At 35.3% G+C, this 115343-nt stretch carries 88 protein-coding genes and 1 pseudogene (2 of these 89 running past the window's edge); 39 read left to right on the forward strand and 50 right to left on the reverse strand.

Annotated elements, in window-relative coordinates; genetic code table 11:
- On the reverse strand, positions 1 to 240 hold the beginning of the coding sequence (floA, locus tag BC781_RS01275) for a flotillin-like protein FloA (RefSeq protein ID WP_109615438.1). It extends 759 nt beyond the left edge of the window; 240 of the gene's 999 nt are visible here — the first part of the coding sequence; the start codon lies at positions 238 to 240; its stop codon lies off the left edge, out of view.
- 171 nt (positions 241 to 411) lie between these two features.
- Between floA and BC781_RS01280 the strand changes: the two genes are divergently transcribed.
- Positions 412 to 1335, forward strand: coding sequence for a DUF523 domain-containing protein (locus BC781_RS01280; protein ID WP_211323658.1), 924 nt, complete (start codon positions 412 to 414; stop codon positions 1333 to 1335).
- On the opposite strand, the gene BC781_RS01285 is transcribed toward BC781_RS01280, so the two are convergent.
- The 4 genes from BC781_RS01285 to BC781_RS01300 form a co-directional block, all read right to left on the reverse strand.
- Positions 1328 to 2398: a ligand-gated ion channel gene (locus BC781_RS01285; RefSeq protein ID WP_109615439.1), complete on the reverse strand. Its 1071-nt coding sequence runs from the start codon at positions 2396 to 2398 to the stop codon at positions 1328 to 1330. The genes BC781_RS01280 and BC781_RS01285 overlap by 8 nt on opposite strands.
- A gap of 205 nt (positions 2399 to 2603) precedes the next feature.
- Positions 2604 to 4595 (reverse strand): TonB-dependent receptor, encoded by a 1992-nt coding sequence (locus BC781_RS01290; RefSeq protein WP_158281365.1) that lies wholly within the window; start codon positions 4593 to 4595, stop codon positions 2604 to 2606.
- A gap of 70 nt (positions 4596 to 4665) precedes the next feature.
- Positions 4666 to 5538: a FixH family protein gene (locus tag BC781_RS01295; RefSeq protein WP_158281366.1), complete on the reverse strand. Its 873-nt coding sequence runs from the start codon at positions 5536 to 5538 to the stop codon at positions 4666 to 4668.
- Positions 5539 to 5708: 170 nt separating this feature from the next.
- On the reverse strand, positions 5709 to 6098 hold the full coding sequence (locus BC781_RS01300; protein ID WP_158281367.1) for a hypothetical protein: 390 nt from the start codon (positions 6096 to 6098) through the stop codon (positions 5709 to 5711).
- A 254-nt stretch (positions 6099 to 6352) separates the two neighbouring features.
- Between BC781_RS01300 and BC781_RS01305 the strand changes: the two genes are divergently transcribed.
- A complete protein-coding gene (locus BC781_RS01305) occupies positions 6353 to 6865 on the forward strand; it encodes an outer membrane insertion C- signal (RefSeq protein ID WP_109615443.1) in 513 nt (170 codons plus the stop codon).
- 57 nt (positions 6866 to 6922) lie between these two features.
- On the opposite strand, the gene BC781_RS01310 is transcribed toward BC781_RS01305, so the two are convergent.
- Positions 6923 to 8086 carry a homogentisate 1,2-dioxygenase gene (locus BC781_RS01310; RefSeq protein WP_109615444.1) on the reverse strand — a complete coding sequence of 388 codons (1164 nt, stop codon included), beginning with the start codon at positions 8084 to 8086 and terminating at the stop codon, positions 6923 to 6925.
- 129 nt (positions 8087 to 8215) lie between these two features.
- Between BC781_RS01310 and BC781_RS01315 the strand changes: the two genes are divergently transcribed.
- From BC781_RS01315 to BC781_RS01330, 4 genes are all read left to right on the forward strand, one after another.
- A complete protein-coding gene (locus BC781_RS01315; RefSeq protein ID WP_170123099.1) occupies positions 8216 to 8428 on the forward strand; it encodes a DUF6728 family protein in 213 nt (70 codons plus the stop codon).
- 92 nt (positions 8429 to 8520) lie between these two features.
- Positions 8521 to 9249 carry a cytidylate kinase-like family protein gene (locus BC781_RS01320; protein WP_109615445.1) on the forward strand — a complete coding sequence of 243 codons (729 nt, stop codon included), beginning with the start codon at positions 8521 to 8523 and terminating at the stop codon, positions 9247 to 9249.
- 43 nt (positions 9250 to 9292) lie between these two features.
- Positions 9293 to 10336: a hypothetical protein gene (locus tag BC781_RS01325; protein WP_109615446.1), complete on the forward strand. Its 1044-nt coding sequence runs from the start codon at positions 9293 to 9295 to the stop codon at positions 10334 to 10336.
- A gap of 358 nt (positions 10337 to 10694) precedes the next feature.
- Positions 10695 to 10904 (forward strand): hypothetical protein, encoded by a 210-nt coding sequence (locus BC781_RS01330; protein WP_109615447.1) that lies wholly within the window; start codon positions 10695 to 10697, stop codon positions 10902 to 10904.
- 54 nt (positions 10905 to 10958) lie between these two features.
- On the opposite strand, the gene BC781_RS01335 is transcribed toward BC781_RS01330, so the two are convergent.
- The gene (locus BC781_RS01335) at positions 10959 to 12212 is read right to left on the reverse strand and encodes a DUF819 family protein (protein ID WP_109615448.1); all 1254 of its coding nucleotides are present in this window, start codon (positions 12210 to 12212) and stop codon (positions 10959 to 10961) included.
- Between the two features lie 222 nt (positions 12213 to 12434).
- On the opposite strand from BC781_RS01335, the gene BC781_RS01340 reads away from it, so the two are divergent.
- Positions 12435 to 13217, forward strand: coding sequence for a leucine-rich repeat domain-containing protein (locus BC781_RS01340; RefSeq protein WP_109615449.1), 783 nt, complete (start codon positions 12435 to 12437; stop codon positions 13215 to 13217).
- Between the two features lie 66 nt (positions 13218 to 13283).
- Here the strand turns inward: BC781_RS01340 and BC781_RS01345 are convergent, their stop codons facing one another.
- Complete coding sequence (locus tag BC781_RS01345) at positions 13284 to 14036, reverse strand: porin family protein (protein ID WP_109615450.1); 753 nt, start codon at positions 14034 to 14036, stop codon at positions 13284 to 13286.
- A 310-nt stretch (positions 14037 to 14346) separates the two neighbouring features.
- Here BC781_RS01345 and BC781_RS01350 point away from each other — a divergent pair, with 310 nt between their 5' ends.
- Complete coding sequence (locus tag BC781_RS01350; RefSeq protein ID WP_109615451.1) at positions 14347 to 14805, forward strand: GNAT family N-acetyltransferase; 459 nt, start codon at positions 14347 to 14349, stop codon at positions 14803 to 14805.
- A 59-nt stretch (positions 14806 to 14864) separates the two neighbouring features.
- Here BC781_RS01350 and BC781_RS01355 read toward each other — a convergent pair whose 3' ends face one another.
- The 3 genes from BC781_RS01355 to BC781_RS01365 form a co-directional block, all read right to left on the reverse strand.
- Positions 14865 to 15056, reverse strand: coding sequence for a membrane or secreted protein (locus tag BC781_RS01355; protein WP_109615452.1), 192 nt, complete (start codon positions 15054 to 15056; stop codon positions 14865 to 14867).
- A 110-nt stretch (positions 15057 to 15166) separates the two neighbouring features.
- On the reverse strand, positions 15167 to 15946 hold the full coding sequence (locus BC781_RS01360; RefSeq protein ID WP_109615453.1) for a Rossmann-like and DUF2520 domain-containing protein: 780 nt from the start codon (positions 15944 to 15946) through the stop codon (positions 15167 to 15169).
- A 3-nt stretch (positions 15947 to 15949) separates the two neighbouring features.
- Positions 15950 to 17371 (reverse strand): MBL fold metallo-hydrolase RNA specificity domain-containing protein, encoded by a 1422-nt coding sequence (locus BC781_RS01365; RefSeq protein ID WP_109616556.1) that lies wholly within the window; start codon positions 17369 to 17371, stop codon positions 15950 to 15952.
- 225 nt (positions 17372 to 17596) lie between these two features.
- Here BC781_RS01365 and BC781_RS01370 point away from each other — a divergent pair, with 225 nt between their 5' ends.
- On the forward strand, positions 17597 to 18262 hold the full coding sequence (locus BC781_RS01370; protein ID WP_109615454.1) for an ankyrin repeat domain-containing protein: 666 nt from the start codon (positions 17597 to 17599) through the stop codon (positions 18260 to 18262).
- Positions 18263 to 18312: 50 nt separating this feature from the next.
- Here the strand turns inward: BC781_RS01370 and BC781_RS01375 are convergent, their stop codons facing one another.
- The 12 genes and pseudogenes from BC781_RS01375 to BC781_RS25845 form a co-directional block, all read right to left on the reverse strand.
- Positions 18313 to 19047, reverse strand: a complete 735-nt coding sequence (locus tag BC781_RS01375; protein WP_109615455.1) for a tRNA threonylcarbamoyladenosine dehydratase — start codon at positions 19045 to 19047, stop codon at positions 18313 to 18315.
- A gap of 147 nt (positions 19048 to 19194) precedes the next feature.
- A complete protein-coding gene (locus BC781_RS01380; RefSeq protein WP_109615456.1) occupies positions 19195 to 19797 on the reverse strand; it encodes an HdeD family acid-resistance protein in 603 nt (200 codons plus the stop codon).
- 134 nt (positions 19798 to 19931) lie between these two features.
- Positions 19932 to 21530: an acyl-CoA dehydrogenase family protein gene (locus BC781_RS01385; protein WP_245935560.1), complete on the reverse strand. Its 1599-nt coding sequence runs from the start codon at positions 21528 to 21530 to the stop codon at positions 19932 to 19934.
- Entirely contained in the window at positions 21470 to 23191 is a 1722-nt protein-coding gene (locus BC781_RS01390) for an AMP-binding protein (protein WP_109615457.1), read from the reverse strand. Before BC781_RS01390 ends, BC781_RS01385 begins: the two co-directional genes overlap by 61 nt.
- A 26-nt stretch (positions 23192 to 23217) precedes the next feature.
- Entirely contained in the window at positions 23218 to 24990 is a 1773-nt protein-coding gene (locus BC781_RS01395; RefSeq protein WP_109615458.1) for an acyl-CoA dehydrogenase family protein, read from the reverse strand.
- A gap of 358 nt (positions 24991 to 25348) precedes the next feature.
- Positions 25349 to 26119, reverse strand: a complete 771-nt coding sequence (locus BC781_RS01405) for an SDR family oxidoreductase (protein WP_109615460.1) — start codon at positions 26117 to 26119, stop codon at positions 25349 to 25351.
- 28 nt (positions 26120 to 26147) lie between these two features.
- Entirely contained in the window at positions 26148 to 27023 is an 876-nt protein-coding gene (locus tag BC781_RS01410) for a BKACE family enzyme (RefSeq protein ID WP_109615461.1), read from the reverse strand.
- A gap of 97 nt (positions 27024 to 27120) precedes the next feature.
- A complete protein-coding gene (locus BC781_RS01415; protein WP_109615462.1) occupies positions 27121 to 27942 on the reverse strand; it encodes an enoyl-CoA hydratase/isomerase family protein in 822 nt (273 codons plus the stop codon).
- Between the two features lie 156 nt (positions 27943 to 28098).
- The gene (locus BC781_RS01420; protein WP_109615463.1) at positions 28099 to 30084 is read right to left on the reverse strand and encodes an ATP-binding protein; all 1986 of its coding nucleotides are present in this window, start codon (positions 30082 to 30084) and stop codon (positions 28099 to 28101) included.
- Positions 30085 to 30410: 326 nt separating this feature from the next.
- On the reverse strand, positions 30411 to 32009 hold the full coding sequence (locus tag BC781_RS01425; protein ID WP_109615464.1) for an acyl-CoA carboxylase subunit beta: 1599 nt from the start codon (positions 32007 to 32009) through the stop codon (positions 30411 to 30413).
- Between the two features lie 46 nt (positions 32010 to 32055).
- Positions 32056 to 32511: a TetR/AcrR family transcriptional regulator gene (locus tag BC781_RS01430; protein ID WP_245935561.1), complete on the reverse strand. Its 456-nt coding sequence runs from the start codon at positions 32509 to 32511 to the stop codon at positions 32056 to 32058.
- Positions 32512 to 32523: 12 nt separating this feature from the next.
- A pseudogene (locus BC781_RS25845) lies at positions 32524 to 32682 on the reverse strand (TetR/AcrR family transcriptional regulator); the annotation flags it as partial.
- A 220-nt stretch (positions 32683 to 32902) separates the two neighbouring features.
- Here BC781_RS25845 and BC781_RS01435 point away from each other — a divergent pair.
- Positions 32903 to 33136, forward strand: a complete 234-nt coding sequence (locus tag BC781_RS01435; protein ID WP_109615466.1) for a hypothetical protein — start codon at positions 32903 to 32905, stop codon at positions 33134 to 33136.
- A gap of 27 nt (positions 33137 to 33163) precedes the next feature.
- Here BC781_RS01435 and BC781_RS01440 read toward each other — a convergent pair whose 3' ends face one another.
- The 3 genes from BC781_RS01440 to BC781_RS01450 are packed head-to-tail and all read right to left on the reverse strand — an operon-like array spanning position 33164 to position 37583.
- On the reverse strand, positions 33164 to 34009 hold the full coding sequence (locus BC781_RS01440; RefSeq protein WP_109615467.1) for an SDR family NAD(P)-dependent oxidoreductase: 846 nt from the start codon (positions 34007 to 34009) through the stop codon (positions 33164 to 33166).
- A 16-nt stretch (positions 34010 to 34025) separates the two neighbouring features.
- Positions 34026 to 34706 carry a TatD family hydrolase gene (locus BC781_RS01445; protein WP_158281368.1) on the reverse strand — a complete coding sequence of 227 codons (681 nt, stop codon included), beginning with the start codon at positions 34704 to 34706 and terminating at the stop codon, positions 34026 to 34028.
- A 60-nt stretch (positions 34707 to 34766) separates the two neighbouring features.
- Positions 34767 to 37583, reverse strand: coding sequence for a S8 family peptidase (locus BC781_RS01450; protein ID WP_109615469.1), 2817 nt, complete (start codon positions 37581 to 37583; stop codon positions 34767 to 34769).
- 535 nt (positions 37584 to 38118) lie between these two features.
- Here BC781_RS01450 and BC781_RS01455 point away from each other — a divergent pair.
- Both BC781_RS01455 and BC781_RS25705 read left to right on the forward strand, forming a co-directional pair.
- Positions 38119 to 38925 (forward strand): M57 family metalloprotease, encoded by an 807-nt coding sequence (locus BC781_RS01455; protein WP_109615470.1) that lies wholly within the window; start codon positions 38119 to 38121, stop codon positions 38923 to 38925.
- Positions 38926 to 38944: 19 nt separating this feature from the next.
- Positions 38945 to 39091, forward strand: a complete 147-nt coding sequence (locus BC781_RS25705; protein WP_262510258.1) for a zinc-dependent metalloprotease — start codon at positions 38945 to 38947, stop codon at positions 39089 to 39091.
- A gap of 247 nt (positions 39092 to 39338) precedes the next feature.
- Here BC781_RS25705 and BC781_RS01465 read toward each other — a convergent pair whose 3' ends face one another.
- Positions 39339 to 40934 carry an arylsulfatase gene (locus BC781_RS01465; protein WP_109615471.1) on the reverse strand — a complete coding sequence of 532 codons (1596 nt, stop codon included), beginning with the start codon at positions 40932 to 40934 and terminating at the stop codon, positions 39339 to 39341.
- 196 nt (positions 40935 to 41130) lie between these two features.
- Between BC781_RS01465 and BC781_RS01470 the strand changes: the two genes are divergently transcribed.
- From BC781_RS01470 to BC781_RS01485, 4 genes are all read left to right on the forward strand, one after another.
- Positions 41131 to 42153 (forward strand): helix-turn-helix transcriptional regulator, encoded by a 1023-nt coding sequence (locus BC781_RS01470; RefSeq protein ID WP_109615472.1) that lies wholly within the window; start codon positions 41131 to 41133, stop codon positions 42151 to 42153.
- An 81-nt stretch (positions 42154 to 42234) separates the two neighbouring features.
- Positions 42235 to 42657, forward strand: a complete 423-nt coding sequence (locus BC781_RS01475; protein ID WP_109615473.1) for a DUF2541 domain-containing protein — start codon at positions 42235 to 42237, stop codon at positions 42655 to 42657.
- Positions 42658 to 42782: 125 nt separating this feature from the next.
- Positions 42783 to 43388 (forward strand): methyltransferase domain-containing protein, encoded by a 606-nt coding sequence (locus BC781_RS01480; protein WP_109615474.1) that lies wholly within the window; start codon positions 42783 to 42785, stop codon positions 43386 to 43388.
- Between the two features lie 38 nt (positions 43389 to 43426).
- Complete coding sequence (locus tag BC781_RS01485) at positions 43427 to 43915, forward strand: PaaI family thioesterase (RefSeq protein WP_109615475.1); 489 nt, start codon at positions 43427 to 43429, stop codon at positions 43913 to 43915.
- 71 nt (positions 43916 to 43986) lie between these two features.
- Here BC781_RS01485 and BC781_RS01490 read toward each other — a convergent pair whose 3' ends face one another.
- Positions 43987 to 44586, reverse strand: coding sequence for a glutathione peroxidase (locus BC781_RS01490; RefSeq protein ID WP_109615476.1), 600 nt, complete (start codon positions 44584 to 44586; stop codon positions 43987 to 43989).
- A gap of 107 nt (positions 44587 to 44693) precedes the next feature.
- Between BC781_RS01490 and BC781_RS01495 the strand changes: the two genes are divergently transcribed.
- Positions 44694 to 45137 carry a J domain-containing protein gene (locus BC781_RS01495; RefSeq protein ID WP_109615477.1) on the forward strand — a complete coding sequence of 148 codons (444 nt, stop codon included), beginning with the start codon at positions 44694 to 44696 and terminating at the stop codon, positions 45135 to 45137.
- A 40-nt stretch (positions 45138 to 45177) separates the two neighbouring features.
- On the opposite strand, the gene BC781_RS01500 is transcribed toward BC781_RS01495, so the two are convergent.
- The gene (locus tag BC781_RS01500) at positions 45178 to 45696 is read right to left on the reverse strand and encodes an adenine phosphoribosyltransferase (RefSeq protein ID WP_109615478.1); all 519 of its coding nucleotides are present in this window, start codon (positions 45694 to 45696) and stop codon (positions 45178 to 45180) included.
- A 294-nt stretch (positions 45697 to 45990) separates the two neighbouring features.
- On the opposite strand from BC781_RS01500, the gene BC781_RS01505 reads away from it, so the two are divergent.
- A complete protein-coding gene (locus BC781_RS01505; protein WP_109615479.1) occupies positions 45991 to 47079 on the forward strand; it encodes a leucine-rich repeat domain-containing protein in 1089 nt (362 codons plus the stop codon).
- A gap of 146 nt (positions 47080 to 47225) precedes the next feature.
- Complete coding sequence (locus BC781_RS01510) at positions 47226 to 47867, forward strand: hypothetical protein (RefSeq protein WP_109615480.1); 642 nt, start codon at positions 47226 to 47228, stop codon at positions 47865 to 47867.
- 54 nt (positions 47868 to 47921) lie between these two features.
- On the opposite strand, the gene BC781_RS01515 is transcribed toward BC781_RS01510, so the two are convergent.
- Positions 47922 to 49382 (reverse strand): sodium:solute symporter, encoded by a 1461-nt coding sequence (locus BC781_RS01515; protein WP_109615481.1) that lies wholly within the window; start codon positions 49380 to 49382, stop codon positions 47922 to 47924.
- 209 nt (positions 49383 to 49591) lie between these two features.
- Here BC781_RS01515 and BC781_RS01520 point away from each other — a divergent pair, with 209 nt between their 5' ends.
- The gene (locus BC781_RS01520; RefSeq protein WP_109615482.1) at positions 49592 to 50200 is read left to right on the forward strand and encodes a NifU family protein; all 609 of its coding nucleotides are present in this window, start codon (positions 49592 to 49594) and stop codon (positions 50198 to 50200) included.
- A gap of 78 nt (positions 50201 to 50278) precedes the next feature.
- On the opposite strand, the gene BC781_RS01525 is transcribed toward BC781_RS01520, so the two are convergent.
- Both BC781_RS01525 and BC781_RS01530 read right to left on the reverse strand, forming a co-directional pair.
- Positions 50279 to 51457, reverse strand: coding sequence for a thiolase family protein (locus BC781_RS01525; protein WP_109615483.1), 1179 nt, complete (start codon positions 51455 to 51457; stop codon positions 50279 to 50281).
- 207 nt (positions 51458 to 51664) lie between these two features.
- Positions 51665 to 53746: a carboxy terminal-processing peptidase gene (locus BC781_RS01530; protein WP_109615484.1), complete on the reverse strand. Its 2082-nt coding sequence runs from the start codon at positions 53744 to 53746 to the stop codon at positions 51665 to 51667.
- A gap of 222 nt (positions 53747 to 53968) precedes the next feature.
- Here BC781_RS01530 and BC781_RS01535 point away from each other — a divergent pair, with 222 nt between their 5' ends.
- Positions 53969 to 54898 (forward strand): DUF3078 domain-containing protein, encoded by a 930-nt coding sequence (locus tag BC781_RS01535; protein WP_109615485.1) that lies wholly within the window; start codon positions 53969 to 53971, stop codon positions 54896 to 54898.
- Positions 54899 to 54972: 74 nt separating this feature from the next.
- Here BC781_RS01535 and BC781_RS01540 read toward each other — a convergent pair whose 3' ends face one another.
- From BC781_RS01540 to BC781_RS01550, 3 genes are all read right to left on the reverse strand, one after another.
- Entirely contained in the window at positions 54973 to 56286 is a 1314-nt protein-coding gene (locus BC781_RS01540) for an amidohydrolase family protein (RefSeq protein ID WP_109615486.1), read from the reverse strand.
- Between the two features lie 21 nt (positions 56287 to 56307).
- Positions 56308 to 59349, reverse strand: coding sequence for an amidohydrolase family protein (locus tag BC781_RS01545; RefSeq protein ID WP_109615487.1), 3042 nt, complete (start codon positions 59347 to 59349; stop codon positions 56308 to 56310).
- Positions 59350 to 59540: 191 nt separating this feature from the next.
- Positions 59541 to 62165 (reverse strand): zinc-dependent metalloprotease, encoded by a 2625-nt coding sequence (locus BC781_RS01550; protein ID WP_211323659.1) that lies wholly within the window; start codon positions 62163 to 62165, stop codon positions 59541 to 59543.
- A gap of 266 nt (positions 62166 to 62431) precedes the next feature.
- On the opposite strand from BC781_RS01550, the gene BC781_RS01555 reads away from it, so the two are divergent.
- From BC781_RS01555 to BC781_RS01565, 3 genes are all read left to right on the forward strand, one after another.
- Complete coding sequence (locus tag BC781_RS01555) at positions 62432 to 62905, forward strand: GNAT family N-acetyltransferase (RefSeq protein ID WP_109615489.1); 474 nt, start codon at positions 62432 to 62434, stop codon at positions 62903 to 62905.
- Between the two features lie 49 nt (positions 62906 to 62954).
- Positions 62955 to 63374, forward strand: coding sequence for a hypothetical protein (locus BC781_RS01560; protein WP_109615490.1), 420 nt, complete (start codon positions 62955 to 62957; stop codon positions 63372 to 63374).
- A gap of 275 nt (positions 63375 to 63649) precedes the next feature.
- Positions 63650 to 64441: a hypothetical protein gene (locus BC781_RS01565; protein WP_109615491.1), complete on the forward strand. Its 792-nt coding sequence runs from the start codon at positions 63650 to 63652 to the stop codon at positions 64439 to 64441.
- 68 nt (positions 64442 to 64509) lie between these two features.
- Here BC781_RS01565 and BC781_RS01570 read toward each other — a convergent pair whose 3' ends face one another.
- A complete protein-coding gene (locus tag BC781_RS01570; RefSeq protein ID WP_109615492.1) occupies positions 64510 to 65976 on the reverse strand; it encodes a T9SS type A sorting domain-containing protein in 1467 nt (488 codons plus the stop codon).
- A gap of 457 nt (positions 65977 to 66433) precedes the next feature.
- On the opposite strand from BC781_RS01570, the gene BC781_RS01575 reads away from it, so the two are divergent.
- Complete coding sequence (locus tag BC781_RS01575) at positions 66434 to 67366, forward strand: hypothetical protein (RefSeq protein WP_109615493.1); 933 nt, start codon at positions 66434 to 66436, stop codon at positions 67364 to 67366.
- Between the two features lie 92 nt (positions 67367 to 67458).
- Here the strand turns inward: BC781_RS01575 and BC781_RS01580 are convergent, their stop codons facing one another.
- The 3 genes from BC781_RS01580 to BC781_RS01590 form a co-directional block, all read right to left on the reverse strand.
- Complete coding sequence (locus tag BC781_RS01580; protein WP_109615494.1) at positions 67459 to 68286, reverse strand: enoyl-ACP reductase FabI; 828 nt, start codon at positions 68284 to 68286, stop codon at positions 67459 to 67461.
- A 139-nt stretch (positions 68287 to 68425) separates the two neighbouring features.
- On the reverse strand, positions 68426 to 69469 hold the full coding sequence (gene aroB / locus BC781_RS01585; protein ID WP_109615495.1) for a 3-dehydroquinate synthase: 1044 nt from the start codon (positions 69467 to 69469) through the stop codon (positions 68426 to 68428).
- A 184-nt stretch (positions 69470 to 69653) separates the two neighbouring features.
- A complete protein-coding gene (locus tag BC781_RS01590; RefSeq protein ID WP_109615496.1) occupies positions 69654 to 70748 on the reverse strand; it encodes a chorismate mutase in 1095 nt (364 codons plus the stop codon).
- A 360-nt stretch (positions 70749 to 71108) separates the two neighbouring features.
- Here BC781_RS01590 and BC781_RS01595 point away from each other — a divergent pair, with 360 nt between their 5' ends.
- Both BC781_RS01595 and BC781_RS01600 read left to right on the forward strand, forming a co-directional pair.
- Positions 71109 to 72134: an NAD(P)H-dependent glycerol-3-phosphate dehydrogenase gene (locus tag BC781_RS01595; protein ID WP_109615497.1), complete on the forward strand. Its 1026-nt coding sequence runs from the start codon at positions 71109 to 71111 to the stop codon at positions 72132 to 72134.
- 409 nt (positions 72135 to 72543) lie between these two features.
- Positions 72544 to 73446 (forward strand): S26 family signal peptidase, encoded by a 903-nt coding sequence (locus BC781_RS01600; RefSeq protein ID WP_109615498.1) that lies wholly within the window; start codon positions 72544 to 72546, stop codon positions 73444 to 73446.
- Positions 73447 to 73663: 217 nt separating this feature from the next.
- Here the strand turns inward: BC781_RS01600 and pgi are convergent, their stop codons facing one another.
- Positions 73664 to 75310 carry a glucose-6-phosphate isomerase gene (pgi, locus tag BC781_RS01605; RefSeq protein ID WP_109615499.1) on the reverse strand — a complete coding sequence of 549 codons (1647 nt, stop codon included), beginning with the start codon at positions 75308 to 75310 and terminating at the stop codon, positions 73664 to 73666.
- 295 nt (positions 75311 to 75605) lie between these two features.
- Here pgi and BC781_RS01610 point away from each other — a divergent pair, with 295 nt between their 5' ends.
- Complete coding sequence (locus tag BC781_RS01610; protein WP_109615500.1) at positions 75606 to 76259, forward strand: hypothetical protein; 654 nt, start codon at positions 75606 to 75608, stop codon at positions 76257 to 76259.
- A gap of 73 nt (positions 76260 to 76332) precedes the next feature.
- Here the strand turns inward: BC781_RS01610 and BC781_RS01615 are convergent, their stop codons facing one another.
- Positions 76333 to 90543 carry an FG-GAP-like repeat-containing protein gene (locus tag BC781_RS01615; RefSeq protein WP_109615501.1) on the reverse strand — a complete coding sequence of 4737 codons (14211 nt, stop codon included), beginning with the start codon at positions 90541 to 90543 and terminating at the stop codon, positions 76333 to 76335.
- Between the two features lie 617 nt (positions 90544 to 91160).
- On the opposite strand from BC781_RS01615, the gene BC781_RS01620 reads away from it, so the two are divergent.
- Entirely contained in the window at positions 91161 to 92738 is a 1578-nt protein-coding gene (locus tag BC781_RS01620) for a hypothetical protein (RefSeq protein ID WP_109615502.1), read from the forward strand.
- A gap of 65 nt (positions 92739 to 92803) precedes the next feature.
- Here BC781_RS01620 and BC781_RS01625 read toward each other — a convergent pair whose 3' ends face one another.
- The 3 genes from BC781_RS01625 to BC781_RS01635 all read right to left on the reverse strand — a co-directional run bounded on the left by BC781_RS01625 (position 92804) and on the right by BC781_RS01635 (position 95599).
- Positions 92804 to 93790 (reverse strand): bifunctional heptose 7-phosphate kinase/heptose 1-phosphate adenyltransferase, encoded by a 987-nt coding sequence (locus tag BC781_RS01625; RefSeq protein WP_109615503.1) that lies wholly within the window; start codon positions 93788 to 93790, stop codon positions 92804 to 92806.
- 141 nt (positions 93791 to 93931) lie between these two features.
- Entirely contained in the window at positions 93932 to 95143 is a 1212-nt protein-coding gene (locus BC781_RS01630; protein ID WP_109616558.1) for a pyridoxal phosphate-dependent aminotransferase, read from the reverse strand.
- A 123-nt stretch (positions 95144 to 95266) separates the two neighbouring features.
- Positions 95267 to 95599, reverse strand: coding sequence for a hypothetical protein (locus tag BC781_RS01635; protein ID WP_146201592.1), 333 nt, complete (start codon positions 95597 to 95599; stop codon positions 95267 to 95269).
- Between the two features lie 243 nt (positions 95600 to 95842).
- On the opposite strand from BC781_RS01635, the gene BC781_RS01640 reads away from it, so the two are divergent.
- The 3 genes from BC781_RS01640 to BC781_RS01650 all read left to right on the forward strand — a co-directional run bounded on the left by BC781_RS01640 (position 95843) and on the right by BC781_RS01650 (position 101893).
- The gene (locus tag BC781_RS01640; protein WP_109615505.1) at positions 95843 to 97891 is read left to right on the forward strand and encodes a M13 family metallopeptidase; all 2049 of its coding nucleotides are present in this window, start codon (positions 95843 to 95845) and stop codon (positions 97889 to 97891) included.
- Positions 97892 to 98216: 325 nt separating this feature from the next.
- Entirely contained in the window at positions 98217 to 100955 is a 2739-nt protein-coding gene (locus tag BC781_RS01645) for a TonB-dependent receptor (RefSeq protein ID WP_109615506.1), read from the forward strand.
- 131 nt (positions 100956 to 101086) lie between these two features.
- Positions 101087 to 101893 carry a hypothetical protein gene (locus BC781_RS01650; protein WP_109615507.1) on the forward strand — a complete coding sequence of 269 codons (807 nt, stop codon included), beginning with the start codon at positions 101087 to 101089 and terminating at the stop codon, positions 101891 to 101893.
- Positions 101894 to 102022: 129 nt separating this feature from the next.
- On the opposite strand, the gene BC781_RS01655 is transcribed toward BC781_RS01650, so the two are convergent.
- The gene (locus tag BC781_RS01655) at positions 102023 to 102562 is read right to left on the reverse strand and encodes a dihydrofolate reductase family protein (RefSeq protein ID WP_109615508.1); all 540 of its coding nucleotides are present in this window, start codon (positions 102560 to 102562) and stop codon (positions 102023 to 102025) included.
- A gap of 185 nt (positions 102563 to 102747) precedes the next feature.
- Between BC781_RS01655 and BC781_RS01660 the strand changes: the two genes are divergently transcribed.
- Together BC781_RS01660 and BC781_RS01665 are read left to right on the forward strand one after the other, a co-directional pair.
- Positions 102748 to 103179: a MarR family winged helix-turn-helix transcriptional regulator gene (locus BC781_RS01660; RefSeq protein WP_109615509.1), complete on the forward strand. Its 432-nt coding sequence runs from the start codon at positions 102748 to 102750 to the stop codon at positions 103177 to 103179.
- A gap of 71 nt (positions 103180 to 103250) precedes the next feature.
- Positions 103251 to 104198, forward strand: coding sequence for an NAD(P)H-dependent oxidoreductase (locus BC781_RS01665; protein ID WP_158281369.1), 948 nt, complete (start codon positions 103251 to 103253; stop codon positions 104196 to 104198).
- 120 nt (positions 104199 to 104318) lie between these two features.
- On the opposite strand, the gene BC781_RS01670 is transcribed toward BC781_RS01665, so the two are convergent.
- From BC781_RS01670 to proS, 5 genes are all read right to left on the reverse strand, one after another.
- The gene (locus BC781_RS01670) at positions 104319 to 105029 is read right to left on the reverse strand and encodes a DUF6261 family protein (RefSeq protein ID WP_109615511.1); all 711 of its coding nucleotides are present in this window, start codon (positions 105027 to 105029) and stop codon (positions 104319 to 104321) included.
- A 287-nt stretch (positions 105030 to 105316) separates the two neighbouring features.
- Positions 105317 to 105550, reverse strand: coding sequence for a hypothetical protein (locus tag BC781_RS01675; protein WP_109615512.1), 234 nt, complete (start codon positions 105548 to 105550; stop codon positions 105317 to 105319).
- 221 nt (positions 105551 to 105771) lie between these two features.
- The gene (locus tag BC781_RS01680; RefSeq protein WP_146201593.1) at positions 105772 to 106236 is read right to left on the reverse strand and encodes a hypothetical protein; all 465 of its coding nucleotides are present in this window, start codon (positions 106234 to 106236) and stop codon (positions 105772 to 105774) included.
- A 90-nt stretch (positions 106237 to 106326) separates the two neighbouring features.
- Entirely contained in the window at positions 106327 to 106959 is a 633-nt protein-coding gene (locus BC781_RS01685; protein ID WP_109615514.1) for a NeuD/PglB/VioB family sugar acetyltransferase, read from the reverse strand.
- 126 nt (positions 106960 to 107085) lie between these two features.
- Positions 107086 to 108561: a proline--tRNA ligase gene (gene proS, locus BC781_RS01690; protein WP_109616559.1), complete on the reverse strand. Its 1476-nt coding sequence runs from the start codon at positions 108559 to 108561 to the stop codon at positions 107086 to 107088.
- 261 nt (positions 108562 to 108822) lie between these two features.
- On the opposite strand from proS, the gene BC781_RS01695 reads away from it, so the two are divergent.
- The 5 genes from BC781_RS01695 to hppD all read left to right on the forward strand — a co-directional run.
- Positions 108823 to 109863, forward strand: a complete 1041-nt coding sequence (locus tag BC781_RS01695; RefSeq protein WP_109615515.1) for a hypothetical protein — start codon at positions 108823 to 108825, stop codon at positions 109861 to 109863.
- An 83-nt stretch (positions 109864 to 109946) separates the two neighbouring features.
- Complete coding sequence (locus BC781_RS01700; protein WP_158281370.1) at positions 109947 to 111536, forward strand: OmpP1/FadL family transporter; 1590 nt, start codon at positions 109947 to 109949, stop codon at positions 111534 to 111536.
- Positions 111537 to 111973: 437 nt separating this feature from the next.
- Positions 111974 to 112978 carry a sugar kinase gene (locus BC781_RS01705; protein WP_109615517.1) on the forward strand — a complete coding sequence of 335 codons (1005 nt, stop codon included), beginning with the start codon at positions 111974 to 111976 and terminating at the stop codon, positions 112976 to 112978.
- Positions 112979 to 113160: 182 nt separating this feature from the next.
- Entirely contained in the window at positions 113161 to 114930 is a 1770-nt protein-coding gene (locus BC781_RS01710) for an AGE family epimerase/isomerase (protein ID WP_109615518.1), read from the forward strand.
- Positions 114931 to 115323: 393 nt separating this feature from the next.
- Positions 115324 to 115343, forward strand: partial view of a 4-hydroxyphenylpyruvate dioxygenase gene (gene hppD / locus BC781_RS01715; RefSeq protein WP_109615519.1) — the 5' end (the start) only. Its footprint extends 1111 nt past the window's final position; the window shows 20 of its 1131 coding nt (coding positions 1-20); its start codon is at positions 115324 to 115326; its stop codon lies off the right edge, out of view.

Genomic DNA, 115343 nt, shown 5'->3' on the forward strand with positions numbered 1-115343 from the left:
ATAGTGAGTTTCCAAATCGGTAGTGGTTACAGCCAAACCAGCTTTGGTAGCCGTAATTAAAGAATTTACTATAACTTTTGGCGGTACTTTACGGATTCGCATAAATACCAATTGAAGTAAACCAACCTTCACATTAGAAAACTGTGCTGTAATCCAAAGGTCAACAGGGATAAAATATAACAAAACAATTAAGGCAACTAACGCTCCTCCAATTGCTATCAGAATAGGTACCATTTCCATATACGACTCGTTTGCTTTTAAAAAATTGACATCTTAGAAAAAGTAAGTTAACTATGATTTGTTCAAATAAAAACTTAGTTAGGTCTTATTTTTAATCATCACACCCTCATTTACTTTTATTTAATACAACCATCATCTCCTCTTTTCATCCAATTCTTCCTATATTAAAGAATGATAGAAAACATCCTCACAGAAAAAATAAGTATTGGAATCTCTGCATGTATGGCTGGCTCTAAAGTTAGATACAATGCTAAAGGTTGGGATATGCTTGATGGATTGCAACGTGAAAAATCTGATTTTAGGTGGACGCCACTTTGCCCAGAAGTAATGAGTGGAATGGGAGTTCCTAGACCAACGATTAAACTTGTTGGTGGAAATGGAGATGACTTTTGGGAAGGCAAAGCAATCATCAAAAGTAAAAAAGGTGAAAACCTTTCTGAATCACTTCGCAACGCATCAGAAATGTGTCTACAAACATTAAGAAGTGCCGAAATCAATGCTTTCATTTACATGGAAGGCAGTCCAACTTGTGGGGTGAAGCGAACAACACTTAAAAATACTAGCTTAGGGAAACCGCCTGGTGTATTTGGCTCTTTATTGGTAAAAGAAGAATTTTTCTTAATCCCATCTCAAGAATTGCAAAGTCCTGTAAAATGGTGGGATGCAAAACGCAGACTTGTTGCATTTGTATGGCTTTGTAGGCAGGACCTTAATTCTGCAAAATCAGTATCTGAAATTTGGCATTATCTCAAATATCTTTGTCAAGAACTCAACGAAAAGAAAGCAAGAGCACTTGGTACATTAATCGCAGAACTGAATTCAGAATCTACTTTTGCCACTTTCGAACAAATCAAAATTGATATTCTGAAAATCCTTAGAGAACCTACAACTCTCCCTAAACTCAAAAATGCTCTTTGGAAAAACTACTCTTTTTTGAGAAAGAATAAAAACTTTGAAATTCCTGAAATTAATCCTCCTGAAACACTCCGTAATGTAACTACTTTTGTAAAAGAACTCATGATCGCAGAGAAAGAATCAAAACTAAAGGCACTACTATTAGGCTGTTCTCCCATCGTTTACAGGCCGTCTAGATAACTCCTAAAATCAAGGTTAGAGCTGTTGCTAGAATAATAATGATAGGATACCAAACTTTGGCTTTCCCATCTATTTTTGCTGCAAATTCTACACCTTTCACATCGCCTTTGTGCTTCACTAAAATACTGTAAAATAGAGTACTAAAAATAAGTACTGTCGAAAACAAAATGTATTTATCTAACCTCGTTAAATAAGATATGACAGGCAATGAATTTGTAATCATGAAACGGTAAGCAATCACAGTCAACATGGAAGTAATTGATACACTGACTCGATGCCCAATATCAGTTGCAGGTAACCAAAAAATGATACTTGCCATTAACATGATTAAAATCAGAGGAATAATAATGGTAAAAACATAATAGCCCAAATATCTCTTAGCCACAAAACTCAGACTTACAGATGCTACTCCAGGGCGACTAGGGATTATTTGTAAATCATCTTTAAAGGCTTTATGACTTAATATTTTCCAATCGGCAATGGATGGTGTACGGGTAACATAGGCCAAAGAATCATTAATTATAAAACTAACATCATTGTGATTGTAACCAGCAGCAGCCATTGTGATTGTAAAAACCTGCTCATCCATCGGAAAATCATGTAACTTCAAGGGTTGAGAGAAATTCCCCCACACTCTTTGCCTGTAAGTCACAAGTCCATCCCGAGAAATTGACACTGTTTTTGGAAATGTACTCCATACTTTCTGCTGATTGGTAAGCTGAATTCTCGGATTCCAAATACTATCCAAAGGTTGAATCATTACATCACCTTGATCATGTGCTAAACGAGTATCTCTCCATCTTAAAACGTAGAAGAAATTCACTGTAAAACTCTGATCTGAATCACTGATTTCGTCTATGTCAATAACTAACATTCCAACCTGTACATCTGTTGGTTTACCAGGGTTGGGGCTACCAGACTTTAGTTTACCTAGCTCAAACTTCTTTTTATTAATATCCTCTTGACCAAAACTTAAAAAAGATTGGCCAAAAAGAATCATAAAGAGAATAAGAATGAGAGCTTTAAATTTATGATTAAATATGTTTCCCTTTAGTTTTATCATTCTAAGTTAGCTTTTCGCATCATCGACTTTAGTCGCTAACATAGAATCGAATTCATGGCTTATAAAGTTCAGCAAAAGGTACAGTAGGATTAGTCTGCGTAATATTTTGAAAGAAAATACTTTTGAAGTGAGAATAAATAAAAAAGTCTACTCTAAATCTTAAGACCTAGAGTAGACTTTAATTTCTTTCAACTATCTCAAAAGATTAGAAATAGTATGATAAACCCAAATGAATATTTCTACCCATTCTATTAATCCCTCCCCAATCAAGATGGTTACGGTAAGCTGTATCAGTAAGATTATCTATTCCTCCTTCTACCCTATAATTATTAGTTGCTAGTTTTCCTTCGAAGCCAATTCTCAGATTTATCAAATGATAAGAAGACGTCGCTACTTCTCCTACATCAGTATTAATTTGGTTTTGAGTTGCAGCAAAAGTATAATCTAACTGAGTAAATAGATTCTCATGTCTAAAGAATAAAGTATTTTGAAGAGTAAATGGTTGAATAAACGGCAACGGCTCTCCATTCTCTAATTCTCCTTTTTGATAACTCGCTGTCACATTCCATTCTAAAGCCTTGATTGGTTTCCAAACTGAACCAAACTGTAAACCAGTCAGCATAGAATTCCCAATATTTTGATAGCTCTTTACCCCATTTGCACCAATCGTCATTCGGTCATAATCAGGTTCTATTACGCCCAAAATAGTATTTGACACCCAATAATTAAAAGCTTTCAAACTAAGGCTTAGACTTCTTTTCTGATAAGATAACTGAGATGAAAACTGAATCGCTCGCTCATTCTCTAAATCTGGATTACCGATATAATCAAAGCCATCAAAACTATTAAACAGGTAGAAACCATATAGCTCAGAAACTGAAGACAGACGTTCATTTTTAGCTAAACTTAGATTTAAATTGAGATTTTCACTTAAATCAAGGCTTGTACCAATCAGTCCATTAATGATAAATCTGTGATCTACATCAGGAATCACGTAATTGAAGTTTTCAAACTGTCCTCTTCCCATTTCAGAGAGCATTTGTGTATGTGACAAATCAGCTCTCACATTCGCATAAAGCTCTAAACTTGGTGAAAAATGTAGTCTATCTTCCAAAAATAATCCAGAAACCGTTCTTCTTGTATCTGGCCAAGTCAGCATAAAAGAAGGTGGTGCATTTTCAGGATACATAGTCATCTCGGCTCTTACTTCATTGGAATAGACATCTGCTCTCATATTCCAATGATGCTTTCCTTTCATGCCTTCTAATTCCAAGTAACTCCCGTATGTTGTACTCCAACCGGGCATATCCATATGAATGGCCACATCCTCTCGTTGAGTATCATCCATAATGTGCGTGATCTGATTGGCATAAATTTTAGCTTCAAGTCTATCAATGATTGAATTGAGATTTTTTTGCTTATAGCCTACTCCAAAGATCTTTCCCGATGCTGTAGATACATCCATTGGTAATGCTGGATAACCAATATCCCAAGCCTCATCAAGAATAAAAGTAGCATTCCAAACTCCTTCACTCTTATTGATCAATGATGTTGAAATGGCATGATTAGTTTTATTATACTGCGAATACTGGATTTCATTTCCATTCCCATCTGTATAATTTTCATGCATTCGCAAACTTCCAGAATACCTAATTTTCCATTTTTCAGTCTGATAGTTTAAAACGGCTTGATAATCTTGTCCACTGGTATTTGAGCTGTACTTTGAGCGCAAAGTACCCGAAAAAGGCTCAGCGGATGTAGGTATATCTTGAAGTTTCAAATCTAAGCTACCTCCAAGATTTGATCCTATTTTTTGAGAACCATGATCAGAATGAATGACTGCTTCAGATAAATTATTGATTTCAATGTAAGAAGTCACAGGATCCATTTTGTCTGTACAGGCTCCAAAAATGCGCATACCATCAATACTCACATTGATTTGCCCAGAAGATAAAGAGTTAATAATTGGTTCTTGGGCATAATTTCCCCTTCTGATCATTTGCATAGAAGGATGTTTTTCTAACATCCCTTCTACCATATCCATTTGCCCTTGTTGATGAAAAAGGATTTGAGTGTTCAAAGAGCTTTCAACTTCAATTTCATCTAAAAAATGAATATTTAAAGAATCTTCTTCTTGTGCAATAGAGACTTCAGACAGAAGTAAAACTGAAAAAAGGATCAATAATACTTTTCTCATATACATAGATTTTTCTGTAAAGAATGAATGAGGACTTTAGCCGTCCTCATTCTATATATTATAAAGTCTCTTAGAATTCTAAATAGAAAGAGTGATGTGATTCGTCCTCTAAACTATTTAGATATTCCATTTCATCAGAAGAAATTTTCAAATCGACTAACCAATCTCCTGTCATTGTGAAATTCAGAACTCCTTGGTAATACCCATCTTTAATTTCTGTAGGATTTTCATTTCCTGGAGAACCATGTCCCATAGAAGGCATTGTTGGTTTCCATTCAACGTTTAGGTTTGTCAGAGGAGTAAATGTCATCATATCTTCCATTACGTGAGCTGTCAATACCACATCATTGCTTTTCACTGCGGGTTCTCCATCTACAAAGTAATAAGAGAAAATATATGTTTTATCTTCAAGTTTTCTTCTTATCACAGTTTGGTAAGTAGCATCTTCACCTTGATAAGTCGATTGCTTATCCATTACTTCAATTTCAATTTCTACAGTAGATGAAATGTTTTGTGTTTCGTCTTCTACTTTCAAGTTCAATGTCCAGATACCCATATCTCCCATACTTGCCATTTGGAAGACAATTCCACCATAGTACAAATTATCATCACCAACAGTAGGCTGATCAACAGGTGCTGAATGCATCATCCCCATTTCAACCATATCCATCATTGGCATAAGTTTAACTTTAGACGATGACAACAATTCATTTGTTTCAACATCATAAAGAGCCACAACAAACTTATTGTATCCTGCAAATAACTTCTCAGTAGCATATATATGCGCTACAGCATTCAACTCTGATAGTTCCTCTGAAGCAATCATCTCATACATACTCATATCTGGAGTAGAATCATTATTTTCAGACTCATCTGTACAAGAAAAGAATATTAAACTTACTAGGGCGAAAATTAGGGAATGAAGGATATTTGATTTTTTCATTATTCTCATTTTTTAAAATAGGCATACAGCTCCTTACCACGCTAAATCCTCCAATTTAATATGAGGAAAAGATGGTAGGAAATAACATGTTTTCACTTTGTTATAAGACATTACAGTGTTACTCTAAGTAAGAATAGCATACTGATTTTAGTCCTAAATCGAAATGGAAATTAGAGCTGAGGAGGTCTTAAAAAAGAAGAATAAAAAGAAGATTTGAGTAAAAATATGACGGTATTATAGGTTTTCTTGGCTGAAAATCCACTAACCGACAAAAAGTCTAAGTCAAATAAATTTGAAACCCAAATCGGAAAAGTAGTTGTAACAGTGAAACTTTCAGCATTAGAAGTCTGATCTGCTTCACCTTCATGCTCAATTGATTTTTTCAGAAAACATTTTCCATTACAAGCCAATTTTGGTCGACTCTTATTGACACAGAAGTTTTCAGCAATAAAATCTTTTCGGGCTTCATAATCTAACAAAAGTATAGGCATAGACAATGCATTGAGTATTACCACAAGGATACTCATATACAAAGTGCCATATGTTAGATATTTTTTCACCACGCTTTTAGATTTTGCACAAAAGAAAGAAGTCAGATTTTTATTTCCAATTGTTTGTAAATAAAAATTTTCAAGAAAGAAACTTTATCCTTTATTCTATAAAAGTTCATTTCAACACGTTTTTTTAACCTCTAGAAGCGCTTTTTGTTTTTGTTTCACATTTAACACTCACAATAATTTTTAATATTAGACTTAAATAGTACAATTCTTGCTAATTTTGTTCTCTTGGAAAAATCAATTTCAATAATCTTTCTATGAAAAAATTAATTAGCTTTTTAGCGCTAGCATTCTTGTCTTTATCGGTATTCGCAACTGAAACTGATGGAGATGGTGATAAAAGTAACAGCCAAAATAAAAAAGGTGCTCAACAAGTAAATATGAGCGGAATGGAGCTTGGTCTTCGCCTTACGGATGGCTGGAATGCTGGTATTGATTTCGTTTACAACTTAGGTGGTGCTAATCGTATCCATGCAGGTATGACCTTCGGAAGTGGAGGAGTTGGCTTGGAAGGATTCTATGACTGGAATTTTGTAGTAGATCAAAAAATCAAATTTTATGTAGGTCCTGGTGTTGGTTTAGGTCTACATGATGACTTCACTCTAGGTATTGGTGGTGAAGGTGGTGTTGAATACCAATTCAACGCTCCAATTACAGTTGGTTTCGACTGGAGACCAATGCTTAACTTCTTTGGAAATAACGGAGAAGGAGGAAGTAACACAAACTTTAACGCTGGTAACTTCGGCGTTAATGTTCGTTACAGATTCTAATCTCTCGATATAAAAAAATTGAAAGCCTTCAAGTCTGATGACCTGAAGGCTTTTTTATTATTCTTGCCAGCTATATGGATAATCTTTATCTACATATTCCATTCCTTGTTCTGTCACATAAAGTGGCCCAAAGGTATCAAGCATAACCGCGTACTCTTCCGTTTCTTTTGCTCCTATACTTTTTTCAATAGTACCTGGGTGCGGTCCGTGTGGTAAACCTCCTGGATGAAGGGTAAAACTACCTCTGTCGATTCCCTTCCTACTCATAAAATTCCCTTCTACATAATACAAGACTTCATCTGAATCTATGTTTGAATGGTTGTAAGGCGCTGGAATTGCATCTGGATGATAGTCAAATAACCTTGGGACAAATGAACAAATAACAAAAGCATTTCTAGCTTGGAAAGTCTGATGTACGGGAGGCGGCTGATGGATTCTTCCTGTTATTGGCTCAAAATCATAAATTGAGAATGTATAAGGGAAAAGAAAACCATCCCAACCAACTACATCTAAAGGTGAAAAATCATAGACATACTGATGAAGATACCCTCCTTTTTTAATCTGAATTAATGTTTCCTTGTCTTCATTTTCTACCAATAATTCAGATGGTGGATGAATATCACGCTCACAGTATGGAGAATGTTCCTCTAATTGACCAAGTTCATTTCGATAACGACTCACTGTTTCTATTGGAACCTTTGAATCAATCACTAACAATCGAACAGGGTCTTCATCAAAGGAAAGTTTATAAATTGTTGTTCTAGGTATTACTACATAATCCCCTTGTTGGATCCTAAGTTTTCCAAACTGAGAAATGAGCCAACCACTTCCTTCATGTACAAATAAAAGTTCATCCCCATCAGCATTTTTATAGAAATAGTCCATTTCCTTTTCTGTAGGACAACAAATTCCCATTTCTACATCTTTATTTGCCAAAAGCATCTTACGCGCATCCAAATAATCTTCTCCTGTAAACTCTATATTTGAAGTTTTCAGATGAGTTTGTAAGAGTCCGTATTCATCTACAATCCTATTTCTGTAAGGAATTGGTTTTCTCACCTCCCTCACATTTGTAGGCTGTCTGTGATGATACAAATTTGAATAAATGCCAGAAAATCCTTTGGAGCTTACTAGCTCTTCTCTATAAAGACTCCCATCAGGTTTTCGGAATTGGGTATGCCTTTTTTTAGGGATTTCTCCCATTCTATAATAGTAAGTCATTGAGTTGGTGTTTATGGTTTCTATTGTGTTGTTTTCGATACTTTAGAGCAAACCTTTTCGTATACTTGGGGTTGTATAAGCAAAAGCATCTAATTGATCGTTCTTACAAAATCACAAAAAATTACATATATGACAACACAAGAACCAAAAAACAGTAATCGCCTGAAGGAGTATTTCTCTTTTGGAGATGTTTTCCGTTACATTTTTGGTATTTTTTCTAAGCGAAAAGGAGAAAAACCTAATTTGAGTTTGAGAATGATGCATGGTGTAAATAAGATTTCAATACTCATGTTCTTCATTGCTGTTTTGGTTATAATTTTCAGACAACTATTCCTCCGATAATATATTAATCCACAAGCTGTTATTTTGGGTATAAATCTAAATTTATGCCCATTTTTTTTGTATCTTAAGGTTAACCAAAAACCACTAACCCTATGGATACAGCACTATTCAAATACATCTCTGATCGTATCAAACATGATCAAATGGCTGAAGATCAAAGCCAAGGCGTAAACACGCAATCAAAGCCAATCATTACTATTTCTCGTACATTTGGTTGCAATGCAGAAGAAATCTGTAAAGGTTTAACTGACCACTTCAACAAAGAACTAAAAGCTTCCGGCTCCGAGGAAGAACCTTGGATTTATGTCAACAAGACTATTTTAAATAAAGTATCAGAAAAAATGGGTGTTGACCCTCACTTTGTCAACAATGCAAGCACCCCTGAAGAACGAGACATTGTTCAGTTTTTGATGATGACTTTCTCAAAAGATTATAACACTCTTGACAGCAAACTGAACAAAGCCCTAAGAAAAACTACTAATTCCTATCTGACAAGAGGTAATGTAATCTTGATTGGACGAGGAGGCGTTGTATTCACAAAGAATAACCCTACGAGTCTGAATGTAAGAATCTCAGCACCTTTTGAGTGGAGAGCACAAAGGATTAGTGTCACTAAAGACATTTCTTATAAAGAAGCGAGTAAGCTTGTGAAAGAAATGGATGAAAAAAGGGATAACCTCATGAAGTTCTTAGACCCAGACTTCAAAAGCGAATACTTTGACATTGGTTTCAACCGTAAAACGATGAACACACAATTCATTGTAAATTCTATTATAACAGCCTTCAACGAAAAGGTAGAAGATACATCGGATAAATATTAATCCGATATTCTTAAAAACTCAATCACAACTTTCACTAACAACAATGTCTGTAAAAGTTCTTACTCCTTTTATTCTGGTGTTCTTATGGGCTTGTAGTCAACAGTCTTCTGAACATGTAAAGCAAGAACCCATTTTAGAACCTAGTACCTCATTTAATACTTATTGGTACAATTCTAAGGCTGAAATAACTTCTTACCACTTAGAACAACCTCGTTATGGAGAATATAGAAGTGGAAATGCTGTACTTATTTTTGTGACAGAGCCATTTAGTAAAACTCGATTTGTCAAACTCGATCAACCGGATAAAAAAGATGGTGTATCTGTTCTTAAATGCAATTTGATGAAGAATTTTGATACTGGAATTTATCCTTATTCTTTGATGCAGTCAGTTTTTACACCTGTGACCTCTTATCAGATACCAGCAAGTTTAAAACTTACTTTATCTAACCAAGAATGGTGTGGGCAGTATTTTACAAGCATCATGAATCAAGATGATTATTTATCTTATTTTTCTCAATCCTATTTTGAAGGAGAAGAATTGATAAAGAAAAAAATGCCAAAATATCTACTTGAAGATGAAGTTTGGAATATTATCAGAATTAATCCTGACGAACTTCCTGAAGGTGATCAAATGGTTATTCCATCTATGCTTACACAACAAATGAGACATAAAGAGTTGAAAGCAGAAAAGGCCACACTTTCTTTATTTCAAAACCCTCAAGATTCTAGTTTATACACCTATCGAATAGTTTATCATTCCATAAATCGAGAATTGAAGATTCATTTCAAAAGTGCTTTTCCTCATGAAATCCAATCTTGGGAAGAAACCTTTATCAGTGGAAATGGGAAAAATGCTCAACCTATGACAGCCAAAGCGACTCTGAACAAGCGAATGATGGTTGATTATTGGAATAAGAATAGAAATGAAGATGCTTACCTAAGAGGATCAGAAGGACTGAATATTGACAAATCTCAGAATATAGAATTTCCTAGCGTATTAAATGGAACACTAGAGCAAAAGACACATCAGAGTAATTTTATAAAATTCCCTGATAGTCAATCTTCAGAAAAAAGCCCTTTGAAATAATAGCAAATAAAAAAATCCTTTGTGTACGTATGCACAAAGGATTTAGTCAGATAATGTCAGTCTTAGATTATCAAAAAACGATTTATACTTTTTATCCATCAACGACCAAATTTTAGGATAATAGGCGTATAAAGCCTTGTATTTTAACGACCAAGTTAAACAATTTCTTTGCTTTCAATAATCGATCTATCAACTCTTTCTAAGCTTATTGATATCTCAAAGGTAGATAAAAATTTCATAAAAGTGAACGTTCATTCATTATTTTAACATTTATTTTTTGAAAAATTTCATTTTCATAAAAATACACACGAAAGTACTGGTTCTCACGTTGGTATTATAAGTACCAAGATCTATTGCTATGTCTGTTTTTTCTCAATCTGATTTACTCATTTTATATCTATTTAAAGAAATGGATACAAATGAAGAAGATCAATTCATGGATGAACTTCATTTGAATAGGGAAACCCTAGAGGCACTCCGTTCATATGAAAAAACTTTACACCAACTAGATGAATTGAATCTTTCTCCTTCAAAGGATTGTATTGATGCCATTTTAAAAAAGGCATAAAAAAAGGTATACTGTGTTACAGCATACCTTTTTTCATTTATTGGTACTTGAGTCTTAAGGAGAGACAAGTTGCATAAGTTGCGCACAAATAATTGCGCCATAAGTACCTAAAGCATAACCCAAAACAGCTAACAATACACCAACAGGGGCTAATGATGGATGAAAAGCTGAAGCTACAACTGGTGCCGAAGCTGCACCTCCTACATTTGCTTTACTACCAACAGCTAAGAAGAAGAATGGTGCTCTAATCGCTTTTGCAACAGCTACAAGTAATGCAACATGAAGCCCCATCCATAGAAGACCTACTACCAAAAGCCCTGGATTTTCCAATGTTTTCGTTATATCCATCTTCATCCCGATTGTGGCCACTAGAATATAGATGAACACACTTCCCATTTTAGAAGCTCCAGCACCTTCAAGTTGTCTTGCTTTTGTAAATGACAACGCCAAACCAATTGTCGTTGATACGACTACGATCCAAAAAAAAGCACTAGTCAATACTGTTCCTTCGAATTGTGTAAACCCGCCGAAAAACTTCACAAAAGTTTCTGAAGCCATGTGAGAAAAACCAACAGCACCAAAAGCAATACCTCCAATCAAAATTAGATCTTTTAAGGTTGGCACTCTAGTTATACTATTTTGATAACTTTCCACATTATTTTTCAAAGTCTCAATTGCTGAAGCATCTGCTTTAAGCCATTTATCAATTTTCTTAGACTTCCCTACTCCATAAAGAATAAATGCCATCCAAATATTCGCTACGATAATATCTACTGCCACCATACCAGAATACAAAGTCTGGTCATACTTATAGATTTCTAACATGGCAGTCTGGTTTGCGCCACCACCAATCCAACTTCCTGCAAGAGTAGCTAAACCTCTCCAAACTTCTGTAGCTCCTGCTCCACCAACTGTTTCTGGTGAGAAAATAGAAACAATAAGGATAGCTAAAGGTCCTCCCAATACAATACCTACTGTAGCAGTAAAGAACATGATCAAACTCTTAGGACCAAGTCTCATGATACCTTTCATATCAATACTCAGTGTCATAAGTACCAAACTGGCAGGCAAAAGATAATTTTTGGCTACGCTATAAAGATTTGAATAATCCTTTGATATGATATTCGCGGAATTCAATAATGAAGGGATTAAGTAACACATTAAAAGTGCTGGTACTACCTTATAGAATGATTTCCATATCTTATTTTCTGATTGTGAGGTATGAAACACAAAAGCCAATGCCAACATCAGTATTCCAAATACGATTGCATCATTGGTAAAAAGAGGTGCTATGTTTTCCTGCGTCATTTCTTTTATGGTTTATCAAAATTTTATCTTGCTAAAATAAAATTCAAAAATACGGCTTTATCTCAACTTTTCTTCACCAGATTCAGTGAATGCTAAAAAATATCAAACATTTCAGAAAAAATTAGATTAACTTAAGAACGTGAATCTAATATTTGAAAATAGATTCCACTATTAACAGTTTATGTTTTAAACCATAAACGTCAAACCAAGAATCGTAGAGAGGTGGAACTGAACGCAATTGAGAATAAAGTCCTAAATGACTTAAAGATAAAGCAAGAGGAAACTTTTGTGAAAATTGAAAATGGACATGTAATTGAGTTGAACTTATCAGACAAAGGATTACCTGTCTTCCCTAAAGAGTTGGTTGCTCTTGAAAAACTTGAAAAAATTAACCTATCTAAAAATAAACTTTGGAACTTTCCACTGGAGCTTACCCAATTTAAACACCTCAAAGAAGTAACGATTAGTAACAATAAGTTATGGGAATTACCTTCTGAAGTAGCTGAAATTCCTTCGTTACGAGTATTAGACCTTAAAGAAAATGAGCTTTGGAAATTACCAAATAGTATTGGTCGTTTAGAAAAACTTGAAGTTTTGGAACTTGGAGGAAATCCATTACAGGAACTGGCTGATGAAGTCGGAAATTTAGCTCAGCTTAATACGCTAGATATTAGTACGACCAAACTTTGGAGGTTACCTGATACTCTAGGAAAGTTGAAGTCTTTAAAAAGATTAGACCTTTCAAATAATCAGTTTAAAGAAGCTCCTTCCGTGATTGAAGAACTTAGCTCGTTAGAGGAACTTAACCTTTCTAAAAACCAGCTTTGGGAATTACCAGATTGGTTAGAAAACTTAGTTAAACTGAAAACTCTGGAAGCTTCAGACAATAAAATTTGGGGACTTGTAGATAACTTAAAGAAACTTACTAAACTTAGTAACATTAATCTGAAAGGAAATAAGATTCTTAATTTGCCAAATTGGGCAAAAGCAATTACTAAGAATTAAACATAAAAAGGCCTCAAGAAGCTTTTCTTGAGACCTTTTTATTTAAGTGATTTCACAAATTACACTTTAGAAAGTATAACCTAAGCCAAACTGGAAGTTTATAGTCTTTTTCCAATCATCTGGAGTTGTATTATCTGCTACATCTGTAAGCCCGTATACTACTCTTGAGTTGATGTTGAAGTTCGTATTTGGAATATAATAGGCAGCACCAGCAGTCAAAGCAAAGTCAAATTTCTTGAATTGAGTACCTTCCTCAATAGAGTTTGCTGTTGTTTCTGTGATATCAATATCATCGATACCAGCAGGAACTTGGTTACCATCTACTAACAAATGGATGTCTTTTACTTGTGAAGTGCCATCAAATTCTACTTCTGATCTTGTCAAGAAACTAAATACCGCTCCGGCTTCAATTGCAAAATTCTTTTTTTCTCCTAAGTAATACTGCGCTACTACAGGGATTGAAAGGTATTCAGTTCTGATGTTAACTCTACCAAGAGTTTCCATTGTACCAAACATATTTTGAGGAAGATCAGGGCTAATCATTGATGCAGGAATAGTCACATCAGAATTTACATTTGAGTACACACCATGTTGTCCGTATTGCACTTCTAGCTGAACCGCAAATTTTTCTGAAACACGGTAATTTGTGTAGAGTCCTCCAAATCCGCCAGCTACAAAGCCACCGTCAGGATTTTCTACTCTTAAAGCTGTTACGTTAGCACCACCTTTTACACCAAATGATAATGGGTTAGAAGATTCTTGTGCGAATGATACGGACACACCGATCACGCACAATAACATTGTGAAAATTGATTTCATTCTTGGTCGATTTTAAAAATTTCAGTCGTTGATAGATCTTTTACAACAGGAGGGCTCTTATTGGTCGTATTCACCTTTCCTATTGGATAACGGCACGCAATAAGCTGATAATTTTTAAAAATTCTATAATTATTTACATATATTGAACTATATTAAACATTCAGATCAAACGAATTAACATTAGACTAACTGCCCATTTTCAAAGAAATATAGCTATTTTCTATATCAGAAAAACATAGTTATATTTATCAAGTAATCAATGTTATAACGAGTGATTTTAGGATAGTGGAGATAATAGAACAGACTGATTATGTACTTTGAATTAAAATCTTATAACGAACTTAGTAAAGAAGAACTATACGAAATAATCCAACTTAGAGTACTTGTTTTTGTCATAGAGCAAGACTGCCCATATCAAGATTTGGATAATAAAGATCAAGATTCTTATCACTTGATGCAAAGAGATGAGAATAATAGATTGATGGGATATTTGAGAATCGTGAAGCCTGGTATTTCTTATGAAGAACCTTCACTTGGGAGAATTGTAACTCACCCAGATTTTAGAAGACAGGGTTGGGGTGTTCCTTTGGTAGAAAAAGGCATTAGCTTTATCACAAATCAATTGAAAAAAGATTCGATACGTATTAGTGCACAAATGTATCTAAGAAAGTTTTATGAAGGAATTGGCTTCAAGCAAGTTTCTGAAGAATACTTAGAAGATAACATTCCTCATATGGAAATGCTTTTTGAGAATAAAGTGCAAGCATAAAAATAGCCCTAGCAATTATCAATTTTGCTAGGGCTAATTTATTTAAGAAATAGGTTTAACTACTTATTTCGGTTTTCGCATAGACTTGGATCTTTCCCACAGAAAGTACATGCTTTGCCTTCAGGATTCAACAAAGGACTATTTGAAGCACAAGTTCCTTCAAATTTACCATCTTTCTTAAAGATAATCTTTACAGACATTCCTATAAAAAACAAAGCTATAAAGCCTATTGCAAGTAATATTGTTTCCATAATTCTTAGTACTATTCTACAAGGCTGTAAAAGTAATCAATCTACTACTACTACGCTAATTTGTAAATAATTGTTTTCAATTCAGTAATTTATCACCGAAATGCTGATTTCTACGACCGATCCGTAGAATAAAAATCTTGAATATCTTTACTTAGCTTTTGATATAATTCTTTTCGACTCTCCTCCTCTATTCTCTTCAAATGTTGTTGAATTGTCTGTTTATCTCCTCTTATCGCAGGACCTGTTTGTGCATTTGATGGCCCTATATCAAAAGCTTTATCTATTGTTTCTCGAACTAAATTTTCAAGAATTTCTAGAGGTAGATTTGCTTTTGCCAACTGATTTTCTGCAATAGTCAGAAAATGATTGACAAAATTATTTGCAAAAACAGCCGCAACATGAAGGTTTCCGCGCTGTTCACTCGTCATTTTATAGACCTTCTTGGAAAGTAAATCTGCAAGATTTTTTAGATTCTCTAAATCTTGAGTCTGCTTAGCATCCAAACAAAAAGGTATATTTAAGAAATCAACTTCTTTCTCTTTTGAAAATGTTTGAAGTGGATAAAACACTCCATTTTTTTCAAAAAACGGATCAAATATTTCTCTTGGTTTAGCCCCTGATGTATGAACAACTAATACATTGTTTGTAATCTTTAACTCTTTAGAAACACCCTCAATGGCATCATCTGGAATGGAAATGATAAGAAGTTGTGCTTCAGATTTACTGAAATCGAGGCTATTAGTAGCATTTGCACTTACCCTTTCCGCTAACTCTTGAGCAGTATCTAAGTTTCGACTATAGATTTCTGTAATTTCACAATGCTTTTGCAACGCTTGTGCTAAATGCCATGCTACTTTTCCAGCACCAATAAAAGCAACTTTCTCAATCATGATTTACAATGTTACAGTATCACCTTTAGTCGGAATCATGATATTTCCATAACCTTTCTCTTCTAAGCTTCCTTTAAAATCGTTCATCGACTCTTCCTCTCCATGAACTAAGAAAACTTGCTTCAGCTTTTGCTGATCTTGTTGCTCCACAAAATAGAGTAAATCGTTCAAGTCACCATGACCACTGAAAGAATCTGTGTGTTCAATCTTTGCTAAAACTGGAACTTCACGTCCGTCAAATTTTAGACTTTCTTCCTTATTTAACAATTTAGCACCCAAAGTTCCTTCAGCAGAGAAACCGACCATCATGATAGTTGAATAAGGATTCTCAATATTTGCTCTAATATGGTGTTGAATTCTTCCTCCTTCAATCATTCCTGAAGATGAAATGATAATACAAGGCTCATTATAATTAGAAATGGCTTTACTATCCTTTGTGTCATGCACATAATGCATATGATCGAAATCGAATAAGCTTCCAAATTCTTTCTTGAACTCTTGTGCCTCAACATTTAAGAAATGAGAATAATTTTCATAAATATTATTACTCTTTAATGCTAATGGACTATCTGCAAAAATCTTGATTGGAGGCAATTCATTATTTGCATATAACTGATGCAAAGTATACAATACTGCTTGAGTACGCCCGATACTAAAAGCTGGTATAATTAGTCTACCTGTTTTATCAACACAAGTTTCTTTAATCACTCTTATTAGTTCAACAGAAGAATCCGAAATCGAAGAATGATAACGATTTCCGTAAGTAGTTTCACAAACCAAATAGTCTGCTTGTGGTGCTTCTTCTGGATCTTGTAACAATGGATAATTCTTTCGTCCTATATCTCCTGAGAATAGAATTGTTTTCTCTTCTCCATTTTCAGTAATATGAAGGTAAATGTTAGCGGCACCCAACAAATGTCCTGTTGGAATAAATGTAATATCTAAACCTTCCTTTACATTAAACCTCCTTTTAAATTGAATTGGGACGAAGCGATCAATCGCATTTTTTACATCTTTGGGAGAATAAAGGTCATCAGGGTTGAAAGTGAAACGCTTCAAATTTCCTCCGCGAGACTTTTCTTTCTGATAAGCCTTTTTCTTCTTCATATTGATATTTGCCGAATCTAATAACAAGATTTCAGCCAAAGCTAAAGTAGGAGAAGTACAAAGAACCTGTCCTTCAAAACCTTCATTATAAAGAAGTGGAATTTTACCCGAATGATCTAGATGGGCATGCGTGAGTAGAACCAAATTGACCATACTAGGGTCAAATGGGAAGCTTGAGCCAGCATACAGGGGCATATCTTCTTTCATATTCCCCATATCAAGTCCGCAATCGATTAAAACACGGTAATCATCTTCTAACTCCAATAAAAATGCACTTCCGGTGACTTGCTTTGCTGCACCCCAAAATGTTAGCTTCATATTTCCCTCCCAAGTTTTTAGCACGAAATAATCACAAGAATTATCTGAGTAAAAATACACTCAATTTTTTACTTAAACTAATTCAAACATTACTGAACTTTTCTTAAGATTTGAATTCTTGAATTTCCTTTTTCGTATTACATAGGAATAACTTACAAGCTTTTCGTTTTGGAATATTTATTGATTCTCTTCTATTTATATTCAGACTACTAACCATATCCAGCTATGAGATTTACTCCTAAATATACTGCCCTGCTTCTTAGTTTGATGTTGATAAACTTACCTTTTTTTAACATATCGGCTCAAGGCACCAAGAATAAAAAATACTGGAAAGCTATCGAGCAAAACGATAGTAAATCTCTAATCAAAATATTAGACAAGGGACAAAACCCCAATGAAAGAAATCAAGAAGGGAATACAGCCTTACACGTAGCCATTAATTTGGAGCATTGGGATTTACTTTTACCGCTTCTTAATGCGGGTGCAGACCCAAATGCTACAAACCAAATTCATGAAACTAGTTTGATTAGACTGATCAAAAAGAAAAATAGTTATTATGTGTCTACCCTATTGAAATTTGGGGCAGAAGTAAATCAAGCTGATTTTTCAGGAAATACACCTCTGCACTGGGCATGCAGATATACAAATGAAAAAGTGGTCTACGAGATTTTGAACAAAGGTGCTGAAATAGATTATCAGAATAATTTTAGGGAAACGCCTCTACATTTGGCGGCTTCTTACGGCAGAATGAAAGTGGTAGAATTACTCCTGACCAACGGAGCTGACCCTTCAATTACGGATAGTATGGATCATAAAGCCTCAGATATTGCTGATGAAAAAGGATATCCTCAGATTGTATCTATATTATCCACTAGAAAAGAAGTGAAGTAGTACAAAAAAAAGCCGATTCAAAATATTAGAGAATCGGCTTTTTTAATTATCTATTTTTTCAATCCTATAATGCCTCGTACAGCTTCAGCCCCACAGTAGAGACCAAAAACAGCTGGCATAAAAGAAATTGTCCCGATCACTGAACGTTTAAATTTCCCTCCTGCATCTTTGCTTGTATCGTGTACTTTAGATTTATCGATATCTTCTGGAGAAAAGACAACACGAACTCCTTTATTGATTTTGAATTCTTGTCTTAGGCGCTTTCTCACTTTTCGAGAGAAGAAACAATTATAAGTTTCTGAAATATCTGCCATTTGAGCTTGAGAAGGATCTAATCTTCCTCCTGCACCCATAGCACTTACAAACTTAAGCTTTCGGTCTACACAACCTTTGATGACAAAAACTTTAGGTGTAAGTGTATCGATACATTCGATGACGAAATCATAAGTAGATTCATCCAAAAGAGTATCAATATTACTTTCATCCAAGAAAATTTCTTTGATTGTCAAGTCTACATCTGGATTGATGTCTTTTACACGATTACCTAAAACTTGAGCTTTTGGTTGATTGTCAGTGCTTACTAAAGCTGCCAATTGACGGTTTCTGTTACTTTGTTCAACCACATCTCCATCAACCAATGTAATTTTACCAACTCCAGCTCTAGCTACTTGTTCTACAGCGTAGCCTCCTACACCCCCAAGGCCAATGATAAGTACGTGAGCATTCTGAAGTTTTTGGAGTTGATCATCATCCAACAACAAGGCTGTTCTTTGTTGCCATCCCATAGTATATGTATATTGTTTGTTGCGATTATTAAAAAACGAACAAATTTAGGGATTACATTTCATAATATAAAAATGAATGGCTTAAGTCTTTTTGGTATAAACTTCTAGACTTCAACCATTCATTTTTATTCTTACCTAAGAGTTAAATTAAAACTCACCTCCATCTTGCTCTTCCTTTAGCTCTTTTACATGCGTATGAACTTTCTTTAATTTAAGAGAAATAAAAGCCATTGAAGCACCAAAAGAGATCAGTGTCAAGCCCATAAAGATTACAACTGAAAAGGCAGCAGCTTGAGGCCTCCAAATCAGAATCGTACTTAAAATGATTCCCAAAATACCAATTACTAGTAGACTTCCCCATCCAGACATTCTGAAATGACTTAATTCTAAAGAAGTACTAATTGCTCCCAAAGACCTAAACAAGACTAAAAAACCAATGTATAATGCTAAGACCTCCATCGCCATTTCTACATCTTTGAGCAAAAGAATTCCGAGTACTAGATTTAAAATCCCCATAATTAAAGCCCATCCCCAACTTCCAAAAACCCTTTTATTTGCTACCGCGAAAAGAATTTCTAAGATACCACTTACCAAAAATGAGATACTAAATAAAATAGAAAATGTCTTATAAGAACTAGCAGGAGCCATAAAAACCCAAATTCCAAGACCAATAAAACTGAGTCCAATGATTAAAGGAATGTACCAATGTTTTACACTTTCATTTATTTCATTGACAAACGAATTGTTCATATCTAAAAGCAGTTTGTTTCTAACTCAGAACATATTTGCTAGGACTCAAGAGAGAGTATGTAAGAATTAGGCAAATAAAAAACGGCCTCGAAAGGCCGTTATCAACACTAACTACTTAATTATATCAAAGAAAATCATCCCATTATTGTATTCAATTTCATCGCTACACTCATGTCTCCCGAGATTTTTAATTTCCCTGCCATAAATGCATTCATAGGGTTTAGTTCACCACTCAATAAAGCATCAAAATCTTCACGAGTTACATTTACAATACAATCAGCCTCTTTGTCTTCATTACTAACTGTATTATCTGCGTACCCATCTAAGTAGATATTTCCTTCATCACCAAATACGAATTTCATACTGTTTCCGAGTGGAGCTGCATTAGATGCTTTTTCTTGTAATACTTGCGTTGTTTTTTCGATACTCATTTCAGTTAAGTTTTCGGTTACTATTTCTTTTTCTAGTTCTGTTTCATTGATTTTTTGAGAAGGAAAATGAATTCCATCGGCCTCTTGATAAACCTTATCGTCAATAATCATTTTGGCTAAAATTTCCTTCATTACTTCTGAAGAGCCTCCTCCAATCGTCAAGATTCTACTATCTCTTAAAAGTCTTGCAATCTTAAAATCTTCGATATAGCCATAGCCTCCAAAGAATTGAAGACATTCATACATCACTTTATAATTCAACTCAGAGGTATTAAGCTTTGCCATCGAACACTCTTTCACAGCATAATGATTATCATTCTGTAATCGGCAACAATGATAGGTAAAGTACTTTTGGGCAGTCAATTCAGATGAAAGTTCTGCCACACGATGCCTTAGCACTTGGAATCGATTAATTTTTCTTCCAAAAGCTTCTCGTTGATTCATGTAATCCAATGCATAACTCAAAGCATGTTCAGCACTTGCCACAGCGCCAATTGCCCCAACTAATCTTTCGAGTTGAAGTCCTCCCATCAAATAATAAAAGCCTTCACCTTCTACCCCGATCAAATTCTCAACAGGAACTTTTACATCATCAAAGTTTAATTCGGCTGTATCTGAAGCATGCCATCCGAGCTTTTTCAACTTCCGTTTCGAGATTCCTTCAGCATCTAAATCAATGACTAAAAGACTTATCCCTCCTACTCCTGCTTCGGGATCAGTTTTTACAACAGCTATGACATAATCTCCATAATATGCATTGGATATAAAAGTCTTAGCTCCATTCACGATGTAATAATCTCCATCCTTTACAGCTTTTGTCTGAATATTTGCCACATCTGAGCCTGCTCCGGGTTCAGTGATTCCAATACAAGCTATTTTTTCTCCATTAACTGCACTTGGTAAATATTTCTGCTTTAAAGTTTCTGAACCATGTTTATAGATATATGTATTTGACATATACTGATGCACCGATGGGGTAATGGCAAAACCTCCAGAAAAGCACTTCGAAATTTCTTCAATAAAAACTACCGAGAAGAAGAAATCAGCTTCAATCCCTCCATATTCCTCTGGATAGATCAAGCCTAAATAGCCCATTTCTCCAAATTTCCTCCAAATTTCTTTAGGTACTCTTTCTTGTTCTTCCCATTCGTCAATATGAGGCATTACCTCTCGATCAAGAAAATCTCTTAATCCTTGTCTAAAAAGTTTATGCTCTTCGGTAAAATAGTAGCTTTCCATAGTTATTGTTGTTCTTCTTGGGTTATCAGTTTTTCGCTTTGTGATAAATGTTCCTTTTCCCATATTACGGGTTTAGATGTCTCCAACCATTTCTCACATTTTGTTTTATACTTATCATAGACCTCTTTCCTTCTCACTTTCATTGTTGGTGTAAGCATATAATTATCCACATCCCACATCACAGAAGTTATCACAAAAGCATGAATTTGAGTGTATCTAGCCAAAGGTTCATTGATTTCTAAGAGTAAATCTTCAAAATGATATTGAAGTATATCTTGTTCTTGACCTTTACCAAAATCATTTAGTTGCAACAAAGCGATAGGTTGCTTTAATCCCCAGCCCACTAGACATGCATATTCTACAAATGGAGAGCTAAGGATACGTTCTTCAATCGGTGCTGGAATAATAAATTTCCCTTTTTCAGATTTAAAATTATCATTCTTTCTCCCTGTAATTTTGAGAAAACCCTCTCCATCCAATTCCCCAATATCTTGAGTATGCAACCAACCATTTTTCAATACCTCAGCTGTTTTTTCAGGGTCTTTATAGTAGCCTTGCATCAACCAACTTGCTCTAGTTACTACCTCCCCTTCTTCAATTTTAATTTCGACCTCGGGTAAAGCTTGACCTACCGTTCCATTTTTCCGTTCATTTTTACGCATCACTGCACAACCTCCAATATTTTCAGTCATCGCATACACTTCTTGCAGTTCAATCCCGAGTTTATTATACCAATTGAATAAACGTTGAGAGGTTGGTGCAGCACCTGTGAGTATGATTGCAGCCTCATTTAGTCCTAGTTTTTTCCGAATTGTTTTTTTAATAAATCCCGATAAAAGAGGTATAGCTAAAAGTGTATCCAAGAATGGAAGTTTAGCCATTATACCATCGTAGAACTTTGACCAAATTCTAGGAACTGACATGAATAAAGTCGGTTGTGTATCCTCTAAATTTTTCTGAAAAGTATCTATAGATTCTCCAAATGAAATTGATCCTCCGGAAAAGATAGCTGTGCTTTCAATTATCACTCTTTCTGCGACATGATTTAGCGGCAGATAAGAAAAGTATCTAGGATTCTTTACCTTAAAAACTTTGAGCATCCCATGCATTCTTTCTACATACATCAGAGAAATAACTCCACGATAATTATGCATTACACCTTTGGGGCTTCCAGTTGTTCCAGAAGTATAAAGTATTGTCCAAAGTTGGTCAAGTGGAGGCACAGGACTATCGGTAATTGGGGTAAATTCATAAAGAATATCTTTCCATTTTTTCCCAATATCAATTTTCACATTTCCTTCATAATGAGGGAAACGAATAATTGTTCCTACATCTTTTACAATCTCTTTCTTCTCTCCCCAATCCTCTAGCTTCCCTACAAAAAGTGCCTTACAATCGCTATGTTCAAATACTTTCCGAAAGTCTGCAGCAGAAATATTTGGGTAAAAAGGCACCGAAACATGCCCTGCCATCATGATTGCTAAATCGGCAATAACCCAATGGCTACAGTTTTTAGAAAGTAATCCGATATGAGACTGTGGAGGAAGATCAAGAGACCGTAGATAGTTTGCTACTCTCCTAGCTTGATCACCTACATCTTCCCAAGTGTAAATTTTCCAATTTTTACCAAAAGGCTGTCTCAAAAATGTTTGTTCCCCTCTCTCCTTTTCCCAATAATAAAAGTAATCTAGTATGTTCCATTCTGGACTAAATTGTGTTGACATTAATAGTTAAGAGTTAGGCAAAAAATTTATTTAGAAAAGAAATAGCCCTCATTTGAAATCATAACTTGAGCTAATTCTCGACGTAAATCCTTGAGCGGAAACACTGGCAAATTCAGAAAGCCATATACGTCATAAGTATTCGGTTCTTTGGATAGGGTTAAACAAATTTCTTCGGCAGCAATTCTACACTTTCTTACGGCATCAAAAGCTAGTATTTGACAGGCTGGAATTCGGAAAGAGATCGTCATCTTATCATCTTTATTTTTCTCAGCTCTCATAATTGCAGATTCTAAAGCATAAATTTGCATCATCATATCTGACAACGCCATCGTCACTTCTTGTTCATCACTCAATGTAGTCGCAAATTTTTCAGCTACTTGCCCTGCCAACTGTAGCATCAAAACTTTTAAGTTTTCTACAACTTTATATAACTCAGGAATGATCAGTTTATTTGCTGAAATTTCATGTGGTTTCTGAGCCATTGCTTGTTGAACTGCAGTCATCAAATCTAATTCTCCTTTCATTGCTTTTCGGAAAATCATATCTACGCTCAACATTCGATTAATCTCATTTGTACCTTCATAGATTCGGTTTACTCTACTGTCTCGGTAAAGTGTCTCAATCTTTGATTCAGAAGAAAAGCCCATTCCTCCATGAATCTGAAGACTTTCATCTACGATAAAATCAAATGCTTCGGTATTATAAACTTTAATCAGAGAGCATTCAACGGCAAAGTCGGCAACGGATAAATATTTTGCTTTAGCCTCTTCTAGGCCATCCGCTATCAACTCATCAAATTTTTGGTCAATATCATTACTTGCTCTGTAAGTCATACTTTCCATTGCATAGATCAAAGCTCCCATCTGCCCAATCTTATGCTGAATAGCACCGAACTGATTCAATGATTGTCCAAACTGCTTTCTTTCTGCGGCATAATCAATTCCATGCTTTATTGCCCTCTTAGCAATTCCCATCACAGATGCCCCCATCTTGATTCGTCCTGTATTCAGCACTTCAAGAGCCATTTTAAACCCTCTTTGCCTTTCTCCTAAAAGATTCTCTGCAGGAATTGGAACATCATTAAAAAATACTTGCCTTGTAGATGATCCTTTGATTCCCATCTTCTTTTCTTCTTCACCTAGCGTTATCCCTCCAAATGCTTTTTCTACTATAAAAGCAGAAAGAAGATCATCATCTTCAATCTTAGCAAAGACTATAAAAATATCAGCATAGCCAGAGTTGGTAATCCACATTTTCTGCCCATTCAGCATATATTGTTGCTTCGACTCATCCCAAACTGCTTTGGTTCGAGCTGCATTTGCATCTGAACCTGATTGTGGTTCTGTGAGGCAATAGCAAGACTTTATTTCGGCACTTACTAAACCGGGTAGATACTTTTGCTTTTGTTCTTCATTGCCATAAAACAAAATCGGAGCAATACCAATACTTGTTTGCACTCCAATTGTTAAACCAAAAGAATAAGCTTGCGCCGTCATTTCAGTTAATGCAACCTGTGTTGTAAAATCGGCTTCATAACCTCCGTACTGCTCTTCTACGCCTAAGCTTAGAAAACCAAGGTCTGCGACTTTCTTCATCAAACCATCGGCATACTGATGTGCCTTTGCAGAATCTAGCTCTGCGTAATTAGGTTCAATCTCTTTTTGGATGAAATCCGTCACGCTTTGGCGAAGCATAACTTGCTCTTCACTAAATTCTTCGGGTGTGAATGTAGTGGCAGAAGAGTGACTTTCAAGGATAAAAGAGCCTCCTTTGACTTGGGTTTGTTTCTGGGTATTCATTCAATTAAAAGAGTTAGTGTTTAAAATTAAGTTTCAAGACTTATGTATAAGCGTTCGTCATATTTCATTTAAAAAATTGGGTTGTAATATTAGGACAAACCATTCCCCTTAAGTATTGTAGTGGGGGAGATTGCCCCACGAGAAAAGCTAGGGTTGATTTGCGGGAAGGAGATTCGATGGGGCTTGATTTTCTTTGGTTCGTTTCTTTGATCAAGCAAAGAAATGAACAACACAGAGTGAACAAGAACCTAAACCTCCACCGTGCAAGAATAATAAATGCAATACACGCTCCCTTAACTTTGATCTATCAACTTATGTCTAAAAAAATAATTCGACTTTATGAAGTATTACTTTAGAATCACACCTTAAACACATCACCCCACAATCTTTGCCCTCCATCCAAATACACAGTCTCTCCAGTAATAAACTTTGCCATCGGACTCGCTAAAAAAGTAGTCAGATTCGCGACATCTTCTGTTGAACCCAAGGTTTTGAGAGGAATCTGATCAGACAAGCCTTTCAGAATCTCATCGGGGTATTGTTCTAAGCCCGTAGACTTAATGATACCCGGTGCAACAGCATTCACTCTGATCTGATAAGGACTCCATTCCACAGCAAGGCTCTTCGTCAAGTTATCTACACCTGCTCTTGCCGCTCCCGTATGTGCCATTCCCGGGAATCCTCTAAAAACGTTCGCGATTATGTTTATAATATTGCCAGATTTTTGAGGAATAAAAAATGCTTTGGCTAAAATTTGAGAGACATACCATGTCCCATTCAAATTATTGTTTATCACAGCATTCCATCCTTTGATTTTTATATCTTCTGCACGAGACGGAAACTGACCTCCAGCATTATTGATTAAGATATCAAGACTTCCCCACAAGGACTTTACTTTTTCGGCAAGCAACTCAACAGATTCAACTTCTCTGATATCACAAACTTGATATTCACAAACACCAAATTCTTGTAATTCAGTTTGTGCCTTGATCAGTTTTTCTTCCTTACGAGAAGCAATCAGAACCTCTGCGCCGTACTGAAGAAAGTGTTTTGCTGTAGTGTAACCAATCCCACTTCCTCCCCCTGTCACAACTACTTTTTGCCCTTTGAATATATCTTTTTGAAACATGGTCTAATTCACGAATTAAAAAATAGATTTAGCTCAATTCAGCATTCTCTTTCTTTGGTAAAGCAAGAATTGCCCTCGCTTCTTCAATACTTGCCGGCTCACTGTCTAACATCCTCATCATCTCAACAGCCTTTTCCACACATTCACCATTTGATTTTGACATATCGCCATTTGGCAAGTAAAGATTGTCTTCCAAACCGACACGGAAGTTTCCTCCCATGGTGATTGCAGCAGCAACCATCTTCCATTGCTTGCGCCCAATGCCGACTACTTGCCAATGTGCTTCAGAAGGGATTTGCTTTACTTGATGTAAGAGGTTCTCAGTGGTAGCGGGGATACCTCCTAAGACGCCCATGATCATACTAAACTGATAAGGTGGTTTCAGGATGCCCATATCTATGAGCGGCATGGCATTGTTGAGATGCCCAGTGTCAAAACACTCCATCTCTGGCCTACAATCGGCTTCATTCATCTTTTCTAAAAAGTATTTGATGTCTTTGAAAGGGTTTGCAAAGACAAAATCATGGTAAAATTGCTTTTGCTTTTTAGAATAGATGGCATAATTCATTGATCCCATATTGAGAGCAGCCATATCGGGCTGTAGTGCAGAGATATGATGGATGCGTTCTTCTTGAGGAATGCCAATTGCACCTGTAGAATAGTTGATGATCACGTTCCCACACTTGGCTTTTACGGCTTCGTCAATTTTACGGTATGATTCTACATCATAGGCAGGCATTCCGTTATCTTGACGTGCATGAATGTGTAAAATACTTGCTCCCGCCTCTATCGCCCTCCTTCCTTCTTCTGCGATTTCTTCTGCAGTATATGGAATTCCTTCACATTGTGTTCTATTCGCCAAAACACCTGTCAAAGCAGCTGAAATAATTAGTTTTTGGGGCATTGTATGTGTTGTTTTTTGATAAAAAGTGTCTGTTCAATACGGTATTTATTATAAAGACAAGGCATGCCTTGTCTCTACATGTTCTTTAATGATAAACCTACTTTCCTTCCCACACGGGATTTCGTTTTTCTTTAAATGCTTGAATGCCTTCTCTTGCATCTTGGGTTTGGATGACTTTTCCCAGCATATCTCTCAAATATTTGTGTTTCTCAGACTGACTTCCTTGGCTCAGCTTTCTATAAGCTTCAATCCCATAGTGTAGTGCAAGGGGCGCATTGGCAGAAAGCTCTTTTACAATCTTATTTACGGCTTCATCTAATTCAGATTCTTGGGCAATTTCAGTGACTAAGCCTAACTCTTTGGCTTCGTCGACAGGTAAATCATATCCTCTCAGACACCAGTCCAAGACTTTTCGTGCAGGCATGACATCCATAAGGCTCGCCATGACTTGGAAAGGGAACAATCCCCTTTTTACTTCGGGAAGCCCCAATCGGATGCCTTCTTTTGCGACAACTTGAGTTGCTCCAGCCAAAAGTAAGAAGCCACCAGCGAAGACGGGACCTTGTACCTTGACAACGCAAGGTTTGTGACACTTAAAGAAGATTTCTCCAATCAAGATTTCTTCTTCAGCAGTGGGTACCGTAGAGTCATGTTCTTCAATGACACCCATAAATGCCTTCAAATCGGCTCCCGAACAGAAAATATCACCGTTCGCTTGTAAGAGTACCACTCGAATATCGCCATGATGATGTGCATAAGCGAAGGCGAAGGCCATCTCATTGAGCATGACAGGGTGCAATGCGTTCTTTTTGTTTGGTCGGTTTAGCGTTACAACCAAAGCATGCTCTTTTACCGCTAGCTCAATAAAAGCGAAGTGGTAAGTAAAGATGTTTTCGGTTTGATCTTTCGTAAAATACATGTTGTCTATTGTGTTTATCTAGTCGTTGATGTTCTATTTCAGTTTTTTGTGTTGATACACTATGAATTTATGATAAAGACAAGGTATGACTGCGTCCGCCCTTGTCTCTACGCTATGGATAGTGATTTTCCGACAGTGCGAATAGCATAAGAGCCATTAATCCTCCTCAATTTTTAATAAAAGCGTACCTGCCTCTACTTGATCGTTGGTTCTGATAAATATATCCACGATGCTTCCATCTGCATTTGCAGTGATGGTATTCTCCATCTTCATGGAAGTTAGGATTAACAAGGCTTGTCCTTTTGATACCTTGTTTCCCTTCTCTACCAAGACCTTGATGATCTCTCCGGGCATTGGCGCGGTATACCCGCCCTTGATTTCTTCTTTCTCTGGCAAAGGCAATCGTTCCAAAAGTGTCGTTTCGGTTACTTTTGCCTTATTACTTTCTTTTACGTAATAAGTACCGCTTCCAGCTATTGTGTACGTCTTGACAGCATCATTAAGCTGTATTCTGATGCTTTGCTCATCTGTGGAAAGTACAGAAGCTTTATAGTTCTGATCATTGACCGAAATCTCAAAACCAGTTTTTACGACCTTATAATTAACTTGTACTTCGTTTTCTCCCACTTGATACTTGTCAAATTGGGGTTGATAGAAGTTATTGCGCCATGCAGAAGGCAAGTTGCCAAGGACATGCTTCTTCTGATTTCGTTGATTCCACCTGAATAACGATAGTGCGATCAATGGTTCAATTTGCGCAGCGCTTTGTTCTTGTTGATATTTTAAAAGAATGTCAGTTTCATCGAAAAGACGAGTGTGATATACCCCTTTTTGAATGTTTTCTTGCTCAAATAGGTATTGCAAAAAGTCTTGATTGGTAGTTAAGCCCAAGCAATCTGTTTTCCCTAAGACAAAGTGCATCTTACGAAAAGCAGCATCACGGTTTTCTGCCCAAACAACAAGCTTCGCTATCATTGGGTCATAAAATACGCTGACGTCATCGCCTGTCTGAACGGCAGATTCATAACGTACCCCTTCCATATTTACTTCCGACCATTTCAGTACAGTACCAGTAGCGGGCAAGAAGCCTTTCATACTGTCTTCGGCATATAACCGAAGCTCTACGGCATAGCCTTTTTGAGGAATGTCATCTTGATTTGTGATTGGTAAGACTTCTCCTTGGGCTACTCTTATTTGCCACTCAACAAGATCGAGTCCTGTTATCATTTCAGTGACTGGATGCTCGACTTGTAGACGTGTATTTACTTCCAAAAAGTAGTACTGACCGTCTTCGGTAAGGATAAACTCGACAGTCCCCGCATTTACATAGTTTAATGCTTTAGCTGCGTTTATTGCAGAGCTTGCCATCTGTTCTTTCACCGATGCTGAGAGTACAGGCGAAGGTGATTCTTCTAAAATCTTCTGATGACGGCGTTGTAGTGAGCATTCTCTTTCATGAAGATGAATTGCATTGCCATGTTCATCACCAAATATTTGGAATTCGATGTGTCTAGCTCTTTCAAAATACTTTTCGAGCATCATGGCATCGTCACCGAAAGCATTTTTAGCCTCGCTTTTTGCCATTTCATAGGCACTTTGCATTTGAGACGGCTGTTCTACAATTCGCATTCCCTTTCCACCACCTCCAGCAACGGCTTTCAGTAATACGGGATAGCCAATGCTTTCTGCCTCTGTGGTGAATCGTTCTAAAGATTGGTCGTCACCTTTATATCCCGGAATGACAGGTACATCATGTGCTTCCATCAGACTTTTTGCCAAGGATTTTGATCCCATTTGCTCGATGCTATCTGCTTTCGGTCCGATGAAAATAATTCCGCTCTCTCTACAAGCTGTTGCAAAAGCAGCATTTTCAGCTAAAAACCCATATCCGGGATGTATCGCTGTGGCTTCAGTAGCCTTTGCCGCATTCAATACTTTCTCAAAGTTGAGGTAAGTATCTGCGGGAGCATTTCCGCCTAATGCAATCGCCTCATCTGCCTCTTGTACAAAGAGTGCATTGGCATCTGCATCAGAAAAAATAGCAACGGAACGAATCCCCATCTTCTGACAGGCACGAATGATTCTTCGGGCAATCTCACCTCTGTTGGCAATCAGTATAGATTCAATGATACGCATTGACATTGGTCTGTTGTTTTCGGGTAAAAAGTGTTTTGGTCGTAGATGATTACAAATACTCGGTGTACACAAAAAAAGTGGTTACACGTTATGTTTGACTGACTAAATTATCTGATGATAATGTCTTTGTTTATGTTGTATTTTCAGTCGTAGAGACAAGGCATGCCTTGTCTGTACCTAGTACGGTCTATCTGATGATAATTCTCTCTATTCTAAACTTTAGAATATATTTTTCGAGTCTGAAGAACTGCGTTCGCCTCTTTCTTTCACTCATAAACTCTTAAATCACTTCGTTAACTCTAAGAATAGAGAAGGTAATCAACAAATACAGCTTACATTCTGAAGACTCCATAAGAAGAAGTGCCTTCGTAGACTTTATTGTTGACGATGGCAAGGCAAAAGCCCAAATAGTTTCGGGATTCTCTCGGGTCGAGGATGCCATCATCCCAAAGTTGCCCTGTACTGTAGAAAGCTGTCGACTTCTTATCGACTTCTGCCATCATATATGCTCTCAAGTTCTTTGCTTGCTCTTCATCGTAAGGAAGTCCAGCCTTTTGTGCAGCTTCTCTTTGGATCAGTTCCATGACCCCAGCCAATTGTTCCCCTCCCATTACCGCAATCTTTGAGTTCGGATAAGCAAAAAGGAAGTCCGGTTCGTAAGCTCTGCCATTCATTGCGTAATTCCCTGCCCCAAATGAGGCTCCGACCATCAGCGTAATAGATGGTACTTCACTATTGGAAACCGCATTAATCAGTTTTGCACCATTTTTTATGATTCCTCCCTCTTCGTAGTCTTTTCCAACCATAAATCCAGTGATATTTTGGAGAAAGATAAGAGGTGTATTGTTCTGATTACAGAGCTGAATGAATTGTGCTCCTTTATTTGCCGATTCAGAGAATAGCACACCGTTGTTTGCGATAATCCCGACTTTATATCCGTGGATTTTGGCAAAACATGTCACTAATGTGTTTCCATAATCAGGTTTAAATTCTGAAAACTCGGAACCATCTACAATTCTCGCAATGACTTCTCTTGCATCATAAGGTACTTTAATATCTGCAGAGACAATACCGAGCAGTTCATCGATATCATAGACCGGTTCTTGTACCTCGGTGTCTGGTACTTGTTGTGGAGTGGCATCTTTCAGTTGCGCTACAACCTCTCGGGCTAACCGGATGGCATCGTACTCGTCTTCTGCCAAATAATCGGAAACTCCAGAGACTTTAGAGTGCATGCTTGCCCCTCCTAAAGATTCATCATCTACGACTTCATTGGTCGCCATCTTGACAAGTGGAGGTCCTGCCAAAAATACCTTTGCTTTATCCTTAACGAAGATTGCATAGTCGGACATTCCAGGAACATATGCCCCACCTGCAGTGCTATTTCCGAAGACTACCGAGATATTTGGGATGCCTTTCTTGGAACGACGGGTTATGTCACGGAAACTTGCGCCTCCGTAATTGAAAATTCTTTCTTGCTCAGGAAGATGAGCACCCGCGGACTCCACCAAGTTGACAACAGGAAGGTGATGTTTCTCTGCGATCTCCCCCAAACGTAAACTTTTATTGAGTGTAGCGTAATCTACTGCTCCACCTTTCAAAGTTCCAATGTTTGAAATGACCATGCAGAGTTTCCCACACACGAGTCCAACTCCTCCAACGGTCGTACCGCCAACACCTAAGCCTTTTCCTCCTAAACCAACAAGTGGCATCAGTTCGAGAAAGGGAGAATCTTGGTCTAGAAGAAGTTCTACACGTTCACGAGCGAGTAATTTGCCTTTACTTCTCGCCTTGAGGATGTGTTTTTCCTTTCCTTGGAATCGACTTTTCTCCATTTTAAGGTTCAAGTCGTTCAAGAGGACTGACATTTCCTCATAATTCTTTTGATAAGCCTCTGAGTGCTTGTTTACTTGGGTTTGGAATAGACGCATAGTCTTTGGGTGTTCCTAAATAATCTATGTAGAAAAAGTTTTACTGCTATTTCAACAATGCTCGCTCAAAATTCTCTCTTCCTTTGTCTGTAAGATAAGGTTTGAACATATCCCACATTGCTTTTCGGACTTCAAGCTCCCATGCCTGTTCTGAAGGGGTGATGAATTCTTGTACTGGCCAGTGGAAGAGTGTCATCCACACGAGTTTGGCTAGTCTTTCATACTGTCCTTCTTCTTGTTCCGCGATCATATTCCCTGATCCCACCGAATAATCGAACATTGCTTTGATATATGCGATGTGTTCATGGGCGTACTTGCTTTGTAGCTTCCCTAATTCGGGAAATTGACGAAACAAAGACATGGTATCTAGGATGACGAACTTATATTTCTCGGTCAGACCGATGATCATAAGAGACTGACGGTTGATGACTTCAAAAGATGGAATGGCTTGTACTTCCGATAAAGCAGTTTTGCGTTCATTTTCCATCTGTACGAAGAGCATCTCGACAATCACGTTTTTATTCTTGAAATGATAAGCGAGATTGCCGGGACTCAGCCCTGCTTCCTCAGAAATATCTCGCATTGTGACTCCACCGACTCCTTTTGTATTAAAAAGCTCTAATGCCGCATCTAAAATCCTTTCTTTCGTGCTCAATTTCTTCGGTGCTGTCATATCATTTTCAGTTCCTCATTCTAAAATCCTTAAATAAATTAGAACAAGAATTCTAATTTTACAAGCACACTAAAGAAAAAGTTTAAAAAATACACTTAATAATCTTCAGTACATGGTCATTTGTCTTCAGATTTAGATAAATGATGTTAAGTACAGCTAACTCTTTGCTTAAATAGCAGTTATAGTTATAGTTTTAGTATAAGACTAAAAATTAAAGAAAATGATTGAATTGACGATAAACCCTACGGACAAGAAACAACTCAAAATCAAACAGACATTAGAGGATATGTCTTTGGCTAGAAAAGTAGTTGAAAAAGAAAATCATCAAAGCCCAACACTTTCACACAGTGGTAAAACGTATTCAGGATTTGATGATATTGAAAAGTATATCGAAGAATTAGTCCAGTTACAGAAGCAGTGGTATGCTTGCCGATGTGATATGTTTGCTGATTAAATTAAAGTGGTCTATCGCTTGACCACTTTAATTTGTCACTTTTTCTTCTTTTGACTTCAAAGGATTATTCCCCTCAAAATTTGCCATTGAATCGTAAATTCCCAACCCTCTTCCGATCAATAAGTCAAACCATCTTACAGGAAGAATTCCCTTGATAAAAGGTGATAACCTATTCATAAATGGCATTCGTACAAATATTTTATTCTTACCAACTCCCTTAACAATTTGTTTCGCAACTTCTTCTGCTGTGAGTGTTGGAGTTAAGAAATTTGATTTAAAGCCTGTAAACATTGTGGTATTTACGTGTCCTGGTTGAACAGTAGTCACTTTTATATTTGTCTTTAGCTGTTCCATTTCCAAGCGCAAAGACTCAGACCAACCTGTACTTGCCCACTTCGATGCACAATACACACTCATTTGAGGGCATGACACCAAACCAGCTATTGAAGTTATATTTACAATGTGTCCTTGCTTTCGTTCAATCATTCTTGGTAATAATGCAGAAGCCACATACATACTCCCTTTGGCATTTACATCCATCAATAAGTCTATTTCCTCTGTCTGCATTTCATGAAAGTATTTTCCAATCATGACGCCCGCATTATTGAAAAGAATATCGATATGAATATCTTCCTCAGCTAATTGTTGTGCAATTTCTTTTACTTCGTTAGGATTAGAAATATCAACAACTTCTCCCCTCAGTTCACAATGAGTTGGTTGAAACTCATGATAAAGTCGGTGAACTTGTGTTAAATCTTTATCTAAATAAATGATTGATTTAGCCTTCTGAATTAGCCCTTGAATAAGTAAAGCTTTCCCAATTCCTGCACATGCACCAGTAATCAGAATGGTTTTATCTTTGAGTTTTGTCATAACTTTAAAAAAATGATTAAGACAAGTCAAAAAGTCTTTTAAAAGTGATGTAAATATTTTCTTTCAGTTCCTCAAGTTCTATCCTATGTATTTGAGCAACCTGATTATAAATGTCTTTGATTTCGTACTTTTCTTGATCGTCAGTTTCAAGAAAGAATAATTCGCCTTTCAACTCTCTTATGGTTCTAAATGCTTTTGTTTTTTCATTAAATAAAAAAGCACCAAAAGAAGGAATAATACCTTTTTGAATGCATTGTTTAGCTATTTGAATATTGGCATTAAAACCGTGAATAATCCAAGGCATTTGAGCTTTTGAAGACTTTCTTATTTCTAAAATTTCAGAATAAGCCCTTACACAATGAATAATTAATGGCTTTTTAAGTTCTTCTGAAAGTTCAATATGCTTCAAAAATATCTCTTTTTGAAAATCTAAAGAAACTTCAATTGCTTTATCTAATCCACTTTCACCAATAGCCAACAGATCACTTTCATTTTCAATACTTTTTAGAAATTCGTTCCAATTGACCTTTTCTACTTTGTTATAATCCCAAGGATGCCAACCAACTGAAAAAGGTATTTCAAAGCTATTTTGCTCAAAATCTTGAATGAAAATATTTTGAATACTTATCTGTTCTGCTCCTCTTTTTCCATTAAAATGTGTGTGGATATCTACAAAAGGATAATTGGTTTCTGTCAAAAATATCTAATAATTAAAGTCCTGTGATTAGTAAACTAGAAATCAAATATATACAAGATTTTAGAAAGTCTGATCTTTTTGAATTATGATTCTCCCCGAATTAAAAAAAGTCCCATTCTCAAGAACTTGAAAAACATATACTCCCTCTGACAGATTTGGTAAAAAAATCTCATCAATTTCGCCCAATAAATCTGTCTGAAAAACAGCTTTTCCATATAAATTATATAACGTAAATGTCTTTGGCTGATTTGATGATTGAATGTAAATCGGATACTGATTAAGTACAGGATTCGGATATACAATTAAATCTTTCTCTTGGGTAAATAAAATTGAAGCCTCATCTGATAAAATCAGACTTTCATCCTCTAATATTATTGAGGCTCTAAACACTTGTCTTCCTGTTCCTTCTAGCGGGATACTTAAATTTAGTAAAGTCTCTTCAATATTATCTTGAATACTCAATACCTCTGAGAATCCATTTTCAACTCTCTCGAAATGCACTTCTTTAACTCCCAAAATACTACCAAGTTCTAAAGACAAATGTGCTAAATCATTTTCTCCTTTCTTCACCAAAAAACTTGAAATATAACATGAACTAAATTGAGTATTTAAATCAACTGCATAAGAAGACAATCCTCTTCGTTCATTTTTGAAATATGGTGTGAGAGAGAAGGTTTCGGGAATTGACACTCTTTTTTCGAAATACTTATAATTTTCTTTTTCTAAACTATAAAATGATTTAACTCCTTTACTTATTTCAGCTATTTCATAACTCTCAATATTTGAGATAGAATCCCATGCTAAAATAAATCGATCATCGCAGTTTACTGCAAAATTCAAATTCGGAATAGGATTGACTGTAAACTCATCAGAATAAAAATATTCATTCTCAACTTTCATTCGTAACTGTCCAATACTTGTTACTTCAGGGATAAACCATTCATAATACCCTAAATTGAGATCAATATCATTTTTAACTTCTCTCCAACTATCAGCCTCATCACTAAGATTATCCCACTTTACTTCTAAAGTTCCTAACTTACTTTCAAAAGAATTTCTCCATCTGACAATCCTAGTTTTACCACTCTCTAATGGATCTGAAAAAGTTGGGTAAGTCCATTCAAATTTATCCTTAACTGTATAATCATATGAAATAGAAAATTTCTGAAAATCAGTATGTAACTCAGTTGATTTCACCTCTATGGTATACATTCCTTCAGTAGGTTTTTTCACCGAAATGTATTCAACATTATTAAGGTGATCTTCAGCTCTAATCGCATCCAATTTTAAACTGTCAATATGATTAGCAGAAGAAAGTACCCAAGGTAAAACTTGCCCCCCTTCATTTGTTTTAAGAACTGCATCTAGGTCATTTATTAAAGCCTTATAATCTCCTAAATTTGCCTGTGGATCAGTCCAAACTAATGAGAGTTTCAACTCTGAAACATCGGATGGTATAGAAAATGAAAAGCTTTTTATTTCATTTTCCTTCAAAGAATCTTCAAAAAACTGATGATTGATTAAAGTTGACATAGCTCTTTCCGCATCTAATCTACCATATCCAGAAATGTAATCAGGCCCTTCATTTTCTATATCGATAGCAGTAGTTATTAAAAGAGATTTGATTAAAGATGAAAGAGCTGAACCAGCATAACGTTTTTGATAGGCTTCTTTCAATAAAATTGCAGTACCCGAAACATAAGCGGCAGCATCTGAAGAACCATTTCTTCCATAAGCTACAATTTCTGGCTTTAATCTACCATCATAAGCTGGACCTCTAGAACTTCTCAGGTCAACTTCATAATATTGATTATGTGCTCCAACCAGAAGTATATTTTTAGCCATCTTCACTTTTCCACTAAGGTTTGCAAAATTACCTATACCTTTATATGTACCTATTTCTGGGATTGAATCACCTTTATTCCCAGCCGAAAAAACATGAAGTATTTCAGGGTTTTCAAATACTTGCTGGTCATAAGCCGAGGACTCTAAACTATAGTAATTAGCAATATCAAAACCATAAGAATGATTTTGTACGTGTACATCCAAATCGGAAAACATCTTAGACACATCGGGGAATACATTTTCATATGAAGTTGAAGCCAATGATGTTTTTGGAGCGACTCCTTTTCCTGTGATAAATGAATTCCCTGCCCCTCCTATTAAAGTCGCCATAGCAGTCGCATGGTTTGAAGTTTCTAATGCTTCAAAGTTAGTCGTTACTGATCTGTCAGATAAATCAATATCTTCTTTATTGAATTGCAATTCTTTAATTGCTACTACTTTTTCCTTACCTAAAAAATCTGCGAATTTATGATGCAAAAATTGTATTTGATTAACTGAAAGGTCTAACTCATTTAAGGGGCTTTCAGACAGAGGTTTATTAGCGATATCTATCCGAGTTACACTTTTAAGTGACTGAACTTTCACCAAATTTTCAGCACTCAGACGCAGTTGATAACTATTATATTCAGAATACTTTTTCACAATTCCATACTTGATTTTATTCAATTGGAGTTCTTGAATAAAATCAGACTCTAAACTAAACTGAATCAGGTAATTGCGCACATCATTTGGGGGATTGTAAAAATTTGAGGCATAGAATTTTACAGAATCATCTAAACCTATCGAATCTAATATTGAATCGCTTTTTACACCTTCAACAATATAACTATCCTTACCTTGCCGTCTATAAATTTTAAGTTTTCTACTGTCTTTATAAGCTTGATTAATTTCACCTTTTCCTACTTCAAATAAAGTGTTTGGTGAGCTAACTTCTATACTTTGAACTGTTTGTGAATGTATTTTTTGAAGAATAAATAGGTTTAAAATCAATATATGCGATATGTGATAGAATTTTTTTTGAAAAAAAATCATAGTGAAAAAGTTCAATATTAGTTTTTGAATTGGAATATAAATGAGTTTTTGAAGTGTAAACTCATCGTTAGTAACATTATATTTAAGTTTATTTTCTTCCTTAACTAGTGATTACATCTACAAAAACCTATACATAGAATTTTCATAAGAGCTAGCTAAATTCAAAAGATACAAACATCTGAAAAATTACCATTTCACAGAATTATATTTCTTGTAAGTAAAATTATCAGCTTACAACATCGTAAATGAAAGAATTATAATTATTCAAGATTTTAAAATCTTATGAGTTTACTCATTTTAAGTACAGTTGTTAATCTTACGTTATTAACATAATACAAATTCAAATCTAGCATCCCAAAAGAACTATAAAAACCTGTATTTGTACAAGTTACAAAGTTTAATTTATATTTGACTTAAATTCATTTACAGAAAAATCCAATTCAATTCACTATTGAGTGAACTATCCCAACTTGAATTCATAGAATGTTAATACATAAAAGGCTCATTCAAGTTTTCACTCTTAAAAACTAATTCAATGAAAAAAGTAACATTATTATTAATCGTTACAACACTTGTAATTTTTTCTGCATGTACATCTACTGAAGAAAATGTTCAACCAAATGAGGTTACTCCTGAAATCATGGCTAAAATTGAGGCTCTTGGTTTCAACACTAAGGACTTCCCTGTTCATCTTCACGATGGAAATTTAGTTGTAGAGAATGACATCGTTTTCCGTCTAGATCAACTAGACTTTATGTCTTCTCGTTCTCAATTTGCAACTGAAGAACATTATAGTACAGATAACTTGGTTACTGGACTTCCTCGTACAATTAATGTTTACGTTAGCACTAGCTTCCCTCAAAAGTATTTTGATGCTGTGGATGCAGCTAATGCTCGTTACAATGCTGAAAATCTAACTCTTACTTTTCAAAGAGTAGGAAATAGCAATTTAGCTGATATCAGCTTTACACCTTCTCCTTGGTGGTATAGATTTTATGGCATATTGGGTTCTGCTGGATTCCCTACAGCAGCAGGAGATCCATACAATGAAATTTTGTTGACAAGAGCTTACTACGACAACGTGACTGATCTAGGAGCTTTAACAACAACAATTGCTCATGAAATGGGACACTGTATTGGTTTCCGCCATACAGATTATATGGATAGAAGCTTCAGTTGTGGTGGTGCAACAGACAACGAAGGAGCTTCAGACATTGGTGCAAATCTTATCCCAGGTACACCTTCTAGTCCAGAAGTAGGTTCATGGATGCTTGCTTGTTCAGATGGTACGAACCGTCCATTTACAAGCGGTGACGTTACTGCATTGAACTACCTATACTAGACCAATTCAACATCTAAAGCTGACTCATAATCTTTATAATCTAGGTAATTTGACTATAATAATCGCTCATGAAATTGGGCATTGTATAGGCTTCTGCCACACAGATTATATGGATAGAAGCTTTAGCTGCGGTGAGCTTATGATAATGAAGGTGCTTCAGATATAGGTGCAAATTATATTCTTGGTACACCTTCTAATCCTGAAGTAGGCTCTTAGATGCTTGCTGGTTCGGACTCGTCCTTTTACTAGCGGCGACCAAACTGCATTAGACTATTTATACTAAAAGTGTAAATACACTTTAAATATTAAGAATGAGCCTTTCACCACCTTGCTTGAGTGAGCAAGGTGGTTTTTAAATAAAAAAGACTACCCAAAAAATTGAGTAGCCTTTTAATATAATATTGACTTCAAATTTATTTTTCTTGCTCAGCCATACTCTCTTGAACTTGCATCATGAATTTTTGTAATTCAAGTGTATTGTAATTGATTGCTGCAGCTGAGAAACTTCTTCCTTTTTGGAATGGATAACCTTCTAAAGAAGCAAAGAATTTTGTTACTTCATCTGAAACTGGTACAAATAGCCACATGTTGTCGATCATCCAACGTACATACATTTCAGATTCTAAAGGTGCTTTTTCAAATGGATCGGCTCTTAAGTTCACAATTTGTGCCCAAGAAGGAACCATACGAACAGCTGAGGCCATATCTCCATCAAGTTTTGCAAAAGTCAACTTCCAATCATTCCAACGAATCGCATTGAACTCTCCTCCTTGTCCAAAATACATTTTAGTAGTACGAGGGCTTTCCTGTACTTCTCCTTTGAAATAAGGTAAGAAATTATGGCCATCAAGATGAACTCTCCAATCTTTATTGTTGTACTCAACACCTTCTTTCATTTCGTCCACTAAATTGTCATCACCAACAGCTGCCAAAAGTGTAGGCATCCAATCTTCATGAGACATCATGGCATTTACCTGTGTTCCTGGCTCAATTACTCCTGGCCAGCGCACGAGTTGAGGCACACGCATTCCACCTTCGTAAGTAGTACCTTTTTCACCATGAAATGGAGTCGTACCACCGTCAGGCCATGTAAATGTTTCAGCCCCATTGTCAGTTGAATAAATTACGATAGTATTGTCTTCTATACCCAACTCTTCCAATTTATCGAGCATTACTCCAACATGTCCGTCATGCTCCAACATTCCATCCGCATAGATAGAAATACCCGACTTTCCTTTGGCTTCTTCCTTCAACCTTGTATGGACATGCATACGAGAAGTGTTCATCCATACAAAAAATGGTTTTTCTTCTTCATGTGCTTTCTCCATAAAGTCTAAGGCACCGTCCATAAATTCTTCGTCAATGGTCTCCATACGTTTACGAGTCAATGGTCCTGTATCTTTTACTGGTCCATCTGCCGTTGATTTAATCACCCCTCTAGGTCCGTAGTTTTCTCTAAATGAAGGATCTTTTGGGTAGTAATATGTCTCTGGTTCTTCTTCGGCATTTAGGTGATAAAGATTCCCGAAGAATTCATCAAAACCATGATTTGTAGGCAAATGCTTATCTCGATCTCCTAAGTGGTTTTTACCAAACTGACCGGTAGCATAATCATGCTCTTTTAGAAGATCTGCAATTGTAGGAGCCCAATCAGGAATACCATGATCTGAACCAGGCATTCCAATTGTCAAAAGTCCCGTACGGAAAGGTTGCTGTCCAGTAATAAATGATGCACGACCTGCTGTAGAAGATTGTTGTGCATAATGATCTGTAAAAATAGCTCCCTCTTTAGCTAAGCGGTCAATATTTGGGGTATGATAACCCATCATTCCTTGGTTGTAGGCTGAGATATTGTAATACCCAACATCATCGCCCCAAATCACAAGTATATTTGGTCGTTCATTTTTCTTTGCCTCAGGCTTATTGCCATCTTCAGCTTGTGAAGGTAAAGCAGCTCCAACTAGCGCTGTACCTAAACTTAAGCCTTGTAATAAATCTTTAGTAGTCATTTTTTAGTCTCTTGATTTGATAATGGGGGAATTCAATTCATACGAACCTCAATCACTATTATTGAAATCTGATTGAGTTCTTATATTTTGAAAACCTTGTCTTGATTAGGATATTGCAAAAGTAGCTACCACAAACAGGTATTTATATACCTTTTTAACTCTAAAAAATACCACTTTAACCTAAGCAATAATTAGAATGTCTAGTAAGCCATCAAAAAATACAGATACAAAAGAGGAAAAAGTCTCTAAAATTGAGATTCGATCAATCCCTTTTTCGGAACAAAATTGGCTGGATGCTTTTGCTCAAATCTTAGATGAAAAAGTTGAAAATGGTAAAGTACAGATTCCAAAGACAATTGGTACAGGTTACCTTGAATCCCTTTATCACGATGATTTAATGTCTATCATCAGTATTAAAATAAACTTGAAGAAAGATATAATATGGCATAGGCTTCCTTGCCCAGATAAATCACGTTACCTAATCGACTTTTTCAGAACTGATCATTTACAGGGGGCATCCATTAATCAAGACTATAATTCAAAAATTCAAGAAGGAGCATTCTACTTGAATCCTTCAACTTCATTGGAATTTCAAAATAAGAAAGGAACATCTATCGAATTGATAATGGTTGGACTAGAACATAAATGGATTGAACAATACTTCCCAGATATCTTAGAAGAATCACAAGATTTTTTAACCGTTGAACAGCCTTATTTAGCTTATGAGAGTTCTGGTCCAAAAATGAAACAGCTGTTCAATGAATTCAATAAGCCAGCTATAGAAAAAGAAGTAAGTGCTCAATATTTCAGGGCAAAATGTATGGAAGTCTTTTGTCTCACCTATTCATACTTGAAGAAGAGAATACAATTCAGACTTAGAGGAATAAAGGAGCAAGAACTTCAAACCGTATTTGAAATAAGAAATACTTTATCTGAAAACCTTGAGTATCCATATACGCTGAAGGGACTTTCATTGGAATATGGTATGAATAAAGATTACATGAATTCATTGTTTGAGAAAGTATTCGCAATCAGTATTCCTAATTATTTAAAAAAGGAGAGAATGGAGTTAGCTAAGTACTTATTGGAAAAAAATTATTCTGTCAAGGAAGTTGCTATAAAACTAGGTTATTCAGAAAGCCAACATTTTACAAGGGCTTTTAAAACTTACTTTCAGATACTTCCGAAAACATATCAAATAAACTTCCATAACAAATAACAATGCGATCAAGATACCCTTCATTTTGAACTTTCGCTTTCAGATTCATAGTTCTACTATTTAAAAAGGCTCTCAACTACTATGAAATTACTTTCAATTACTTCTATCATTTTTATTACCCTTTTACTTTCTTCTTTTTTTGGTGTAAAACAAGATGAAGATAAAGGCTGGGTGAAAATTGCTGAAAAAGTTGTCAACTATAAAGCAGAGACTGATCAAGTTAAAGTTCAAAACTCGGATCAAGAAGTAACCAAAATAAAGATCAAGTGCATACAGGGTACCGTAAAGCTTAAAGAAATTAAGGCATTTATGTCTGATGGGAAGGATGAAAATTTAAACATTAAAGGTATCGGTGTTTTACATGATGGAATGTCTTCATTTAGTATGGATTTGCCTGGTAAAGATAATAAGCTAGAAAAACTTGAATTTAAATATGATGCAGTGGGAAATGTTCTGGTTTCTAAAAAAGGTAAAGTGGAAGTTTGGGGGAAGAAGAAAGATTAAGAAATCACTAAAAATACCCCTATACGATCAAAATATGGATACTGTATTTTTATATCAGAATAAATCCTTGTAAATTTTGGTTACTTTTTTGGAGGTGTAATACCAAATTTTAGACTCATTAAATCATGCCTAAAGAATCACTCGACAAGGACTATTGGGAAAATAAATATAAAAATTTAGATACGGGATGGGATGCGAAGGCAATCACTACACCATTAAAAACTTATTTCGATCAGTTAGAAGATAAAAACTTAAAGATATTAATTCCGGGAGCTGGTAATTCTTATGAAGCTCAATACTTGCACGAACAAGGATTTAAAAATGTTTATGTTGTTGACATTGCTCAACAACCACTTGACAACTTGCTTCAACGCTGCCCTAGCTTTCCTAAAAAACACATGATTAAATCAGACTTTTTTGAGCTGAAAGAATCCAACTTTGATTTGATCATTGAGCAAACTTTTTTTTGTGCTTTAGATCCTTTGCTTCGTAAAAGGTATATCGTTAAGCTAAACAACCTATTAAAAGAGAAAGGGAAAGTAGTAGGTTTACTTTTCGACCTTCCACTAAATACTGATCACCCTCCTTTTGGCGGTGATAAAACTGAATACCTCACCTTATTCAATCCATTATTTCAAATTAAGGTCTTTGAAAAATGCTACAATAGCATTCCTCCAAGACAAGACAATGAATTCTTTTTTATTGTTCAGAAGGAATTAATCATATTCTAATTCCTCACAACAGACTAACATTTTTGATAAACACACACATGGAGATTAAACAAGAGTACTTTCAAGATTTCATGCATGGTAATGTATGCTATGGCTGTGGAATTGACAACAAAGATGGTTTACAGATAAAGAGCTTCTGGGATGGCGAAGAAGCTGTTTGTATATTTCACTCCGAAGAAAAATACCATGGATGGGCAAACCTGTTGAGTGGAGGTATTTTGGCTACTATAATTGATTGCCACTGCATGGGGACTGCTATGGCAAATGCATACAAAGTTGAGAATAGACCTTTAGATTCTGAACCACACTATCGTTATGCCACAGGTACAATGAATATCAAATACCTTAAGCCTACTCCAAACACAGTTGTTGAATTAAGAGCTAAAATAACTCAAGTAAAAGGGAAAAAAACAGTGATGCATTGTACTTCTAGTGTAGATGGTGTTATAACTGCTGAAGCTGAAGTTATTGCTATTCGTGTTTTTGATAGTAATGAAGCCAAAGGAGAAAACCCTTTCAAAGAATAAACATTGGCTCTAAAAAAGAAAGGCGACCATTTTCTAGAAATGATCGCCTTTCTTTTTTATTTATATATTAATTAACTCTTTACATCTAGAGCTGTCAATAGTTTTTCATCCATTGGAGCTACTCCTGATTCAAAATAGTGAGTTAATTTGCCGTTCTCATCAATCACATACTTTGTGAAGTTCCACTTAGGCTCTTGATCATTCCAACCGTTTTGTGTTTTATCTGACAACCACTGATAAAGCTCAACTTTATCATCTCCTGCTACAGATACTTTCGAGAACATTTGGAATGAAACACCATAATTTTTTTGACAGAAAGCACCAATTTCTTCATTAGTACCTGGCTCTTGCTTTCCAAAATTATTGGCAGGGAAACCTAAAATTGCAACTTTTTCTCCATATTGTTCGTGTAATTTTTGAAGCTCAGTATACTGAGGAGTATAACCACACTTAGATGCAACATTGACTAATAATACCTTTTTACCTTTGTAACGTTCAAAATCAATTTCTTCTCCATCTAAAGAAGGCATTTTGAAATCGTAAAAAGCTGCTGATTCATTTACTGATGATGTAGATTCCATTTCTTCAGGGGCTTGTTTTGCTCCTTTGAAACAAGACGTAAATCCAATTAGCAAGAAGCAAAAAGTGAGTAAAGTGTAAATACTTTTCATAAATAGTTGAATATGTAAAATTGAATAGATACGTTTATTTGTTAATGCTTAACTTTATACTGAATAGATTGTTTTAAATTATATACTGTAATTGCGTCAAATTTCATATGATAATAAATAGACTAAAAGATATTTTAAGAGCTGAGTTGAGTGACCGTCTTACAAGTGAAGACTCTTCATTAAAAGACTGGTTCGAAAAAGCAGGTTTGAGTTGGGAAGAGAGTCAAACAGACTATCAAAAATATGCCGATGAATATGATAAATACTACAAAAGCAGTAGTAGTTCATCAAGTCAGCAACAGAGTCAATACCAACAATACAACACTTCATCTAGCTCTGCAAGCTCAAAAGATCGTGAGTACTATGCTGCCTTAGAAATTCCTTATGGCTCTAGTTTCGCAGTGGTCAAAAAAGCTTATAAAAAAATGATTCGTGTTTATCACCCTGACCTTTATCACAATCAGCCCGAGAAACAAGATATAGCTCAGAAAGTAACTCGAAAAATCAATGAAGCTTACAATCACTTTGAGCAAAAAGAAAAGAATAAATAAAAAAAAACCTCATCGTCTAACTGATGAGGTTTTTTATTTTCTAGTAAGTCAATAAAGACTTTACATTATAATTTTTAATTTTTTCTTCTCCTTTTAAGAAAGCTAAATTTATAAGGAAAGAGATTAATACAATTTCTCCTCCTGCTTTCTCAACCATTTTCACTACAGCCTCAGCAGTACCTCCAGTCGCTAATACATCATCATGAATTAGTACTTTCTCTCCTTTTTCAATGGCATCAATATGCATCTCAAGTGTATCCGTTCCATACTCCAAAGCATATTCTTGCTTATAAGTATCGAATGGTAACTTTCCTGGCTTTCTCACAGGTACAAACCCTGCATTTAAACGATCAGCAAGAACACTCCCAAAAAAGAAACCTCTAGACTCCATTGAAACCACTTTGTCAATTGAAAGTCCGTCTACTTGCTCCAGAAGTTGATTAATTGCAAGTTTAAAACCTTCTGGATGACCAATTAGAGGAGTGATGTCTTTGAACATAATTCCTTCTTTTGGAAAATCTTTGACGTCTCTGATATATTTTTCAATTGATTCCTCCATCTTCTTACGCTTTATTAGGTCTATTCTTAAAACAAAGTAGCAAAGATACTAGCTTCTCTCCAATAAAGAAACTTAGCATAATTTTACCATAATAATTACTAGAGTCAGTATTAATTCACTTTTAATACAATAAGACGATTTCTTAGACGTATATAGAATAAGTGGAATTCCAAACTTGGAATTTTTTAAACATAACAAGCAAACATAAAACTTGTATGAATGCCAATTAATCACTTGATTTATTAGCTATTCACTTATCAGATATACATTCGAATTGTGAAATTTGATTATTCAATGAAGAACGCAATAAAATTATTATCACTCTTACTATGTTTATTAGTCCAACCCGTTTACGCTCAATCAATCGATAAAACTTGGTGGGACGGACTTACCGAAACATGGAAAACCTGTTTTATAGAGGAAATTGAATGGGAAGGTGAAATGACCAAGGATGGCTTGGCTCAAATTGCTCAACTTAAGACTATAAATGCCGCTGGTTTTGATATTTATGGAGACGAGCGTCTTATTCGTTCGCTAGAACCTCTAAGACCACTTATTTATCTTGAAGAAGTAGATTGTTCATATACCAAGATCAAAGACATTGAGCCTTTAAGAGAACTCAAAAATATTAAAAAGCTGAATGTAAGCTATACACGCATCAAAACTTTAGAACCTATTCATGAAGCACATAATATGGAAATCTTGCAAATGGCAGGACTAAATATTACGAGTCTAAATGAGTTAGATGATTTGCAGTCTCTTCATACTATTGATGCTTTTGAATCAAGAATTACTGATTTCAAGTCTTTCAGACACTTCCCCAATATTAAAAACATTGCGTTAGATAATACACAAGTTACTTCCTTAAAACCTTTCGCTCATATGCGTCAGTTGGAAGAACTTACATTTTCCAATACAGAGATTTCAGATCTTTCTCCTTTGAAAAGGATGAAAAACTTAAAGCGTATTCTTTTTGAAGCGGCAAAAGTTGAGTCTCTTTCTCCGTTATCTAAATTAAAGCAGCTAGTTGAAATCAACTTTGCAGATAATCCTATTGAAGATATTTCGGCTTTAGCCAACAAACCAAATCTTGAGATTATTTATGCATCACAAACTAGCTTTGAAGACCTCAGTCCATTAAAAGGAAACACAGCATTAAAAGAATTGACAATATCTCAGACCAAAGTAAGTGACCTTAGTCCTGTTCAATCTTTACCTGAGTTATACCTTTTAATATTTGTAGAAACGCCTGTTCAATCACTAAAAATACTAGAAGGATTCCCTGCCCTAAGTGTTGTTTATTTTAGAGACACACAAGTGTCGGAAGCTGAGATGAAAGCTTATCAAGCAAAATATCCAAGTGTAGAGACTGACTATTTTTAGAGTTTATACTCCATTTAAAATATGAATTAAATCCACAGAAAGGTCTTAAATGCTTTCTGTGGATTTTTTTATGTTTATGATTTTCAAGAAGATTTCAATATCTTAATTCTCAGATACATTTTTTCAAGTTGTAATTTTTAAACTTTATGGTAAGACAGATTTTTGAAAAGCATACTGCTGAATCCGTTCAAGTAATACTAGATACTGGGGAAATTGAAAATGCTGAAGAGGCGTTAAAACAACAAGATATCAGTCCTTTAATCATCAAAAAGATCATCACAAAAGCACAAGGTGATCTTTTTAAAAAGTATACTGAAATTGGCTATCAAAAAATCAAGCGAGGAGCTTCAAAAGCTGAGGTTGTTGAGTTGATTTCCGAAGATTTAAAAGGTAGTATTCTTGTTTCAACTCTCAATAAAATTGAGAGAAACTACAAAAACATCAGAAAGAATAAGCTAAGACTAGCTTTAAAAGAAAAAAATCAGGTTCATACACTACTTCGTACGTATTCAGATGATTTCATTTCCCAAAAAGAAGTGGCACAATGGTTAATCGAAATTTTAAACTCTATAAAAGCTGATCAGAAGCGGAGCAAAAGAAATACGATACTCACAGGTCTTGGGCTTTTTCTTTTCGGAGGTATCTTAACTATTATGACCTCAGGACTAATTTTATATTATGGTGCCATCATTTCCGGTATCATTACGCTTGTAAAAGGACTGACCACTAAGATTGTAGAAATACCAGATCTTTCTTCTTACATGAAAGAAGAGTTACAAACCGTATAAATTAAAAAGTCCAATTAAAGACCTTTAATTGGACTTTTTTATTAACCTTAGTTTTTATTTCTCCTCCCTAATCAATACCATTCCTATCATGGTCAACAAAGCATTAACGACCAATATTTCATAACTGAATCGGTAATCAAACCAAGCAACCGAGTTTTGTTCTAAAACATAACTCAATGCCGGTGCAGCCACTACTACCAAAGGTACTCGTTTATCCTTCACATTTATCTTGGATATAATTCCAAGTGCGAACATACCTAAGAGAGGACCATACGTGTAACTAGCTAATTTCAAGACCAAATCAATTGCTGATTTATTATTCAATGCTTTAAATGCTAGTACCAACAAAAATAGAAGAACTGAGAATCCGATGTGCACCGTTTTTCGACTTAGCTTTTTATCATCTGATTCACTTCCTTTTCTTCCATAACCAAGAAAATCAATACAGAATGCGGTTGTCAATGCAGTCAAAGCAGAATCTGCACTTGAATAACTTGCAGCTACAATTCCCAATACAAATACACTTGCTCCAAGAATACCAATATGTTCTTTTGCAATTAGAGGATATAACTTGTCTCCAATCACAGTGATATCATACTGCTCGGCATACAGATATAACATTGCACCCAACCCTAAGAACAGTATATTTACAAAAAATAATACGATACTGAACCAAAACATATTCTTTTGTGCTTCCTTCAAGTTTCGGCAGCTTAAATTTTTCTGCATCATATCTTGATCAAGCCCCGTCATTACAAAAGCTAATAAAGCGCCATTAAAAAGTTGTCTGTAGAAGTTTCGCCCATCTTCTCCAAAGAAAAATATTTGAGTCAGATCAGTTCTTTTATTCCACCAATCTCCTTCAAAAACTCCTTTTTCTCCTAAATCGACACTTAACATATAAACGGTCACTCCTGCTGCCAAAAGCATAAAAGTTGTTTGTAGGGTATCTGTCCAGACCACTGTTTTTAAACCTCCTTTAAATGTATAGAGCCATATCAAAATGATCGTAAAGAGCACAGTCCAGAAGAATGAAATATTCAGTTCATCGAAAATGAAAGATTGTAATACTAAAGCGACAACATAAAGCTTACTCGCCGCTTGAAGACTTCTAGATAAGAGAAAGAAAAAAGAGCCTGTTTTGTATGAAGTAATTCCGAATCTTTTTTCTAAAAAACTATATATGGATACGGAATCTAGCTTATAATAAAGAGGCATGAGTATAGTTAAAATGGCAAAATAACCAATCATATACCCAAAAACCATCTGTAGATAGCTCATAGCAAACTTGCCCTCTCCTGCAGGATAATCTATACCAACCATTCCTGGCACTGAAATAAAAGTGACTCCAGAAAGCGTAGTGCCAATCATTCCAAAAGCAACCAAATACCATGGGCTTTGATTATCTGCATTAAAAAAAGAGCTACTTGTTGTATTTTTAGTTGTGAGGTGAGCTATAAAAAACAGTAGTAAGAAATAACTCGCCATTAAAAAAAATACCCACTGATAAGACATATTAATAGAATTGAGAAACCTAAAAATTGAAATTTGTTGTTTTAAGCAGTACTTGGAACTAATCTAATTAACAATTTTTTCCAATTAGCGTTATGTACTAAGAAAGTAAGATTTTGGCTTTGAATCCCGTCTTACTATTTCGTTACTTTGCAAAGATGCAAAGTTCATCTAATATATTCTACATCTAAAAAATACAAAAACAGATTACGATGGCTGAAGAATTCAACAGAGAGAAATTGTACGATCACACGATCACTATATATACTGAAGCAAACCCAAACCCTAACTCTATGAAGTTCATGTTGAGCTTTATGTTGATTAAGAACGGGGATACTTTTGATTTCCCAGATTTGGAAGCTGCTAAAATTTCACCTTTAGCTACCGAATTATTTGAGAAATTCGACTTTATCGAGAGAATTTTCTACATGAGTAACTTCATCACAATCACTAAGAAAGAAGAAGTGGTTTGGAATGAAGTAATTCCTCAAATGAAAGAATACTTGACTGAATACTTCAGAGAGAAAAAACCTGTTTTCGATGAAAGTAAAGAAGTAGCTGAAGACGGTTCAGAAGATGATACTGAAGCGATCAAAATGATCAAAAGTGTATTGGAAGAGTACATTAAGCCTGCAGTGGAAATGGATGGTGGAGCAATCCAATTCCATTCATTTGACGAAGAAAGCGGTGTTGTAAAAGTATTACTTCAAGGTTCTTGTAGCGGATGTCCTTCTTCTACAATTACATTGAAGGCTGGTATCGAGAATATGCTTAAGCGTATGGTTCCTACAGTAAAAGAAGTAGTTGCTGAAGGCGTTTAAGTTTGTTTTTCTAAGAAATAAAAAAGAGTCATTCCGTGGATATATGGAATGACTCTTTTGCTTTATGGAAGCTTCAAATTACATTTTCTCAATAATCATAGCTGAAGCACCTCCACCACCATTACAAATAGCAGCCATCCCTAAAGTTCCTTTCTGATGTTTTAATACACCAGTCAAAGTTGTAAGAATTCTTGCTCCAGAAGCCCCTAGCGGGTGCCCTAAAGAAACAGCTCCACCATGAACATTCATTTTTTCATTATCTACACCTAGTTCTTTTGCAAAAACCATAGGTACTACTGAAAAAGCTTCATTTACTTCAAAGAAATCTATATCTGAAATATTTTTACCAGCCTTTTTCAATGCCTTCTGAGCAGCTTGAACAGGAGCTACCGTAAACCACTCAGGGTCTGTTGCTGCATCTGCATAAGAAACAATCTTTGCAACGGGCTTTAATCCAAGCTCTTCTGCTTTTTCTTTAGATGCGATAATCAAACATGCAGCACCATCATTTATTGTAGATGCATTTGCGGCAGTAACAGTACCTTCCTTAGAGAAGACGGGTCTGAGACTAGGGATTTTCTCAAACTTTACTCTTGTATATTCTTCATCAGTCAAAACCTCTACAGGCTCTCCTTTTCGTTGAGGAACTTTTACTGATACAATTTCATCTTTTAACCAACCTTGCTCAGTTGCTTCTGCTGATCTTTGGTAAGATTGGATTGCATATTGATCTTGCTCTTCTCTAGAAATCTCATAACGAGCTGCCGTAGCATCACCACAGTTACCCATAGCAGCACCATTGTAAGCATCAGAAAGTCCATCTTTTACGAGACCATCCAGCATTTGAGCATTTCCGTAACCATAGCCATATCTTCCTTTAGGGATGTAGTAAGGAACATTTGACATTGATTCCATTCCTCCCGCTACAACTAAATCATTATCGCCAAGCATAATGGACTGTGCAGCAAACATTACAGCTTTCATTCCAGATGCACAAACCTTATTGATTGTTGTACATGGGACTTCCTTTCCAATTTTAGCACCTAAAGCAGCTTGTCTTGCTGGAGCTTGACCTAAGTTTGCAGAAATGACATTTCCCATAAAAACTTCATCCACCTCAGATGGATTTAAGTTAACTTTCTCCAAGGCTCCCTCGATTGCTGCTGTACCTAATGTTGTTGCTTGTACTGATGACAAACTTCCTCCAAAGCTTCCTAATGGTGTTCTTACTGCGGCTAAAATGTAAACTTCTTTCATGTTGTTTAATGGTAATTTGTGTTTTTGGTTTAGTATACTCTAACTAGTGGCTTTATTTCTTCATACGGAATTCTCTCATTACAAGATAGAGATATGACAGGATATTGTAAATAAATATCAATAAAAAGTGTATTTTTTATACTTAAACAAAAAAAGATGGATCGTTTCCAATCCATCTTTTCGTAATATATCTTCTCAAGAGGTTTATTATTCCATATCCGTCAGAATATTTACACATTCTTCAAGATGGATATCTCTTACTAATTTATTCTTCCATTCTTCGGCAACATAATGAGCTACAGAATCTTGATCATTTTTAAGAACATGATCTGGTAGTACTGTAAATTTCAACCTTGTACTCTCAAAGTCACTTTCTTCAAAATTAGCTGATGCTGCATTAAGCTGTTCTTGCTGTAAAACGTAGTCGCTGTAAGAAAGAGTTTCTAAAGTCCGTTTACTCTCTTTCTCAAGACGCTCTGACTCCTTCACAATATTCAAGAATTCTGTATTATCAGCAACTCTACCCTCGCTCTTTGCTTTTAATTCTTTAAAATTTGGCTGAAATTCCCATTCTTCAAAGTCTGCTCTTTTTACACTATCCCAAGGCATCACAAAAGGTAACTCCTCCTCGCCAATATCAAGATGAACATACTTGTCTGGTAAGAAAATATCAGGTTGTACACCTTTTACTTGGGTTGCCCCACCTGATACTCTATAAAATTTCTGAATCGTTAATTTCAAAGAACCCAAAGGTTTTAACTCTGGACTTACTTTATTTAATCGATCAAGATCAATAAATCGTTGTACGGTTCCTTTTCCATATGAAGTACTTCCAACGATCACTCCTCTTTTGTAATCTTGAATAGCAGCGGCTAAAATTTCGGAAGCTGAGGCACTAAAACGATTTACCATAACAACTAATGGTCCATCATAAATAACTCTATCATCTTTATCGGAAAGCACTCTAGGCTTATCTACTTTACTTTTGACTTGAACGACTGGTCCTTTATCAATAAACAAACCTGTCATTTCAATAGCATCAGAAAGTGAACCTCCGCCGTTATTTCTAAGGTCTAAAATTATACCTTCTACGTTTTCTTTTTTAAGCTTAACCAACTCTTGACGGACATCACTTGACGAATTTCGTCCTCCTGTACCTTTAAAATCGGCATAGAAACTCGGTAAATGGATTATTCCATACTTGTTTCCAGAAATAGAGTCTGTGATTACAGAAGATTTCGCATATGATTCAGCTAGCTCTACAACATCTCTTTCGATAGGTACAATTTTAATTAAGCCATCAGGTTTACGTACCGTCAAACGAACCGTAGTACCTTTTTTACCTTTAATTAACTTCACTGCATTCTTAAGTGACATACTTTCTACAGAAACAGCTGCTTGCCCTTGTTGAGCAACTTTCATAATTACATCACCTTCCTTAAGTCCTTTCTGTTTCCATGCTGCACTTCCTGGAATGATGGCAACTACTTTAATTTCGCCTCCTGTTTGTTGCAAACGAGCACCAATGCCCTCAAATCGCCCAGACATTTGCTGATCAAATCGCTCTTTCTTTTCTGGTGGGTAATATTCTGTATGAGGTCCATAAACTGAAATTATGGCATTCAGATATCTTGCATGTTGATCTTCTATATCTTGGGTTGACAAAAGATCAAACATATCTTGATAATTTTCTTTGAGTTGATTACGAATTTCAGTTTCAACTTCTGCAGGGGTTTGACTGCTTAAACTATCCTCCTCAAGTGCCTTTACTCTCTCGGTATATCTCACCAAAGCAGATAGCTTTAATTGCTTTCTCCATCGCTCTTCCAATTCATTTTTAGACTTGACATAATCCAATTTATCAGCATCAGTTTCAACCTCTTCTGAAATTGTAAAATCAAAAGGTTCGTCAAGAATTTTAAGGCAAATGTTTTTTGAATCTTCAATTCTTTCTTCATAAATCCTTAAAGATTCATCTAGAAAAGGAATTTTGTTATCAGATGAAAAATCATCATCTATTTTATATCGAAAATTATCTAATTTTTGCACATCTTTGTCAAGGAAAAAACGCTTGTTGGGATCCAAAGCTTTCATGTACATATCGAAAGCTTCAGAAGACATTTCATCATTGACTTCTAGGTTTTTAAAATGTGCTTGATCTAGGCTCTTATAAAGTAATCTTTTCAATAAAACTTCCTTATCTGAAGGTTTGTAATCTCTCAGATAAGAAAAACTAAAGAGGGATAAAAAGATTAGGCTTGCTATGAAAAGGTATGGCTTTTTTAACATATGGGAAGTATTGTAACAGTAGCGTGTGTTGCTGGTTTACGGTCGTGAAGATTATTTCATCAGACACTTTGAGTTCATCTTGCCTGATTATGACCTCTTATTTAATAAGATAACAAGCATTTTTCATTAAATGTTAACTTTCTTTTAAAGAGATAATTATTACAATTAATCATACAAATATTTAGTATCGCAAAACTTCATTTTTACTTTTTATATCTTGATATGAAAAAAGGTTTTCTATTTTTAGTGGCGTATATCTTGGTTTGCTTCAATTTTAATCTTTACGCACAGACTACAGAACTCAAAACAACCGAAGACTCATTATGGACTTACGCTGGTAATATTTCAGCTAACTTTTCACAAGTAGGGCTTAGTAATTGGGCTGCAGGTGGTGAAAATACAATCACGCTGAATACTCTTTTCAGACATGACATGACTAGGGAAAGCAAGGTAGATATTTGGAGAAACTCAGTTATCGTAAATTACGGTATTTTGAGAAAGGATGATACAGCATATAAATTCCGTAAAACAGATGACATTTTACAGTGGAAAACTAGTTATGGTTACAAAATGTCCAAGCGATGGTCTTTAAACTTAGCTTCTGATTTCAGAACACAATTCTCACCAGGTTATACATACGGTTTGGATACTGAAAGCAATGTTGAAACACGTCAGAAAATTTCTGATTTCTTATCTCCAGGTTACTTAATCTTCAAATTAAGTGCAAACTATTCGAATAAGGCTAAAACGCTTTTGCTAAGTGCTTCACCAATCTCGGAAAGATTAACAGTTGTCAGAAGTCAAATGCTTTCAGATCAAGGTGTATTTGGTGTTGAAGCTGGAGAGCACATGCGTTCTCAAGTCGGTTTCAACTTAAATATGATCTACGATGAAGAGGTTTTCAAAGGTATAAACTTTAGAACCGTGTTTGATTTGTTTGGTGCCTATAATGACCTTAGACATCAAGTTGTTAACTGGGAAACTCTTACCACATTTAAGATCAACTCTTTCTTAAATGCTAATATTTCCACCTTCTTAATTTATGATCATGATGTTTTGATTCCTCAAGAAGAAGGAGAGGCTAAACCTGCTACCCAATTTAAATACAGTTTTAACTTAGGTTTTGCTTATAATTTCAACTCAAGAGGTTAAGAATAATTATAAACTGAAAAAGGGAGTTCTTATGATAAGAACTCCCTTTTTTAATTTGATCTCAAATACAAGAATTAATTCACCAATGGTTTCTTCTCGTATTTGGCCTTAAACTTACGATAAAGCATTTCGTGTTTATTGTCTAAGTCAAGATCACGACCTTGGATATAGGCTTTAGAAACTTTATTTCCTCTCATATCCAATAAATCGCCTTCAGATATTAAGAGTGTAGCATCTTTTCCAACTTCGAGCGATCCCATTTGATCTTCAATTCCTAAAATTTTGGCATTGTTCAGAGTCAAAAGTTGAAGAGCCTCTTCTTTTTCCATTCCGAACGCTGCTGCTGTACCTGCTCCAAATGCTAGATTTCTTTCACCCATAATTTCACCTGTGTGTGCCAATCCGACCAAAATACCAGCATCAACTAGTTGATTTGGTAGATCATATGAAGAATCGACCGAAGCATCTTCGCCAAAAGGTAAAGAATGTGTACGCTCAACAATACATGGAATATTGTGATCTTTAATAAATTCACTCACATAAGCTCCTTGTTTCACTCCTACCAAAACTACATTTTCAACCCCTAGCTCTTTGACAAGTTGAACACTTTTAATGATATCTTTCGCCATATCCACATTAATATATAGCTTTTTACTACCATCAAAAAGTCCTTTTAGCGCCTCTAGTTTTAAGTTGATTTCTTTCACTTCAGATTTAGCGGCATAAGCTTTTGCTTCTTTCAACGTTTGCTCAATGATCTCAATATTTTTCTGATAGCTCTTATTCTCTCTAGCTTGAGATTCTCCCATCCACCATCTAGGTCCTACATATGGAAAAGGCCAATTCAGGTGAATTCCCTCATCCATTTTCACAACCGCATCTTCCCAGTTCCAAGCATCTAACTGTACAACTGATGAAGTACCAGGGAAAAGACCTCCTCGTGGCGTAATTTGAGCAACCAAAACACCATTTGATCTGTTGGTTGGTGTCAAATGAGAGTCAGTATTATAAGCTATGATTGAGCGAACTTCAGGGTTAACCGTTCCCAATTCTCGGAAATCTTTCGATGGATTTACCGCTGAAATCTCTTCCAAACCCAAAAATGTATTCAATAAAATCAGGCCTGGGTAAACATGCTTTCCATGTGCTTCTACTTTTACAAGTTCTGCTAATTCCACAGGCATATCCGCCAAAGTACCTACGTAAAGAATTTTACCATTCTCAAAAGCAATAGCTCCTTGCTCTACAACATTTCCATTTCCGATATGTAAAGTAGCGCCAGTAATCACAATACCATCTTGTTGTGCTGGAGCTGGACTCGGAACTTGTGCCCAAGCCGTAAAAGACAAGAGCAATCCGATAAAGGTATATATATGTCTTAGTTTCATGATTCTAAAAAAATAGGTTGATTAATGAGCGTGAGAATGAGCATGATTTCCAGAGTGGTTGAAATGAAGATCATCACAATGCCACAAGTGTTGCATCATAGGCAATGCCAATTGAGGTTTTGCACCTTGCTCAATAGCTCCTTTCATCTTTTTCATGATACGTGCCTTTTCAGCTTTAATTTCATCTTTCTTCAATTTATCCTTTGCTCTGTCATAGTAGATCGTTCCATCTACGAGTGTGTAAAGAGCTTTAGCATAAACAGAAAGTGGATTTTCATCCCATAAAACTAAATCTGCATCCTTGCCTTCTTTGATACTTCCCATTTTGTCATCTAAATGAAGAAGTTTTGCAGGATTAAGAGTGACCATTTTCCAAGCTTCTTCTTCACTCATACCTGCATATTTCACTGACTTAGCAGCCTCTTGATTCAAACGTCGTCCCATTTCAGCATCATCAGAATTAATTGCCGTCACTACGCCTTGTTCTGCCATTAAAGCTGCATTGTGAGGAATCGCATCATACACCTCAAATTTATACGCCCACCAATCTGCAAATGTTGAAGCTCCTGCTCCATGTTTACTCATTTTGTCAGCAACTTTATAACCTTCCAAAATGTGCGTGAATGTATTGACTCTAAAACCAAATTCTTCAGCGAGTTTCATGAGCATATTTATTTCTGACTGCACATAAGAGTGACAAGAAATGAATCTTTCAGAATTCAAGATTTCAACCAATGCTTCTAGCTGCAAATCTTTTCTAGGTGCTGTAGTTCTTGATTTCTGCTTCTTAGAAAGTTCGTTGTAAGCATCCCATTCTTTTTGATAGGCTATAGCTCTCGTGAATCCATCTCTGTAAACTTGCTCAACCCCCATACGCGTAAGTGGATATCTCTGAGATGAAGACCAATTACCTCTTTTTACATTTTCACCAAGAGCAAACTTGATAAATTGATCAGCATCTTCAATAAGAAGCTCTTGAGCTGTTTTACCCCATCTGAATTTTATCAATGCAGATTGACCTCCAACAGGATTTGCTGAACCATGCAATAATTGAGCAGCTGTAACACCACCTGCCAGTTGACGATACATCTGAATACTTGAAGCATCAATAGCATCTTCCATTCTTACCATAGAAGACATTTTATCTACATCATTTATACCATTTAAGGCAATGTGCGAATGTTCGTCTATAATTCCAGCAGTTAAATGTTTACCTGTAGCATCAATTATTTTAGCTTTGTTTGAAGAAAGGTTTTGACCAACTTCGATAATTTTACCATCCTTCACTAATACGTCTGTATTGACCAAAATGCCTTCAGCTTCACTTGTCCAAACAGTCGCATTTTTAAATAAGATTACTTCTTTTTCGGGAACGATATCATTTCCATAAGCGATAAACGGATGAATTACATCGCCTAGTTTTTCTTCTTTAGCTGTGTTTTCTTTCTTTTCTTCAGACTTCTTTTCTGAGTCTTCAACCTTTTTAGCAACTGCTGTCCAAGTCAACCAATCACCTTCTTCATTTTGTGCTTTTCCTTTAAAACCTTCAGTAGTTTTCCAACCACTTAGCTTGAAAGCGTCTGTAGAAGATTTAGCCGTATCTGTTTTGAAAGTCAAGCTGATCAAACCTTTTTCTAATTCTCCTTTCGATTCCAACTTTGTTGAATCGTTCAACATCACTTGGACTTTAGATTTTCCTTTTTCTTCAGAAATCGATAAACCCCAAGTATTCTCCGCTAATGCTAAATTATATTTCCCTGAATAATCAAAAGAAGGAATCTTTTCAACTTCAAACTTTTTACCTCCTACCCAGTTTTCAAAAATTTTAGTTTCTTTCTCAAATAGATCTCCAGAAGTGATCACGAAGTTTGCGTACATTCCAGATTTCAACTGCCCTACTTCTCTTGAAGCGCCAATTAGTTTTGCTGGATATGAAGTCAAAGCTTTCAAAGCAGCTTGTTTACTCAAACCATTTTCAACCGCAATTCTCAAGTTTTTCAAGAAATCCTTTTTATTTTTCAAGCCTTCAGAAGTAATCGCAAATGAAATTCCTGATTGCTCCAGCATCGCTAAGTTAGATGGAGCCAATTCCCAATCCTTTAATTGGGCTAAAGAAACATTTAGGGCTTCCAACGGATCACTTACATTATAAGGAGCAGGGAAATCTATGGGAACAATCAGCGATGCTTGCGTATTTACTAATTGATCAATTTTTTGATATTCTTTACCACTTCCTTTGATGATGTATTGAATACCAAATTCATCTCCAATTTTATCTGCCAACAATGTATTATCTAATGTATGTGCTGAGAAAATTTGAGGAAGAACTTGATGATCATTCATTGCTTCCAATGATAAATCTCTGAACTCTTTGTAACCATCTGTTGCATACCATGAAGCATCGTAATAGGTCTGACGTAACAATGCTGCATACCCCATGATAGAAACTGGGTAAAGTTGTGAAGAACTTCCTTTGTCAAAAGCGAAATGAGCAGCAACTGTAGGTTTGATAATTGCCAAGTTTTCATTTTCATCAGATAAAAGAACCAGTGCAGAAGTTCCTCTCGCTACCCCATCAAATCTGAAAGACAATACGGTTCCGAAACCATTGTCATGAAATTCCTTCAATGCTTTCTTATTTGTTCTGAAAGCATCTTTTGCTTGGAACTCCGCTTTGATTGATTCATTGGCATTGTAGGCTCCAGGCGTTTTGGTTTGAATTTGCTCTGGCGCATTCCAATTGATTCCACCTTTCTTGATTTCAGGCATACCGTAATCCGTATGCAAATCGATAAAAGAAGGGTATATAAACTTTCCTTCTAAGTTAGTTACGATTGCATCTGATGGGATTTCAAGATCGGTACCGACATCAATAATTTTACCTTCTTTGATAATTAGGCTTGCATCGGTTAAGGTTTGATTTTCATTAATTACGATAGTCGCATGGGTGAAAGCATATGCTCCTTCCCTATTATCGACCACGCCATTCACAGGATGGGTTATTTGAGCTGAAGCAAAAAAGCTCACAAACATCAAACCCAATAGAAGAATACCTCTTCGCATAAGAATTGAAAGTTTTAAATAATTAGAATTGGTCATAGAATTACTCAAAAAATAAATTGAAATATATGGATTTCATTGCTTGAATCACAAATATTTCAAACAGAAAAATACAACACACAATTAGAATATATCTTTTTATTCAAGATTAAAAAGCAAAAAGCTGATGCCTTTTCAGACATCAGCTTTAAGTATTAATTCACTGAAAGAGCTTTATCAATTGACATTTTAAGCTGCTCTTTATGAGCTCTTGAAAGAACATTTCCCGAAGGAACTTGAACTTGCGTTCTAATTTTTTTCAAGTTATACAGCGCCATTGCTCTTGCTGAGTACATGTATGGATTATTGTCTGATTTCTCAATCATCTTAATCAACTGATTTACATAGACTGTTTGCAAGTTTTGACGTGCTACACTTACATTTGATCGAATATCTTTCTTAATAATTGCATCATTCAATTCGGTCATATACGTTGCTAAATCATATTCATTTCCATACAATTCAGAATCAATGATACGTTGAACCGTATTAGGATGAAGTAAATGTCTCATTACATTTTTCTGAATCGACAAGATTTGCTGATGAATTTTAGGGTCTTCATTATTTCCCCAATGACTAAAACCTCTACGCTGAGACTGTAAATAAGCAAATGTATCGCTTGGCAAATTGAAAGCTGAAGGAGAAAAAACATAACGCTCCAAAGAAGCCATTGCTCTTTTCTGATCAGCTACAGAGATAGGTGTGTATGGCTGAGTTGCACCGTCCTCACCAGCAAAACCTCTTTCTACTTTTATACCACCAATATATCTACTGATTACCCCTGCCGAAGTACTGTATTGTCTCAAAAGAATATTATATGCATCTTTCAATGACTGATAAGACTCCCCTTTCTTAGAATATTTCTCCAAAAGGTTCTGCATCATTTCTTCTGAAAACTTCATGCGCTCTGTTGAATAAGAAATGGCATCGTTAGAAATATCACCAATCATTACTCTAGGGTCAATACCTCTACCAGGAGAACGCATATCGTCAGCATCATTTCCGAACATTAAAGCTGGTTCGCTTGATCTTGCTGTAATTGCATCCAACTCTGACTTATCTGATACAGGTTTGTAACCGTACTCAATTGCCCAAAGGTCATAAGGTCCTACAGAAGTAGAGTAATAATGCCCTTGATTTGCTCTATCTGAATTGATATTAATTTGAACATAGTCCATAACGGAGCCTGTAAGTCCTGTTTCAGAAGTTAGGCTCATATCATGCAATTGCTCAGGTGAATACAACTGTGAAGCTTTCATGTTATGGTTCAAGCCTAGCGTGTGTCCAACCTCGTGCATAATCAACTCCATCATTGCCTCTTTTTTGAGTTTTGTTAGAATCAGAGCATTCTCTTCTTCTACTTCTTCATCTAAAAGACTTTCAGCAATTTGTCCAAACATCATATTATTATGTAACTCATGACCATAGCTACAGAAATACTTCCCGTGAGTGTGTTCGTGATTATGAGCATCATTTACAGAATGTAATTCATTCTCAGAGAATAATTCTAGATGAGACTCTCCTTGTACACCTAGAAGTTCTGTATACGCTACTCTATTTGTAAAGTGTACATACTCTAACATAATATCAGCTCCAAGAATTTCTCCAGTTCTTGGGTTTGCAAAGCTTGGTCCATAACCTCCAAAAGCTGGTTTAGGCGAAGACGTCCAACGTAATACATTATATCTGATATCTCCAGCATCCCACTCTGCATCGTCTGGCTGCACTTTTACTTGCATTGCATTTTTAAAGCCTGCTTTTTCAAATGCAATATTCCACTTCAACACAGCTTCTTTGATTGTCTCTCTCCACTCTAAAGGTGTTGTGTTCTCAATCCACCAGACGATTGGTTTTTCTGGCTCAGAAATTTCTGCACTTGGGTCTTTCTTCTGCAAATCCCAACGGTGAATCAAGTCACGATATGGTGTAGCATTAGTTGCTGTCATATCTGTAACCTGCGTATTGAAATATCCGATTCGAGGGTCGTCAAAACGAGGTTCAAAATCATTTTCTGGCATTTCTATAAAAGAATGCTGAAGAATAACAGAAGTATTACGAGCATCTGTTACACTCTCATCGCCATATACTTTTGGTCTAGCGTTCTCAAAAACATATTCTACAACCACATCCGAGTTTTGAGGATATGATTTGATGTTTAAGTATTTCGATTTTGATTTTGAAAGTTTTCCTTCGCTAAAACGAGGTCTACCTGATGGAGAACTAAACGAAAGCTGAGTAAGTGTTTCACTCAAAAGGAAATCGTTTGCCTTCAACAAATACTGTGTACTGTCTTCTGAATAACCTTTAATTTCCATTGAAGCCAAAATTGAAGGCATTACATTGGCATCCGCAGACTTACTAATTGGATTATTTTCATCGAAATAAAAAGAATGATTTTCTTTTACCAATTCGATTTTATTGAAATGCTTTCTCAAGGTGAAAACTTCTGAATCTTGATAACTTCCACGAATCAAACGTCCACTTACATTTGCATTTCCATTTTCAACATAACTAAAATAGATAAACTCTTTATCGAGTTGTGTTTTATCTACTTGCAAGAATACCTCTCCTTTTTCTTGATCTTGATAAAAGGTAAAAAGCCCATCTTCTTTCACATGGTCTTTTACCATATCCTTGATGTACTTCTTTTTCTCTGGTTTTGGTTTCTCTGTGTTTTCAGTTTTCCCTTTTTTACGTTTTTTCTGCGCAAAAGCATCGTTTGTCAATCCATGTACAAACATACATGAGCTGAGCGCAATCATGGTTAGAATTGGTTTCATCGTATTAAAAAGATGTGTAAAAAGTTAATTGTTCACTGCATAGAGCCTTCGTTTTAGATTATTTCATCATGAAGAAAAAATAATTATTGACACTAAAAACAAGATAATTAAAAGGCTCTATTTGTATAATACTAAGTATTATATGGTGTATTAACAAGTTTTCATGATATATGTTCTAATCCTAGAAACATTTATATTCGTGATAGATATTCGTTAAAGTTTTTCCTAAAGTATATCTTAGCATTTTTACATTAACCAACAACAACGTGATCACACTAAAACGAACAGATGCTTCAAATCTAGATTTTAAAAAATTGGTACAATTCCTTGATATAGAATTAGCCATTATTGATGGGGATGACCACTCTTTTTATGCACAATACAACAAAACTGACCATATAAAATCTGTCGTGGTTGCTTACAACAATGGTCAAGCTGTGGGTTGTGGAGCTATCAAAGAGTTTGATAACGAAAGCACTGAAGTGAAACGCATGTATGTAGACAATTCTGTTAGAAATAAAGGTATTGCATCTTTAGTTCTGAAAGAATTAGAAAATTGGGCGTCAGAACTAGGCTACAAATTTACCGTTTTAGAAACAGGACTTCGCCAGCAAGATGCTATTGCACTCTATCAGAAAAATGGCTATCAAGTTATTCCGAACTACGGACAATACATCGGTGTAGATAACAGTCGTTGTTTCCAAAAAGAGCTTAATCTTCCAAAGACAAAGAATTCTTAAGTTTTGATTTCTGTTTACAAGGAGGAAAAGGTTTCAAGAATTATAATGTATGAATAATCAAATTGATGAATTTGTAGGAAAATGGATTCTTATTCCGGAAAGGTCAGTATTCCAAAATAATTCACCTTCTCTGAGTGGAGTATTTAAATGTAAATTATTAGATATTCATGCCCTTGAAGTTGAATTTAATTGGGTAGACTATGCCAATCAGCCTCATTTTTTAGAATATCATATGGTTGTTGATGCTACAATTCGTCCCTTCTTTCCTCCCGAATTATTTGATGGAATTTGTACGGAGATGATAGGTAAACATCAGCTGATGTTTTCATTATACATGAAAGACACTCTATTTTCTAAAACTAAACTTGAAATTCAGGCTGAAGATATTCTGAAAATGGATGAGTGTATCTTCCTTATGAATGGTGACACTCTACGTAATGTTCAATACTTTCAAAAAGTTAAACACTAAAACTTTCATCTTTTTGTTAGATAACATTTTAAAGAATCCTCTCACCCTCCTAAACACTTCCAACAGTTTTTTAACATATCCTAATGCAATAAACAATCAAACTGATTTAATAGTAAATTAGGGTAATGAAAGTCATCCTTTTAAGGATACTAAAGTTTCTAACTAACAACTCTTATTGTAAAAATTACAACAGAGTTTATTTTTTGAATAAAGGTTTTATGATAGTCGGGTTAAGCAACAGATTAATAATTTGTATCAGTTTACTAGTTGTGGTGATGGTAAGCTGTATCGAACAACAAAAGCTTAGTGTTTACGAAGATCAACTCGTATATGCTTTTGAGCTAGACAAACAAATGCCGTTGGTCAGTGAAGAATATCCTAACTTAAGTGAGGAGGAAGCTTATCGTATTCAAAAAGGATATGTAAATAAGCTTTTAGCTCATGAAAATATTGGTGGCTACAAAGCTAGCTTCATTGATACCAAAGTACACAATATGGATAAAGTTGGAAATCCTATTTTCAGTGTAATCTTTGAAAGTGACATTCAACCTCATAATTCTGAGCTTTCGCTATACGGTATTCATAAACCTGTACTAGAAACATACCTTGGCTTTACATTCAATCAGTCAATTCAAAATAAAGTCAATGATATTGACGAACTAAAAAGTCTAATCGATTCATATCGTCTAATCGGTGATATCACTGATCTAAAGTTCCATAATCTCAATAAGACAAAAACTGTAGATTTTATTGCTACAAATGCGGTATCTTCTTTCATTCTTGTCGGAGACACAACAAAATATACAGGACAAGACTTCCACAACTCTCTTGTCCAGATAAATTACAACAATAACCAACTGTATGAGCTTCGTCCTAAAAGAGATACGCAAAAAGCCTTAGAAGATCTGCTTTGGTTAATCAATACAACTATTGATCACGGCTACCCAATTGAGAAAGGTACTTTATTAAGCATTGGAGATAAAGCCCACTTAACCCCTGTGAGGCATGGTTCTTACGAAATGCTTACAGAAACCGCAGGAATGTTGAGTTTTAAAATTATTCAATAAAGAAAGAAGAGCTTACCCAAAAGGTAAGCTCTTTTCATTTTCTAATTGGATATTGGTTGTATAGTTAGTTATTTAGCTTCACTTTTTTTGACCAATCTAAAAGTCTCGGTTTGATTTAAATATTGTATTTGGATGGAGTAGACACCATCTTTCAAACCTGTTAAATCTACATCATTTGTAAACTGTCCTAGATTAGTAGTCTTGATTGGCATACCTAATAAGTCATAGATAACAACCTCTACAGGTTCTCTTGTCAGTTTTCTCAAATTTTTAATCTTAACTATATTTTGAGCCGGAACAGGGTAAAGACCTAGAGATAAATCGGTAATCGTATATTGATGAAGAGTAGTTGGTGAGTATTCATATGAATTATCATTATCTACCATCTTAAGACGATACAAATTGTAGCCAGCAGAAGGCTCTCTATGAATGAACTCGTAAGCTCTTAAAACTTCAGTGTCTCCACTCGCTGCTACTCTACCAATCGTTTTATAGTTCAGGCCATCAACACTATGCTGAACTTCAAAATAGTTACTATTAAATTCTGAGGCTGTTTCCCAATATAATTTCACGTTTTCTCCTTCAGATTCAGAATTGAATAATGTCAATTGGATTGGTAATGAAAAGTCAGGATCAGCATATGAACAAAGATTACAACCCGAATTTACAGCTATAGTGTTCTGATTATAATTTACGATTGTATAAGCTCGAATTGCATCATTATCGGCAGCGCCGTCACTATGATCCCAGACATCACAATTACACAAATCTTGTTCTCCTAGCTGATCTGAACCTGAAGGCAGATCATAGAACACACCACTACTTTGATTAATATCACCTCCTTTACACGTATTTTCAAAACCATTTTGAGGCCACGTTGAATCATTCACATCACTTTCCTTACACAGACACAAATCAAAACTTGAGAAACCTGTATCAGCTCTTCGATCTAGATTCAAAGCTTTTCCGCCATCGATTCCTGATGCTCCAATTGCGATACCCCATTGCTGGTTACCTTGTACAATACCTCTAGTTCTATAACTCGTAGAAGGACTTCCATTTACTGTAGTAGAAATAGGAGTGTTTTGTTCAAAGTACAATAAATATGCATCTGAGGGTAAAGCATCTTGAACGATGATCGAAATAGGTACTTTAGTAATAAAGTCGAAACTTGTTGTAAGAATATCAAAGAAAGAATACTGAGGTGAGGTAAAAGTACATTGTTCAATCTGACCATTCTCATTAGCACAAGCTGCAAATATCGTTTGTAGTTCAGCTTCGTTTGGATCACTTGCTCCTAAAGCACAGAAACAAGCTTTTATAGTCGTACTCGTTGATGGGAATTGAGAATATAAACATTGACCTTCTACATTATTTAGATTAACGGTTCCATTATCTAAATCGGTATCCTCTGTTAAATCTCCACTTATGGTATTACAAGATTCACATTGAGCCATGACATTTACACTGCTCCACATCACAAATAAAAGGATAGTACATAGCTTGAATAAGCTATTGAGTTGTTTGCTTTTCATAATAGATTAATAGGTAATTAGGTGTTTGTAGTTTTGTTACTGTTTTTAGTTCTGAGCATAATTTAGTTCGCTCTTCTTTTTAGGTTAATTGTAGATTTATTTACATAGGCAAGTTTAGAATAGGTTTTATAGCTTTAGGTTACTATCTGCATTAATCCGAATCAGCTAAAAATCGTTCAAGCTTTTTTTTATGAATCAACAGATTCTATTTTAAGTCCTAATTTTAAAATGATTGTTTTAATAAATCTAAGGTAGAGAAATAGCTTACGTAGCTGAGAATCTACAATCGACTAATCATTGATCTAATTACTAGTTTCTAACAACCTTCTTCTATCACAGTAATATCTAGATATAATTTAATTTTAGTTATTTTCACCCCTAACATTATACATTATATCTAAGTGATTTTAAACTGAATTTTCACTTATATACTTAAACTGATAAATAGATTTTAAGAATGAAAAGGGTATTATTTTTAGCGTTCGTTTATTCACTTTTTAGCTATTCTGCATTGGCACAGATCAATATGAATGACTCATCGGCACAAGTCATTGGATATTGGGATATGAATGAAAAGCAAAGCTACACTATCACAGAGGAGAAATATAAAATCAGAGATGCAGATACAACAAACAGAGAATTTATCAAATATTCAGTTGATGTTACTATTGTAGACTCTACAGCAAACTCATATGATATTGAATGGCTTTACAAAGACTTCGATATTGATACAGAAGATGAATTCAGTAAAAAACTCATTTCAATATCGGAAAATATGGTTATAAAGATTAGAACTGATGAAATGGGGTCACTTCAACATGTCTTGAATTGGAAAGAAGTACAAAAGTACATCTCTAAATCTTTGAAACTATTGAAAAAAGAGTTTAAAAAGCAGATCAAGGATGCTCCTAATATGGATCAAATATTTAGACAAGTAGCAAATATGTATGCCACTAAAGAAGCGATTGAAGCTGGAGCAATTAAAGAGATATTACAGTTTTATACTTTTCATGGAGCTAGGTATGAACTTGGTGAAGAATATAAAGGTGATATGAAAACTGCAAATCTTTTAGGCGGAGAACCATTTGATACTCATATGTCTGTTTCATTGGATGAGTTAAACCCTGAGGACAATAATTACATCATACGAATGAAATCATCTGTTGACTCACAACAATTGACAGATGCCACTTTTAATTATTTGACACAAATGACAGCTTCTCTTAATGTATCAAACCTCAAAAGAGAAGATTTTCCTAATCTTTCAAACGATACTTGGACAGCCTCAAGAATTCATGGATCGGGCTGGGTTATTTATACTATAGAAACCAAAGAAGTTTTTGCAGAAGGTCGTACAAATGTAGAAGAAAGAATAATTGAAATTCAATAAGTACAACTAAGTAATATCAATATAAAAACCCCATTATTCGTCTTAAAACAAATAATGGGGTTAAATCAATAAGCTTGAAAAAGTGAGCGATTCTATTCTTCTACTTCACTCATCATTTTATCAATCAATTTCTCAGTCATACCAGATGCAGAGAAACCACCATCATGGAATAAGTTCTGCATTGTCACCTTTTTTGTAAGGTCAGAGAACATTGTTACACAGTAGTTTGCACAGTCTTCCGCTGTTGCATTTCCTAATGGAGAAAGGATATCAGCGTAGTCATAGAATACATTGAAACCTTTGATTCCTTTACCTGCTGTAGTAACTGTTGGAGATTGAGAAATTGTATTTACACGAATACCTTTGCTCTCACCCAAACGTTGTCCGAAACTTCTAGCGATAGACTCAAGCACTGCTTTAGCTTGACACATATCTCCATAGTTAGGATACGAACGCTGAGCTGCGATATATGAAAGACCCAAGATTGAAGCTCCATCTTTAAAGAAATCCATCTTCTCTCCTACTTGCATCATTTTGTGGAATGACAAAGCAGAAATATCGATTGACTTTTGGAACCAATCATAGTTTAGGTCTGCGTAATGCTTTTTCTTTCTTACGTTCGGGCTCATCCCGATTGAGTGCAATAAGAAATCAATTTTCTCTACACCCAAAGCTTCTTTAGCTTTCTCATAAAGGTTTTCGATGTCTTCAGTAGAAGTAGCATCCGCTGGGATAATTACGGCATCAGTCAATTCAGCCAATTTGTTCAAAGTACCCATACGAAGTGCAATCGGAGCATTGGTCAAAACGATTTTCGCTCCCTCTTCATGACATTTCAATGCTGTTTGCCAAGCAATTGAATTCTCATCGATGGCACCAGTAATGATACCATATTTCCCTTTTAATAAGTTGTAAGCCATAATGCTTTAATATTTACAGATGATTTTTTGATTCGTCTCTTGGTGTAAAAGACGCTAAGACGATAAAAAATTTACGAATGTTCTAAAACTTAAAGAGGCAAAAATATAATTTTTATCTAAAAAGCCACAAACTTTAGTCCTAGCCCTTCAAAGAAATATAATATTTTAAGCTTTCTTCTACTTCTTCCCAATTTACAAACTGGTCATATTCAGCCTTTCCAATCTTAGAGATTAAGGACATGTTAATCTTTCCACTTTCATTTTTCTTGTCTTGCAACAAATAAGAATGAATAGCAGAAAAATCTGACTCTGAAATAGTAGGATAACCATACTCTTGCAACAAATATGCCGTTACTTCAGAAAGTTCTGAATCAGTTAGACTACATTTCTTAGTAGAAATAAACGCCTCACAAATCATTCCTACAGCAATAGCTTCCCCATGCAAAAGTTTACGTTCTGGAATATCCAACAAATAACTTTCGATAGCATGTCCGACACTGTGTCCGTAATTCAAGATTTTTCGAAGTGAATTTTCTTTAGGATCTTGATCTACCACATCAGATTTAATACCGACAGAATGCGGAATCATATCTGTCCAGTCTTGCTCATATACTCCTTTCTGCGTTATTTTTTTCCAATGAGAACCATCTGCGATCAAAGCATGCTTCAATATTTCAGCATAACCAGACCTCACTTCTCTCTGAGGCAGTGACTTAATAAAATCAGGGAATATCAGTACTTGGTCAGGAATCTGAAATACCCCAATATGATTTTTGTATTTGTGGAAATCGATACCAAGTTTTCCACCTACACTTGCGTCTACTTGAGAAAGAAGTGTCGTAGGCATTTGCCAAAACTTGATTCCTCTTTTATAAGTTGAAGCACAAAAACCACCCATATCTCCAATGACACCACCTCCCAGATTCAGGACAAAACCTTTACGGTCAAAGCCTTCATCCGTTAGCTGTTGCCAAATGTGTGTACAGGTTTGTAAGTTTTTCTCTTCTTCACCTGATTTCACTTGAATCAGTAAGTGATCTTCAGGAAGAAATTCTTTAACGATTGGATAGCAATTCTCTAATGTATTTTCATCAACAATTACAGCTACTTTTGAGTATGCTTCCAATGGTGAAAATACGTCTTTATTGATCTCAGTGAGAAAGCTAACATTGTTTAAACTCATATTGACTAAGGTTTAGAGCTTAAATAGAAAGTATGATTATTCTTTTAAAAATCGGGATGATAAAAAATACGTTGAACGCTTTCTGATCAATTACCCCTAAAATAGCAAGAACCCATCCCTTTGAGCTCCTTAAAAGGGGATATAAAGGGATGGGTTCATCATAAGCTAAAAGCTTAATTTATGATTATCCTTCAGATTTTTCAGTATTAACTACTTTAGTCTGAATACGGATAGACTCGTCATGAATCAATTTGAACATTTGCTCAACAAAAGTTTTATTCAACTCCAATTTTTGAGCTTGGTTCGGACGGTTTTGGAATACATCAATCCAACGATCAGCTTGGAATACTGTAACGTTGTTATCTCTTTTGTACTCACCGATTTTGTCTACAACCTTCATTCTGTGGTGTAGTGCTTCCAAAATCTCAGTATCGATTGTATCGATTTGCTTTCTCAAGTCCTCCAAGTTGTGAACGAACTCAGGGTTATCTGAAGAAGACTGCTTGATTTTAATAGTGTTCAAAATCTCAGCTAATCTTTCTGGCGTCACTTGTTGAGCAGCATCAGACCAAGCATTTGTTGGGTCGTAGTGCGTCTCAATCATCAAACCATCAAAATCTAAATCAATAGCTTTTTGAGAAATTGGCAAGATTAAATCTCTGTTACCTGCAATGTGAGAAGGGTCACAAAGAATTGGAAGATTAGGAAGTTCAGACTTCAATGCGATAGCTAAAGACCACATTGGCTCATTTCTGTACTTCGATTTTTGGTGCGACGAGAATCCTCTGTGAAGTGCCGCAATATTTCTGATACCAGAATTGTAGATACGCTCAATTGCTCCCATCCAAAGTGCTAAGTCTGGGTTGATTGGGTTTTTTACGATTACTGGTACATCAACTCCTTTCAAGGCATCAGCAATTTCTTGAATTGTGAAAGGGTTTACTGTACTACGTGCTCCAATCCAAAGAACGTCTACACCATATTTCAAAGCCAATTCTACGTGCTGCGCATTTGCAACCTCAGTAGTGATTGGCATATTTAATTCTTCTTTTACAGCCTTGAACCATTTCAAACCTTCTTCACCGATTCCTTCAAATGAACCAGGTCTTGTTCTTGGCTTCCAAATACCTGCTCTCAACAAAGAAACATCAATATTTTCTTTGATCTGGCGGCAAGTTGCTAATAATTGCTCTTCTGTCTCTGCGCTACATGGACCTGCAATTGCAATGGGAGTATCTTTGATCATACTCCAGTTCTTCAACGGTTGAATATCTTGCATAAGTTGTTTTGTAAGTGAATTTGATACGGAAACTTTGTGATCACAGCCTTTAAAACAATAAAATTACAGCTTATGATCTTGTAATTGCGTTAATATACCTTTATAAGACACACTTTAAAGTTTTTTTAAGAAAACCCTAAATCGTATATTTTGGACAAATCTAAGCCTTTTGTTTACAAATGCAAGATTAAATATGGCTATTGGCATAAAATAGATAATATTCTTACATTTTGTTCAAAAATAGCACAGATATCAACAATTAATAGTATTTTTGCAAGAATATTTTTTGAAATGAAGCATGAATACAATGTGTTTGACATTTAGAGCTAAACACATGATGTGTAATTAAAATGATCAACTGTGGGTACACTAAATACAGAATTTGATACATCTGTAAAAAGAATAGCTGTTGTTGGAGGAGGAAGTTGGGCTACTGCTCTCATTAAGATTTTCTCTGAGGGCGATCAAGTGAAACTCAATTGGTGGCTAAGAAACAAAAAAGATATAAATCATATCAGACGCTATCATTCGAACCCAAGATACTTGGGTGCTGTAAAGATAGAACCTGAAAAAGTTACGCCTTACGAAGATTTACGTGAAGCGATAAAGAATGCAGATACAGTTATGTTAGCTGTTCCTGCAGCATTCATTATAGAAGCTTTAGGTGATTTGACTGCTGAAGATTTTAAAGGAAAAAAAATCATTTCTACTATTAAAGGAATGATTCCTAAACAAAATATCTTAGTCACGCAGTATATGGAAGATGTTTTTGGAATACCACATGACGCGATAGCTGTCATCGGAGGACCTTGCCATGCTGAAGAAGTTGCAATGGAAAAACAATCTTACCTCACTGTCGCTAGTTCTTGCAACGAATATGCAGAGTCTTTGGCAGATGCCATGAAATGCCGTTTTATCAAGACTGCAACTGTAGATGATTTATACGGTGTTGAATACTGTGCTGTAATGAAAAACATAATTGCAGTAGCATGCGGTGTGGCACACGGATTAAACTACGGAGATAACTTCCAAGCCGTTCTTGTTTCTAATGCCTTACAAGAAATTAAATGTTTCTTGAAAAGAGCATATAATATTGAAAGAGACCTTGCCTCATCGGCTTATCTTGGGGATCTTTTGGTAACCACTTACTCTCAATTCAGTAGAAACCGTACTTTCGGTAATATGATTGGAAGAGGGTACTCTGTGAAAGCAGCTCAATTGGAGATGGAAATGATTGCTGAAGGCTATTATGCCTCTAAAAGCATTTATGAAATCAATAAGGATTTAGGAGCTGAAATGCCTATTACTACAGCCGTTTTTCATATCATCTATGAAAGAATCTCTCCTTACGTAGAGTTCAACATCTTGAAAAACAAATTGACTTAATACTACATTATGAAATGGAGTAAACTCCATTAATCGAGGTAAAATATTATTGAAAAGCGTTAGTATGAGATTAATAACTCAAACTAACGCTTTTTCTTTTTAGCAATATAAGTTAGAAAGTAATTATATTCTTTTCGCATATAGTTAAATTACAATGGAATTAAAAAGAAAATTGACTATCGACTAACCTTAAACTTTCTTATATTATAGTAGGATTCAAAACGAACATTAGAAGATGTACGCGTTTAAGAGCATCTATAGATATGATTAAAATTCTCGAAGCTATACCACTATTTACTTTTATATGGAATGAAATAGAATTAACTCTCAATTGACAAATGCTTATTAATATGTTCAATCCTAACAAAGTCTTAGTAACTATCTTTGAGAAATTATTTCACTTAATTTTATGAATAATACAATTCAAGACAAACTAACATCTAAAAGCCCGATAGTAGCTGGTCTCCTTTCATTTTTTTTACTAGACCTTGGATTTCTATACCTATTGGAGTTTAAAAAATGGCTTGCTTTCAGGCTAGGTATTTGGGCACTTTTCTTATTCGTAAGTTATACTGGAGTAATCTCAACTTTTTCAAACCTTGTTTTATTCATTCTAACACTCTTATTCCTTAAAATTATCATTATTATATATACCATCAATCTAAGTTCTAAAGAATCTAAGCCTCCTTTTGAAAAGTATAATAATCTACCCAATCATCTAATCGTATTTCTATTTATCAGCATTATAAATCTTACGTTCATAAGTCCTAGCTCTAAACTTTGGTCAAAAAATCATTTCTCGCAGAATACTTCATCAGACTTGTCTTCAGCATTGACCACTGGAGATTTCATCTCTTGGGAACAAACCAAAAAAGTTAAAACAGATGATATAATCGTATTCAAAAGATCAGATAGTGAAGGATACGAAACACAAAGATGTACAGCTATTGCAGGCGATAAGATTGAGTATAAAATAAACTCAGATAAGAATATTGATACAAAGTTCACACTTCCTTTCGCAGGTATGACAGTCACTTTAAATGAAAAAAATATACTTTTCTACAGTTCTTTAATCAGGAAGTATGAGCTTATTAATGAATTAATAATACAGAAGAACAATCAATTAGTGATCGGTAACAAAATAGTAAAAAACTATACTTTCAAGAATAATTACTATTTTACTGAAGGAGTTTATTCAAAAAATAACCCAAATTCATTTTTTCAAATGCCTATCCCAGAATATATGGTTTGTGGTAAAGCACTTTATATTTGGTGGTCTTCAGATCTTTCTCGAATAGGTTATGCACTGTAAAACACATCTCACATAATGTTTGAAATTCTTATCCTATTGTGCTTTTTTGGTCTTTTAAATACCATCTCGATTCACTATAAAAAGTCAAAACGTAGAAATGAAGACTTAAGAAAACTCAAAGAATTTGAAGAAAAACATCCTTCTAAAAAAATATAAAAAAAGCCTCTGTGATCTTAAATGACCACAGAGGCTTATATTATTTTGCTTCTTAAAAAGCTTATCTCATTTCTTTGAACATATTGATCAAAGTATTTGTAGAAGCATCATGTGATGATACTGTCTCATCATTCTGAAGTTCTGGTAGAATTTGGTTAGCCAATTGCTTACCTAGCTCTACTCCCCATTGGTCAAATGAGAAGATGTTCCAAATCACACCTTGAACAAAAATTTTATGCTCATACATCGCTACTAAAGCACCCAAAGTAAATGGCGTTACTTTTTTCACCAAGATTGAGTTTGTAGGACGATTTCCTTCAAAAATCTTGAAGTTTTTCAATGCTGCAATTTCATCAGCAGACTTACCTGCCTTCTCCAATTCAGCAACTACTACTTCCTCAGTTTTACCCATCATCAATGCTTCCGTTTGAGCAAAGAAGTTAGACATCAATTTCGCGTGATGATCTCCGATAGGATTTTGAGATTGTGCTGGAGCGATGAAATCCGAAGGGATCAATTTTGTTCCTTGGTGGATCAACTGATAGAATGCATGTTGTCCGTTTGTACCAGGCTCACCCCAAATAATTGGACCAGTTTGGTAATCTACTGGATTTCCACCTCTATCTACATATTTACCATTAGACTCCATATCTCCCTGTTGGAAATATGCAGCAAAACGGTGCATATATTGATCGTATGGAAGAATTGAATGAGAGTCTGCACCGAAGAAGTTGTTATACCAAACTCCTAACATTGCCAAAATTACAGGAAGGTTACTTTCTAGTTCCTCATTTTGGAAGTGTTTATCCATTGCATGAGCACCTTCCAATAACTCGATAAAGTTATCAAAACCGATAGAACAAGCAATTGGTAAACCAATAGCAGACCATAACGAGTAACGACCTCCTACCCAGTCCCAGAAACCGAACATGTTTTCAGTAGCAATACCGAATTCAGAAACTGATTTTGCATTAGTAGACAATGCAACGAAGTGTTTAGCTACATTTGCTTCATCTTTTGCAGCCTCCAAGAACCAAGACTTCGCAGAGTTTGCGTTTGTCATTGTTTCTTGAGTCGTGAATGTTTTAGAAGCAATAATGAAAAGTGTAGTTTCAGGATCTACTTTTTTCAAAGTCTCAGCAATGTGCGTACCATCAACATTTGATACGAAGTGAGCATTGATATGAGTCTTGTATGGCTTCAACGCTTCAGTAACCATAACAGGACCAAGATCTGAACCACCAATACCGATGTTTACAATATCAGTAATTGCTTTTCCTGTATATCCTTTCCACTCTCCAGAGATCAATTTCTCTGTAAAGTTCTTCATTTGCTCTAATACAGCATTAACATCTGGCATTACATCTTGACCATCCAATACTACAGGAGTATTAGAACGATTACGCAATGCAGTATGGAGAACAGCACGTCCTTCTGTTTGGTTGATTTTCTCTGCACCGAACATGCTTCCGATTGCTTTTGGCAACCCACATTCTTTTGCTAAATCGATCAAAAGAGATTTCGTCTCTTCTGTGATGATGTTTTTAGAGTAATCAACAAAGATATCTTCAAATTTCACTGAGAACTTATTCGTTCTGTCTGCATCCTCAGCGAAGAGGTTTTTCATTTCTAGATTTTTCGCTTCCTCGAAATGCTTTTCTAATGCTTTCCAAGCATTTGTCTGAGTAGGATTGATGTTTTCCAACATAATTCTTGCTAAATATTAATACAAGTTAGTAGATCAAATGAATTCATTGAGAGCTCGAAAGGTCTTAAATACCAAACAAGCTTCTAACAGTTAACATTCATGCACAAAATTAAAAGATCTGAGAGAATTGTATTAGTCTTTGAGCATAAACAAAGACTGATTTTCATCAACATTTGTTATTCACAGTCCCGAAACCGATTTCGTTAAAATTAAAGTATTAAGGTACACCAATGGACTTCTGAAAAAATAAAGCTGTTTTCAATGCAGACAACCTAATAAACACTAAAACTAACCTATGTATCATTTCAGAAGACTTTTAGTTTTTACGCTTTTAAGTTTACTATTTATCAATCTCACTTCAGCACAGAAATTTACTCGTGATGTTTGGCATGAAGGAGAAATTGATCTAAATGACGGTAGTACGGTTAAAGGTTTACTTAAAATAGATATTGAGAAAGAAAGCATTCAGCTAAAGAGTAAAGGAACTATCCGTTCGTTTAGTGCTCAGAATATTCAAGCTTTCCAAATTATAGATTCCAGAAGTAAAAAACTTCGCTCCTTTTATGCTCTTCCCTTTTATACACCAAATGGTTATGGCAATCCACATCTCTTCGAACTACTGACCGAAGGTGAGACCAGCCTATTGGTTAGAGAACGTATTGTAGAAAAAATAGAAAGCAATTTTGACCCTTATTGGGGGAATATGAATAGCAAACAACAATATGTAAGAGAGGATGATTTTTATCTTTTAAAACCTAGTTCATCTATTAAAATGGTTGATCTGAGAAATAGAGAAGCCTCACTTGAACACATGAAAGATCAGAAAGAAGGACTTATGGCATATATAAAACAAGGTAAGCTGAAATATTATACAAGATCAGATATGATTAAGATTGTCAATAAGTATAATCAATTAAAGACAGTAAATAAGCAAGCTTCAAATCAATAGTTTAAATTCGACAACTATCTATACAAACAGACTATATATAAGAAGAGCTCTCCATTTTGGAGAGCCCCTTTTTTTATTGTTTCATAATTTTTAGAATCTTTCTAGTGTCATCGTGAACGAGTTCAATGAAGTAAACTCCAGTAGGTAAATCACTGAGATCAATACTCTCATTACTTAGATCAACACGAACATTTTTCATTCGCTCTCCACTACTTGAGTAGACACTTACCATCATATCTTTAAGAAGATAACCATCAGCTACAATTCTTAACTTCCCAGTAGTTGGGTTAGGTAATAAACTTAGTTCTTTAGTTACATCTTCAACAGATGTAATTGTCGTCTGATAATTCACTAACTGCGAATAACCAACACAACCACTCTGTGTCTCTATAGAAACCTGATAGATTCCTGAATAAATTGGCGCATACTCCATCGAATTAGGATCAACATCCGTCATCAAGACTCCATCTTTAAACCAATACGTAGAGAACTCCTCTTGATCAGTATCTACTATTAAAACTCCATCTTCAGATAAAACTAAGCGTACTTCAGGTGATGGTGTTTCAGAAACAGATATAGAGTTTGTAAGGATAGAACAACCTTGTTCATTTATCACTCGAACTTGGTAATTACCAATATCATAAGTAGTTAAAATATTACCAGTCGTAAATGGTAATACTTCTCCATCTTTCAACCAAACATATGAAGAAACACTAACATCGGTTGGTACTTCTGCCCTCAGTGTAACAGGAGTAGCGGTACCTTCACAAATCAAGGTATCAGATTCATTCACTAACCAACCATCTCCACTGATATCATCACAAGCAACACCTACATAATATGTATCTGTTTTTATCCTCAGATTAGGGAAGAAAATATTAGAAACATAACCATAATATACCCCACTTTCTAATGCTGTAATATCATTGACTTGTAAAGTATCATTGATTTGATTCTCTATTTCACTTCCATCGTTATACCAAGAATAAGTATTGTAGTCACCTTCAACATCTGCTGTTAGAAGAAGCGTATCACCAACTTCTAAACTCAACTCCACTGAGTTAGTCGTAATCACTTGACCTTCATAAACCAACTCTGAAGCACCTAATAGCATTTCTAACTGGTCAAATGCTAATTTATTTACAGATACATTGATATTCATATTAAATAAATTCAATGCACTTATTGATGTTGGTAGACTATCTAATTCATTGTTTGATAAATCTAGTCTTTCAAGTTGAGTCAAATTTTGAATAGAAGAGGAAACATTAGAGATATTGTTATTTGAAGCATACAACTCAACTAACTTTGTATTTCCACTCATATCATAATCTAAAGAAGTTAAGTTATTATGACTTACATCTAATTGTTCTAATGATGGTATTTCTCCAACAAAATCAGGGATTTCAGTCAATTGATTATAACTCAAAATAAGTGACTTAATTGGAATACTATCTGTATTTACTCCACTCAACAACTCATCACTATCACCTAATGTAGTTAGCTGATTGTTGAAGAATGAAATCACTTGAATAGACTCTAGTTTGAATATATCTTCAGGTAAAGAAGTAAAGTTATTATTATCCAAATCTAGGTACTCCAAATTCACAAGTTCGATTAAATCTACAGGTAAATCTGAAAGATTATTATTGAATAAAATCAATCGTTCTAATGCTTCTAGACTAAACAATTCACTTGGTAATTCAGAAATATCTAAGTCTCTAAGATCTAAAGATGTAATTCTGTCTGAATCTCCAGTACCAACTCTAGGCCACTCGCGAATCGGAGCATTTCTATCCCAGTCTTCAATTCCTAAGCTCTCAAACAATGACAATAATGCTAATGAATCCGCTTCTACAACACTACCCACTATTGTTACATCAACTGAAGAAGTATACAAAGTTAGATCAGTATAATCATCACTATTTACGATTGCATAATAATTCCCTGCATCTGAAGAAGAAGTTCTGTTTATACTAAAGATTGAATCAGACTCTCCAATCACTTCATCCCCTTTATACCATTCATAAGTTGCATTTTCAAAAGAAGGAAGGGTGATTGTTAAAGTATCTCCAACATACACATTTTGTGTTGGAGTTAGGTAAATACTGTCTTGAGGTGAATACACAAAAGATGTCCAATCATTTTCAGATGCACTCGCCAAATCATTGAAATCTATGTTATTACCATCTACACTAACATTCTCTAAAGCAGATAAACTTAAAATATGGCTTAAGTCTAAGTTCCTTATTCCTTGTTCAGATAAATCGATTGCTTCAATATATCCATCATCATTTAGTGTTATTCCAGTCCAAGAACTTGCTTTATCCAAACCATCTTCCATATCCCAAGGGAAATTCACACTATCAGAATTAGTATAAAGGTCTACCAACGCATCATAATCTTCTAACTGTAAACAACCTTCTGGGTAACTTAAAGTAATAGAACCACTGTATGGTTTCTCTATGGTCTCAGAAGTACGAACCATATTCACCGATATATCTGAAATAGTACCTAGTGTAAGGTCTGAGACTCTTAAGGTATCATTGACAGCTACTACGTTTACGTTAGTTGTTTCGCTATCCTTTACATAACTAACTTGATAAGTCGTATCTGAGGTTAAAAGTGCTTCTCTTTCGATGACAATTACAAGCTCTCCATCTGACATTTCAAAAGAACAAGAAGGATCTATACCTTCGACAGAAAGAATATTATAATCAAAAACAGCTGATGAAATCGTATAAACAACATTGACAGGTTCTCCTTCACAGCCATCAACAACTTGTGCCAACTTAAAGTTGAACACTTCATCCATCGTTTGGTCTGTTGAACTAATACCAAGATCTGTCACGGCAATACTATTTGTTTCAGAAGCATCTTGTATTGTTAGCTCATTATCATTTGAGTCATACCATATATAAGATTCTACATTATCTTCTCCTTCGTATCTGATCGAATCTTCACTATTAAAGTCTAAGTAATTAACCTCAAATGAATAGGTATCAGCGTCAAAATCAAAACTTGAGATATTGACAAATGGTACTTCGTCTGCTATAACGACTGTAAAACGCTTTACTGAACTAGAGTTTGAATTATAAGTTCTTTGAACATCAAAATGGAATGTCCCTCCATCATTAAAGTTCGAATAAGCTGCCGCCATCTCTGACTCTGTAAGAGAAACTTCACTTACACCAGACTTCAACATTGTTCCAGTGGAATCATACCATGTGTAAGTACTTAAAGCATCATCTTCAATAGATAAAGTAGAGATATTTCCAAGGTCTAAGAAACAGTAATTCGCAACTTCAGTTGAATTATCTGTCCAAGTTGGGACATACTCAACATCAAGATCTACGGTTATTTCTTCTCCTAAACCTGATGCATCACTACTTACAGAAGATGTCACATTAAAGCTTGCTCCACCTACATAAGATGCACTTGGCATAAACACTAATCCTACTTCGGCTTGAGCTACTGTAATAAAATCGCCATCAGTTATTTGAGTGGTGCTGTCACTCAAATAGAGTTGTCCTTCTACAAAAGAAGAAACTTTATAATGCGTAAGCTCTCTTCCGTCATTCGCATTTTTATTTACATAGATTAAACCTGAAAAATCATCTTGTGGAAATGATAAATCACCTGTAACGACTGCAGCTTCTGTTAAAGCATCAATTTTAACTTCACCACCATCTAAGGCTACTGGGTATGTTTCTGAGAAACTAAATTCATTACCTGCCAAATCGGTTACCACACCAGAATAACTAGAAATAGAAATGCCATCTATATCCATATCGCCAATCTGTACATCATACTCAAAGTACAATGAGTCCGTACCTGAACCTGATACATAATCCAGCTGAACAGGAATATTTACCGTATTATCTAGCGTCAGTACAAAAGAAGGATCCGTTGAAACGAATACATCCTCCTCAAAATCAAGTAACACACTTATCGTTTCTCCATTGATATAAGTAGAATCCAAAGTAACGACACTTGGTGCTGTGATTTCTGTATCTGCCAAAATTGTATATGTGATTGTTCGTTCAATACTCTCACAACCATCTACAACTTGTAAAACAGTGATTGTAAATACCTGATTCGAAGATGCATCACCTCTAACTACACCTAAATCTGCTACAGCTATAAAACCAACATTCTCTCCACTAGCATCGACAGTTGTATCTCCTGTGCTGTATGTCCAAACATATTGTTCTACGTCAGATTCTCCACCGTAATACAAGCTATCTTGTTCATCAAAATCATTGTAACTAACCTCAAACGAATACACATCTCCTGTTAAACTAAAATCAGTGTTTGATATCGTTACAAGTGGTATTTCTTCAGCTATAACTACCGTAAATCGCTTAACTGAACTCGAATTTGAATTATAAGTTCTTTGAACATCAAAATGGAACGTTCCTCCATCATTAAAGTTCGAATAAGCTGCCACCATCTCTGATTCTGTAAGAGATACTTCGCTCACTCCCGATTTCAGTTCTGCCCCTGTAGAATCATACCATGTATAAGTACTTAAAGCATCATCCTCAATAGATAAAGTAGAGATATTTCCAAGGTCTAAGAAACAGTAATTTGCAACCTCATTTGAATTATCTGTCCAAGTTGGTACATACTCAACATCAAGATCTACAGTTATTTCTTCTCCCAAACCTGATGCATCATTACTTACAGAAGATGTCACATTAAAGCTTGCACTACCTACATAAGATGCACTTGGCATAAACACTAATCCTGCCTCGGCTTGAGCTACTGTAATAAAATCGCCATCTGTTATTTGAGTTGTACTATCACTCAAATAGAGTTGCCCTTCTACATAAGAGGAAACTTTATAATGCGTAAGCTCTCTTCCGTCATTCGCATTTTTATTTACATAGATTAAACCTGAAAAATCATCTTGTGGAAATGATAAATCACCTGTAACGACTGCAGCTTCTGTTAAAGCATCAATTTTAACTTCTCCACCATCCAAGGCTACTGGGTATGTTTCTGAGAAACTAAATTCATTACCTGCCAAATCGGTTACAATACCAGAATAACTAGAAATAGATATTCCATCTATATCCATATCGCCAATCTGAACATCATATTCAAAGTACAATGAATCCGTACCTGAACCTGATACATAATCTAACTGAACAGGAATATTTACCGTATTGTCTAGCGTTAGTACAAAAGATGGGGCAGTTGAAACAAATACATCCTCTTCAAAATCAAGTAACACACTTATCGTTTCACCATTTACATAAGTAGAATCCTGAGTCACTACTGTTGGCGCTGTAATTTCTGTATCCGCTAAGACTGTATATGTGATTGTTCGCTCGATACTCTCACAACCATCTACAACTTGTAAAACAGTGATTGTAAATACTTGATCCGACGATGCATCACCTCTAACTACACCTAAATCTGCTACAGCTATAAAACCAACATTCTCACCACTCGCGTCGACAGTTGTATCTCCTGTGCTATATGTCCAAACATATTGTTCTACGTCAGATTCTCCCCCGTAATACAAACTATCTTGTTCATCAAAATCATTGTAACTCACCTCAAACGAATACACATCTCCTGTTAAGCTAAAATCAGTGTTTGAGATCGTTACAAGTGGTATTTCTTCAGCTATAACGACTGTAAAACGCTTTACTGAACTAGAATTTGAATTATAAGTTCTTTGAACATCAAAATGGAACGTTCCTCCATCATTAAAGTTCGAATAAGCTGCCGCCATCTCTGATTCTGTAAGAGATATTTCGCTCACTCCCGATTTCAGTTCTGCTCCTGTAGAATCATACCATGTGTAAGTACTTAAAGCATCATCTTCAATAGATAAAGTAGAGACACTTCCAAGATCTAAGAAACAGTAATTTGCAACCTCAGTTGAATTATCTGTCCAAGTTGGAACATACTCAACATCAAGATCTACGGTTATTTCTTCTCCTAAACCTAATGCATCACTACTTACAGAAGATGTCACATTAAAGCTTGCTCCACCTACATAAGATGCATTTGGCATAAACACTAATCCAGCCTCGGCTTGAGCTACTGTTATAAAATCGCCATCAGTTATTTGAGTTGTGCTATCACTCAAATAAAGTTGTCCTTCTACAAAAGAAGAAACTTTATAATGCGTAAGTTCTCTTCCGTCATTCGCATTTTTATTTACATAGATTAAGTCTGAAAAATCATCTTGTGGGAATGATAAATCACCTGTAACGACTGCAGCTTCTGTTAAAGCATCAATTTTAACTTCACCGCCATCTAAGGCTACTGGGTATGTTTCTGAGAAACTAAATTCATTACCTGCCAAATCTGTTACTACACCAGAATAACTAGAAATAGATATTCCATCTATATCCATATCGCCAATCTGAACATCATATTCAAAGTACAATGAATCCGTACCTGAACCTGATACATAATCCAACTGAACAGGAATATTTACCGTATTATCTAGCGTTAGCACAAAAGAAGGATCTGTTGAAACGAATACATCCTCTTCAAAATCAAGTAACACACTGATCGTTTCTCCATTGATATAAATAGAATCCTGAGTAACGACACTTGGTGCTGTAATTTCTGTATCTGCCAAGATTGTATATTGGATTTCAATTAATTCAGATTCACAACCACTCTCATCCACTTGAGAGACAAATACATTGAAAACCTGATTAGAAGATGAATTTTCTATAACTCTTTCAATCCCCAAATCATATAAATCTATTTTCTGATCTTCGCCGACCTCATGTGATACCGTTGTGATTAAATTCATATCTGAAGCATACCAGTTATAATCTGTGGTATTACTCTCTCCTTGATAAATAAGAGAATCAGTACTTTCAAATTCATTGAAACTTACATCATACTCATATGTATTACCTGTAAGTATAAAGTCTGCATTATTCACCGTAACAAGTGGCATCTGAGGAGCAATTTGAATTGTAAACCTTTTCAATTGACTCTCATACGTGTTATAAGACTTTTTGACATCAAAATGTAATGTCACCGTATCTTCTCCACCACGATTATAATCTGCATAAGCTACTGCAATTTCAGCTTCACTAAAAGTTACCTCAGCGAGGTCAGACTTCAGCTCTGTACCGGTTGAGTCATACCAAGTGTAAGTACTCAAAGCATCATCTACTACAACAAGGTCTGAAATCGTTCCTATTTCTGTAAAACAATATAAACTAGTATCGGGCTCAATAGATACCCAAGTTGGGGCATATTCAATATCTAAATCAACAGTTAGAAGTGTTCCCAATCCAGTATCATCATTTGTAACTGAAGGTGTCACTTCGAAAGATGTTGCTCCCCAAAAATCAGTTGTTGGTTTAAAAATCAAACCATCAGAAGCTTCTTCTGCTGTAATGAAGTCACTATTACTTATTTCAGATGTTGAATCCGCTTTGAATAACTGTCCATTAAGTATAGATGTAACCTTATAATGACTTACTTCCCTTCCATCATTGGTGTTTTTTACGACAACCAACGAGTCAGAGTAGTTATTATGAGGAAATGCCAACTCTCCAGAAATTGATGGTTGCTCAGCAATAGCATCTATGAATAGATTTCCACCTCCAAAATCATTAATAAGAATATCAGTAAAGTCATAAGTATTTCCAACTTCATCTAATACGTCTCCGCCACTGAAATATGCGATATACAAATCATTCTTATCTTCATCACCAACTTCAATTTCATATTGGAAGACCAAAGAATCTGTACCTGAACCTGAAGCATATTCAACTTTTATATACTTTTCTGAAGGCACATCTAATAATGCCCACAAATAAGGAAGGTCTCCATCCCAATCCACGGTTACATTTTCATTGAATTTGAAAGAGATATTCAATAATTCGCCATCAATATAAGTAGTGTCTTCAGTGATCAATGAAGGCGTCTCAATAATTCCATCAAAGTAGAAATGAAGTGTATCTGATTTGAAATTGAATGAATACGTTTCCTTTTCTTCAATTTCTTGAAGTTGAAAACCTTCTTCTCCACCTTCTTGCCCCTCTCCTTCTGGGATAATAGGTGGTTCTCCTCCTTCAAAAATAATTTCTTCTTCAAAGCCTTCAGGTAAATCAATACCTAAATACGTTCGAGTTGTTGTGTATGAAATCGAATTATCTTTTACAAATAACCAAATCGAATCTCCTGTACTTGTCGTATTTAAAACATCAATTTCTAACGTATAACTTCTCCCTCCACCTGTGATATTGTTTATCACTGCTTTTGGTGAAATTTCTATATCAGCTGAGGTAAAATCATCAACTCTTTTCTCAAACTCAACATCTACAAAAAGAGTAGACTGATTTGTAGGAGAACTAATACCATCAAGTTCAAGAACTGGTGTAGGAGGTATATCTAGGTACAATAAACTCTCATGAATAGCTGAATTCTCACCATCATCTAAATAGATATAATAATAAATCGAATCTCCTTCGCTAAACCCTATATCAAATAGGACTGTATCGGACAATGCTTCTCCTGCCTCAGTTATTGCATAACTACCAAAATCTAAAGCTCCAGTACCAGCCGATATAAGAGAGTGGTCAGTCATATCAATTCGACTATCAAAGGCAGCATAGTAAATTGTACCTGTATCAGATAAATCATAATACAAAGCTGTCGAATCGTTTGTAAATGCATTATCTGTGTAAAAATTCTGAATTGTAGCTGCATTCGTTGAAGTAACTACGGCTTGATATGTTTCTGTACTAAATGTTTTTCCATCGGAAACTTGGAATGTAAACTTATCAGTAGAGCCGCTTGGAATCTCAAACCTTAAAAGTCCATCCTCCAATTCCCAGTACTGAAAAATATACCCATCAGTTACGGTCTCATCTCCTTCTAAATTAAAAATCAATGAACCTAATGTAGGAACTGAAACAATTTTCAACTCTGTGAATGAATCCAGGTTTGCATCTTGATAACCAAAGTCATCAGGATTAAAAAACACGATTTCTGTTCCTCCTGTATTCTCTACTTGTCTAGTTATATTTTGTGCTGTTGGAGGTGTATTATTAGTATAGATTGTGATACCTGTACTTGTTACTACGTACAAATCTAAATCATAATCAAATTCTAAATCACCCAGTATTACCTTAGTTCCAAAAAGATCTGTTCCAATAGTGCTTTGGGTAAAGCTTGCAAATCCATCATTGATAAATTGCTTAGTACCATCAGTCAAACTTGTAGTCACGACATCTAAGTGTCCATCTCCATTAAGATCGCCAACATCAATATCGTCATAGCTAGTGCTGCTCTCAAAAAGAATAGGTGTCGAATTAAAACTACCATCACCTTGGTTAAGATAAATGACATTATCATTCGAAGCTCCTGTAACGACCAATACATCAAGATTTCTATCGGCATCAAAGTCCTCTAAAACAATAGATTGATCATTAGAAATAGCCACTGTAGCAAACTCGGTAAAAGTACCATCACCTCCGTTTAAATAAACCTTATCATCACCTGAAGTTGCAATATAAATATCAAGGTGTCCATCATTGTTCATGTCACCAATTGCATGATCTATGATAGATGATAATGGATAAGAATGTTCATCAGGTTCTATAAACTTTGAACCATCATTAATCAACACTTTTAGTTCAGAAGATGTAGAATAAATAATATCTAGAAAGCCATCATTATTTATGTCTGCTAATTCTAATTCTTCTATTCCTGAATGTGTAAAATTTGTTGGAGTAGCTTCATACTCACCTAAATCAACACCCCACCAAATCTTAAGTTCTGAATCAGTAACTTCTACTAAATCTGATTCCCAATCATTATCCAAATCATTAATATCAAAAATTTGAGAAGTACCTGAAGCTACATAACCCGATGTTCCAATACTTTGATAGTCACTAGGATCATTTGCATTGAATTGACTGTAAACGTCAAGTCCGGCAGAAGTCATTACGAATAAGTCTGGGCGATCATTTAGCCAATGCATCACAAGTCTCACATCATTCACACCAGAAATTGGTAATTCTGAGGTCGCCTCAGTCAACTCAAAGTTTTTACCACTTAAAGGCTTTTGGATAAATTGAAGTTGATAAGAAGAAGATAAATTTTGACTTCCTTCAATAGTTTGTACATCACCTGTAAAAATATGACTTACCTTTTCTCCAGCTATGTATCTTTCACTGTAAGGGTTTATAAAAGTATATTTAGGTTCCGATGAACTAACTTCTACACCTATTTCAAATCTTCGGCCATAGCTACCAAAGACTTCTGAACCTGGTAAAAAACCTTCTCCAATATCTAAATACTCTGAAGCTAAAAATTCAACAGGATTAGAATATAAAGCTAATCCATTCTGTCTTGGAGTTGTCGAATCAATATTCAGTTCATTAATAATATCAACAAGAAAATATCCTGTTTCACTCCAACTATATCCATCAAAAAGCTCGATATAAATGGTATCACTTCCTTCCAAACCTGCTTCTACTTGTATTATACCAGAAGCTAAATCAGAAAAAGTAAAGGTTTCATTTACTAGTACATCTTGATAACTTGATGTGACAAACTTTTGTAATTTAGAATCACCAGTATACTCAACTACTTTCACTAACCTTTCTGCATCTCCTCTTTGCACATCATCATCCTCATAATAGATTGTAGACAAGCTATTTGTGTTATTAGGAGAAATATAGAATGAATTCTGATTAAAAGATGGCGTATATAATTCAGGTGCCTCATTATAGATAAACGTTTGTACACCTTCTGATGTATTCACAAAAAAGTCTACACCATTTTTAATGTTTATTTCATATGGATAGATAGCAATTGGGCTTTCAGAACCTAAGTCAATAGATTGGGCTTCAAAACCATCAACGGTATTATTGATAAATACTTGAGCTGTATTTCCAGAAGAAGCGGTAATAAAATCTAGATAACTATCATTATTTAGGTCTATTGCTCTAATTGAGGTAGCAGAAGCCGTATTTATAGTCACCTCTTCTGAGAAGGAGTCACCACCATAGCCCAACATCAGTTTAGTATCACCGACAGCATTACCATCTAGTAAAATCAGATCAACAAAGCCATCATTCGTAAAATCTGATATTACAAAATCGACAAGGTTTACACCCGATATATCATATTCTGTTTTAGAAAAGCCACCTACACCATCATTAATCCAAACCTTAACCTTACTTGAAGTGATTTCTACAAGGTCTAAGTCTAAATCTCCATCTAAATCATATGTATCAAACTTAATAGTAGCCGTTTCTCCAAATGCAGTAGGGGTTTCATCAAATATTGGCTCTCGGTAACTTCCACCGACTCCATAATGTACCACTGCATTTGATGTACTTGAGCCAATAATCAGATCTAAAAATCCATCAGAATTCACATCTGATGTAATAATTGAAGAAGCTCCGGCAATCGTATTAAACTCTAACTCTTTGCCAAAACCCTCAACCATATTATAATAGACCACATAACTATCAACACCATCATTTTCAATAGTTATAAACTTTGAATCAGCTATACTGATTAGGTCTATTACATTCGGGTAAGTCTTATCTCCCAAAGCCCAATAAGCAAAGCCAAAAGATTCGGTATCATAATAGACTGTATTAAACTTACCTTCATTCTCATCGAAAGCAAAAAAGTAGGCCTGGTTGTATGGGTCTACCAAAGTAGATGTATACAGACTAAAATTCTTTGTAACATCTGAGTAGTCTTCATCTAATGCTAAACTAAAATCATCTGAACCCTGACTATTTGTCACCACAAATGTCCATGAAGCTGCAGGACCGTAAAAGAAACTGTTGTTAGCCCCATACAGATTTGGATTTAATGATATTGTTACTGTTTCTCCTTCTATAAAGTCAACATTCCAAAATTCTAGATAGACTTTGTTTTGAAATGCATTAATCTGATACTCTCCAAAATTTGATGATTCATAGTTCCATTTTAGAAGTCCACTGATACTTCCTGTTATTTGAACGCCATCAAACCCTATGATTTCAGAAAAAGAAGCAGTTCCGTTTATATCATCTGAAAACTCAAATGATATTCCATTATTTAATTCATCTTTAGATATAGTTGTCCTTCCGGTTGGGTCTACTCCTGTATCATCAGAAATACCAATGAAGGTAAGGTCAGGAGCATATTCAATATCAAGTCCATATGAAAAATCATAATTTAATCCTCCATCATCACTTATACCAAATTCAAAATAATCAATCCCTCCACTGGCAAATATGTATCTCAACTTACCAGCATCTATATCAGCAATTGCTACTTCATAATCAGTACCATCAACAAACTCAAAATCTCCAGCAGAAAAAGTACCATCTAGATCATTATCTAAGAATAGAGTTCCTGAATTATCTACTTCAGTATAAAGAATTTCTACACTTGTATGAAGCTCTCCTTCATCTCCGCTTTGGTCTGGATAATAAATATCATCTGAAGAAAAAGTATAAATAGATTCATTGATTCTATAATACGTATACTGAGGTTCATCTATTACCATTGGTTTATCATGAAGATAGATATAAACCTGGCTCCCATCTGAAAAAATAAAATCAAGGTCTCCATCCCCATTAACATCTCCATAGTCTACAAAAGACATATTTGAGGGTAAATTTGTAATGCTATTATTTGTAGAGAAGTCATTATTAAATACATAAGTATCTTCAGAAGCATTTACAAAGATGTATAATGGATTCCAATCATTCCCATGTAGATCAAAAAATACATGATCTTCTACATAAGTGGTTGTACTTTTAAATACACCTGATTGGATCTCATCATTTTGAAAAAGAACAAGATCCATCCCACCTTCAAGGTCATCTTCTAAAGCTATGAATTCAAGCCCTTTATCTAAATCAAAATCGCCTTCAAGTAATAATGTATAGTCGGTTTCAAAAAGAAAACTACTTTGATTAAACTCACCACCTTGATAGGTGGCTGTAAGTAGTCCCCCAGAAAGAGTAGTAACAATATTAACCTCTCCATTTACTAGAGGAGATATTATCACATCTAAAGAATATACAGGGTCTGGAAAATCTATGCTGTTATATTTGACCAATAAGTTAGAAAAACTTTGATCTCCATTGTTTAACCAAGCTTGATCTCCATTTAGAGAACTTAAAGCATAAATATCTAAATAACCATCTCTATTAAGATCGCCTATAGCTAAATCAAAATAGCCACCATTATCAACACCTAGTTGAACTGGTGTTAAACTAACAGTACCATCCCCATTATTAAAATATACCTCAACATAACCATCATCATTTACTGAAACTACATCTAAATACCCGTCTCCATCTAAATCTGCAAATTCAAAAGCAAAGGTTTTATTTGAAGATGATTCAATTTCAATTGCTGAATTAGAAAATCCACCATCTCCATTATTGAGAAAGACTTTATTATTTTCAGAAGACAAGGCAAGAGCTAAGTCAAGAAGTCCATCTCGGTTAAAGTCTACTAATTTAATATCATTGATAGTTTCAATTGGGCTAAAGGAAAAAGCACCATCATCAATGAGACTCATACTAAGAACACCATCATTTCCGACCGTAAATTCATAGTAATATGGAGTTAATTCACCACTCAATAAGGTAATTTGATCCGTTAATGTAACAGATATTTTTTCACCAGGTAAAAAGTTCACATCAGGATCAAAGGTCATAGTATTTCCAGCAAAACTGATACTTCCGTCAATTTTCCCTGAATAAGAACCATGAACAAAAACACTAGATGTAGATACAAAAGCTTGATCTATTCCATCACCAAACTCAACTACTATATCCTGATCATATGCTACTCCATCTTGATTTTGGTAAGGATTAAATGTTTTTAATTGTTCAACAACATAAAATGTTAGTTGATGAATATTAGAAGTACCCGTTCCATCTGTGATTGAAAAATTGTAGACATACTGTCCTCCTTCTATTCCAGCGTCTAATCTTAAAGGGTTTTCGAACCCTCCATAGTCAAACAGTCCATTGGAAATAAATATTGATTCACCACTATTTATCTCTGAATCCCCTTCTCCTTGGACATAAAGAGTTCCTCCAGTAACAGAAACAGCTTCAATATAAATTTCTGTAAGGTTCTCGTGATCTCCACCATTATATGGAAAAAGTGTAGGATAGACTTCAAATGAAGAATTCGGCTCTACTAAAACTGTGATATTTTTTGATTCTGGTTGAGCAATAGCAGCAACAGTAGTAGATATAATAAAAAATATAAGACTCAAAGGTTTTAGCGCAATGAGGCGATTAATAATAATCATATATTTTGGATTTGATAATTAGTCAGTTTTTAGCTTTGATAAGTCCAAAATAAATCAATGTTATCCTTTTTAGGAACTATAATTCCTAATTATTTAGCATATTATCAGAATAAAATTGATTTATTCATTTAAGTTGTACTATTCCTAGAAGTAAATAGGATTCAGTTAAGAAGTAATCTTCACACTTTTCCCTAATATTAAACTTCATTTAGAAAGTATACTCTTAAAACAATTACAATGTTACATTTCGTATTTTTATTGTGCTCCATAAAGATTTTATTGAAAGCTTAGATTAATTTCTAGCAATTTGAACCTAGATTGAACCTTAATAAATGTGAATCAGTTTTGAGAGTAACTTGGCGAAATAGATACCAAGAGACACAAAAAAATTAGAGACACACTTAGCACCTTGGTACCCCACTCGGGGTTATTAACAAAGCAAACTTAATATTTCAATTACTGTATTCATTTAGCACTCTTATGTTGTTTAATAATTCAGTTTTTGTGGGACACTATGCATATTAGCTAATCGAAAGTAAAATCCTTTTTGTAAAGTATACAACTGTAAACCTTCGTTTACATAGCTATAATCTCAATCCACTTTCTAAATAATTAACATGAACTTCAAACACTTACTATTTGGAGCCATAGCAACACTATGTCTTGGCTTAACAAACGTGCATGCTCAGAAAACTATCCCATCTGAGAATTGTGAAGAATTTTCGGTGACAGTTACCCAAGATTGGGACTGTGAAGGTGAAATCATCAAACTAGATATTCAAGGAGGTAATCCGTACGAGGGTGAAGATTTTGCCTATAAGATTGATTGGTTTAGACACGATGGTCCTGTATTCCCAGAACTTTCAAATAAGGAATGTGCGACTAAGCTCCCTAGAGACCTTTATAGAGTAGTTATCAAGGATAAATTAGGATGTAAGATAGTTTTCTTAGTTCCTGCATTCGAAGGCCCTGAGCGACTAGGCGGTAATGTACATATTGTAGCACAAGATACTATTGGAAGCCCCAATGCAAATCCTGGAACAGGCGTAGCCACAGTAGATATTGTAGGGGGAATGCCATTTGAAGGTACAGGATATGATTATAAGGTAGATTGGTTTATCAAGGGTGGTGACCGTTTAGACCAATTCGCAAATCAGACTACAGCTACCGATCTTGCATTTGGTACTTACCAAGTATTTGTTACGGACGATAATGGATGTTGTTTAAATATGTGTTTCAATATTCTTTGCGTAAACATGGAATGTGAAGAGTTAGTTGGAGCCTTGAACAATGAAGAGATGGTAGAAGAAGAACCAACTACTGATGGTGCAAGAGTTGGTATGATTGATATCTCAAAAGCTATAGGTAGTATGAGTACTGAAGAAGCTTATAAAATTGATTGGTACGGTCCGAATGGAGAACGTATTGATCGTTTAGCTAACTCTATGCGTGCTGAAGACCTTATGGCTGGAGATTATCAAGTGAGTGTAAAATCTAACGACGGATGTCAAGTTGCGGTCATCTATACTGTTCCAAAAATTGAAGTTGACTGTAGTGAACTTGTTGAGAACAGCAGAACAATTACACCATCGGGTGAAGACAAGGCTTGTGGAGCTATCGAACTAGAAGTTTCTGGTGGTACCACTTTCCTTGACAAACCATATGATTATAAAGTTGACTGGTTTGTAAAAGGCGGTGACCGAATTGATCGATTGGCAAATAAATTGAATGGTGATAAACTAGCTCCAGGAACATATCAAATAATGGTCTTCGATTACTACAGATGTTGTTTAACATTAGAAATTGAAGTTCCAGTAGGTGACTCTGAACCAGTAACTACAGTTTCAAACACACCTTCTACTGATAGTGACATTGAAAGTACTGAAGATCAAACTACTGACGAGCCAATATTTGATGAGCCAATCATTCCTGTAAGGTTACTAGAAGTAAATGCATATCCGAACCCAGTAACGTATCAGTCTGGTTGCGAAATGAACCTTAATTTCAATGAGGAAATTCAAGGAGTTATCGAATACTATGTAGCCGGAGTGAAAAGAGGTGAAGAATTAGTAAACGGCTCAAGTCACAGCTGTAATTTGAGTGCTTACGATATAGGTTTGATCCATGTGAAGATCACATCTGATAAAGGAGTTGCTACGGTTTCTTGTATCAATCTCGGTTGTTCAGGAAAATAATTAATTAAGTATTAAGTGTTAAAGAAGTAAGCCCTCTAGCTAATAGTTAGAGGGCTTCTTCTTTTTTAACCTAATATTTTTGTTGCTTCTTCTTCTAATCGATCTTTCTCGATAGGTACAACACCTAAATGTTCACAAACCAAACCTCCTCCAAGGTTAGCTATTTCAGCAACTTTATCAACTGACATTCCTAGTGCCAAACAAGCCGATGCAATACTGATTACTGTATCTCCAGCACCAGACACATCTGCTATTTCTCTACGATGTGCAGGAATATGATATTCATTTTCAAAATCAGTAATATAAACTCCATGCTCTGAAAGAGTAATCATTGCAGAATCCACATTCATTTCATTCTTCAATGCTTTGGTTGCCGATTTTACATCTGCAAGAACATCTGAAGTAGGCTGATAATTTAACCCCTCCATCAACTCTTTCAAATTGGGTTTAAAAAGTGTAGCTCCACCATAAGAAAGAAAGTTTCTTTTCTTTGGATCTACAGTAGTAGGAATATTCTCTTCTTTAGCGAAAGCAATAATTTCTTGAATCAAATTTTCATGAAGAACCCCTTTATCGTAATCCTCAAAAATGATAATATCAATCTTTTTAGAAGCTACAATTTTTTTAAGTTGAGCAATTAAGCTCTCTGATTCTCCATCGGAAATCTGATGACTCATCTCTTGATCAAGCCTTAGCATCTGCTGAGAGCCCGCCAAAATTCTATGTTTAACAGTTGTAATTCTGTCAGCACTCTGAATAATGCCTTCAGAACTCATACCATCTTCCTCCAACAATTGACTTAAGATACGTCCATCCTCATCTTCACCTACTATAGCACAAAGAATAGGGTTTGCTCCAAGTGCTTTAATGTTCCTAGCAACATTAGCGGCTCCTCCAAGTCTATTTTCCCTTTTTTCTGCATTTACAACAGGCACAGGTGCTTCAGGTGAAATTCTACTTACCTTTCCCCACAAATATGAATCGATCATTACATCACCTACGATCAAGACATTCAACTGATTGAAGGCTTCAAAATATTCGCTAACTGTCATAGTTTAGTTCTATTTCTCCTCGTCCAAATCTTACAGTGAGGAGTGACAATAAAAATTCTTATTTCTTTCTAAAAGCCAAAAATAAGAATATCCGTAAAACAACAAGATGTTTTACGGATACATTTGTATTATTCTATATTCTTAAGCAAGTTTTTCTAAAGCCGATTTGATACGACTACAAGCCTCTTTTAGCTCTTCATCAGAAGCAGCAAAAGAAATTCTTAGGCATTTTGGCGCACCAAATGAACCACCATCTACTACTGAAACATGAGCTTCATTCAACAAATACATGGTAAGGTCAACAGAATTCTCAATTTTAGTATCTCCAAAAGATTTTCCGAAGAAAGCACTTACATCTGGAAAAATATAGAATGCCCCTTGTGGTAAATTTGTCTTAATACCATCAATTTCATCCAATAAAGATTTCACTAAATCTCTTCTTCTGAGATAAGCATCTTTCATTTTATTCGTCTCATCCAATGGTCCTGTAACTGCAGTAATTGCTGCTGCTTGAGTGATTGCACAAGTTCCAGAAGTTACTTGACCTTGAATTTTATTACATGCCTTAGCCACTTCTAGAGGAGCAGCAATATAACCTAGTCTCCACCCTGTCATGGCATGACCTTTTGAGAAGCCATTCACAATGATCGTTCTCTCTTTCATCCCCTCGATAGCTGCCATTGAAGCATGCTCTCCTCCAAAGTTGATGTATTCATAAATCTCATCTGAAATCACAAAGATTTCTGGATAATCTTTCAGTACCTCAGCCAAAGCTTCTAATTCTTCCTTCGTGTAAACCGAACCAGTAGGGTTACAAGGAGAAGAATACATGATTGCCTTTGTCTTAGGTGTAATAGCAGCTCTCAATTGCTCTGGAGTCACTTTGAAATCTTTTTCAAGACTACCTTCCACAAGCACAGGTACTCCTTCGGCAAGTTTTACTTGCTCTACATAAGTCACCCAATAAGGTGTAAATACGATAACTTCATCATCTTTATTTACAACACTCAAAAGTACATTAATAAGTGACTGTTTAGCTCCTGTTGACACTACAATGTTTTCCGCTTTGTAGTCCAGACCATTATCTCTCTTTAATTTACTTGCAATTCCTTCTCGAAGGGCAGGATAACCTGGTACTGGAGTATATTTAAAGTGATTGCCTGACTGGATAGCTTCAACTGCGGCATCTTGAATAAATTGAGGTGTTTTAAAATCTGGCTCACCTAAAGTTAGTTTGATAACATCATGCCCTTGTGCTTGAAGTTCTCTAGCTTTTACAGCCATTGCAATTGTTGCAGATTCTGCCAATACATTTAAACGATCAGCTAATTGTGGTGTTGATCCTTGATTCATTTTATGTAGTGTTTCGTTTTTGCCTTTTCCTGAGCTCAAAAATAAAAGGATTTCGTTGATCTCTTCTATTTTTTATGAAAATGAAACACGGATAAGTCAAATTCAACAGAATCCTAACAGGACTTAAATAGGGATTTGATCCGATTTCCTACAGTCTTGATCATCTAAAACAAAAACTAGGTGATGTTTAGATTTAAAGATTTTAGTTTTTACATAATAATCATGCTCGCATGATATCAATCTAATTTTATACCCTGCCTTAGTCAAACTAGTACGAACAGCTGTGCTTGCTTCTATTCTAGAAATCACTTGTTCATCTGTTTTTTCACTCTCTCTTTGAATTTCAATTACGGTTGGAATATATTCTCTGTCTTCATTCACAACTTCTATCAGAACCACTGAATTTGAGGATGAATGATAGAAAAAGGAAAATAATATTATTAGAAGATAGTGCATAGTAAAAGGATTTTTGGCTAATGATGGATTAAAAAGAAGAGAAGTTGATAGTCTAGTACTCTAGTAGGGATATTTGTACGTATTGTTACAAGGCTTTCATAAAATTGCCTTTCTCTAATTTATCGATTATCAACGGCAATAAATATTCATAATCTATGAAAAGATGTCAAAATTATTGTAGATTCGAGCAATTAGCACATGAGTTGAGTTTACACACTTTAACTCTTCGTAAATAACACTTTTATGAAATTTTACTTAAAACCAATTCTAGCCAGTGTCATCTTAGGCGGAGCAATTTCTTGTACTGCTCCTCAAACAGAGGTGAAAACAGATGCTCCCGCATTAGACTTATCTAATATGGACACTACTGTTGCTCCTCAAGAAAACTTTTTCCAATATGTAAACGGAAGTTGGATTGAGAAAACAGAAATTCCAGCAGACAGAGGTCGTTGGGGTAGCTTTGATGGTCTTCGCGACCGCAATGAAGAAATCCTTATCAAGGTCTTGAAAGATGCTATTTCTAGCAATAAACTTAAAGCAGGTAGCGACGAGCAAAAAGCTGCTGATTTCTATGCTTCAGGTATGGATACTGTTGCTATTGAGGAAGCAGGACTTGAACCTTTAATTCCATATTTAGAACAAGTAGAAGGAATCAAGAATTTATCAGACCTTCAAAACTTGATTGCTGAATTCCATACGATTGGAAATGCAGTTTTCTTTGGGGTTGGTGTTTACCAAGACTTGAAGAAAAGTGATGAAATGGCTTTCTACATCGGACAAGCAGGACTTGGACTTCCGAATAAAGATTATTACACGAAGGATGATGATAAATCTGAAGAAATTCGTAAAAAATACCGCAAGTACATCCAAGATGTATTTGTAATGCTCGGGAAGAACGAAACGGAAGCTACTGCCCTTGCGGCTAAAGTTTGGGACATTGAAATGGCACTTGCTGATCAATCATGGAATCCTGTAGAGTTGAGAGACTATGAACGTCAGTACAACCCTATGAGCATTCAAGAAGTACAAGCCTTGACGCCATCTTTCAACTGGACAAGCTACTTGAATGACATTGGTGCACAACCAGAGAAAGCGATTGTAAGCCAAGTTAACTTTGTTACAGCATTGGAAAATGTATTCTCAAATACTTCAATTGAAGATTTGAAAGCATATATGTACTTCCATATTGCAGACAACGGACGTAACTCTCTAAATACGAAGTTCTCAGAACTAGGATTTGATTTCTACGGAAAGACACTAAGAGGTCTTGAAGCAATGAGCCCTCGTTGGAAACGTATTTTGAGATCAACAAACGGTTCAGCAGGTTTTGCATTGGGTAAGCTTTATGTACAAGAAGCCTTCCCTGCCGAAGCTAAAGAGCGTGCAAATACAATGGTTTCTGAAATTAAAGAAGCTTTCAAGAATCGTATCGAGAACCTAGAATGGATGACTGATGAAACAAAAGCGCAAGCATTGAGAAAACTTGCTGCTTTCAATGTAAAAATCGGTTACCCTGACAAATGGGAAACTTATGAAGACCTTGATGTTTCTGGAGATTATATTTACTATAAGAATGTAGTAAACTCAAACAAGTTCGGCTTCAAGAAAAACATGAACGAGCTTGGTAAACCTGTTGATGCTACAAAATGGGGAATGACTCCTCAAACAGTAAATGCATACTATCACCCACTTTACAATGAGATCGTATTCCCTGCAGCAATTCTTCAACCTCCTTTCTTCAACTTCAAGGCAGATGATGCTGTAAACTTTGGTGGTATTGGAGCTGTAATCGGTCACGAAATCACTCATGGTTTTGATGATAATGGCTCTCGTTTTGACGCTGAAGGTAACATGAAAATGTGGTGGACTGATGCAGACCGTCAATCATTTGATGAAAGAGCACAAGTTGTAGTTGAGCAATTCAACGGTTACGAGCCTATCAAAGGATTAAATGTAAATGGTAAACTAACTCTTGGCGAGAACATCGCTGACTTAGGTGGTTTGTCAGTAGCATATGATGCTTTACAAGCTTACTACGCTAAAAATGGTAGACCTGAAGATATCGATGGTTTCACTGCAGAACAAAGATTCTTTATGTCATGGGCTACAATCTGGAGAACAAAGAGCCGTGAAGCTGCTTTGCGTCAACAAATCATGACAGATACACACTCTCCTGGTGAGTACCGTGCAAACGGACCTCTTACAAACATGGATGTTTTTTACAAAGCATTTGATGTGAAAGATGGAGATGCTATGAAGAGACCTTCAAGATTGAAAGCTTCAATCTGGTAATAAATAATTATTCTGATATACAACTGAAAGAGTTGATCATTAAATATGATCAACTCTTTTTTTATTTCATTCCTACACAAAAACTATCGAATACTGAAATCAAAAACAAAGCACACAATTGATTACTATTAAACCTTTAACATAATGAGTGCAAACTTTTAACATGCGCTAACAAAGGCATTTACAGGCAAAAAGGTTCTTCAAATTTAGTTCATAAAAAAACTTCCTAATTCATCTTTAAGTAAAGCTAAGTTGATGTTTTTCAAGCTCACTTACCCTACTTTTGTATCACAACATAACAAACAAGCAAAACATAACTTCACAAATGAAACGTCAACTAAAACTTTATGCTTCAATACTCCTTGTATTGATTATTTTTCCTATGCTTGGGTTTTCCCAAAGTACAGGATCAATAAATGGAAAAATCACAGATAGCGAAGGCAATGTTTTGTCTTATGCAATTGTGAGTATTGAGTCATCAAAGTATGCAACAACTTCAGATATAAATGGAAATTATTCGATTGGTGGTATTCCCGAAGGAAAACACATCTTACAAGTGGCTTACTTAGGCTATAACGACAGCCAAAAAGAGATCGAAGTAATTGCAGGAAAAAATACTAAAACGAACTTCATTCTTGATGAAAATGCAATTGAACTTGAAGGAGCAATTGTGTACGGTGCCGCTACACGTGGACAAGCAAAAGCATTTAATGAGCAAAAAAACTCACTCAGTGTAAAAAATGTCGTTTCATCAGAAGTATTTTCAACCATGCCTGACCGAAATGGAGCTGAATCCTTACAACGTATTCCTGGTATTTCCATTGACCGTAATCGTGGAGAAGGACAAAACATTCAAATTCGTGGAATGGCTTCAGAATACAACCAAGTACAAATGAATGGTACTCCACTTCCTGGTGGCGAAGGAGACCGTGGTGCAGCACTAGATTTCCTAGCCGCTGATCTAATGGAGTCTATTGAAGTCAGAAAAACACTAACACCTGATATGGATGGTGGAGCGATTGGTGGTGCAGTAAACTTCACGCTTAAAGATGCACCAGAAGTATTCACTGTGAAAGCTTTAATATCTGGCGGTAAGAACTTTCATATCGACCCATTCAATGATGGTTGGGGATTAGGACAGCAGAACCACAATATTTATTTGGGAAATCGATTCTTCAATAACAAGCTAGGTGTAATGGTAAATGCGAGTTACTACGAAACAAACCGTGGTACAGTATTGAACGAATACACCATTAACGATGAAGATCAATTAACACGTAAACGTTGGAATGATTATGATGTAAGAAGAGTAAGAGCGGGTGTAAATACAGGATTAGATTACAGATTCAACGATAATCATGTCATCAGAGCTACTTATAATTATAATCATTTTAATGATGACAGACGTAGAGGTCGTACAAACTTTAATTTCAAATATGATGACCTTGGAGATGTTTCTGACTTCTCTGAAGATCGAGAGACACAATCTCGTGCAAAATATACCAAAATGGATATGTACGGAATTGGAGGTGAAAACAAATTCAATAATGGTTTAGAACTAGATTATAAATTCACTCATATCCGTACTCGTGTACAGGAGCCTGATGGAACACAATATTATTTTTCAAGAGATTTAAGTCCTGATGTATTAGCAGGAAGAGATATTTGGGCATTAAGCGGTGAAGATGCTCTTGACCCTAGCAACAAATTGATAGCTGATAAACCTGCTAGAACAGACTTGAAAGAAAATATGGAAATTGACAATTCATTTGTATTAAATGCGGCTTTACCTTTCAATTTCTTGAACCAAAGATCTACCCTTAAAGCAGGTTATAAATATTGGAGTAAAACAAAAGATAACGAAGCTTCAAGATTCTCACACGCAATCTTAGACCCCAACCTTTCTTTAGCCCCAGGTCAGTTTTACAGAAGAGATATGAGATTTACTGATGCTGAATTCGGGCAATATTATGATGTGAATGGCTCAGAAACATATTCGGTAAGAAATCAGAATTACCATGCTAATGAAACCATCAATGCTGCTTATTTGATGTCTGACTTAAACTGGACTTCCAAGTTTACAACCTTAGTCGGTGTTCGTGTAGAACACACTACAAACAGTTATTCTGTAAATGAATATGAGGATGACAATGGAAGTTATATTAGAACTTTGAACGACAAATCATCTTACATAAACGTTCTACCATCCATCAATGCTGTTTACAGAATAGATGATAAAAACAGCATTAAAGCCGCGGCAACAAAAGGTATTTCTCGCCCTTCATTTACCTCACTAATTCCAAGGGAAGTAATTGACGATGAAAACTTATCGATGAGTATTTCAAACCCAGACTTAAAGCCTGTAAATTCAACAAACTTCGATTTGATCTTTGAGCGTTACACTTCAAACATGGGCTATTTTACAGCTGGTGCATTTGCGAAGTTCTTGGATAATCAAATTGTAAGTACTCAAATTTATGAGGAAAGAGAAGATGGAATCTGGACAATCACAAAACCAATGAACGGAGGTGATTCTCACTTATACGGATTTGAGGTTGCCTACAATCACAGCTTCAAAAACTTAGATCTACCATTTGTCAAGTGGATGAACATCATGGCCAACTACACTTTCACTATGTCTCGTCAGACGGTTGATATTTTGGCTGAAGAAGCTGGCAATGGCTTTGAAAAAGGGGAAGTAATTGACAATCGTACAGTGGTAATGGGAAATAGTCCAAGAGATATAGCCAATTTGATTCTTACCTATGACAACCCTAAAAATGGTTTGATGGTATCATTGGCGGGTAACTACAGAGGCCCATTATTAATCTCGACGGATCCTTATGGAAATGAAATGAGAGATATTTATTTCAGTCAACAATTCCATTTAGACCTTTCTGCAAGCTATCAATTCAGTAAGCATTACACCGTATTCACTCAGATGAATAACTTGACAAACCAAATGGAAAAAGAGATGTATGGTCATCCGTATGAAAGCTCAATTCTTCATCAGACTGAACAGTACGGACCAACTTTTACAATGGGTTTAAGAGCTGAATTCTAAAGATTAATGTCTAATCCAATAGGTAAACAACCTCGGATTTGTCCTAACCTAGAAGATTCTAAGCCCTACTTATAGTAGGGCTATAGATTCAAAATCAACCTTTTTTGAATCCTTTAAAGTATTCGTTCAACATGAATAAGTACCTACAATTTATCGGAATCCTTGTCTTTCAATTTATGTCTTTAGCTAGTTCCGCTCAACAAAATCAAGAGATAAAAAGGTATAATGCTCCTGATGCCCGACAAGCTGTAGCCGCAGACAAAGAACATATTTATGTCATCAACAATCATAAAATTGTAAAAAGGCTAAAATCAGATGGAAGCATCGTGAAAATATGGGAAGATGAAAGACTTCATCATATGAACAGTGGGATTATTTTTGAGGGCAAACTGTATTGTGCACATTCAAATTACCCCAACATCCCAATGTCTAGCTCAATTGAAATTTTTGATACGGAAACGTTAGAGCATATTGGTTCTCACAGCTTCGGAATAGCTTATGGTTCTGCCACTTGGATTGATCAAAAAGATGGTGAATGGTATGTGATGTTTGCTCACTATGATAAAGACTCAAACCGCCAAACCAATAGAGATGTTTGTTGGACTCAATTTGTAAAATTTGATCAAGACTGGAAACGCAAAGGAGGATGGGTTTTACCTAAAGAGTTATCTGAAAAAACGACTCCTTACAGTATTTCGGGGGGCGTCTTTGCAGAAAATGGGAAGCTAATTACTACACACCACCATTTTAAAGAACTTTACATTCTATCCTTTCCAGAAATGAGTTCTGAAATGAAGTGGGAAAAAACAATTGAATCACCTATTCGAGGTCAGGGAATTGCATTTGATACGCACGAAAAAAACATTCTTTGGGGAATTGATAAAACTTCAAAAGAGGTAATCAAAACAAAATTTATTTGGGACGAAAACTTGAACTAACTAAAAGATATTTAAGAGCAACATTTTTAAAAAAGTCCCAACTAATTATAGATGAATAAGATTTAGATTACGATTGGAAAACGGTATTGAATATTTCGATACCGTTTTTATTTTACTTACAGAATTCTTTTAAGAAGTTTTCTTTCTGTAGTTCAAATTCACCACGCCGTTATCATAGCACTTCGTATCAATCAGCTCAAATTGTGTTTCTTTAGGCTTCCCTGGAAATAACGGTATTCCTTCTCCCAACAAAATCGGAATTAGACTGATCGTCATTTCATCAATCAAATCATCATTTAAAAAAGCGGTAATAAGCTGCCCTCCTCCTACTAGCCAAATATCGTTCTCTTCTTCCTCCTTCAAGGTTTTGATCAATTTTGTAAGCTGTCCTGTAAAAATGCTCGTATTTGCAGTTTTTACTTTATAATTCTCATTGAAACTAAAAATATAAGACTTGGAATCACTGTAAGGCCAATCTACTCCATAGCTCAAAATTTCATCATAGGTTTTACGCCCCATAATTACCGAACCTATCTGACTATAGAATTCTTGATAACCATAATCGGACTTTTCTGGATTTTCCATTGCGTAAAGCCAATCCAATGAACCACTTTTTCTTGCTATATATCCATCCAGCGTACTTGCTATCCAAAGTCTAACTTGTCTCATTTTTATATCTTGATTTGAAATTTGTTGTATTTAGGATAACCTTTTCAAAAACAAATAAGATCATAAACTAAAAATAATACAGAAGTTCCTTGAAAAGGATGAAGTATATATTTGCAATTATTTTAATTAAATACTTGTATGTACAAACATATTTATTCACCTTTGTATCGCAAAATCAAAACAACATGAGTAAAACAAGAGAATCATACGAAGAACATTGCCTCTATTTTTCAACCAATACATTGGTTCGTCAAATTAATAAAATGGCAGATGAAGCTTTTGCCACAACTGGCCTAGCTCCTTCTTATGCCTACTTGATTTTACACCTTACCGATGAACCTGGTTTATCACAAAATGAATTATGTGATAGAATGCAATTGACTCCTTCTACCATGACCAGATTCATTGATAAACTTGTATTGAAAGGTTTAGCACGAAGAGAACAAGAAGGTAGAACGGTTTACATCTATCCAACAGATAAAGCTGAAGAAACAAAAGTTAGTGTAAAGAATGCATTAAAAATACTCTACAATAGATATAATGAAGTTTTAGGAAAAGAATTAGCCGACCGTCTTACCCAAGATATTCATAAAGCTAATTTGACGCTAAAAAACTAAATAATACGAAGGTTCATTGAACCTTTTTTTAAAAGATATTAATTTGTATGTACAAACAAAATAAAGAAGTGATGAAAAAAGTAACTGTAGTACTTGCCCACGATAATTTTGAAAATTCAATAGCCAATCAGACAATCATTAAAGAGCTAAAGGAAGTTGATCAACTAGAAATTAGAAATATTTACGAGTTATACTCCGACTATAAAATAGATGTAGAAGCTGAACAAAAAGCTTTGATAGATACTGATATTATTATTTTCCAATTTCCATTTTACTGGTACAGTGCTCCTGCTATCTTAAAAGCTTATATAGATCAAGTTTTTGCATTCAACTTTGCGTATGGCCCTGAAGGAAATAAGTTAGAGGGAAAAGAATTTTTAATCAGTACTACAATTGGTGGCCCTGCCGAAGCTTATACGCCAACAGGTTATAACCACTTCCGTATTGAACAATTGCTTTTACCGTTTGAGCAAACAGCTTATTTAGCAAAAATGAACTACCATCAACCTATTTATGAGCACAGGATGGTATATGTCCCTGGAGTTTACAATACAAAAGAATCAGTTGAAAATAATGCGATTCGTCAAGCTGAAAGATTAAAAGAACAAATAAATAATTTCAGACAAGAAGAAATTGAAATGAATACGCTTATCCATGAGTTTGTAGCTGAATGGTTTGGCAACTTTGATAAACTTGCGGAAAATGGATTCTTCATTAATCACTTAGATGGAAAAGTAATTTTCAAATTCCCTGAGGGTGAATATGAAGGACATGCAGGTTTTGCAAATTGGTATGATTCCATTAAGGAAACTATCAAAGCTGATAACAAACATATGGTTGAAATTAAGTCGATTAAAAGAGATGGCGGATTCTACCGTGTGGCATTAGAAGTAGAAATAGATGCAGAGACCAATTCAGGAGAAGCACTAAAAATGAAAGTAAAAGAAGATTGGAAACTTACCATCGGACAAGATAAGCATATACATCTACATGAATATTTTGTAGAAAAAATAGGTTAATCACTTACTTACCTATCGTAAAAAAGAAGCCCATCATTGAAGAGTTTTCATGATGGGCATTATTTATATTAGTGTTACTTGAGTATGCATAGAATGTTGTTGAGATGATTGCTTACATTCTTATTTCGAATTAAGGTTTGAAATCATCAAAGTATTATACTCAGAATTTAGGATACTGATATCTTTATTCAAGTCCTTCATTTCATCTGAGGGATAAATGAATTTCATAACCTCAATCCCGTTTATAAGCAATTGTTGCTTTTCCAATACCTGTTTTTTGATTTGTTCTGGAGTTATTGAACTTAGATCACTATTCTTACCTGACGCTTCCTCTACTAAATTTTCATACGCAGCTTGTGCTAATTTCAGATCTTGGAGCATTGAGCTAAAACCCAAGGAAACTACAGCTAAGGATAAAGGTTCATTATCCAAATCATGGAAAAAAGACTGCATAATTTCTGATTGAGAATTCTCATTATTATTTGAAAGAGATTTCTCATAAACACGAATGGACTGAACTACTTGATTAACTTCTTCATTAAATTCTCCCTTCAATTTAAGTTCTTCCAATTCAGCAGCTTTCTGTAAAATTTGGAATCGGCAATCTCTCACTTGTTCGGCTTCCTCCAACTGCTTAAAAAGAAGTGAAGCTGAAGACTGATTGATACTTTCAAAGTCAGCAAACTGCTCTAAAAGTTGATCATAGAAAAAGCTTAATTGATGAACTTCTACATCAAATTCACTGAAAAGCCTAAGAAAATCTTGAATATATAGAGTTGTAAGACGGGTAGTAAGATAAGGGTAAAGTAAAGGCTCAATTTTAGGTAACATGTGTAGTGGATTAAATTAAAAAATATGGATTTTGATATACTTAAAGTAAAACCTTAGTATATGTATTCCAAGTATTTAAAGCCTTTTCCAATATTAAATTTTAAATCAGAATGGAAAATCTCGTGATTAGAATTGGATTGATTTGAATTGAGTAAAGAGAAGAAAAAAGGAAAAAATGAGCATTAGAAAAGTAGAAAGATCCCTACACGATCATCCCTCATACAAGTCAATTTTCAATACTCCTAAAAAATCACCACCATATTTTTAATACGATTACCGCTATTTTTTTAGAAGCGAGTACCTATCCCTTGGGAATGTAGTACTTCTCTACATCTGTATTTCGTTGCATTTTCCATGTCTGAAACGTAATGCAGATGATTCTTTTTGGACTCATAAACTTTCAACTTGCCCAAAGAAGCAATGTTTTCACAATCGTTAGGTATTTGTTTTACTTTTGACAAGTTTTTTACATTAAGATAAGTATCAATGTTTACCAAGTCGATTATTTTTTCGATAGTCATAAGAGTAATATTTCGTAAGTCGTTGATTAACAATACAAAGGTAGCAGGTCTGAAGACTCAATTTCTTACAGAAATCCGAATAAAATTTATATAAATCAGACAAAACCACCTCTTTTACTCTCTCAACATCAATTACTTAGCTTTTATTTCAATGAACTTTACAAAAACCATAAATAAAAAGCCTATTTCCTTAAAATCAGGAAATAGGCTTCTTATTTTATTTATACCTTATCTTTTGGCTTCGGATATTGTCTTTGCTTTTTGAATTTTTTGGTAAGATAGTTATGGATTTTGCCATAACCACTATCCTCTTGGTTTGACAATTTAACGATATCTCCACCTTTAAACAGGATAGTCATTTCTTTAAATGTCATACCATTTGTTTCTATCTGATCTTCTTGCCAAGCAAAAAGTTGCTCCTTCATATCCATTTCAGATTTTCTGAACCTTAATGGATAATTGACTTTCATTTTACCCCGATCAACACTCACTAATTTGATTCGGAACATCAGCATGACCAAAACCACAACCGCTACAACTACCGAAATAACAAGTGAAACGATATGAAACCAACTCGCTCCATTCTCAGAGGCATTGTGATTTGTATATATAATTCCTCCAATGAGTAAGACAAAGAAGGCTGTTAAGGCAAACACAGTATTTCCCTTAGGCTTTGATTGTATCATAGCTTCAAGATTACTAAATGAAAAAAGTATATAAATAGATACAAAAAAAGACATGAAGAGGTTTAGATTCTCTACATGTCTTTATCATGTTTAGACTACTTGAGCTGGAGAACCAAATACTGTTGTATTATCTTCTACATCTTGTAAAACAAGTGAATTAGGACCAACTTGCGCTCCTTTTCCAATTTTTACTCCTCTTGAAATAATTGCTCCTGCACCAATCACAGCACCTTCGCCTACAACTACTCCAGTCTGAAGAACTGCTCTTGCTCCAATCTGTACAAAATCTCCAAGTTCAACATCTGCTTCAAGTACTACTCCTGCATTCAAAATACAGTGGTTTGGCACTTTAGACTCTGCTCCTACTACAGCTCCAGCATTAACCATGTTTCCGTGACCAAGAAATGCCATTGATGAAACACTCGCATCTTTATGTACTGCATTTACAGGCATTACTTTTCTGCGGTCATTCAACATCGTCACGATTGCCTTACGCTGTTTAGGATCTTCGATAGCTACAAAAGCCTCAGCCTTCTTTCCGATATACTTCAAGAAACCATCGTCATTTGTTTTTCCTAAAATACTCACCTCTCCAACTGTAAGACCATGCGTTTCTTTGTCATCGTCCAACATACCGAAGATCAAAACATCTTGGCTATTGAAAATATCTAAGGCTACTTTACCTAAGCCTGTTGCCCCAAAAATGATTACAGGATTTTCCATTTTATCTATGTATAAAGTCTATAGAATGCTCTTATACGATGTTATCCACATCTATGTTTAAACAAAAAAATTGGCGAGGTGGTACAAATGTACCTTCCCGCCAATTTTATATGTATAAAAAAGGTATTAGTATGCTTTCGCAAACAATACTCTTTTTGTTGAAGGCTTACCAGTTTTTATACAAACACCTTCTTCATCTTTTGCATCTAAAGGAATACAACGGATCGTTGCTTTCGTTTCTTCTTTGATCAACTCTTCTGTTTCAGCAGTACCATCCCAGTGAGCAGAAATAAATCCACCTTTTGTTTCAAGCACTTCTTTGAACTCTTCGTAGCTATTTACTTCAGTGATGTTATCAGCTCTGAAGTCTGATGCTTTTTTGTAGATGTTCTCTTGAATTTCATCAAGAAGATTAGTGATCACTTCTTCCATCACCTCTACTTTGTAAGAAGATTTCTCTTTTGTATCTCTACGAGCGATCTCAACCAATCCTTGCTCCAAGTCACGGTGTCCCATTGTTACACGAACAGGAACTCCTTTCATTTCCCAATCAGCAAATTTGAAACCAGGACGTACGGTATCACGGTCATCAAATTTTACTGAAATACCTTTCGCTTGAAGTGCATCTTTCAATGCATTTGCTTTCTCTGAAATTGCAGCTAATTGGTCATCTCCTTTGTAGATTGGTACAATCACCACTTGGATTGGAGCCAATTTTGGAGGAAGAACAAGTCCTTCATCATCTGAGTGAGACATGATCAATGCACCCATCAAACGTGTAGAAACACCCCATGAAGTACCCCAAACGTGCTCTAACTCGTTGTTTTGGTTTGAGAAAGTTACATCAAATGCTTTCGCAAAGTTTTGTCCCAAGAAGTGAGACGTACCTGCCTGAAGTGCTTTACCATCTTGCATCAAAGCCTCGATACAATAAGTTTCTTCAGCTCCAGCAAAACGCTCAGACTCTGTTTTCAAACCTCTTACTACAGGAACCCCCATAAACTGCTCAGCAAATGTTGCGTAAACTTCCATCATTTGCTCTGTTTCTTGGATAGCCTCAGCCTTTGTTGCGTGCGCCGTGTGACCTTCTTGCCATAAGAACTCCGCTGTACGCAAGAAAATACGCGTACGCATTTCCCAACGAACAACGTTTGCCCATTGGTTCACCAACAATGGTAAGTCTCTGTATGATTGAATCCAGTTTTTATAAGTAGACCAGATCACTGTTTCAGAAGTTGGCCTTACGATCAACTCTTCTTCCAATTTTGCATCAGGATCAACTACTACACCGCTTCCGTCTTCAGCATTCTTCAAACGGTAGTGTGTAACTACTGCACATTCTTTTGCAAAACCTTCTACGTGATCCGCTTCTTTACTCAAATAAGATTTGGGAATGAACAACGGAAAGTATGCATTAGAGTGTCCAGTATCTTTGAACATCTTATCCAATGTCTGTTGCATTTTTTCCCAGATAGCGAAACCGTAGGGTTTAACAACCATACACCCTCTAACTGCAGAATTTTCAGCCAAATCGGCTTTCTTTACAAGCTCGTTATACCAAGCCGAAAAATCTTCGCTTCTTTTTGGTAGCCCTTTTGCCATACTTCCCGAATAATTTATCTTAAAATTGTTAAAACCAATGTTGAAACTTTCAATATGATTATCTTTAGAGAAAGGATAAACCAATTCTCCAAAGGTCACAAATATAACAGCTTTTTCTCATAGTACACCTTAGAAAAGCTTTTATCATTCAATTAACATTAAAAACTATCAGAAAGGATACTTTTTGTGTTTGATACTGCGTATTTTGTGAACAAATGGAGAAATATTAGTTCTCTATTTACACTAAAACCTTATCGAAGTATGCGCCTTAGATATCTATTTACCTTCATTCTATCAATCTTATCTTTTGGGGTATTTGCTCAAGAGTTTGATGACTTATATTTCTTTGAAGAAGATAAAATAACTGAGAACAAAACTCCTGTTACGCAACCTTCTTCATTGGAAGAACCTAAGTTTGACAGTCAATCATATTTTACTCCTAGTGTATCAACCACTCAGTTTGACACACAAATGGAACAGGCCTTAAGCGAGCAATATATCAATGCTGATAGACTTGCCCAATTAATGAACGAAAACCCTGATAGCACTACTACAACCAATGAAGGTGCTATTCAAGAAAAATATACAAAACGTACAACTCCAAGATTTAGAAGTAGTATGACAATGGGAGTTAATTCTCCATTTAGCCCATACAACAGAACATGGGGCTGGTTCTATGATGGTTTTACCATGACTGGCTATGACATGTGGGGACGTACGATCCAATATGACCCGTGGTCTCAAATGGTATATGTTTACGATCCTATGAATGGAAATATCCCTGAAGTTTATTCAGCTTGGAACGTAGGTATGAGCATGAGAGCCAGATGGGGGTATTCGCCTTACGGATTTGGCTTCAATGGTGGATTTGGCTACAACCCTTATGCTTGGGGTTGGGGTGGAGGCTTCGGATGGGGAGGTTTTGGTCACCCATATGGCCCTTACGGATTTGGCAATCCTTACATGTGGGCAGGAAACCCATTTATTTACCCTCCTTATGGCGGTGTTTACCAAAGACCTATTCGCGTAGAAAGACCTTCTCCTAGAGTTATTGCAACAAGACGTCAATCAAATTTAAATGCATCAAAGTATCCTGCAAAAGTAAGAAGCGAACTATACCGCCAAAATACAGCGACAAATCAAGCCACTCGTCAAAATAGAGAGATGCATAACCGAAGAATTGGGCAAAACAATACAAACAACCAATTCAACAATAATTCTAATTATAGATCAAATACCTACAAGGCTCCGAGTTCAACAAGAACTAGTAGTTCTTCAATGCCTTCTAGACGTAGAAGATAATTGTAATAGTTTATATCTATTTAGAGTTTAATTCTTTCTATATCGAAAGTTTCTCAAATTCAGCTATGACAACACTTGATAAAATGAAAAATAAACAAACAATATTCTTTTTTTTACTACTGCTCCCTTTTTCTGCATTAGCTCAAATCGAACCTATTGGCTTCTACAAGGATGCTGTTCGATTTTCTAAGAATGAACTTGGAGGAGATGCAAGAATTCAAGCTTTAGGTGGTTCTGGAATTTCTCTAGGAGGAAATATGTCTAATGCTTATTTGAATCCTGCAGGTTTAGCATTTTACCGAAAAAGTGAAATGAGTATTACAGGTGTTGTTTCTATAAATCAAACAACAGCTACCAATAACACTGACTTTAGCACTGAAAAAAATACAAATTTCAATCTCCCTCAATTCGGTTTTGTAATAAAAGGTGAGTCAAAAGGAGCTTTTTCTATAAGTTTCAATCAACTTCAGAACTTTAATAATACAACATCATATTTTGGAAGGAATGATGGATTAAGCTCAATTACTAAGGAGTTTACTGAAGCAAATTATGGTTATTACGCTCCAGACCCTAATTGGATTTTTTCACCAGCTGAAGCCGCATATCAATTAGGTTTAGTAAGAGCTGTCGATCCTTCAGACCCTGATAATTACGATTATTACAACCTTGTAAATACGGCTCCAGATAGTCGAAGTGGATATATCGAAACAAGAGGAGGACATTATCAATTCGACGTGGGTTATGGTGAACAAATCAATAATCAATTGTCTTGGGGTGTTTCAGTTGGGATTCCTTATTTCAACTACAACATGACAAGATATTATGAGGAAAATCAAAGTAGAAACTACTACGTAATAAATGGAGTTGAAAAAGATTTACCTACTCCTGAATATATTGGTTTAAATGAGAGTATTCGTAGCGAAAGTATTGGTATCAATGCTAAACTAGGTTTGATTTACAAACAATCTGATCGACTTAGACTAGGGTTTACATTTGAAACACCTACTTTTTATAGAGTTACAGATCAAAGCAGCTTTCGCTTAGCTACACAATGGGATACAAATTCATTCGATGAAAAATCTTTTGTACAGGACTTCTTAGGAGTTACACCTAATGATAGCCATACAGGTGCTGTCACATCAGGTACAGAAAGCAGTGTATATCCTCTTCAGACAAGTTACAACCTCCGAACACCTATGAAAGCTAGTATTGGTGCTTCTTATTTCTTCGGAAAATCTGGTTTCATAACTTTTGATGCCGAATATGTAGCTTACAATCAAATGAAAATCTCTAATGGCTATGATGTAACCTTTGATTCTGATGTAGACTTCATTGCCGACAATGATATTTTATCTGAAGAACATAAGGGTAGAGTGAATATCAGAACTGGTGCAGAATACAGGTTAAATAAAAACTTTTATCTAAGAGGTGGATATGCTTATTATCCAGACCCAACAGAAGCGGAGTATAGAGATGTTGATCAGTCGACACAATATATTACGGGTGGTCTAGGGTATAGAAATGCTAACTTTTTCATTGATTTCGCATTTATCAATACGCAATCAAATTCAAGTTATCAGCCTTTCCAACTTTACGCACCAGACCCAGTACCTGTGTATGATATAGATAACAATACTAATCAAGTAGTTTTCACCTTAGGGAAAAGTTTCTAAGAATTAGTATTCCTTAATTCATCAAAAAAGCCTTCAACTGCTCTAAACGGTTGAAGGCTTTTTCATTTTAAATAAAACTCACTTTTTGAAGTAAAGATTAGTTATACTTTCTAACAAGTATATTCGCCTGTAAATTTCACTTAACAGATAATTCTATTTCCTCTGGAAGCTTTCCTCAGAGATTCTGTTTCAACTACAAAAACCAACTCACAACCCATTACAACTACACCAATACTCAAATTTGATAGTAAAATCTTCAAAATTTAGGGTATAAATGAATTTCTTACAGCTTTCATGACAATTTTTGAAGTTCATTACTAACTAGACCTTGTAAATTAGGACACGAGATATTAAGGAACATTTGTAGTTGAGATTTTTTGATCAACACTACTTCTCAACACACATTATCATTTGACCACAGCTAAAAAACATTAAGAATGAACAAACATAAAATCATCACATTTGGAGAAATTTTGATGCGCTTATCTCCACCCAACACAAAAAGATTTACTCAAACTCAACAATTAGATATAAATTTTGGTGGAGCAGAAGCAAATGTTGCAGCATCCTTAGGAAACTTTGGTTTAAATGTGGAAATGGTTTCGGCACTTCCAAACCACGACCTTGCTGATGAAGCAATTCGTTTTCTAAAAAGATACGATGTAAACACGAAAAATATAATACGTAAAGATGGACGACTTGGTGTCTATTTCGCTGAAGGTGCAAGTATGCATAGAGGTGGAAAAGTGATATATGATAGATCAGACAGTTCTTTTACTCAGCTAGAAGTTGATACATTTAATTGGGAGGAAATTTTTAATGATGCTAGCTGGTTTCATTGGAGTGGAATTACTCCTGCAGTTTCTGAAAATGCAGCATTAATCTGTGAGAAAGCAATTCAGAAAGCAAATGAAATGGGGCTTAAAGTCTCTATGGATTATAACTTCAGAGCCAAATTATGGAAATGGGGTAAATCAGATACCGAAGTAATGCCAAACCTAATGAAAGGTTGTCACGTGATGTCTGGTATTCACCCTGATGTAGATGTATTAAAAGATGAAGTTTCGGATGAGGCATTTGCTCAATCAGGACAAGAATTAATGGATAAAAATCCAAATTGTCAAGTTGTCGTATTTTCATCTAGAGGTGTAAAATCGGCTAATCATCATACTTGGGCAGGAGCACTTTACGATGGTAAAAAAGTATACCGAAGCAAAAAATATGAGCTTACTCATATTGTTGACCGTATTGGTGGTGGCGATGCCTTTATGGCAGGTATCATTTATGGCTTAAATACTTATGATAACCTCCAACCAGTTATTGACTTTGCGATTGCATCTTCTTCACTAAAACATGGTATTGAAGGAGATTTCAATGCTGTTAGCAAAGAAGAAGTTCTACAACTAATGGAAAGTGATGGCGGTGCCAAAGTTTCTAGATAATCACTGAATTTCATATACATAAAGCTCCCCTTCAACAGGAAATGAAGGGGAGTTTTTATTTGTGTAATAAATACAGATAAAGCTAAAACTTATACTTTTTATTAAGTAAATTGGTCGCAGAATATGGATAATCAAAATTACTTTTTGACAACCAATTCTGATTTTTTAATAACCAATTAACTATGAAAATGAAAAAACTTTACTCTATTAGTATTTCTCTAATAGGAGTACTAATCAACACGTGCCTATTTGGGCAACAAGTTCAAGTTACTAGTCCTTATTTTCAAAATCCAGAACTCTTAATCGACTTCGCTGATGACTGTGCTAAGTTTTGGTCAGGTGTTCATGACCCGACCTATGGTGGGTTTTACACTTTCGTAAATAAGGAAGGTAACGCTACAAATACCTCAGAAAAACACCTTGTATCTTTATCCAGAGATGCTTATGGCATGACTCGAGCATTTATGCTAACTGGAAATGAAGAATACTTACAGATGGCTTCTTCTTCACTTGATTTTATTGACAATCATCTTTGGGATGAAAACTATGGTGGCTGGCACAGAAGTTCGAACAGGTCAGGTTCGTCTCCTAGAACTGGAGATAAAACAGCATTTGATCAACATTATGCTCTTTTAGGAAACGCGGCATTCTATGAAGCAACAAGGAGTTCAAATACATGGAATGTCATAGAAAAGGGACTCGATCACATGAATGAAGTGTATTGGGATGATCGAACTGAGTATTTGGGGTATTTTCATAAAACAAATACACAAAGTGAGAACCCTAATGGCAAATCATTTAACTCTACTGTAGATGCAATTACTACACACCTCTATCCGCTGTACCTTACTACAGGAGATCAGCAATACCTTGACCGATTAAATATTCTAAAATCAAATATGATTGAATACCTAGTTGGAAGTATGGATCAATCAGTCATTGGATTTGCAGAGGAGTTTGATAGTGAATGGAATATCGATCATTCTCAAAACCGCACGATCATGGGACATGTTTTAAAGACGGCATGGTGTTTAGGACGAATCCATCGAATAGATCAAGATAATAATGCAATTAATGCTGCTGAAGTACTAATTGATGATGTACTTCAAAATGGCTACGATCATATTTACGGAGGCCCATTCAAAGATTATGATCGTACCAATGGACAAATGATGATGTATGGTATTTCAGATAAGGCTAAAGCATGGTGGCAAATGGAACAAGCTATAACATCAGGATTCATACTCTTCGATATTACCAAAGATGAAAAGTACCTTCAAATGACCGAAGAAAGTTTAGACTTCTTCATGGATTATTTTGTAGATCCAACATATGGAGAAATTTATGCTGATAGGGCTCAGAATGGAAGTAAAATACCTCAATGGGGTGAAGATAAAGGAAATGACTGGAAGGCAGCTTACCACTCTATAGAGACAGCTTATTATGCTTATTTATACAGTCAATTACTCCTAAAGCAAGAAGGAGCTTCTTTATATTATAACATTGAAGCAAGCAATACTGAACGCGAACTCCTGATGAATCCATTAGCTATTGATTTTGATAAGCTGAAAATTCAATCTGTGAGCCTTAATGGAGAGAATTTCACTGATTTCAATAGAGATACAAGAATTGTCACTCTTCCTGCAAATGTTGAAGGAAAACTAAAAGTCACATATATAATGGAAGGGCTTGCGCCTATATCTGTAATTGATCCATTAAGCAGCCCAACTGTAACAAATAACATTTCTATTTTCCCTAACCCTACAAAAGATGTTCTATTCATTGAAAGTAAAACATCTAATACTTCATACAGGGTATTAAATATATTAGGTAATCTCGAAATGAGCGGAACCTTAAATAAGTTAAGGGATCAGATAAATGTATCTAGTTTAAAAAGCGGTATTTACTTCCTTCAAGTAGATGATACTACGATCAGATTTATCAAGGAATAATTGTTGAAGCCATTCTTTAATTATAAGTCCAATATTACATCTTTTTTTGAAGGTAATATTGGACTTGTTTTTTACTTTTTTCTCTCTTTAGAATAAAGTCTTTATTTATCATTCTCTCCATTCTTTCTCTTCCCCCTTCTTTTCTAACTTTTGATTAAAAGAAAGTCAAAATCATCCTTATTTGAGTTTCTTTTAGGCGTATTCTTTACACGTGTTAACTTCCTATTGCAAAAAGACTTACCTACTTGTGTTGCTCAAGATCGTTTAATTATATTAAAGCTTACGATGTTACAAGTCGTCATTTGATAAACACACGATACACACTTGATAAGGCTATTTTTATTCTTAAAAAATACTTTATCAATAATAGAAACCAAAAACACACAACAGACCATGGAAACCGTTTTCAATCC

This window comes from Sediminitomix flava (assembly GCF_003149185.1).
Taxonomy (GTDB): domain Bacteria; phylum Bacteroidota; class Bacteroidia; order Cytophagales; family Flammeovirgaceae; genus Sediminitomix; species Sediminitomix flava.

Bases quoted from the DNA above. Each gene is read 5' to 3' on its own strand.
- BC781_RS01695 (WP_109615515.1), top strand. From the start codon at position 108,823: ATGCGCCTTAGATATCTATTTACCTTCATTCTATCAATCTTATCTTTT.
- BC781_RS01510 (WP_109615480.1), top strand. From the start codon at position 47,226: ATGGTAAGACAGATTTTTGAAAAGCATACTGCTGAATCCGTTCAAGTA.
- BC781_RS01710 (WP_109615518.1), top strand. From the start codon at position 113,161: ATGAAAATGAAAAAACTTTACTCTATTAGTATTTCTCTAATAGGAGTA.
- BC781_RS01610 (WP_109615500.1), top strand. From the start codon at position 75,606: ATGTATCATTTCAGAAGACTTTTAGTTTTTACGCTTTTAAGTTTACTA.
- BC781_RS01620 (WP_109615502.1), top strand. From the start codon at position 91,161: ATGAACTTCAAACACTTACTATTTGGAGCCATAGCAACACTATGTCTT.
- BC781_RS01530 (WP_109615484.1), bottom strand. From the start codon at position 53,746: ATGTTAAAAAAGCCATACCTTTTCATAGCAAGCCTAATCTTTTTATCC.
- BC781_RS01630 (WP_109616558.1), bottom strand. From the start codon at position 95,143: ATGAATCAAGGATCAACACCACAATTAGCTGATCGTTTAAATGTATTG.
- BC781_RS01565 (WP_109615491.1), top strand. From the start codon at position 63,650: ATGGTAAGCTGTATCGAACAACAAAAGCTTAGTGTTTACGAAGATCAA.
- BC781_RS01650 (WP_109615507.1), top strand. From the start codon at position 101,087: ATGAATAAGTACCTACAATTTATCGGAATCCTTGTCTTTCAATTTATG.
- BC781_RS01380 (WP_109615456.1), bottom strand. From the start codon at position 19,797: ATGAACAATTCGTTTGTCAATGAAATAAATGAAAGTGTAAAACATTGG.
- proS (WP_109616559.1), bottom strand. From the start codon at position 108,561: ATGGCAAAAGGGCTACCAAAAAGAAGCGAAGATTTTTCGGCTTGGTAT.
- BC781_RS01315 (WP_170123099.1), top strand. From the start codon at position 8,216: ATGACAACACAAGAACCAAAAAACAGTAATCGCCTGAAGGAGTATTTC.
- BC781_RS01440 (WP_109615467.1), bottom strand. From the start codon at position 34,009: ATGACAAAACTCAAAGATAAAACCATTCTGATTACTGGTGCATGTGCA.
- BC781_RS01370 (WP_109615454.1), top strand. From the start codon at position 17,597: ATGAGATTTACTCCTAAATATACTGCCCTGCTTCTTAGTTTGATGTTG.
- BC781_RS01515 (WP_109615481.1), bottom strand. From the start codon at position 49,382: ATGTCTTATCAGTGGGTATTTTTTTTAATGGCGAGTTATTTCTTACTA.
- BC781_RS01490 (WP_109615476.1), bottom strand. From the start codon at position 44,586: ATGAAAAGTATTTACACTTTACTCACTTTTTGCTTCTTGCTAATTGGA.
- BC781_RS01615 (WP_109615501.1), bottom strand. From the start codon at position 90,543: ATGATTATTATTAATCGCCTCATTGCGCTAAAACCTTTGAGTCTTATA.
- BC781_RS01335 (WP_109615448.1), bottom strand. From the start codon at position 12,212: ATGACGCAGGAAAACATAGCACCTCTTTTTACCAATGATGCAATCGTA.
- BC781_RS01600 (WP_109615498.1), top strand. From the start codon at position 72,544: ATGAATAATACAATTCAAGACAAACTAACATCTAAAAGCCCGATAGTA.
- BC781_RS01660 (WP_109615509.1), top strand. From the start codon at position 102,748: ATGAGTAAAACAAGAGAATCATACGAAGAACATTGCCTCTATTTTTCA.
- BC781_RS01570 (WP_109615492.1), bottom strand. From the start codon at position 65,976: ATGAAAAGCAAACAACTCAATAGCTTATTCAAGCTATGTACTATCCTT.
- BC781_RS01575 (WP_109615493.1), top strand. From the start codon at position 66,434: ATGAAAAGGGTATTATTTTTAGCGTTCGTTTATTCACTTTTTAGCTAT.
- BC781_RS01470 (WP_109615472.1), top strand. From the start codon at position 41,131: ATGTCTAGTAAGCCATCAAAAAATACAGATACAAAAGAGGAAAAAGTC.
- BC781_RS01395 (WP_109615458.1), bottom strand. From the start codon at position 24,990: ATGAATACCCAGAAACAAACCCAAGTCAAAGGAGGCTCTTTTATCCTT.
- BC781_RS01525 (WP_109615483.1), bottom strand. From the start codon at position 51,457: ATGAAAGAAGTTTACATTTTAGCCGCAGTAAGAACACCATTAGGAAGC.
- BC781_RS01680 (WP_146201593.1), bottom strand. From the start codon at position 106,236: ATGATACAATCAAAGCCTAAGGGAAATACTGTGTTTGCCTTAACAGCC.
- BC781_RS01435 (WP_109615466.1), top strand. From the start codon at position 32,903: ATGATTGAATTGACGATAAACCCTACGGACAAGAAACAACTCAAAATC.
- BC781_RS01550 (WP_211323659.1), bottom strand. From the start codon at position 62,165: ATGAAACCAATTCTAACCATGATTGCGCTCAGCTCATGTATGTTTGTA.
- BC781_RS01280 (WP_211323658.1), top strand. From the start codon at position 412: ATGATAGAAAACATCCTCACAGAAAAAATAAGTATTGGAATCTCTGCA.
- BC781_RS01355 (WP_109615452.1), bottom strand. From the start codon at position 15,056: ATGGAAACAATATTACTTGCAATAGGCTTTATAGCTTTGTTTTTTATA.
- BC781_RS01405 (WP_109615460.1), bottom strand. From the start codon at position 26,119: ATGTTTCAAAAAGATATATTCAAAGGGCAAAAAGTAGTTGTGACAGGG.
- BC781_RS01465 (WP_109615471.1), bottom strand. From the start codon at position 40,934: ATGACTACTAAAGATTTATTACAAGGCTTAAGTTTAGGTACAGCGCTA.
- BC781_RS01375 (WP_109615455.1), bottom strand. From the start codon at position 19,047: ATGGGATGGCAACAAAGAACAGCCTTGTTGTTGGATGATGATCAACTC.
- BC781_RS01385 (WP_245935560.1), bottom strand. From the start codon at position 21,530: ATGGGAAAAGGAACATTTATCACAAAGCGAAAAACTGATAACCCAAGA.
- BC781_RS01580 (WP_109615494.1), bottom strand. From the start codon at position 68,286: ATGGCTTACAACTTATTAAAAGGGAAATATGGTATCATTACTGGTGCC.
- BC781_RS01330 (WP_109615447.1), top strand. From the start codon at position 10,695: ATGTCTGTTTTTTCTCAATCTGATTTACTCATTTTATATCTATTTAAA.
- BC781_RS01285 (WP_109615439.1), bottom strand. From the start codon at position 2,398: ATGATAAAACTAAAGGGAAACATATTTAATCATAAATTTAAAGCTCTC.
- BC781_RS01500 (WP_109615478.1), bottom strand. From the start codon at position 45,696: ATGGAGGAATCAATTGAAAAATATATCAGAGACGTCAAAGATTTTCCA.
- BC781_RS01295 (WP_158281366.1), bottom strand. From the start codon at position 5,538: ATGAAAAAATCAAATATCCTTCATTCCCTAATTTTCGCCCTAGTAAGT.
- BC781_RS01350 (WP_109615451.1), top strand. From the start codon at position 14,347: ATGTACTTTGAATTAAAATCTTATAACGAACTTAGTAAAGAAGAACTA.
- BC781_RS01685 (WP_109615514.1), bottom strand. From the start codon at position 106,959: ATGGAAAATCCTGTAATCATTTTTGGGGCAACAGGCTTAGGTAAAGTA.
- aroB (WP_109615495.1), bottom strand. From the start codon at position 69,469: ATGAGTTTAAACAATGTTAGCTTTCTCACTGAGATCAATAAAGACGTA.
- BC781_RS01560 (WP_109615490.1), top strand. From the start codon at position 62,955: ATGAATAATCAAATTGATGAATTTGTAGGAAAATGGATTCTTATTCCG.
- BC781_RS01415 (WP_109615462.1), bottom strand. From the start codon at position 27,942: ATGTATTTTACGAAAGATCAAACCGAAAACATCTTTACTTACCACTTC.
- BC781_RS01625 (WP_109615503.1), bottom strand. From the start codon at position 93,790: ATGACAGTTAGCGAATATTTTGAAGCCTTCAATCAGTTGAATGTCTTG.
- BC781_RS01305 (WP_109615443.1), top strand. From the start codon at position 6,353: ATGAAAAAATTAATTAGCTTTTTAGCGCTAGCATTCTTGTCTTTATCG.
- BC781_RS01700 (WP_158281370.1), top strand. From the start codon at position 109,947: ATGAAAAATAAACAAACAATATTCTTTTTTTTACTACTGCTCCCTTTT.
- BC781_RS01590 (WP_109615496.1), bottom strand. From the start codon at position 70,748: ATGCAAGATATTCAACCGTTGAAGAACTGGAGTATGATCAAAGATACT.
- BC781_RS01540 (WP_109615486.1), bottom strand. From the start codon at position 56,286: ATGAAACTAAGACATATATATACCTTTATCGGATTGCTCTTGTCTTTT.
- BC781_RS01450 (WP_109615469.1), bottom strand. From the start codon at position 37,583: ATGATTTTTTTTCAAAAAAAATTCTATCACATATCGCATATATTGATT.
- BC781_RS01705 (WP_109615517.1), top strand. From the start codon at position 111,974: ATGAACAAACATAAAATCATCACATTTGGAGAAATTTTGATGCGCTTA.
- BC781_RS01645 (WP_109615506.1), top strand. From the start codon at position 98,217: ATGAAACGTCAACTAAAACTTTATGCTTCAATACTCCTTGTATTGATT.
- BC781_RS01390 (WP_109615457.1), bottom strand. From the start codon at position 23,191: ATGTCAACACAATTTAGTCCAGAATGGAACATACTAGATTACTTTTAT.
- BC781_RS01495 (WP_109615477.1), top strand. From the start codon at position 44,694: ATGATAATAAATAGACTAAAAGATATTTTAAGAGCTGAGTTGAGTGAC.
- BC781_RS01670 (WP_109615511.1), bottom strand. From the start codon at position 105,029: ATGTTACCTAAAATTGAGCCTTTACTTTACCCTTATCTTACTACCCGT.
- BC781_RS01310 (WP_109615444.1), bottom strand. From the start codon at position 8,086: ATGACTTACTATTATAGAATGGGAGAAATCCCTAAAAAAAGGCATACC.
- BC781_RS01425 (WP_109615464.1), bottom strand. From the start codon at position 32,009: ATGCGTCTATTCCAAACCCAAGTAAACAAGCACTCAGAGGCTTATCAA.
- BC781_RS01475 (WP_109615473.1), top strand. From the start codon at position 42,235: ATGAAATTACTTTCAATTACTTCTATCATTTTTATTACCCTTTTACTT.
- BC781_RS01480 (WP_109615474.1), top strand. From the start codon at position 42,783: ATGCCTAAAGAATCACTCGACAAGGACTATTGGGAAAATAAATATAAA.
- pgi (WP_109615499.1), bottom strand. From the start codon at position 75,310: ATGTTGGAAAACATCAATCCTACTCAGACAAATGCTTGGAAAGCATTA.
- BC781_RS01665 (WP_158281369.1), top strand. From the start codon at position 103,251: ATGAAAAAAGTAACTGTAGTACTTGCCCACGATAATTTTGAAAATTCA.
- BC781_RS01675 (WP_109615512.1), bottom strand. From the start codon at position 105,550: ATGACTATCGAAAAAATAATCGACTTGGTAAACATTGATACTTATCTT.
- BC781_RS01640 (WP_109615505.1), top strand. From the start codon at position 95,843: ATGAAATTTTACTTAAAACCAATTCTAGCCAGTGTCATCTTAGGCGGA.
- BC781_RS01365 (WP_109616556.1), bottom strand. From the start codon at position 17,371: ATGAAGCTAACATTTTGGGGTGCAGCAAAGCAAGTCACCGGAAGTGCA.
- BC781_RS01635 (WP_146201592.1), bottom strand. From the start codon at position 95,599: ATGCACTATCTTCTAATAATATTATTTTCCTTTTTCTATCATTCATCC.
- BC781_RS01455 (WP_109615470.1), top strand. From the start codon at position 38,119: ATGAAAAAAGTAACATTATTATTAATCGTTACAACACTTGTAATTTTT.
- BC781_RS01485 (WP_109615475.1), top strand. From the start codon at position 43,427: ATGGAGATTAAACAAGAGTACTTTCAAGATTTCATGCATGGTAATGTA.
- BC781_RS01505 (WP_109615479.1), top strand. From the start codon at position 45,991: ATGAAGAACGCAATAAAATTATTATCACTCTTACTATGTTTATTAGTC.
- BC781_RS01410 (WP_109615461.1), bottom strand. From the start codon at position 27,023: ATGCCCCAAAAACTAATTATTTCAGCTGCTTTGACAGGTGTTTTGGCG.
- BC781_RS01655 (WP_109615508.1), bottom strand. From the start codon at position 102,562: ATGAGACAAGTTAGACTTTGGATAGCAAGTACGCTGGATGGATATATA.
- BC781_RS01545 (WP_109615487.1), bottom strand. From the start codon at position 59,349: ATGCGAAGAGGTATTCTTCTATTGGGTTTGATGTTTGTGAGCTTTTTT.
- BC781_RS01535 (WP_109615485.1), top strand. From the start codon at position 53,969: ATGAAAAAAGGTTTTCTATTTTTAGTGGCGTATATCTTGGTTTGCTTC.
- BC781_RS01360 (WP_109615453.1), bottom strand. From the start codon at position 15,946: ATGATTGAGAAAGTTGCTTTTATTGGTGCTGGAAAAGTAGCATGGCAT.
- BC781_RS01320 (WP_109615445.1), top strand. From the start codon at position 8,521: ATGGATACAGCACTATTCAAATACATCTCTGATCGTATCAAACATGAT.
- BC781_RS01345 (WP_109615450.1), bottom strand. From the start codon at position 14,036: ATGAAATCAATTTTCACAATGTTATTGTGCGTGATCGGTGTGTCCGTA.
- BC781_RS01325 (WP_109615446.1), top strand. From the start codon at position 9,293: ATGTCTGTAAAAGTTCTTACTCCTTTTATTCTGGTGTTCTTATGGGCT.
- BC781_RS01420 (WP_109615463.1), bottom strand. From the start codon at position 30,084: ATGTCAATGCGTATCATTGAATCTATACTGATTGCCAACAGAGGTGAG.
- BC781_RS01430 (WP_245935561.1), bottom strand. From the start codon at position 32,511: ATGCTCTTCGTACAGATGGAAAATGAACGCAAAACTGCTTTATCGGAA.
- BC781_RS01520 (WP_109615482.1), top strand. From the start codon at position 49,592: ATGGCTGAAGAATTCAACAGAGAGAAATTGTACGATCACACGATCACT.
- BC781_RS01290 (WP_158281365.1), bottom strand. From the start codon at position 4,595: ATGAGAAAAGTATTATTGATCCTTTTTTCAGTTTTACTTCTGTCTGAA.